The organism is Luteimonas huabeiensis HB2 (genome assembly GCF_000559025.1).
Lineage (GTDB): Bacteria > Pseudomonadota > Gammaproteobacteria > Xanthomonadales > Xanthomonadaceae > Luteimonas > Luteimonas huabeiensis.
In genome coordinates, this window is sequence record NZ_JAAN01000031.1 from 53,915 (window position 1) to 156,165 (window position 102,251).

General features: G+C 73.4%; 105 protein-coding genes, 2 tRNA genes, 1 other RNA gene and 1 riboswitch (1 of these 109 cut by a window edge). Of the genes, 44 read left to right on the forward strand and 64 right to left on the reverse strand.

What is annotated here, in order from left to right; translation table 11 throughout:
* The 6 genes in view from Z164_RS0112575 to Z164_RS0112600 are tightly spaced (at most 55 nt apart) and all read left to right on the forward strand, a layout consistent with a single transcriptional unit that may run on beyond the window.
* Positions 1-90 carry the end of an SPFH domain-containing protein gene (locus Z164_RS0112575; RefSeq protein WP_024891041.1) on the forward strand. The gene continues 777 nt to the left of window position 1, outside the view, so the window shows 90 of its 867 coding nt (coding positions 778-867); its start codon lies beyond the left edge, outside the window; it ends in the stop codon at positions 88-90.
* Between the two features lie 2 nt (positions 91-92).
* The gene (locus Z164_RS0112580; RefSeq protein ID WP_024891042.1) at positions 93-362 is read left to right on the forward strand and encodes a hypothetical protein; all 270 of its coding nucleotides are present in this window, start codon (positions 93-95) and stop codon (positions 360-362) included.
* The gene (locus tag Z164_RS0112585; RefSeq protein WP_024891043.1) at positions 359-547 is read left to right on the forward strand and encodes a type II toxin-antitoxin system antitoxin; all 189 of its coding nucleotides are present in this window, start codon (positions 359-361) and stop codon (positions 545-547) included. The genes Z164_RS0112580 and Z164_RS0112585 overlap by 4 nt, the downstream gene beginning before the upstream one ends.
* A gap of 55 nt (positions 548-602) precedes the next feature.
* Complete coding sequence (locus Z164_RS22815; RefSeq protein ID WP_024891044.1) at positions 603-782, forward strand: DUF4177 domain-containing protein; 180 nt, start codon at positions 603-605, stop codon at positions 780-782.
* Position 783: 1 nt separating this feature from the next.
* Positions 784-2,187: an alpha/beta hydrolase gene (locus Z164_RS0112595; protein WP_024891045.1), complete on the forward strand. Its 1,404-nt coding sequence runs from the start codon at positions 784-786 to the stop codon at positions 2,185-2,187.
* Positions 2,188-2,219: 32 nt separating this feature from the next.
* Entirely contained in the window at positions 2,220-3,029 is an 810-nt protein-coding gene (locus tag Z164_RS0112600; RefSeq protein WP_024891046.1) for a M15 family metallopeptidase, read from the forward strand.
* Between the two features lie 81 nt (positions 3,030-3,110).
* Here Z164_RS0112600 and Z164_RS0112605 read toward each other — a convergent pair whose 3' ends face one another.
* The 5 genes from Z164_RS0112605 to Z164_RS0112625 all read right to left on the reverse strand — a co-directional run bounded on the left by Z164_RS0112605 (position 3,111) and on the right by Z164_RS0112625 (position 7,440).
* A complete protein-coding gene (locus Z164_RS0112605) occupies positions 3,111-3,785 on the reverse strand; it encodes a DNA-3-methyladenine glycosylase family protein (RefSeq protein WP_024891047.1) in 675 nt (224 codons plus the stop codon).
* A gap of 26 nt (positions 3,786-3,811) precedes the next feature.
* Positions 3,812-4,180, reverse strand: coding sequence for a DUF423 domain-containing protein (locus Z164_RS0112610; protein WP_043690018.1), 369 nt, complete (start codon positions 4,178-4,180; stop codon positions 3,812-3,814).
* A gap of 80 nt (positions 4,181-4,260) precedes the next feature.
* Positions 4,261-5,376, reverse strand: a complete 1,116-nt coding sequence (locus Z164_RS0112615; RefSeq protein WP_024891049.1) for a polyketide cyclase — start codon at positions 5,374-5,376, stop codon at positions 4,261-4,263.
* A gap of 148 nt (positions 5,377-5,524) precedes the next feature.
* Positions 5,525-6,166, reverse strand: a complete 642-nt coding sequence (locus tag Z164_RS0112620; RefSeq protein ID WP_024891050.1) for a response regulator — start codon at positions 6,164-6,166, stop codon at positions 5,525-5,527.
* A gap of 38 nt (positions 6,167-6,204) precedes the next feature.
* Positions 6,205-7,440 carry a sensor histidine kinase gene (locus Z164_RS0112625; RefSeq protein WP_024891051.1) on the reverse strand — a complete coding sequence of 412 codons (1,236 nt, stop codon included), beginning with the start codon at positions 7,438-7,440 and terminating at the stop codon, positions 6,205-6,207.
* A 152-nt stretch (positions 7,441-7,592) separates the two neighbouring features.
* Here Z164_RS0112625 and Z164_RS0112630 point away from each other — a divergent pair, with 152 nt between their 5' ends.
* From Z164_RS0112630 to Z164_RS0112660, 7 genes are all read left to right on the forward strand, one after another.
* Positions 7,593-8,192 (forward strand): GNAT family N-acetyltransferase, encoded by a 600-nt coding sequence (locus Z164_RS0112630; RefSeq protein WP_024891052.1) that lies wholly within the window; start codon positions 7,593-7,595, stop codon positions 8,190-8,192.
* 2 nt (positions 8,193-8,194) lie between these two features.
* Positions 8,195-8,968, forward strand: coding sequence for a septum site-determining protein MinC (minC, locus tag Z164_RS0112635; protein WP_024891053.1), 774 nt, complete (start codon positions 8,195-8,197; stop codon positions 8,966-8,968).
* A 150-nt stretch (positions 8,969-9,118) separates the two neighbouring features.
* A complete protein-coding gene (gene minD / locus Z164_RS0112640) occupies positions 9,119-9,928 on the forward strand; it encodes a septum site-determining protein MinD (RefSeq protein WP_024891054.1) in 810 nt (269 codons plus the stop codon).
* Between the two features lie 2 nt (positions 9,929-9,930).
* Positions 9,931-10,194, forward strand: coding sequence for a cell division topological specificity factor MinE (minE, locus tag Z164_RS0112645; protein WP_024891055.1), 264 nt, complete (start codon positions 9,931-9,933; stop codon positions 10,192-10,194).
* Between the two features lie 121 nt (positions 10,195-10,315).
* A complete protein-coding gene (locus tag Z164_RS0112650) occupies positions 10,316-10,771 on the forward strand; it encodes a hypothetical protein (protein WP_043690055.1) in 456 nt (151 codons plus the stop codon).
* Positions 10,764-11,450: a YrbL family protein gene (locus Z164_RS0112655; protein WP_024891057.1), complete on the forward strand. Its 687-nt coding sequence runs from the start codon at positions 10,764-10,766 to the stop codon at positions 11,448-11,450. Before Z164_RS0112650 ends, Z164_RS0112655 begins: the two co-directional genes overlap by 8 nt.
* 33 nt (positions 11,451-11,483) lie before the next feature.
* Entirely contained in the window at positions 11,484-13,433 is a 1,950-nt protein-coding gene (locus Z164_RS0112660) for a M2 family metallopeptidase (protein WP_024891058.1), read from the forward strand.
* A gap of 18 nt (positions 13,434-13,451) precedes the next feature.
* On the opposite strand, the gene Z164_RS0112665 is transcribed toward Z164_RS0112660, so the two are convergent.
* Both Z164_RS0112665 and Z164_RS0112670 read right to left on the reverse strand, forming a co-directional pair.
* On the reverse strand, positions 13,452-13,877 hold the full coding sequence (locus tag Z164_RS0112665) for a DoxX family protein (RefSeq protein WP_024891059.1): 426 nt from the start codon (positions 13,875-13,877) through the stop codon (positions 13,452-13,454).
* 102 nt (positions 13,878-13,979) lie between these two features.
* Positions 13,980-15,227: a Bcr/CflA family efflux MFS transporter gene (locus tag Z164_RS0112670; RefSeq protein WP_024891060.1), complete on the reverse strand. Its 1,248-nt coding sequence runs from the start codon at positions 15,225-15,227 to the stop codon at positions 13,980-13,982.
* Positions 15,228-15,430: 203 nt separating this feature from the next.
* Positions 15,431-15,532: riboswitch (glycine riboswitch) on the forward strand.
* A 119-nt stretch (positions 15,533-15,651) separates the two neighbouring features.
* On the opposite strand from Z164_RS0112670, the gene gcvP reads away from it, so the two are divergent.
* Positions 15,652-18,573: an aminomethyl-transferring glycine dehydrogenase gene (gene gcvP, locus Z164_RS0112675; protein ID WP_024891061.1), complete on the forward strand. Its 2,922-nt coding sequence runs from the start codon at positions 15,652-15,654 to the stop codon at positions 18,571-18,573.
* 214 nt (positions 18,574-18,787) lie between these two features.
* On the opposite strand, the gene Z164_RS0112680 is transcribed toward gcvP, so the two are convergent.
* Together Z164_RS0112680 and Z164_RS0112685 are read right to left on the reverse strand one after the other, a co-directional pair.
* Positions 18,788-19,300 carry a ferritin-like domain-containing protein gene (locus Z164_RS0112680; RefSeq protein WP_024891062.1) on the reverse strand — a complete coding sequence of 171 codons (513 nt, stop codon included), beginning with the start codon at positions 19,298-19,300 and terminating at the stop codon, positions 18,788-18,790.
* Between the two features lie 191 nt (positions 19,301-19,491).
* Positions 19,492-21,933, reverse strand: a complete 2,442-nt coding sequence (locus Z164_RS0112685; RefSeq protein WP_043690019.1) for a catalase — start codon at positions 21,931-21,933, stop codon at positions 19,492-19,494.
* A 169-nt stretch (positions 21,934-22,102) separates the two neighbouring features.
* Between Z164_RS0112685 and Z164_RS0112695 the strand changes: the two genes are divergently transcribed.
* The 3 genes from Z164_RS0112695 to Z164_RS0112705 are packed head-to-tail and all read left to right on the forward strand — an operon-like array spanning position 22,103 to position 26,779.
* The gene (locus tag Z164_RS0112695) at positions 22,103-23,398 is read left to right on the forward strand and encodes a glycosyltransferase (RefSeq protein WP_024891064.1); all 1,296 of its coding nucleotides are present in this window, start codon (positions 22,103-22,105) and stop codon (positions 23,396-23,398) included.
* Positions 23,395-24,534, forward strand: a complete 1,140-nt coding sequence (gene glf, locus Z164_RS0112700) for a UDP-galactopyranose mutase (protein WP_024891065.1) — start codon at positions 23,395-23,397, stop codon at positions 24,532-24,534. The genes Z164_RS0112695 and glf overlap by 4 nt, the downstream gene beginning before the upstream one ends.
* Positions 24,535-24,538: 4 nt before the next feature.
* Positions 24,539-26,779 (forward strand): family 1 glycosylhydrolase, encoded by a 2,241-nt coding sequence (locus tag Z164_RS0112705; protein WP_024891066.1) that lies wholly within the window; start codon positions 24,539-24,541, stop codon positions 26,777-26,779.
* A gap of 97 nt (positions 26,780-26,876) precedes the next feature.
* On the opposite strand, the gene Z164_RS0112710 is transcribed toward Z164_RS0112705, so the two are convergent.
* On the reverse strand, positions 26,877-27,653 hold the full coding sequence (locus Z164_RS0112710; protein ID WP_024891067.1) for a glycine zipper 2TM domain-containing protein: 777 nt from the start codon (positions 27,651-27,653) through the stop codon (positions 26,877-26,879).
* Positions 27,654-27,863: 210 nt separating this feature from the next.
* Here Z164_RS0112710 and Z164_RS0112715 point away from each other — a divergent pair, with 210 nt between their 5' ends.
* The gene (locus Z164_RS0112715; RefSeq protein WP_024891068.1) at positions 27,864-28,100 is read left to right on the forward strand and encodes a DUF6116 family protein; all 237 of its coding nucleotides are present in this window, start codon (positions 27,864-27,866) and stop codon (positions 28,098-28,100) included.
* A 7-nt stretch (positions 28,101-28,107) separates the two neighbouring features.
* Positions 28,108-28,881 (forward strand): TatD family hydrolase, encoded by a 774-nt coding sequence (locus Z164_RS0112720; RefSeq protein WP_024891069.1) that lies wholly within the window; start codon positions 28,108-28,110, stop codon positions 28,879-28,881.
* A gap of 7 nt (positions 28,882-28,888) precedes the next feature.
* On the opposite strand, the gene Z164_RS0112725 is transcribed toward Z164_RS0112720, so the two are convergent.
* Entirely contained in the window at positions 28,889-29,704 is an 816-nt protein-coding gene (locus Z164_RS0112725) for a tRNA threonylcarbamoyladenosine dehydratase (RefSeq protein ID WP_024891070.1), read from the reverse strand.
* 148 nt (positions 29,705-29,852) lie between these two features.
* Here Z164_RS0112725 and Z164_RS0112730 point away from each other — a divergent pair, with 148 nt between their 5' ends.
* Both Z164_RS0112730 and Z164_RS0112735 read left to right on the forward strand, forming a co-directional pair.
* Complete coding sequence (locus Z164_RS0112730) at positions 29,853-30,308, forward strand: hypothetical protein (protein ID WP_024891071.1); 456 nt, start codon at positions 29,853-29,855, stop codon at positions 30,306-30,308.
* Positions 30,309-30,461: 153 nt separating this feature from the next.
* On the forward strand, positions 30,462-30,938 hold the full coding sequence (locus tag Z164_RS0112735) for a glycine zipper 2TM domain-containing protein (RefSeq protein ID WP_024891072.1): 477 nt from the start codon (positions 30,462-30,464) through the stop codon (positions 30,936-30,938).
* Positions 30,939-31,021: 83 nt separating this feature from the next.
* Here Z164_RS0112735 and Z164_RS0112740 read toward each other — a convergent pair whose 3' ends face one another.
* Complete coding sequence (locus tag Z164_RS0112740; protein ID WP_024891073.1) at positions 31,022-31,231, reverse strand: cold-shock protein; 210 nt, start codon at positions 31,229-31,231, stop codon at positions 31,022-31,024.
* 261 nt (positions 31,232-31,492) lie between these two features.
* Here Z164_RS0112740 and Z164_RS0112745 point away from each other — a divergent pair, with 261 nt between their 5' ends.
* Positions 31,493-31,999 carry a DUF456 domain-containing protein gene (locus Z164_RS0112745; RefSeq protein WP_024891074.1) on the forward strand — a complete coding sequence of 169 codons (507 nt, stop codon included), beginning with the start codon at positions 31,493-31,495 and terminating at the stop codon, positions 31,997-31,999.
* A 71-nt stretch (positions 32,000-32,070) separates the two neighbouring features.
* The gene (locus Z164_RS0112750; protein ID WP_024891075.1) at positions 32,071-33,210 is read left to right on the forward strand and encodes a phospholipase A; all 1,140 of its coding nucleotides are present in this window, start codon (positions 32,071-32,073) and stop codon (positions 33,208-33,210) included.
* 265 nt (positions 33,211-33,475) lie between these two features.
* On the opposite strand, the gene Z164_RS0112755 is transcribed toward Z164_RS0112750, so the two are convergent.
* The 3 genes from Z164_RS0112755 to Z164_RS0112765 all read right to left on the reverse strand — a co-directional run bounded on the left by Z164_RS0112755 (position 33,476) and on the right by Z164_RS0112765 (position 36,831).
* Positions 33,476-35,128 (reverse strand): acyl-CoA dehydrogenase family protein, encoded by a 1,653-nt coding sequence (locus tag Z164_RS0112755; RefSeq protein WP_024891076.1) that lies wholly within the window; start codon positions 35,126-35,128, stop codon positions 33,476-33,478.
* Complete coding sequence (locus Z164_RS0112760; protein WP_024891077.1) at positions 35,125-36,402, reverse strand: FAD-dependent oxidoreductase; 1,278 nt, start codon at positions 36,400-36,402, stop codon at positions 35,125-35,127. Before Z164_RS0112760 ends, Z164_RS0112755 begins: the two co-directional genes overlap by 4 nt.
* A gap of 222 nt (positions 36,403-36,624) precedes the next feature.
* Positions 36,625-36,831 (reverse strand): cold-shock protein, encoded by a 207-nt coding sequence (locus Z164_RS0112765; protein ID WP_024891078.1) that lies wholly within the window; start codon positions 36,829-36,831, stop codon positions 36,625-36,627.
* A gap of 480 nt (positions 36,832-37,311) precedes the next feature.
* On the opposite strand from Z164_RS0112765, the gene lldP reads away from it, so the two are divergent.
* The 4 genes from lldP (at position 37,312) to dld (ending at position 42,690) form a co-directional block, all read left to right on the forward strand.
* On the forward strand, positions 37,312-38,988 hold the full coding sequence (gene lldP / locus Z164_RS0112770; protein WP_024891079.1) for an L-lactate permease: 1,677 nt from the start codon (positions 37,312-37,314) through the stop codon (positions 38,986-38,988).
* A gap of 62 nt (positions 38,989-39,050) precedes the next feature.
* Positions 39,051-39,797 (forward strand): transcriptional regulator LldR, encoded by a 747-nt coding sequence (gene lldR, locus Z164_RS0112775; RefSeq protein ID WP_043690065.1) that lies wholly within the window; start codon positions 39,051-39,053, stop codon positions 39,795-39,797.
* A 14-nt stretch (positions 39,798-39,811) separates the two neighbouring features.
* Entirely contained in the window at positions 39,812-40,972 is a 1,161-nt protein-coding gene (lldD, locus tag Z164_RS0112780; RefSeq protein ID WP_024891081.1) for an FMN-dependent L-lactate dehydrogenase LldD, read from the forward strand.
* On the forward strand, positions 40,969-42,690 hold the full coding sequence (gene dld / locus Z164_RS0112785; protein WP_024891082.1) for a D-lactate dehydrogenase: 1,722 nt from the start codon (positions 40,969-40,971) through the stop codon (positions 42,688-42,690). The genes lldD and dld overlap by 4 nt, the downstream gene beginning before the upstream one ends.
* Positions 42,691-43,013: 323 nt before the next feature.
* Here dld and Z164_RS0112790 read toward each other — a convergent pair whose 3' ends face one another.
* The 8 genes from Z164_RS0112790 to Z164_RS0112825 all read right to left on the reverse strand — a co-directional run bounded on the left by Z164_RS0112790 (position 43,014) and on the right by Z164_RS0112825 (position 50,895).
* Positions 43,014-43,772: an S-methyl-5'-thioinosine phosphorylase gene (locus Z164_RS0112790; protein ID WP_024891083.1), complete on the reverse strand. Its 759-nt coding sequence runs from the start codon at positions 43,770-43,772 to the stop codon at positions 43,014-43,016.
* Entirely contained in the window at positions 43,769-44,326 is a 558-nt protein-coding gene (locus tag Z164_RS0112795) for a hypoxanthine-guanine phosphoribosyltransferase (RefSeq protein WP_024891084.1), read from the reverse strand. The genes Z164_RS0112790 and Z164_RS0112795 overlap by 4 nt, the downstream gene beginning before the upstream one ends.
* Positions 44,323-45,324 (reverse strand): beta-N-acetylhexosaminidase, encoded by a 1,002-nt coding sequence (gene nagZ, locus Z164_RS0112800; protein WP_024891085.1) that lies wholly within the window; start codon positions 45,322-45,324, stop codon positions 44,323-44,325. Before nagZ ends, Z164_RS0112795 begins: the two co-directional genes overlap by 4 nt.
* A 63-nt stretch (positions 45,325-45,387) precedes the next feature.
* Entirely contained in the window at positions 45,388-46,107 is a 720-nt protein-coding gene (locus Z164_RS0112805) for a DsbA family oxidoreductase (RefSeq protein WP_024891086.1), read from the reverse strand.
* Positions 46,104-46,634 carry a CYTH domain-containing protein gene (locus Z164_RS0112810; RefSeq protein ID WP_024891087.1) on the reverse strand — a complete coding sequence of 177 codons (531 nt, stop codon included), beginning with the start codon at positions 46,632-46,634 and terminating at the stop codon, positions 46,104-46,106. Before Z164_RS0112810 ends, Z164_RS0112805 begins: the two co-directional genes overlap by 4 nt.
* A 91-nt stretch (positions 46,635-46,725) precedes the next feature.
* On the reverse strand, positions 46,726-48,120 hold the full coding sequence (rlmD, locus tag Z164_RS0112815) for a 23S rRNA (uracil(1939)-C(5))-methyltransferase RlmD (RefSeq protein ID WP_201769602.1): 1,395 nt from the start codon (positions 48,118-48,120) through the stop codon (positions 46,726-46,728).
* A 137-nt stretch (positions 48,121-48,257) separates the two neighbouring features.
* Entirely contained in the window at positions 48,258-48,845 is a 588-nt protein-coding gene (locus Z164_RS0112820; protein WP_024891089.1) for a YdbL family probable chaperone protein, read from the reverse strand.
* 37 nt (positions 48,846-48,882) lie between these two features.
* Positions 48,883-50,895 (reverse strand): hypothetical protein, encoded by a 2,013-nt coding sequence (locus Z164_RS0112825; RefSeq protein ID WP_024891090.1) that lies wholly within the window; start codon positions 50,893-50,895, stop codon positions 48,883-48,885.
* 15 nt (positions 50,896-50,910) lie between these two features.
* On the opposite strand from Z164_RS0112825, the gene Z164_RS0112830 reads away from it, so the two are divergent.
* Complete coding sequence (locus Z164_RS0112830) at positions 50,911-51,651, forward strand: response regulator (protein WP_081770179.1); 741 nt, start codon at positions 50,911-50,913, stop codon at positions 51,649-51,651.
* A 30-nt stretch (positions 51,652-51,681) separates the two neighbouring features.
* Here Z164_RS0112830 and recO read toward each other — a convergent pair whose 3' ends face one another.
* From recO to rpoE, 9 genes are all read right to left on the reverse strand, one after another.
* The gene (recO, locus tag Z164_RS20575; protein WP_043690022.1) at positions 51,682-52,431 is read right to left on the reverse strand and encodes a DNA repair protein RecO; all 750 of its coding nucleotides are present in this window, start codon (positions 52,429-52,431) and stop codon (positions 51,682-51,684) included.
* A 92-nt stretch (positions 52,432-52,523) separates the two neighbouring features.
* On the reverse strand, positions 52,524-53,474 hold the full coding sequence (era, locus tag Z164_RS0112840) for a GTPase Era (RefSeq protein WP_024891092.1): 951 nt from the start codon (positions 53,472-53,474) through the stop codon (positions 52,524-52,526).
* 24 nt (positions 53,475-53,498) lie between these two features.
* Entirely contained in the window at positions 53,499-54,182 is a 684-nt protein-coding gene (gene rnc, locus Z164_RS0112845; protein WP_024891093.1) for a ribonuclease III, read from the reverse strand.
* Positions 54,183-54,201: 19 nt separating this feature from the next.
* Positions 54,202-54,585, reverse strand: a complete 384-nt coding sequence (locus tag Z164_RS0112850) for a DUF4845 domain-containing protein (RefSeq protein WP_024891094.1) — start codon at positions 54,583-54,585, stop codon at positions 54,202-54,204.
* A 105-nt stretch (positions 54,586-54,690) separates the two neighbouring features.
* A complete protein-coding gene (gene lepB / locus Z164_RS0112855) occupies positions 54,691-55,473 on the reverse strand; it encodes a signal peptidase I (RefSeq protein ID WP_024891095.1) in 783 nt (260 codons plus the stop codon).
* A gap of 84 nt (positions 55,474-55,557) precedes the next feature.
* Positions 55,558-57,351 (reverse strand): translation elongation factor 4, encoded by a 1,794-nt coding sequence (gene lepA / locus Z164_RS0112860; protein WP_024891096.1) that lies wholly within the window; start codon positions 57,349-57,351, stop codon positions 55,558-55,560.
* A gap of 144 nt (positions 57,352-57,495) precedes the next feature.
* Positions 57,496-59,049, reverse strand: coding sequence for a Do family serine endopeptidase (locus Z164_RS0112865; RefSeq protein ID WP_024891097.1), 1,554 nt, complete (start codon positions 59,047-59,049; stop codon positions 57,496-57,498).
* A 73-nt stretch (positions 59,050-59,122) separates the two neighbouring features.
* Positions 59,123-60,091 carry a sigma-E factor negative regulatory protein gene (locus Z164_RS0112870; protein WP_024891098.1) on the reverse strand — a complete coding sequence of 323 codons (969 nt, stop codon included), beginning with the start codon at positions 60,089-60,091 and terminating at the stop codon, positions 59,123-59,125.
* Positions 60,088-60,702 carry an RNA polymerase sigma factor RpoE gene (gene rpoE, locus Z164_RS0112875; RefSeq protein ID WP_024891099.1) on the reverse strand — a complete coding sequence of 205 codons (615 nt, stop codon included), beginning with the start codon at positions 60,700-60,702 and terminating at the stop codon, positions 60,088-60,090. Before rpoE ends, Z164_RS0112870 begins: the two co-directional genes overlap by 4 nt.
* Positions 60,703-60,914: 212 nt before the next feature.
* Here rpoE and Z164_RS20580 point away from each other — a divergent pair, with 212 nt between their 5' ends.
* Positions 60,915-62,972, forward strand: coding sequence for a 3-hydroxyacyl-CoA dehydrogenase NAD-binding domain-containing protein (locus Z164_RS20580; protein WP_043690024.1), 2,058 nt, complete (start codon positions 60,915-60,917; stop codon positions 62,970-62,972).
* Here the strand turns inward: Z164_RS20580 and Z164_RS20585 are convergent.
* Positions 62,969-63,592, reverse strand: a complete 624-nt coding sequence (locus tag Z164_RS20585; RefSeq protein WP_052338439.1) for a TetR/AcrR family transcriptional regulator — start codon at positions 63,590-63,592, stop codon at positions 62,969-62,971. The two genes, Z164_RS20580 and Z164_RS20585, sit on opposite strands and share 4 nt — an antisense overlap.
* A 63-nt stretch (positions 63,593-63,655) precedes the next feature.
* Between Z164_RS20585 and Z164_RS0112890 the strand changes: the two genes are divergently transcribed.
* Positions 63,656-63,922 (forward strand): hypothetical protein, encoded by a 267-nt coding sequence (locus tag Z164_RS0112890; protein WP_152540948.1) that lies wholly within the window; start codon positions 63,656-63,658, stop codon positions 63,920-63,922.
* 62 nt (positions 63,923-63,984) lie between these two features.
* Here Z164_RS0112890 and Z164_RS0112895 read toward each other — a convergent pair whose 3' ends face one another.
* The 14 genes from Z164_RS0112895 to Z164_RS0112960 all read right to left on the reverse strand — a co-directional run bounded on the left by Z164_RS0112895 (position 63,985) and on the right by Z164_RS0112960 (position 76,716).
* Positions 63,985-64,344, reverse strand: a complete 360-nt coding sequence (locus tag Z164_RS0112895) for a PilZ domain-containing protein (protein ID WP_024891101.1) — start codon at positions 64,342-64,344, stop codon at positions 63,985-63,987.
* A gap of 2 nt (positions 64,345-64,346) precedes the next feature.
* Positions 64,347-65,303 carry a DNA polymerase III subunit delta' gene (locus Z164_RS0112900; protein WP_024891102.1) on the reverse strand — a complete coding sequence of 319 codons (957 nt, stop codon included), beginning with the start codon at positions 65,301-65,303 and terminating at the stop codon, positions 64,347-64,349.
* Positions 65,300-65,956: a dTMP kinase gene (tmk, locus tag Z164_RS0112905; protein WP_024891103.1), complete on the reverse strand. Its 657-nt coding sequence runs from the start codon at positions 65,954-65,956 to the stop codon at positions 65,300-65,302. Before tmk ends, Z164_RS0112900 begins: the two co-directional genes overlap by 4 nt.
* Entirely contained in the window at positions 65,953-67,002 is a 1,050-nt protein-coding gene (gene mltG / locus Z164_RS0112910; protein WP_024891104.1) for an endolytic transglycosylase MltG, read from the reverse strand. Before mltG ends, tmk begins: the two co-directional genes overlap by 4 nt.
* A gap of 82 nt (positions 67,003-67,084) precedes the next feature.
* Positions 67,085-68,440: an aminodeoxychorismate synthase component I gene (locus tag Z164_RS0112915; RefSeq protein WP_024891105.1), complete on the reverse strand. Its 1,356-nt coding sequence runs from the start codon at positions 68,438-68,440 to the stop codon at positions 67,085-67,087.
* A gap of 362 nt (positions 68,441-68,802) precedes the next feature.
* The gene (gene fabF / locus Z164_RS0112920; protein WP_024891106.1) at positions 68,803-70,041 is read right to left on the reverse strand and encodes a beta-ketoacyl-ACP synthase II; all 1,239 of its coding nucleotides are present in this window, start codon (positions 70,039-70,041) and stop codon (positions 68,803-68,805) included.
* A 128-nt stretch (positions 70,042-70,169) separates the two neighbouring features.
* Complete coding sequence (acpP, locus tag Z164_RS0112925; protein ID WP_024891107.1) at positions 70,170-70,409, reverse strand: acyl carrier protein; 240 nt, start codon at positions 70,407-70,409, stop codon at positions 70,170-70,172.
* A 117-nt stretch (positions 70,410-70,526) separates the two neighbouring features.
* Entirely contained in the window at positions 70,527-71,270 is a 744-nt protein-coding gene (gene fabG / locus Z164_RS0112930; RefSeq protein WP_024891108.1) for a 3-oxoacyl-ACP reductase FabG, read from the reverse strand.
* 139 nt (positions 71,271-71,409) lie between these two features.
* Entirely contained in the window at positions 71,410-72,354 is a 945-nt protein-coding gene (gene fabD / locus Z164_RS0112935; protein WP_024891109.1) for an ACP S-malonyltransferase, read from the reverse strand.
* Positions 72,355-72,448: 94 nt separating this feature from the next.
* A complete protein-coding gene (locus Z164_RS0112940) occupies positions 72,449-73,243 on the reverse strand; it encodes a BUD32 family EKC/KEOPS complex subunit (protein ID WP_024891110.1) in 795 nt (264 codons plus the stop codon).
* A gap of 42 nt (positions 73,244-73,285) precedes the next feature.
* Positions 73,286-74,281 (reverse strand): beta-ketoacyl-ACP synthase III, encoded by a 996-nt coding sequence (locus tag Z164_RS0112945; protein WP_043690026.1) that lies wholly within the window; start codon positions 74,279-74,281, stop codon positions 73,286-73,288.
* 127 nt (positions 74,282-74,408) lie between these two features.
* The gene (rpmF, locus tag Z164_RS0112950; protein ID WP_024891112.1) at positions 74,409-74,603 is read right to left on the reverse strand and encodes a 50S ribosomal protein L32; all 195 of its coding nucleotides are present in this window, start codon (positions 74,601-74,603) and stop codon (positions 74,409-74,411) included.
* A 72-nt stretch (positions 74,604-74,675) separates the two neighbouring features.
* Positions 74,676-75,182 (reverse strand): YceD family protein, encoded by a 507-nt coding sequence (locus Z164_RS0112955; protein ID WP_024891113.1) that lies wholly within the window; start codon positions 75,180-75,182, stop codon positions 74,676-74,678.
* Between the two features lie 139 nt (positions 75,183-75,321).
* Positions 75,322-76,716, reverse strand: a complete 1,395-nt coding sequence (locus Z164_RS0112960; protein ID WP_152540949.1) for a hypothetical protein — start codon at positions 76,714-76,716, stop codon at positions 75,322-75,324.
* Between the two features lie 134 nt (positions 76,717-76,850).
* On the opposite strand from Z164_RS0112960, the gene Z164_RS0112965 reads away from it, so the two are divergent.
* Together Z164_RS0112965 and Z164_RS0112970 are read left to right on the forward strand one after the other, a co-directional pair.
* Positions 76,851-77,216 carry a hypothetical protein gene (locus tag Z164_RS0112965; protein ID WP_024891115.1) on the forward strand — a complete coding sequence of 122 codons (366 nt, stop codon included), beginning with the start codon at positions 76,851-76,853 and terminating at the stop codon, positions 77,214-77,216.
* 31 nt (positions 77,217-77,247) lie between these two features.
* Positions 77,248-77,820: a Maf family nucleotide pyrophosphatase gene (locus Z164_RS0112970; RefSeq protein WP_024891116.1), complete on the forward strand. Its 573-nt coding sequence runs from the start codon at positions 77,248-77,250 to the stop codon at positions 77,818-77,820.
* A gap of 85 nt (positions 77,821-77,905) precedes the next feature.
* Here the strand turns inward: Z164_RS0112970 and Z164_RS0112975 are convergent, their stop codons facing one another.
* Complete coding sequence (locus Z164_RS0112975) at positions 77,906-79,759, reverse strand: glycosyltransferase family 39 protein (RefSeq protein ID WP_024891117.1); 1,854 nt, start codon at positions 79,757-79,759, stop codon at positions 77,906-77,908.
* Positions 79,760-79,895: 136 nt separating this feature from the next.
* Between Z164_RS0112975 and Z164_RS0112980 the strand changes: the two genes are divergently transcribed.
* Genes Z164_RS0112980 through Z164_RS0112995 form a run of 4 tightly spaced genes read left to right on the forward strand, consistent with a single transcriptional unit; the run spans position 79,896 to position 84,318 of the window.
* The gene (locus Z164_RS0112980; RefSeq protein WP_024891118.1) at positions 79,896-80,849 is read left to right on the forward strand and encodes an AAA family ATPase; all 954 of its coding nucleotides are present in this window, start codon (positions 79,896-79,898) and stop codon (positions 80,847-80,849) included.
* A gap of 10 nt (positions 80,850-80,859) precedes the next feature.
* Complete coding sequence (locus Z164_RS0112985; protein ID WP_024891119.1) at positions 80,860-81,831, forward strand: DUF58 domain-containing protein; 972 nt, start codon at positions 80,860-80,862, stop codon at positions 81,829-81,831.
* Positions 81,824-83,818 carry a transglutaminase TgpA family protein gene (locus Z164_RS0112990; protein WP_024891120.1) on the forward strand — a complete coding sequence of 665 codons (1,995 nt, stop codon included), beginning with the start codon at positions 81,824-81,826 and terminating at the stop codon, positions 83,816-83,818. The genes Z164_RS0112985 and Z164_RS0112990 overlap by 8 nt, the downstream gene beginning before the upstream one ends.
* Positions 83,815-84,318 (forward strand): Slp family lipoprotein, encoded by a 504-nt coding sequence (locus tag Z164_RS0112995; protein WP_024891121.1) that lies wholly within the window; start codon positions 83,815-83,817, stop codon positions 84,316-84,318. The genes Z164_RS0112990 and Z164_RS0112995 overlap by 4 nt, the downstream gene beginning before the upstream one ends.
* Positions 84,319-84,350: 32 nt before the next feature.
* Here the strand turns inward: Z164_RS0112995 and Z164_RS0113000 are convergent, their stop codons facing one another.
* The 4 genes from Z164_RS0113000 to dnaX all read right to left on the reverse strand — a co-directional run bounded on the left by Z164_RS0113000 (position 84,351) and on the right by dnaX (position 87,601).
* Positions 84,351-84,692, reverse strand: coding sequence for a histidine triad nucleotide-binding protein (locus tag Z164_RS0113000; RefSeq protein WP_024891122.1), 342 nt, complete (start codon positions 84,690-84,692; stop codon positions 84,351-84,353).
* 71 nt (positions 84,693-84,763) lie between these two features.
* A complete protein-coding gene (gene recR, locus Z164_RS0113005) occupies positions 84,764-85,357 on the reverse strand; it encodes a recombination mediator RecR (RefSeq protein ID WP_024891123.1) in 594 nt (197 codons plus the stop codon).
* Positions 85,358-85,448: 91 nt separating this feature from the next.
* Positions 85,449-85,769, reverse strand: a complete 321-nt coding sequence (locus tag Z164_RS0113010) for a YbaB/EbfC family nucleoid-associated protein (protein ID WP_024891124.1) — start codon at positions 85,767-85,769, stop codon at positions 85,449-85,451.
* A gap of 47 nt (positions 85,770-85,816) precedes the next feature.
* The gene (dnaX, locus tag Z164_RS0113015) at positions 85,817-87,601 is read right to left on the reverse strand and encodes a DNA polymerase III subunit gamma/tau (RefSeq protein ID WP_024891125.1); all 1,785 of its coding nucleotides are present in this window, start codon (positions 87,599-87,601) and stop codon (positions 85,817-85,819) included.
* 137 nt (positions 87,602-87,738) lie between these two features.
* On the opposite strand from dnaX, the gene Z164_RS0113020 reads away from it, so the two are divergent.
* Together Z164_RS0113020 and ffs are read left to right on the forward strand one after the other, a co-directional pair.
* Positions 87,739-87,831: transfer RNA gene (locus Z164_RS0113020), tRNA-Ser, on the forward strand.
* Positions 87,832-88,059: 228 nt separating this feature from the next.
* Positions 88,060-88,156: signal recognition particle sRNA small type (ffs, locus tag Z164_RS21985), an RNA gene on the forward strand.
* Positions 88,157-88,255: 99 nt separating this feature from the next.
* Here the strand turns inward: ffs and Z164_RS0113025 are convergent.
* The 6 genes from Z164_RS0113025 to Z164_RS0113050 form a co-directional block, all read right to left on the reverse strand.
* Positions 88,256-88,693 (reverse strand): molybdenum cofactor biosynthesis protein MoaE, encoded by a 438-nt coding sequence (locus Z164_RS0113025; protein ID WP_024891126.1) that lies wholly within the window; start codon positions 88,691-88,693, stop codon positions 88,256-88,258.
* 2 nt (positions 88,694-88,695) lie between these two features.
* A complete protein-coding gene (locus Z164_RS0113030; RefSeq protein WP_024891127.1) occupies positions 88,696-88,938 on the reverse strand; it encodes a MoaD/ThiS family protein in 243 nt (80 codons plus the stop codon).
* Entirely contained in the window at positions 88,935-89,441 is a 507-nt protein-coding gene (moaC, locus tag Z164_RS0113035) for a cyclic pyranopterin monophosphate synthase MoaC (RefSeq protein ID WP_043690029.1), read from the reverse strand. Before moaC ends, Z164_RS0113030 begins: the two co-directional genes overlap by 4 nt.
* Before the next feature lie 83 nt (positions 89,442-89,524).
* Complete coding sequence (gene moaA, locus Z164_RS0113040; RefSeq protein WP_024891129.1) at positions 89,525-90,556, reverse strand: GTP 3',8-cyclase MoaA; 1,032 nt, start codon at positions 90,554-90,556, stop codon at positions 89,525-89,527.
* Entirely contained in the window at positions 90,553-91,305 is a 753-nt protein-coding gene (locus tag Z164_RS0113045) for an MBL fold metallo-hydrolase (protein ID WP_024891130.1), read from the reverse strand. The genes moaA and Z164_RS0113045 overlap by 4 nt, the downstream gene beginning before the upstream one ends.
* Positions 91,305-92,054, reverse strand: coding sequence for a 3-deoxy-D-manno-octulosonic acid kinase (locus tag Z164_RS0113050; RefSeq protein WP_024891131.1), 750 nt, complete (start codon positions 92,052-92,054; stop codon positions 91,305-91,307). Before Z164_RS0113050 ends, Z164_RS0113045 begins: the two co-directional genes overlap by 1 nt.
* 152 nt (positions 92,055-92,206) lie before the next feature.
* Here Z164_RS0113050 and Z164_RS0113055 point away from each other — a divergent pair, with 152 nt between their 5' ends.
* Complete coding sequence (locus Z164_RS0113055; RefSeq protein ID WP_052338441.1) at positions 92,207-93,277, forward strand: glycosyltransferase family 9 protein; 1,071 nt, start codon at positions 92,207-92,209, stop codon at positions 93,275-93,277.
* Complete coding sequence (locus Z164_RS0113060; protein ID WP_024891133.1) at positions 93,274-93,663, forward strand: hypothetical protein; 390 nt, start codon at positions 93,274-93,276, stop codon at positions 93,661-93,663. The genes Z164_RS0113055 and Z164_RS0113060 overlap by 4 nt, the downstream gene beginning before the upstream one ends.
* A gap of 259 nt (positions 93,664-93,922) precedes the next feature.
* Here Z164_RS0113060 and Z164_RS0113065 read toward each other — a convergent pair whose 3' ends face one another.
* Together Z164_RS0113065 and Z164_RS0113070 are read right to left on the reverse strand one after the other, a co-directional pair.
* Positions 93,923-94,222 carry an IS3 family transposase gene (locus tag Z164_RS0113065; protein ID WP_024891134.1) on the reverse strand — a complete coding sequence of 100 codons (300 nt, stop codon included), beginning with the start codon at positions 94,220-94,222 and terminating at the stop codon, positions 93,923-93,925.
* Positions 94,223-94,557: 335 nt separating this feature from the next.
* Positions 94,558-94,971: a DUF6165 family protein gene (locus Z164_RS0113070; protein ID WP_024891135.1), complete on the reverse strand. Its 414-nt coding sequence runs from the start codon at positions 94,969-94,971 to the stop codon at positions 94,558-94,560.
* Positions 94,972-95,100: 129 nt separating this feature from the next.
* Between Z164_RS0113070 and Z164_RS0113075 the strand changes: the two genes are divergently transcribed.
* A tRNA-Ser gene (locus Z164_RS0113075) sits at positions 95,101-95,191 on the forward strand.
* 153 nt (positions 95,192-95,344) lie between these two features.
* Positions 95,345-96,049 carry a PP2C family protein-serine/threonine phosphatase gene (locus Z164_RS0113080; RefSeq protein WP_024891136.1) on the forward strand — a complete coding sequence of 235 codons (705 nt, stop codon included), beginning with the start codon at positions 95,345-95,347 and terminating at the stop codon, positions 96,047-96,049.
* Between the two features lie 15 nt (positions 96,050-96,064).
* Here Z164_RS0113080 and dnaQ read toward each other — a convergent pair whose 3' ends face one another.
* The 3 genes from dnaQ to Z164_RS0113095 are packed head-to-tail and all read right to left on the reverse strand — an operon-like array spanning position 96,065 to position 97,939.
* The gene (dnaQ, locus tag Z164_RS20590) at positions 96,065-96,769 is read right to left on the reverse strand and encodes a DNA polymerase III subunit epsilon (protein ID WP_043690030.1); all 705 of its coding nucleotides are present in this window, start codon (positions 96,767-96,769) and stop codon (positions 96,065-96,067) included.
* A 49-nt stretch (positions 96,770-96,818) separates the two neighbouring features.
* Positions 96,819-97,286, reverse strand: a complete 468-nt coding sequence (rnhA, locus tag Z164_RS0113090) for a ribonuclease HI (protein ID WP_024891137.1) — start codon at positions 97,284-97,286, stop codon at positions 96,819-96,821.
* On the reverse strand, positions 97,283-97,939 hold the full coding sequence (locus tag Z164_RS0113095; RefSeq protein ID WP_052338442.1) for a class I SAM-dependent methyltransferase: 657 nt from the start codon (positions 97,937-97,939) through the stop codon (positions 97,283-97,285). The genes rnhA and Z164_RS0113095 overlap by 4 nt, the downstream gene beginning before the upstream one ends.
* A 33-nt stretch (positions 97,940-97,972) precedes the next feature.
* Between Z164_RS0113095 and gloB the strand changes: the two genes are divergently transcribed.
* Together gloB and Z164_RS0113105 are read left to right on the forward strand one after the other, a co-directional pair.
* Positions 97,973-98,734 carry a hydroxyacylglutathione hydrolase gene (gene gloB / locus Z164_RS0113100; protein ID WP_024891139.1) on the forward strand — a complete coding sequence of 254 codons (762 nt, stop codon included), beginning with the start codon at positions 97,973-97,975 and terminating at the stop codon, positions 98,732-98,734.
* Between the two features lie 11 nt (positions 98,735-98,745).
* Positions 98,746-99,963: a LysM peptidoglycan-binding domain-containing protein gene (locus Z164_RS0113105; protein ID WP_024891140.1), complete on the forward strand. Its 1,218-nt coding sequence runs from the start codon at positions 98,746-98,748 to the stop codon at positions 99,961-99,963.
* A gap of 179 nt (positions 99,964-100,142) precedes the next feature.
* Here Z164_RS0113105 and Z164_RS0113110 read toward each other — a convergent pair whose 3' ends face one another.
* Positions 100,143-102,119, reverse strand: a complete 1,977-nt coding sequence (locus Z164_RS0113110) for a peptidyl-prolyl cis-trans isomerase (RefSeq protein WP_024891141.1) — start codon at positions 102,117-102,119, stop codon at positions 100,143-100,145.
* Positions 102,120-102,251: the final 132 nt, after the last annotated feature.

Here is a 102,251-nt window from a genome sequence, read left to right on the forward strand (position 1 = left end):
CGCAAGGCGGCCATGGTCAGCAACCTGCTGGTGGTGCTGTGCGGCGATCGCGGCACGCAGCCGGTGGTCAACGCCGGAACGCTGTACTGATCGTGCGCGAGGGCCTGCTTCCCGCCGTGGTGATCGCCGCCAGCAGCCTGCCGGCGTTCGTCCTCGCCCACGGATTCGCCCGCGAACGGCGGCGGTTGGCGACGCTGCTGCGCCTGGCGGGGCTGGCGATGCTGGCCGGCGGCGCCGGGCTGGCCTGGGCCGACGGCGACCGCGCGCGCACGCTCGCCGTCGCCCTGGGCATGGCGCTGGCGGTGAACGGCCTCGGGTTGCTGGTGCTCGTGGACGCGCTGCGCCGGCGCCGGCGGCCATGAGCGCGAAGAAGAGCTACCCGCTGCGGATCGGCGCCGAGGTGCTGGAGGCGATGCAGCGCTGGGCCGACGACGACCTGCGCAGCGTCAACGCGCAGATCGAGTATGTCCTGCGCGAAGCGCTGCGCCAGGCCGGCCGGCTGCCGCGCGAAGGGCGCGCCCGCGCGGGCGACGGGCGCGCCTCGTGAGCCCGCGATCGCACGCCGCCCCCCCCTTTTCTCTTTCCATGTCGGAGGATCCGTCGTGAGCGAACGCTTTCAGCACAAGGTGGTGGAGGTACCGGCCAGCCTGTTCGGCGGCAAGCTGACCCGGCGGCTGCAGGAGGCGCTGGACAAGCTCGGCGCCCAGGGCTGGGAGCTGGTCGCGGTGACCCAGAACAGCAGCCTGGATGCGGTGCGGCTGTTCCTGAAGAAGGGCTTGTGAGGTGAACCGGCGCGTGCTGTGCGCGGCCATCGCCGCCCTGGCGATCGCGCTGGCCGTCGCCTGCGCACGCGAGCGGCCGGCCGATGGGCCCGCGGCGGCGGCGCATGCCGGGACCGCCGAGCAGCACGACCAGGCAATCGCGATCGCCGTGCGCGCGCTCGACCGCCTCGATGCCGGCGACTTCGACGCCGTCGTCGCGGACCTGGCCCCGGACGCCGCCGCGGCGATCGACGCCGCGGCGCTGGAAGCGGCCTGGACCGCGCTGCCGCAGCAACTCGGCGAGGCCACGGGCCGCGAGGCGCCGGCGCTGGCGCGCCGCGACGAGTACCGCGTGGTGACGGTGCCCTTGCGCTACGCGCGCGGCACGGTGGATGCCGTGTTCGCGCTCGACGCGCAGGACCGCATCGCCGGCCTGCGCCTGGTCCCGCGCCCGGCCGCCCCGGCGCCCGCCGCGCTGCCGCCCGGTGCGAGCGAGCGCGCGTTGAGCGTCGGCGCCTTCGCCCTGCCCGGCACGCTGACGCTGCCGGCGCCCGCCCCTGCCGATACGCCCGCGGGTGCCGGCCCGGTGCCGGCGGTGGTCCTGGTGCACGGCTCGGGCCCGCAGGATCGCGACCAGACCATCGGTCCCAACGCGCCGTTGCGCGACATCGCCTACGGGCTGGCCGCGCGCGGCGTGGCGGTGCTGCGCTACGACAAGCGCAGCCTGGCGCATCCGCAGGCCTTCCAGGGCGAGGACTGGACCGTGGACGACGAGACCACCGACGATGCGGTCGCCGCGGTCGCCGTGCTGCGGGCCCAGCCCGGCATCGACCCGGCGCGGGTGTTCGTGTTCGGCCACAGCCTGGGCGGCCTGCTCGGCCCGCGCATCGCGCAGCGCGCCGACGCCGCCGGCGCGATCCTGTTCGCGGCGCCGTCTCGGCGCCTGCTCGACGTGCTGCTGGAGCAGGTGCAGCGCGCACCGACGCTGGGCGGGCTGCCGCCGCGCGCGCCCCCGGACGGGATCGAAACGCTGCGCAAGGGCATTGCCCGGCTGCGCGCCGGCGAGGCGACCGCCGCGGGCGAGCGCGTGCTGGGCCTGCCGGACGCCTACTGGCGCAGCGTCGATGGGATCGACCCCGCGGCGCAGGCGCGCGCGCTCGGCCTCCCGCTGCTGGTGCTGCACGGCGGCCGCGACATCCAGGTCGCGGACGCGGACTGGCAGGGCTGGCGGTCCGCGCTGGGCGATACGCCGGGCGTCATGCTGAAACGCTATCCGGCGCTGAGCCACCTCGGCATCGCCGGGGTCGGCCCCGGCTCGCTGGCGGACTACCAGACGCCGGGCCGCGTCGATGCCGGCCTGCTCGACGACGTGGCCGCCTGGATCCATGCGAGCCCGCCGCGGCCGCCGGCCGCGGGACGTCGCTAGACTGGCGCCGTCTCCCGCATCCTCCGCCGCGCATGCGCTGCCCGCCCCGCCTGCTGATCAACACGCCCGACGTCGAGCTGTGGCCCGCCGACCTGCTGCGCGCGCGCGGCAACCGCGATGCGCGCGCGCTGGCGCAGGCGCGCTGGCTGCTGCGCCGCAAGCGCGACGGCCGCTACCTGGCGGCGGCGCAGGACCGCGGCCTGGTGCCGCTGCTGCCGCGCTGGACCGCCGGCATCGACGCCGAGGCCGCGCTCGACGCGCTCGACCGCGCGCCGCGCACCGGCGGCCAGGGCCTCGCGCCGGCCGCGCCGCTGCCGCTGCACCGGATCGAGGCGCGACTGCAGGCGCTGGGCCTGCGGGCCGAGGACTATGCGCAGCGCACCGGCCTGGCGCTGGTGCCGGAGCCTGCCTGGCTCGCCTTCGCCGGGCACGACCGCTACCGCCGCCCGCTGTGGCTCCAGGCCGACACCGCGCGCGCCTGGCACCGGCTGCGGGCCGCCGCGCGCGCCGACGGCATCGCGCTCGATGCGATCTCCGGCTACCGCAGCCACGATTACCAACTGGGCATCTTCGAGCGCAAGCGCGCGCGCGGGCTGTCGGTGGAGGCGATCCTGGCGGTCAACGCCGCGCCGGGCTTCAGCGAGCACCACAGCGGGCGGGCGCTGGACATCGGCGCGCCCGGCGAACCGCCCGCCGAGGCGAGCTTCGAGCGCACCGCCGCCTTCGCCTGGCTGCGCGAGCGCGCCGCCGGCCACGGCTTCGTCATGAGCTACCCGGCGGACAACCCGCACGGCATCGTCTACGAGCCCTGGCACTGGCGCCACGACGGCGCGGCCGCGTAGCGACGCCGCCGCGCCCGCCGGCCCGGTGCCGGCAGCCCGGACCGGGCCGCATCCTCCGACGGACCCTGCCGCGCGGCGGCGCTACTCCTGCGAGCGCGGGGTCGGCGCCTTCGCCTGCGCGGCGAAGTCCGCCACCCGCCACAGGTAGAAGCCCGCGTAGGTGCGGTACGGTCCCCAGCGCTCGCCGCGCTCGGCCAGCTCGCGCGGCGTCGGCAGCGTCTCCAGGCGGTCGACCCGCTGCGCGCCCTTGCGCACGCCCAGATCGTCCACCGGCAGCAGGTCGGGCCGGCCGAGGCGGAACATCAGCATCATCTCCACCGTCCAGCGGCCGATGCCGCGGATCGGCACCAGGGCGGCGACGATCGCCTCGTGGTCCATCGTGGCCATCCGCCGCAGGCTCGGGATCTCGCCGCGAATCTCGCGCGCGGCGAGGTCGCGCAGGGCCAGGACCTTGTTGCCGGAAACGCCGCAGGCGCGCAGCGCGGCGTCGTCCACGCGGCCCAGGGTGTCGGCGTGCAGGCGGCGGCTGCCGATCGCGGCCTCCACGCGGCCGACGATGGTCGCGGCGGCCTTGCCCGACAGCTGCTGGAACAGGATCGAGCGCGCCAGCGCATCGACCGGATCGAAACTGCGCTTCCACTGCGGGTTCGGCGGGATCGGGCCGATGCGGCGCATCCACGCCGCCAGGCGGCGGTCGCGCCGCGACAGCCAGTCGTAGGCGGCCTGGGTATCGAATCCGCGCGGGTGTCTGGGCATGGCGTCGGGCCTCGGAAGGGCGGGCCTCAGCGGCGCAGGAAATCCAGCGCCAGCAGCAGCCAGCCCAGCATCATCAGCCCGCCGCCGAACGGCGCGGCCCGGGTCGGCCAGCCGGCCAGCGCGGCGCCGGCCAAGCTGCCGGCGAACACCAGCATGCCGAGCAGCAGCGCCAGCAGCGCGGCCTGCGCCAGCGCACGGCGGCGCTGGGCGCCGAGGGCGGCCAGCGCCAGGCCGTGGCCGAAGGCGAACAGCGCGGCCAGCTGCAGCCGCGCCTGCACCTCGCCGGTGGCGCCGTGCGCGGCGTAGGCCGACAGCGCCACCCCCAGGCCCGCGCACAGCGCGCCGATCGCGGCCAGCGGCGCGCGCGCCGGGCGTCGTGACGATTCGAGGATCATGCGGGAACGCTCCTTCAAAACGCACACGCCGCGCTGTGGGCGCGGCGTGTGCGGGTTCGCGGGTGCGGGACGGGACCCCGTTACTGCTTGAGGGTCCAGAACACCTCGTACTCGCCGTCGGCGGTGAACGCCGCGTCGATGCCGTTCTCGTAGTTCTCGAACGGGCGCCCGACCACCTCGTGGCCCTGGGTCACCGCCCAGGCGCGCAGGGCGTTGCGGACGTTGTCGAGCTCGGCCATGAAGCCGGTGTACTCGGCCTTCGCCACGCGCACCGGCTCGCTGCGCACGTACTCCACCGGGCCCAGCAGCTCCAGGCCGGTCAGCTCGCCGGCATCGGCCACCGCGGACGGCGCGGGCGCCTCGCCCTCGGCGGCCTCGCCGCCGCCGGCCGGCCGCACCGGCAGCGCGATGTCGAAGGTGTAGGTCTCGCGCCCCAGTTCCGAGGTGATGATGCGCATCGGACCGGCCGCTTCCAGCTTGTTGGCGGCGAGGGTGCGGTTGATCCACTCCATGTTGTCCTTCATGGAGGTCATGATCGCGTCGTTGCTGCGCTCGATCGCGCCGGCCTTGACCACCAGCAGGTTCTCCGCGGGCAGCTCCTCCACGGTCAGGCCGGTGAGCTTGCTGCCCTCGACCGCGTAGTCGACGTTGGGCACCGAGGCCAGCATGTTGGTCAGCCGCTTCAGGCCGAGCTCCATGCTGTCGCCGACGTTGCGGGCCACGTACAGGCCGGCGTAGCGGCCGAGCAGGTTCCAGCCGTAGTCGACGTGGTAGGTCTGGGTGATCTCGATGTTGCGGCCGCTGCGGCCGGTCGGGCGCAGCACGAACTCGGTGCGCTTGTTGGTGCCGCGCTGGTCGTTCTCGATCGCGTAGACGACCCGGGTGCGCGGCTCGGACTCGACGATCTCCCACTTGCCCGAGCCGATCGCGTTGACCTGCGACTCGTACTCCATCGTCGCGCCGACGCCGGACTCCGGGCCCGACAGGCGGATCTGGATGCGCGGGTCCTGGACCGCCATGGGATGCCAGTCGTCCAGACGGCGGAAACTGTTGAGCGTATCGAACACGATCGTCTGGCGGCGATTGGTCTCGACTTTCTCCTCCAGCGTCCGGCTGGACGGAAGGATCACGCCGATCACCAGGAACAGCACGGCGACGATCGCAACGGAAATCAGGAGCTCGAGCAGACGGGTCATTCAGGGTTCTCCAGGACCGGAACCGGCAGTGCCGGGGCGCAGACCCTGAATCGTAGCAAGATGCGACCCGGCCGGCGACAGCCGCGAACGCGCCATCGCACCGGCGGCGGCGCCCGGGCCGGCCCCCCGGCCCCGTCCGCGCCCCCGCTCAGACCAGCTTGAGCTCGAAGGCCTTGAGCACGGCGCGGGTACGGTCGCGCACGCCGAGCTTGGAGAGGATGTTGGACACGTGGTTCTTGATCGTGCCCTCGGCCACGCCCAGCGAGTTGGCGATCTCCTTGTTGGAGAAGCCGCCGGCCATCAGCCGCAGGATCTCGGTCTCGCGGTCGGTCAGCGGGTCGGGCCGGTCCAGGCTGACGAACTCGTTGCGCATGTGCTCCAGCCCCGACAGCAGCCGCTGGGTCATCGCCGGCTGCACCAGCGAGCCGCCGCCGGCCACGGTGCGGATCGCGCCGACCAGCTGCTCCAGGGAGACGTCCTTGAGCAGGTAGCCCTTGGCGCCGGCCTTCAGCCCGGCCAGCACCAGCTGGTCGTCGTCGAAGGTGGTCAGGATGATGGTCGGCGGCAGCTGGCCCTGCCGCGACAGCGTCTGCAGGGCCTCCAGGCCGGACATCGCCGGCATGCGCATGTCCATCAGCACCACGTCCGGCGCGACCTGGGGGATCAGCTCCACCGCCTGCCGGCCGTCGCCGGCCTCGGCGATCACCTCGATGCCGCCGTCGAGCGCCAGCAGGGAGCGGATGCCCTGGCGCACCAGGGTTTGGTCGTCGACCAGACAGACGCGGATCATGCCTTCTTCTCCCGGGTATCGTGGCGCCGGCGGCGCATTCATCGCGGCACCGGCGCGCGCGCGGGCACCCGCGCGCCGCGCGCGGCGCGGGCCACCCGCTCGGCCGGCGCCGACAGCGGCAGGTGCAGGCGCAACCGGAAACCGCGGCCGGGCGCGGTCTCGATCTGCACCGTGCCGCCATAGGCCTCCAGCCGCTCGCGCATGCCGCGCAGGCCGTTGCCGATGGTGGCGATCTCGGCGCCGCGGCCGTCGTCGCGGGCGTCGAGGCGGACCCCGTCGGCGTCCAGACTGTAGCGCAGCCACAGGTGTTCCGCCTGGGCGTGGCGCACGGCGTTGGTGACGATCTCCTGCGTGCAGCGCAGCAGCACGTGGGCGCGCTCGGCATCGTCGAGCAGGAACGGCTCGGGCATCTCCATCGCGATCCTCAGCGCCGGCACGTTCTCCGCCAGCGGCCGCAGGGTGGCGCCCAGGTCGATGGCGTCGTCCTCGCGCAGCCGGCTGACGGCCTCGCGCACGTCGCTGAGCAGCAGCTTGGCCAGGGTGTGGGCCTGGTGCACGTGCTCCTGCGCCACCCCCTCGGTCAGGTGGTTGGCGACCTCCAGGTTCAGGCTGAGCGCGGTCAGGTGGTGGCCCAGCAGGTCGTGCAGCTCGCGCGAGATGCGGGTGCGCTCGTTGACGCGCACGCTCTCGGCCAGCAGCGCGCGGGTGGCGCGCAGTTCCGAATTGAGCCGGCGCTGCTCGTCCCGGGCCTGCGCCTGCTGGCGCGCCACCAGCCCGGTCACGAAGGCGAACCCGGTGAAGCCCACGTACAGGCTGGCCTGCAGCACCGCCTCCAGCCACGAGAAGTCCAGGCCGCGCAGGTAGACCGGCACGATGACGAACTCGCACACCACCAGCAGGGCGATGCCCAGGCCCACCGGCATCAGCCAGGGCAGGACGCAGGCCACCACCATCAGCAGGATGCTGCCCAGCCCGCTCTGGCTGTAGTAGCTGATCGCGATCGCGCCGCCGGCCAGCAGCACGACCAGCATGTGGTCCAGCGCGCCGATCCGGCGCTCGCCCAGGCCGCGGGTGAGCCAGGCGTAGCACAGCCCGAACACGCCCCAGGCCAGCCACGTCCTGAGCACGCCGTCGAACAGCGCGCCCTGCGCGCTCTCCGGCGCCGCCAGGTGCGCCTGGTCCAGGGTGAGCGCCAGCAGCGGCAGGCCGATCACGCCCCAGGTGAACAGGCCGGCGTAGCGCAGCAGGCGGTTGTGGTTGAGGCCGCGGATCATCGCCGCCGATGGTAGGCCGATTCCCCCTGCCGCGTGCCGGCCGGAAGTCATGCGCACCGGGCCGGGCCTGCGCGCCGCGCCGGCCATGCGATAATCCCGGCGCTGCCCGCCGCGCATGCGCGGGCGGGTTTTCGCTTTCGAGGAAGTCCGTAATGTCGATCGTCATCCGCGACGTGCGCGAGCACGAGCTGGATTCCATCCTCGCCCTGAACAACGCCGCGGGCCCGTCCATCCTGGCGCTCGACGCGGCCCGCCTGCGCCGCTTCCACGATACCGCCGAGTACTTCCGCGTCGCCGAGCGCGACGGCAACCTGGCCGGCTTCCTGGTCGGCTTCGGCTCCGGCAGCGGCCACGACAGCAGCAACTTCCGCTGGTTCGCCGAGCGCCACGAGGCGTTCTTCTACATCGACCGCATCGTGGTCGCCAGCCGCCGCCGCGGCGGCGGCGTGGGCCGCGCCTTCTACGCCGACGTGCAGAGCTACGCCGAGGTGCGCTACCCGGCGCTGGTCAGCGAGGTCTTCATCGAGCACGACAGCGATCCGGCGCGGCTGTTCCACGGCGCCTTCGGTTTCCTGGAAGTCGGCCAGCACGTGATGCCCGAGACCGGCGTGCGCGCCTCGATGCTGCTCAAGCCGCTGTGCAGCTACGAATGGGTGCGCGAGCGCTACCGGGGCGAGCTGCCCGACGTGCCCTGGCTGCACCGGCCGCGCGCCCAGGCCGCCGCCGCCCGCCTGTCCGCGGGAGGCGTCTGACCATGGCCGCGACCCACCTCGATTTCGAGCCCGCCGGCGAGCTGAAGTTCGGCCAGGTCGGCATCGCCAACCTGCGCGTGCGCCGGCTCGACCCGGACCGCCTGGCCGCGGAGATGCGCGACCGCGTCGCCCGCGCGCCGAACCTGTTCGCCCGCGCCGCGGTGGTCATCGACTTCGGCGGCCTGCCCGCCACCCCGGAGCCCGCGCAGGCGCAGGCGCTGATCGCCGCCCTGCGCGAGGCCGGCGTGCTGCCGGTGGCGCTGGCCTGGGGCAGCGCGGACAACGCCCGCCTGGCCGAGGCGCTGGGGCTGCCGCTGCTGTCGAAGTTCCGCGCCCAGTACGAGCGCGGCGACGGCGGCGCGGAAACGCCGCCGCCGGCCGCCGCCGCGCCCGAACCCGCGCCCGAGCCGGCCCCCGCCCCGCCGCCCGCGCCGCCGGCCGCCGCGGAGCCCGGCCTGATGCAGTCGGTGCCGGTGCGCTCGGGCCAGCAGATCTACGCCGAGCACCGCGACCTGACCGTGCTCGGCGCGGTCGGCGCCGGCGCCGAGGTGATCGCCGACGGCTCGATCCACATCTACGGCCCGCTGCGCGGCCGCGCCCTGGCCGGCGCCCGCGGCAACGCCCGGGCGCGCATCTTCTGCCGCGGCTTCCAGGCCGAGCTGGTCGCCGTGGCCGGCCACTACAAGGTCCTCGAGGAAATTCCCAAGGCCCTGCACGGCAAGGCGGTGCAGGTCTGGCTGGAAGGCGAGGAACTGCGCATCGCCGCGCTCGACTAGGACCGCCCCTGAACGGCCGCGCCCGCGGTTTTCCGCGCGCGTGGCAGCGATTACGCTAATGCCGTAACGTCCCCCCACCCGCGGGAAGCGCGCCGCTCGCCCGTCCGAACTCGCAGCCGCCCCGCGCGCTGCATCTCCAGGAGAACAACATTGGCCGAAATCATCGTAGTCACCTCGGGCAAGGGCGGTGTCGGCAAGACCACCACCAGCGCCAGCCTCGCCAGCGGTCTCGCCCGGCGCGGCAAGAAGGTCGCGGTGATCGACTTCGACGTGGGCCTGCGCAACCTCGACCTGATCATGGGCTGCGAGCGCCGCGTGGTGTACGACTTCGTCAACGTCGTCAACGGCGAGGCGACGCTGAAGCAGGCGCTGATCAAGGACAAGCGCTTCGACAGCCTGCACGTGCTGGCCGCCTCGCAGACGCGCGACAAGGACGCGCTGACCAAGGAAGGCGTGGAGCGCGTGCTGAAGGAACTGGCCGACGAGGGCTTCGAGTACATCGTCTGCGATTCGCCCGCCGGCATCGAGAAGGGCGCGTTCCTGGCCATGTATTTCGCCGACACGGCGGTGGTGGTGGTCAATCCCGAGGTGTCCTCGGTGCGCGACTCCGACCGCATCATCGGCCTGCTGCAGTCCAAGACCCGCCGCGCCGAGACCGGCGAGCGGGTCGGCGAGTTCCTCCTGCTGACCCGCTACAGCCCCGCGCGCGTGGAAACCGGCGAGATGCTCTCCATCGGCGACGTCGAGGAGGTCCTGGGGCTCAAGACCATCGGCGTGATTCCCGAATCGCCCGACGTGCTCAACGCCTCCAACAAGGGCGAGCCGGTGATCCTGGACATGGAATCCAGCGCCGGCCAGGCCTACGACGACGCGGTCGCCCGGCTGCTCGGGGAGGAGCGCCCGATGCGCTTCACCCAGGCCGAGAAGAAGGGCTTCTTCAGCAAGTTGTTCGGGGGTTGACGATGGGGCTGCTCGATTTCCTGAAGACCAAGAAGAACACCGCCCATATCGCCAAGGAGCGCCTGCGCATCATCGTCGCGCAGGAGCGCAGCGGCCGCGGCGCGCCCGACTACCTGCCGCTGCTGCAACGCGAGCTGCTGGAGGTGATCCGCAAGTACGTCAGCATCGACGCCGACGCGGTCAAGGTCGATCTGGCCAAGGACGGCGACCACGATGTGCTCGACATCTCCGTGGCGCTGCCCGACGAGCGCCCCACGTCCCCCTGACGCGCTGCGCGAGGCGCTTGGCGGCGTCCGCGCCGCACTTCCCATGACGCACGACACCGCCGCCCCGCAGGCCGTCCCCGGTGCGCAGCCGCCTTCCGCGGCGACGCCCGGCGAGGACGCGATGCTGCGGCTGGGGCAGCTGCCGTTCGCGGCCGCCGCCGGCCTGCTGGCCCGCTACGGCCTGACCCTGCATGCCGTGCCCGACGGCGCGCCGATCCCGGGAAGCTACTGGGGCGAGCCCGAGGCCGGGGTGATCGGCCACGAGGTCTACGCGCGCGCCGACACGCCCGTGCACTCGCTGCTGCACGAGGCCTGCCACCTGATCGTGCTGCCGCCCGAGCGGCGCGCCGCGGTGCATACCGACGCCACCGACTCGGTCGAGGAGGAGGACGCCACCTGCTACCTGCAGATCCTGCTCGCCGACGCCCTGCCCGGCGTGGGCCGCGATCGCCTGATGGCCGACATGGACGCCTGGGGCTACAGCTTCCGCCTGGGCTCGGCGCGCGCGTGGTTCGAGCGCGACGCGGCCGAGGCGCGCGCCTGGCTGGCCGCGCGCGGCCTGCTGCCCGATGGCTGAGCCCGACGCCGGCAGCGCGCACTGGCGCGGCCTGCGCGTGGTCGCCCGCGGCGCCAACCGGGTCTGCGTGATCGATCCCGAGCTGCCCGGCCACTGCCTGAAGTACCCGCTGCCGCCCGACCCGGCCGCGCGCAGGTCCCTGCGCCACCGGCTGCGCGCGCTGCTGGCGCGGCTGGCGCCCTGGCGCGGCGGCAACCGGCTGGAACTGCGCGCCTGGCGCCGCCTGCACGCGCGCCTGGGCGACGCCCTGCACGCGCGCGTGGCCCGCTGCGTCGGCCTGGTCGACACCCCGCACGGGCCCGCCCTGCGCTGCGAACTGGTGACCGGCGCCGACCAAGCGCCCGCGCCGAGCGTCTACGCCTGCCTGTTCGGCGCCGCGCGCGGCCGCTACGGCGCCGAGGCGCTGTGCGCGGCGGTCTCGCGCTTCGAGGCCTGGCTGCACGAAGCGGCGGTGCCGCTGTTCGACCTCAACAGCGGCAACCTGGTGGCGGTGGAGCGCGCCGGCCGCGTGGAACTGGTCTGCATCGACGTGAAATCGGTGCTCGAGAACAAGGAAATCGTGCCGTTCTCGCGCTGGTCGCGGCGCCTGGCGCGGCGCAAGATCGCGCGCCGCGCCGAGCGCCTGCGCCGCCGCATCCGCGAGCACGCGCCACTTGCGGGCGCGCAGGCGGGACACTAGCCTGCCGCCTTTCCGTCGCGCTGCGGGTGTCCCGTGAACCTTCGTCCTGCCCTCGTCCTGCTCGCCGGCGCCTGCCTGGCGCTGTCGGCCTGCAAGCGCGAGCCGTCGCCCTCGGCCGGCCCCGAGATCCCGAAGGACGAGACCGCCGACCAGTTCATCGCCCGCGTCAACGAGGAATACCGCGAACTCTATCCCGAGGTCACCGCCGCGCAATGGCTGTCGTCGACCTACATCGGCGACGACAGCCAGTTGCTCGCGGCCAAGGCCAACGAGCGCTGGCTGACCCGGCTCAACGGCTGGATCGAGCAGGCGCGCCGCTTCGAGGGCCGCGAGATGTCGCCCGAGACCGCGCGCGCGATCCACCTGCTCAAGCTCAAGACCGCCATGCCGGCGCCGCGCGATGCGCAGAAGCTGGCCGAGCTGACCCGCATCGCCACGCGCCTGGAAGGCATGTACGGCGCCGGCAGCGCCTGCACCGGCGAGGGTCCGGCACGCCGTTGCCGCCAGCTCGGCGAACTGGAGGACGTGCTGCGCACGAGCCGCGACTACGACGAACAGCTCGACGCGTGGCAGGGCTGGCACGGCGTCGCCGGGCCGATGCGGCAGGACTATTCGCGCTTCGTCGAGCTGGTCAACGAGGGCGCGCGCGACATGGGCTTCGCCGATGCCGGCGAGATGTGGCGCTCCGGCTACGACATGTCGCCGGTGGAGCTGGCCGCCGAGACCGACCGCCTGTGGGGCCAGGTCAAGCCGCTGTACGAGCAGCTGCACTGCTACGCCCGCACCCGCCTGGAAGCCCGCTACCCCGGCCGCGGCTCGGTGGACGGCCTGCTGCCCGCGCACCTGATGGGCAACATGTGGCAGCAGGACTGGAGCAATCTCTGGGACATCCTGGCGCCCTACCCCAACGCCGGCAGCCTGGACGTCACCGCCGCCCTGCAGCGCCAGGCGCGCCGCACCTACGAGCGCCGCCTGGAAGCGCTCGACACCCTTCCCGAGCCGTCGCGCCTGGCCGAGGAGGAGCGCATCGCGCAGCAGGCGATGGCGGCCACCATGACCCGTCGCGCGGAGGACTTCTACACCTCGCTGGGGATGCCGCAGCTGCCCGACGCGTTCTGGCGCAAGAGCCAGCTGATCAAGCCGCGCGACCGCGACGTGGTCTGCCACGCCAGCGCCTGGCCGATGGACCTGGCCGACGACGTGCGCATCAAGATGTGCATCCGTCCCAACGAGGAGGACTTCACCACCGTCTACCACGAGCTCGGCCACATCTACTACTACCTGGCGCAGAAGGCACTGCCGCCGCTGTTCCAGGAAGGCGCGCACGACGGTTTCCACGAGGCCATCGGCGACACCATCGTGCTGTCGATGACGCCGAGCTACCTCGCCTCCATCGGCCTGGTGGACGCGCCGCGGCAGGGCCAGGACGCGCTGATCAACTCGCAGATGCGCATGGCGCTGGCGAAGGTGGCGTTCCTGCCGTTCGGGCTGATGATCGACCGCTGGCGCTGGGGCGTGTTCGACGGCTCGATCGCGCCGGCGGACTACAACGCCAGCTGGTGGGCGCTGAAGGCGCGCTACCAGGGCGTGGCCCCGGCGAGCCCGCGCGGCGAGGAGCACTTCGACCCGGGCGCGAAGTACCACGTGCCGGGCAACACGCCCTACACCCGCTACTTCCTCGCCCACATCCTGCAGTTCCAGTTCTACAAGGCGCTGTGCGAGGCCGCCGGCCACGACGGCCCGCTGTACGCGTGCAGCTTCTACGGCAGCGAGGAGGCCGGCCGGAAGTTCTGGGCCATGCTCGGCCGCGGCGCCAGCCAGCCCTGGCAGGACACCCTGGAAGAGATGACCGGCAGCCGGCAGATGGACGCCGGCGCGGTGCTGGAGTACTTCGCCCCGCTGCAGGGCTGGCTGAAGGCGCAGAACGAGGGCCAGGCCTGCGGCTGGAGCGATGCCGCGGCCGACGCCGCCGGCCGGCCCTGACCCCGCGGCGGCCCCGGTTCAGTCCCGGCCGCGGCCGGGCGCCCGCTGCAGCGCGCGGCCGGCGACAGCGGCCGCGAGCAGCCCGCCCATCACCGACAGATGCTCCAGGGCGAAATGCATCGACAGCGTCGCCTGCGGCTCCGGCAGCGTCCAGAAGCGATGCACCACCGCGATGGTCAGCGCCAGGAAGACGCAGAGCGCGGCCGCACCGACCCAGAGCCAGCGGTCCAGCAGCACCAGCACCGAGCCGCCCAGCAGCGTCGCCGCCACGGCGGCGTTGAACAGCCACGCCGGGCGGAGCCCCGCCGCACGCATCTCGTCCATCCCGCCGGCGAAATCCACCACCTTGGCGAGCCCGGAAGCGACGAAGACGACGACCAGCAAGGCCCTGGCGGCGAACCAGCACCAGGGGCTGTCGAGGACACGGGCGACGAACGGCGGCATGGCGGCACTCCTGCGGCGGGACGGGACACCCGGGACGCGCGCCCCGGACGGCCGTAGCGTGCGACCTCGACCGCGGTCGAGGTCAACCGCGGCGGCGCAGGCTCACAGCGGTTCGCCCGGCTCGATCGGCGGCGCCACCGGCAGGGCCCGGGGGCGCGTGCGGTCCCGGCGCGCCTCCCAGCGCCAGAAGCCCCAGCCGACCAGCAGGAAGCCCGCGCCGACCAGCGCCAGCAGGATCCCGCTGCGGCTCGCCAGGGGCGAGAGGACGCCCGCGATCAGCGCGTTCAGCACCAGCCCGGTGAAGGCCTGCAGCGACGACGCCGCGCCGCGCTGGCGCGGGTACATGTCGAGGATCGCGAGGGTGACGATCGGGAACACCAGCGCGATCCCGAACGAGTTGAGCGCCATCGGCAGCACCGCCCACGGCACCTGCGGCTGCGCGGTCAGCAGGTTGTAGGCGATGTTGCCGGCGATCGCCACGCCGCTGCAGGCGAAGCCGACGTTGACCAGGCGCGCGCCGCTGACGCGGCCGGCGGCCCGCCCGGACACCCAGGCCCCCAGCATCATCCCGCCGATCATCGGTACGAAGAACCAGCCGAACTGGCGCTCGCCCAGGGCGAGGATGTCCATCACGAAGGCCGGCGCGGAGGCGATGTACAGGAACAGCGCGGCGAAGTTGAACGCGCCTGCGGCCGCCAGCCGCTGGAACCGCGAATTGCGGAAGATCGCGACGTAGTCGCGCAGCAGCCGCCGCGGCGAGGCCGGCGCGCGGGCATCGGGCGGGTGGGTCTCCGGCAGCCAGCGCCAGGTCGCCAGCCACAGCCCCACCGAGAACGCGACCAGGAACCAGAAGATCGCCGGCCAGCGCTGCCAGCCCAGGATCCAGCCGCCGATGATCGGCGCCACCGCCGGCGCGATGCCGAAGATCATCGACACCTGGCTCATCAGACGCTGCGCGTCGTCGCCGTCGAACAGGTCGCGGATCACCGCGCGGCCGACGATCAGCCCGACGCCGGCCGACAGCCCCTGCAGCGCGCGAAACGCCAGCAGCGTGCCCAGATCCCGCGAGAGCGCGCAGCCCACCGAGGCCAGGGTGAAGACCGCCAGCCCGGCCAGGATCACCCGGCGCCGCCCCAGCGCGTCCGACAGCGGCCCGTGGACGATGCTCATCAGCGCGTAGGCGATCAGGTACACGGCGATGGTCTGCTGCATCGCCAGCTTGTCGGCGCCGAGTTCGGCGCCCATCTGCGCGAAGGCGGGGAAGATCGTGTCGATCGAGAACGGGCCGAACATCGCCAGCCCGGCCAGCAGCAGCGCCATGCGCCGCACCGAGACCCCCTGCAGGTTCATCGTGCAAGCCGCGCGGCGGGGGCGGGATCGGTCGGCGTCGCGCTGTCCATCCGGCACAGGATACGGCCGCCGCGGCGAACCGCCCACCGTTCCCGCCGCGATATACTCGCCCGGCAACCGTCGGTGGGAGAAGCGGCCGCTCCGCGAGGGGCCCGCTGCCGAAGGCGCAACGCCCGTAATCGCTCAGGCTCCCAAACCACCGTCGGCACAACTCTGGAGAGACCGGTTCGTTCCGGCGCCGAAGGGGCAAGAGGGGCAGCGCCACGCCCGTCCAAACTCTCAGGCAAAAGGACAGAGGGGCGCATCGATCGCCGGCCCGCCGGCGCGTCGTTCCCGCACGCGCGTTCCGTCCGCCGCCGGCGGCGGCGGCCGTCCGGGTCGACGGCGATGCCCCCGCCCGCCCTGCCGCCTTCCGGAAGCCGCCATGCCCCACGCCGCCCCCTCCCTGCGCGAACTCGAGCACCACGACGCGTTCCTGGCCCGCCACATCGGCCCCAACGAGGCGGAGATCGCCCGCATGCTCGAGGTGGTCGGCCAGCCTTCGCTGGACGCGCTGACCGACGCCATCGTGCCGGCCAGCATCCGCCTCGACGCCCCGCTCGACCTGCCCGCGCCGCTCGACGAGCACGAGGCGCTGGCGCGCATCCGCGCGCTGGCGAACAGGAACAAGATCTTCCGCAGCTTCATCGGCCAGGGCTACTACGGCACCCGCACGCCGAACGTCGTGCTGCGCAACATCCTCGAGAACCCGGCCTGGTACACCGCCTACACCCCCTACCAGGCCGAGATCTCGCAGGGCCGGATGGAGGCGCTGATCAACTTCCAGACCATGGTCGCCGACCTCACCGGCATGGACATCGCCAACGCCTCGCTGCTCGACGAGGCCACCGCGGCGGCCGAGGCGATGACCCTGGCCAAGCGCGCGGCGAAGTCGAAGTCCGACACCTTCTTCGTCTCCGAGCGCGTGCACCCGCAGACCCTCGAGGTCCTGCGCACGCGCGCCGCCGGCCTCGGCATCGCGCTGCAGGTGGGCCCGGACGAGGACGCCGCGCAGGCCGACAGCTTCGGCGTGCTGCTGCAGTACCCGGACACCTACGGCCGCGTGCGCGACCACGCCGGGCTGGCCGAGGCCGTGCACGCGCGCGGCGCGCTGCTGGCGGTGTCGGCCGACCTGCTCGCGCTGGCGCTGATCGAGGCGCCGGGCGCCTGGGGCGCAGACATCGTGGTCGGCAACTCGCAGCGCTTCGGCGTGCCGTTCGGCTTCGGCGGCCCGCACGCGGCCTTCCTGGCCTGCCGCGACGCGTTCAAGCGCTCCATGCCCGGGCGCCTGATCGGCGTGTCGGTGGATTCGCAGGGCCAGCCCGCCTACCGCCTGACCCTGCAGACCCGCGAGCAGCACATCCGCCGCGAGAAGGCCACCTCCAACATCTGCACCGCGCAGGTGCTGCTGGCGGTGATGGCCGGCATGTACGCGGTCTACCACGGCCCCGAGGGCCTGAAGCGCATCGCCGCCCGCACCCATCGGCTGACCGCGCTGCTGGCCGCCGCGCTGCGCGGCGCGGGCGTCGCGGTGGGCGAGGACTTCTTCGACACCCTGCACGTGACCGGCATCGACGCCGGCGCGATCCACGCCCGCGCCCGCGAGGCCGGCATCAACCTGCGCGCGATCGACGACGAGAGCGTGGGCATCAGCCTCGACGAGACCGCCACCCGCGACGACGTGATCGCGCTGGCGGGCCTGTTCGGCGCCGCCATCGACGACCTCGACGCGCTCGACGCCGCCACCCCGGATGCGCTGCCCGCGGCCCTGCGCCGGCGCACCCCCTACCTGCAGCACCCGGTCTTCAACACCTACCACAGCGAGCACGAACTGCTGCGCTACATGCGCGCGCTGGCCGACAAGGACCTGGCGCTGGACCGCACCATGATCCCGCTCGGCTCGTGCACGATGAAGCTCAACGCCACCGCGGAGATGATCCCCATCACCTGGCCGGAGTTCGCCAACATCCACCCGCTGGCGCCGGCCGACCAGACCGAAGGCTATCGCGAGCTGATCGACGGGCTGGAGCGGATGCTGGCCGAATGCACCGGCTACGACGCGGTCAGCCTGCAGCCCAACTCCGGCGCCCAGGGCGAGTTCGCCGGCCTGCTGGCGATCCGCGCCTGGCACGCCTCGCGCGGCGAGTCGCACCGCGACGTCTGCCTGATCCCGGAATCCGCGCACGGCACCAACCCCGCCTCCGCGCAGATGTGCGGCATGCGCGTGGTGGTGGTGAAGTGCGACCGCGACGGCAACGTCGATGTCGAGGACCTGCGCGCGCAGGCGGCCAAGCACGCCGACCGGCTGGCCGCGCTGATGATCACCTATCCCTCCACCCACGGCGTGTTCGAGGAGGCGGTGGTCGAGATCTGCGAGATCGTCCACGCCCACGGCGGCCAGGTCTATACCGACGGCGCCAACATGAACGCCCTGGTCGGCGTCGCCAAGCCCGGCAAGTGGGGCTCGGACGTGTCCCACCTCAACCTGCACAAGACCTTCTGCATTCCGCACGGCGGCGGTGGCCCCGGCGTCGGCCCCTGCGCGGTGAAGGCGCATCTCGCACCCTTCTTGCCCTCCTCCGCGCCCCTTCCTCCGCCCGCGGGGGAAGGTGCCCGCAGGGCGGATGGGGGCGAGCGGCCGGCCGGCGCGGTCGGCATGGTCTCGGCCGCCCGCTTCGGCTCGGCCTCGATCCTGCCGATCTCGTGGATGTACATCGTGATGATGGGCGCCGCCGGCCTGAAGCGCGCCACCCAGGTCGCGCTGCTCAACGCCAACTACGTCGCCAAGCGCCTCGCGCCGCATTACCCGACGCTCTACACAGGCCGCAGCGGACTGGTCGCGCACGAATGCATCCTCGACCTGCGCCCGCTCAAGGACGCCACCGGCATCAGCGCCGAGGACGTGGCCAAGCGGCTGATCGACTTCGGCTTCCATGCGCCGACCCTGAGCTTCCCGGTCGCGGGCACGCTGATGGTGGAGCCGACCGAGAGCGAATCGCTGGCCGAGCTCGACCGCTTCGTCGAGGCGATGATCCAGATCCGCGAGGAGATCCGCGCGATCGAGGACGGTCGCCTCGACCGCGAGGACAACCCGCTCAAGCACGCGCCGCACACCGCCGCGGCGGTGACGGCCAGCGAGTGGACCCGCGCCTATCCGCGCGAGCTGGCCGCGTTCCCGCTGCCGTCGCTGAAGAAGCAGAAGTACTGGCCGCCGGTGGGCCGCGTGGACAACGTGCACGGCGACAAGCACGTCATGTGCGCGTGCATCCCGATCGAGGCGTTCAAGGACGAGGCGGCCGAAGCCTGAGCCGACCGGGGCGTGGTCACGATTTCGCCATGATGCCGGCGACGGCGTGGCGACGCCGTTTCCGACGCCCCGTCCCGCGCGCTTCCACAGAGTTGCCCACAGGCGGCGTGGATAACCGGCGCCGGACCCGGGATCGCCCGGGACCGGCCGCCGCTGAGCGCGGGCGCTCCTGCGCCCCCGGCCGGGCCGCGACCGGCGCGCGGCGCCGCGCCGGTCAGCGCTTGGCGGTCTGCCCCTCGGTCTCGTCGCGGGCCAGGTAGTCCAGCACCACCTGGTCGAGGTGGCCGGCCAGCCAGTCGGCCATGGCTTCCTCCTGGGCGAGGATGCGCCGGCAGACCGCTTCGGTCTCGGCATCGCCCACCTTGCGCGCAGCGGCGATGATCGCGCGGTAGGTGGCGATCTCCAGGTGTTCGAAGGCGTAGCTCATGCCCGAGCCCTTGACCACCTCGTCGCTCATCATCGCGTTGCCGGCGGCGTGCAGCGAGGCGGCCATCGATCCCAGCGCATCCTTGATCGTCGAGCGCGAGCCGCCGAGCGCCTCGATGCGCTGCTCCAGCAGGCGGGCCTGCTCGCGGGTCTCCTCGACGTGCTGCTGGATGCGCTGCTGCAGCTGCGGATAGTGCTCCAGCCGCGCGGCCTGGCCCTTCAGCATGGTCTCGGCCTCGCTCTCCATCGCATGCGCGTCGGACAGCCATTCCAGCAGACGTTCCTGGTTGGTCTTGGTCATGGGTCTCCTGTTGCGGCCGCGCCTTGCGGCGGTAGGTGGATGCGGCCGCGAGGGCCGCGGCCCGCTGCCGGGTGGCGACGGGCATCGCGCGATGCGCCTTCAGTCCACGATCGGGCGCGCGCATCCCGCGCCGCGCGCCGTCCTCGACGAACGCGCGAACTCGGACAAGGCGGGGCGGCGGCCGGCGGAGGTCAGATCAGCGGCGGATCGCGCTCGCGCTCGAAGGTCTTGTGCCGCGACAGAGCGAGCACGAAGCGGTCGGCGAGCCCGTCCTCGCGCTCGCCGCCCCCGCGCGCCAGGATCAAGCCGGCATCGCTTTCGTCCAGAGGCACGCCGGCCGCCTCCAGGAAGTCGACGCCGCTGCCGAGGGCGAGGATCGCCTTGCAATGGCGGTACTGGTCCTTGGCGAACTCGGCCGCCCTGCCGTCCTCGGCCAGGCGCAGATGCAATTCGTCGCCGCCGGGAACGGCCATGCCGTCGAACAGCACCGAGGGCTCGTTCTCGAACGACGCGTCGGCATCGAGTTCAGTGCCGTCGGCGGCCACTACCGGCCCGACGCAGGTCGCCACCAGCCGCGCCACCGCGCCTTCCTCCAGCAGTCGCGCCTGCAGGCGCACGACGGCGCCGGCGTCCACGCCATCGGCGACGAGGATCGCGACCCGGCGGGTGCGGATCCCGCCCGCGCCCGGTCGCGCCAGCATCGACAGCGCCGGCGAGGTCTTCACCTCCGGCGCCGGCGGATCCGGCAGCGCCCGCGGCATCGGCTCCGGCAGCGGCATGCCCAGGCCCTCGGCGACGCGGCCGGCCAGGTCGTCGGAAACGTTGCGCAGCATCGACACGACGCGCTCGCGCACCGCCGGCACCGTCACCTTCGACAGCTCGAAGCGGAACGCCGCCACGATGTGCGCCTGCTCCACCGGGCTCTGGCTGTCGTAGAACAGCGTGGCCTGGTTGAAATGCTCGGCGAACTTCTCCGGCCGCCCGCGCACCTCGTCCTGTTCCACCGGCTCCGGGAAGGGCACGAAGCCGGCGCTGCCGGCCTGGAACGGGCAGCCGCCGCCGAGCGAGTTCGGTTCGTAGGCCACCCGGCCGCGATGGATCGCCTGCCGGTGCATGCCGTCGCGCTGGTTGTTGTGCACCGGCGCGATCGGCGCGTTGATCGGGATCTCGTGGAAGTTGGGGCCGCCCAGCCGCGAGATCTGCGTATCGACGTAGGAATGGATGCGCCCGGCCAGCAGCGGATCGTTGGTGAAATCGATGCCGGGGATCACGTGCGCGGCGCAGAACGCGACCTGCTCGGTCTCGGCGAAGAAGTTGTCCGGGTTGCGGTCCAGCACCAGCCGGCCCAGCGGCCGCAGCGGCACCAGTTCCTCGGGCACGATCTTGGTCGGATCGAGCACGTCGAAGGAGAAGCGTTCGGCCTCTTCCTCGGAGAATACCTGCACGCCGAGCTCCCATTCCGGGTACTCGCCGGCCTCGATGGCGTCCCACAGGTCGCGGCGATGGAAATCCGGATCGCAGCCAGAGGTCTTGACCGCCTCGTCCCACAGCTGGGCGTGGGTGCCCAGCAGCGGCGTCCAGTGGAACTTGACGAAGGTGGACACGCCCTCGGCGGTGACGAAGCGGAAGGTGTGCACGCCGAAGCCCTGCATCATCCGGTAGCTGCGCGGGATCGCACGGTCGGACATCTGCCACAGCAGCATGTGGGTCGATTCCGGCATCAGCGAGACGAAATCCCAGAAGGTGTCGTGCGCCGAGGCCGCCTGCGGCATGGCGTGGTGCGGCTCCGGCTTCACCGCGTGCACCAGGTCGGGGAACTTCATCGCGTCCTGGATGAAGAACACCGGGATGTTGTTGCCGACCAGGTCCCAGTTGCCCTGCTCGGTGTAGAACTTCACCGCGAACCCGCGCACGTCGCGCGCGGTGTCCTTGGAGCCGCGCTCGCCGGCCACGGTCGAGAAGCGCACGAACACCGGCGTGCGCTTGCCGGCTTCCTGGAACGGCGCCGCGCAGGTCAGGTCCGGCACCGCCTCGTAGCATTCGAAATAGCCGTGCGCGCCCGAGCCGCGCGCATGCACGATCCGCTCCGGAATGCGCTCGTGGTCGAAGTGGGTGATCTTCTCGCGGAGGATGAAATCCTTCAGCAGCGCCGGCCCCCGCAGGCCCGCCTTCAGCGAATCCTGGTTGTTGGCGACCGGCACGCCCTGGTTGGTGGTCAGCGGGCGCTGCGAGGCGTCCACGCGCACCCGGTCGAGCGATTCCACCGTGGGATTGCCGCCCGGCCGCGCCTTCGTGCCGACCTTGGCCGAGGGATTCGATTCCGCCAGCGTGCTCGCGGTCGCGAGGTCGGAAGGCGGCGGAAACGTCTTGCCCGCCGGCGGCAAGGTCGCCGCGCCACGGCCGTATTCGGCCGCCTTGTTGTCGTTGTAGCCGAAGCCCGCCGCGGTGGCCTGGGTGTCCGCGGCCTGTTCGGCCTGCGGGTCGCCGGTCCCGCGCGCGGGAGCGCGGGCCGGCGCGCTGTCGGATGCGCGCGCCGCGGACACCGCCGCCGCGCGCTTGCCCGGCGCCTTCTTCTTCGCCGTTGTCCTCGTCGTCTTCGTCGTCTTGGTCGTCTTCTTCGGCGTCTTGGCCATCGCTGGGGTCTCCTGGCAAGCCGGGGTGGCCGCACAGCAGTAGCAGCGCGCATGTCACGGGCCCGTGCAAGGGAGGCGACGCCGGCATGAAGCCGGATTCGCCCGCGGCGTTCACCGCTTCGCGACCGCAGCGTTCGAATACTCCGGCAACCCACGAGGAACTTCCGACATGACCAAGGCAACGGATGCGAGCGTCCCACTGTACGGAAGCGGCTCGTACGCGATCGGGGAGCGCCAGGATCGCTTCGAGCCTCTCGACGCGCCGGTCCCCTGGCGGGCCGCTGCCGCCCTCGACGATCCGGGCCGCGACGAGTCCGCGTTCCCGATCGTCGTGCACTGCCACCTTCGCTGGGACTTCGTCTGGCAGCGCCCGCAGCAGATCCTCTCCCGGCTCGCCAGGCACCATCGCGTGCTGTTCATCGAGGACCCTCTCGCGGGCGACGGCGAGCGCGCGCAACTCGATCTGAGCGAGCCGGTCCCCGGCGTGGTGCGGCTGGTCCCCAGGCTGCCGCGCTCGGCCGGCGAACGCGACGTCGATGCGCAGTGGCGCCTGCTGCGCCCGCTCATCGAGGCGGCGCTGGCGGAGCACCCGCTGCTGAAGGATCGGTTCCGCGCGCCGGTGCAATGGTTCTACTCGCCCATGCCCGCGCCGGCGCTGCTGGGCGCCTTCGGCGCCTGCGGTACCGTCTACGACTGCATGGACGAACTCGCCAACTTCCGCTTCGCCGCAGCCGACCTGCCGGAACGCGAACGCCAGCTGCTCGCCCGCGCCGACGTCGTATTCACCGGCGGCCACGAGCTGTTCCGCTCGAAGTCCCGGCACCATCCGACCGTGTATTTCCACGGCTGCGGCGTGGACGTGGCGCATTTCGCCAAGGCCCAGGCCGAGGCGACGCGGGTTCCCGAAGCGTTGGCCGCGCTGCCTGGCCCGGTCTTCGGCTACGTCGGCGTGATCGACGAGCGGCTGGATTACGCGCTGATCGAATCCCTCGCGCGCGCGTTTCCGCGGGCCTCGGTGGCCATGGTCGGCCCGCTGGCCAAGGTCGAACGCGAAGACCTGCCCGACCTGCCCAACATCCACTGGTTCGGGCAGCAGCCCTACGAGCGGCTGCCGGCGCTGATCAAGGGATTCGACGTCTGCCTGATGCCGTTCGCCCTCAACGAGGCCACCCGCTACATCAACCCGACCAAGACCCTGGAATACATGGCCGCCGGCAAGCCGGTCGTCTCCACCGCGGTGGCCGACGTGGTGCGCAACTTCTCCGCCTTCGTCGCCGTCGCCCGCTCGCCGGCCGAGTTCCTGGACGCCGTCGCGCAGGCGGCGCGCGCGCCGCACGCCGAGCGGCTGCAGGCGGCGCGCGCCCATGCGCAAGGCGCGACGTGGGACGCCACGGTCGATACGATGCGCCGGGAGCTGCTCGACGCCGTCGTGCCCGTGCGCGCCGCATCGGTGCGCCGGCCATGACCGCGGTGACGGTCGTCGGCGCCGGATTCTCCGGCGCGGTGGTGGCCCGGGAGCTGGCCGAGCGCGGCCTGGACGTGCGGGTGATCGACAGGCGCGAGCACATCGGCGGCAACGCGCACGACCGCCTCGATGCCCACGGCGTGCTGGTCCACCCCTACGGGCCGCACATCTTCCATACCAACAGCGCGCGCATCTACGACTACCTGTCGCGCTTCACCGGCTGGCGCCCCTACGAGCATCGCGTGCTGGCCGCCGTGGACGGCATGCTGGTGCCGCTGCCGATCAACATCGACACGGTCAACCGCCTCTACGGCCTGCAGCTGGACGAACGCACCATCCAGGGCTTCTTCGACAGCGTGCGCGAGCCCCGCGAACGGATCCTCACCAGCGAGGACGTGGTGGTCGATGCGGTCGGGCGCGACCTGTACCGCAAGTTCTTCCAGGGCTATACGCGCAAGCAGTGGGGGCTGGACCCCTCGGAGCTCGCCGCCTCGGTCGCCGCGCGCATTCCCACCCGCACCAACCGCGACGATCGCTACTTCACCGACAAGTTCCAGGCGATGCCGCTGGAAGGCTACACGCGGATGTTCGAGCGCATGCTCGACCATCCGAAGATCGCGATCGAGCTGGGCGTCGACTTCTTCCGCGAGCGCGAGCGCCTGCGCCACGACCATCTGGTCTACACCGGCCCCATCGACGCCTTCTACGGCCATCGCTATGGCCCGCTGCCCTATCGGTCGCTGCGCTTCGAGCACGAGCACCACCCCGGGACCGAACGCTACCAGGCCGTGGGCACGGTGAACTATCCCAACGAACATGCCTACACCCGGATCACCGAATTCAAGCATCTCACCGGGCAGGCGCATCCGGGCACCTCGATCGTGCGCGAGTATCCCATCGCCGAAGGCGATCCCTACTACCCGGTGCCGCGGCCGGAAAACGAACTGCTGTTCAAGCGCTACGAGGCGCTGGCGCTGAAGGAGCGCGACGTCACCTTCGTCGGCCGCCTGGCGCAGTACCGCTACTACAACATGGACCAGTGCGTCGGCGCCGCCCTCAAGGCGGCGCAGTACGTGCTGCAGAAGACCGGCGCCGCGCCCGACGAAGCGGACGCACTGGCGGCCGGACTGCGCTGACGCCATGGCGCGGGACGGAGCCCGCGGATGCGCCCCCGGCCCGATCGAACTGTGGGGCGGCGTCGAGTGCTCGGTCGTTCGCATCGGCGATGGCTACTCCAGCCAGTTCGACTACGGCGGCTGCCCCCGCCCCGGCGACATCGACGCGTTCGCCGCGCTGGGCGTGCGCGCGCTCAGGCAACCGGTGCTGTGGGAACGGGTCGCGCCGCGCGGCCTGCGCGACGCGGACTGGCGCTGGCCCGACGCCTGCCTGCAGCGGATCCGCGCGCTGGGCATCCGCCCGATCGTCGGGCTGCTGCATCACGGCAGCGGCCCGCGCCACACCAGCCTGCTCGATCCCGCCTTTCCGGACGAGCTGGCCGCCTATGCCGGCGCGGTGGCCGCCCGCTATCCGTGGGTGCTCGACTACACGCCGGTGAACGAGCCGCTGACGACCGCGCGCTTCAGCGGCCTGTACGGCCACTGGTACCCGCATCGCCGCGATCCGCCGTCGTTCTGGCGCGCGCTGCACGCGCAGTGCCGCGGCATCGCGCAGGCCATGCGGGCCATCCGCCGCGTCCAGCCGCGGGCCAGGCTGGTGCAGACCGACGATCTCGGCAGGACGTACGCGACGCCGCCGCTCCAGTACCAGGCCGACTTCAACAACCACCTGCGCTGGCTGGGCTGGGACCTGCTGTACGGCCGCGTCGGCAGCGACCACCCGCTCTGGTCCTGGCTGGTGGAATGCTGCCGGGCGCAGCCCGAGGACCTGCTGTGGTTCGCGGCGCATCGCTGTCGGCCGGACGTCGTCGGCGTGAACCACTACGTCACCAGTGAGCGCTACCTCGACGAGGATCCGGAGCGCTATCCGCCGGAATGCCGCGGCGGCAACGGGCGCCACCGCTACGCCGACGTGGAAGCGGCCCGGGTGCTGTCGCCGCCGAGCGCCGGCCTGTCCGCCCTGCTGCGCGAAGCGTGGTCGCGCTACCGCCTGCCGCTGGCGGTCACCGAGAGCCACCTGCATGCCCCGCGCGAGGACCAGCTGCGCTGGCTGGCCGAAACCTGGCGGGCGGTCGAGCGCGCGCGCGAGGCCGGCGCGGACGTCCGTGCGGTCACCCTGTGGGCGCTGCTGGGCAGCTACGACTGGGACCGCCTGCTCACCCAGCGCCGCGGCCACTACGAGCCCGGCGCCTTCGAGGTCCGCCGCGGCCGGGCGAGGACGACGGCGATCGCGCGGATGGCGGCCGCGCTCGCGCGCGGCGATCCGCCCGCGCATCCGGTGCTGGCGCAGCCGGGCTGGTGGCGCCGCCCGTCGCGCTTGCTGTACGCACGCGCCGCCCCGGTGCCCGGACCGCCCGAACCGGGGCCGCAGCCGGGCGCGCGCAGCGCGCCGATCCTGATCGCGGGCGCCGGCACGCTCGGCCGCGCGTTCTCCCTGATCTGCGGCCAGCGCGCGCTCGATCACCGGCTGCTGGCCAGGGCCGAACTCGACATCGCCGACCCGGCGGCGGTCGAGCGCTCCCTCGATGCCTGCGCACCGTGGGCGGTGATCAACGCCGCCGGCTACGTGCGCGTGGACGACGCCGAGACCGACCCCGAGCGCTGCTTCCGCGAGAACGTGCTCGGCGCGCAGAACCTCGCGGCGGCCTGCGCGCGCGCCGGGATCCCGCTGGTCACCTTTTCGACCGACCTCGTCTTCGACGGCGCCCGCAGCGCCCCCTATCCGGAAGACGCCGCCGTCGCGCCGCTGAACGTGTACGGGCGCTGCAAGGCGCGCGCGGAAGCCTGCACGCTCGACCGCCATCCCGGCGCGCTGGTCGTGCGCACCAGCGCGTTCTTCGGCCCCTGGGACGAGGCCAACTTCCTCGCCCATGCGCTGCGCGCGCTGCGCGCCGGCGGCCGGTTCGACGCCGCCGACGACCTGACCGTCTCGCCCACCTACGTGCCCGACCTGGTGCACGCCTGCCTCGACCTGCTGATCGACGCCGAATCCGGGATCTGGCACCTGGCCAGCGGTACCGCGCTCACCTGGGCCGAATTCGCCCGTCGCGCGGCGCGCATGGCCGGCGCCGACGTCGCCGGCCTGCGGGCCCGCCCGCATGCCGAACTCGGCCTGGCCGCCCGGCGCCCGCGCTACAGCGCGCTCGGCTCCTCGCGCGCGTTCGCGATGCCGGCGCTCGACGACGCGCTGGCCCGCTATCTGCGCGAAGGCCCGCCGGCGCCGCGGATCGCGCAGGCCGGCCCGGCATGCGCACCGGCGCGATGAGCCGCGCCTGCCGCGCGTCTCGATCGCGCAGGGAGGCGCCCAACGAAATGGGCCGGCTCGCGCCGGCCCATGACCCTGACATCGTTCCGGTCGCCCGCTACTGCAGTCGGTCGCTCGCGTCGATGGCCGCGGTCTGGGTCACGACCTGCCCGTCCAGCACCGGCAGCCGTTCGCCCGGACGCTGATCCATGCGCACGGTGCGCTCCTGGCCGCCGTAGCGGTAGGTCACCTCGTAGGCCACCGGCACGTCCTCGGTACCGAGCTTGATGCGCTCGCCCGGCTTGCTGTCGGTGCGCAGCGTGCCGGTGCTGCCGTCCGGATTGCGGTAGGTCACGTCGTAGGCCACGACCCGCGAGGACTGCGAACTGTCCTGCACCGTGCGGCACTGGCGATCCACCCGCTCCACCACCCGTCCGCCGACGTGGTTGCGGTCGACGCGGTTGCCGATGAAGCCGCCGGCAGTGGCGCCGGCCGCGGTGGCCAGCTTGCGGCCGTTGCCGCCGCCGATCTGGTTGCCGACCAGCCCACCGATGATCGCGCCGGCCACGGTACCGCCGACGTTGCCGTCGCGCTCGGGCAGGCGCTCCTGCACGACGACGTCCTCGCAGACTTCCCGCGGCGTGGCGTGGGTGGTGGTTTCGCGGATCGGCTCGCTGCCCAGCACGGTCGCGTACAGATCCTGCCGCTCGGTCACCGGCTCCACCCGCACCACGTCCGCGTATTCCACGCGCCCGCCCGCAGGCAGCGTGTCGCCCGCCACGGTCTCGATGCCTTCGCCGGCCGGGCGGTCGTCGCGGTTGTTCTGGAACGCCGCCACCGCGACGCCGCCCACCAGCAGCGATGCAAGCGCGATAGCCAAGGTGTTGTTCTTCATCGTTCGCTCCTTGTCGGGGACGCTTGCGGCGTCCTGAGGTGGGGGGATCGGCGCGATTGCAACACTTTCTTCCTGAATGGATACCGCCAGGAAAACGCTTTCCCGAGATTTCCCCTGAACGCGGGATCGGCGCGCCGCGTGCTAGCGTGATCCGGCCGGTGCGCGGTGGCCCCCACGCTGCCGGCCCTTCCCCAAGCGGAGCGCTTTGCGATGCGATACCTGTTCCTGGCCCCCGCGCTGCGCTGGCTCGGCCGGCTCAGCTACCCGCGCTTGTTCGCCGTCACCGCGGCGCTGTTCGCGCTGAGCGTGGTGATCCCCGACCCGATCCCGCTGGTGGACGAGCTGCTGCTGGGCCTGGGCACGCTGCTGCTGGCCCGGCTCAAGCGCCCGAAGGACGAGGGCGGGACGCCGCCGCCCATCGACGGACGCGCCGAGCGCCGGCGCTGACCGGACGATGCTGTTCGACAGCCACTGCCATCTCGACGCGCCCGAGTTCGACCGCGACCGCGATGCGGTGGTGGCGCGCGCGCGCGCGGCCGGCGTGCGCTGGCAGCTGGTGCCCGGCACCCATCGCGAGGAATGGCCGGCGCTGCGCGAGACCTGCGCCGCCGACGCGGGGCTGCATGCCGCCTACGGGCTGCACCCCACCTTCCTCGCCCATCACCGCGCCGAGGACCTGGACGCGCTGGCGGACTGGGTCGCGCGCGAGCGCCCGGTGGCCATCGGCGAATGCGGGCTCGATCATTACCTCGAGGACCTGGACCGCGACGCCCAGCAGCGCTACTTCGAGGGCCAGCTGGAACTGGCGCGCGAGAGCGGACTGCCGCTGATCGTGCACGCGCGGCGCGCGGTGGAAGCCGTGATCCAGGCGATCCGCCGTGTCGGCCGCGTGCGCGGCGTGGTCCACAGCTACGCCGGCAGCGAGGAGCAGGCCAGGCAACTGCAGCGGCTGGACTTCCTGATCGGCATCGGCGGCCCGGTCACCTACGCGCGCGCCAGGCGCATGCACCGCGTGGTCGCCACGGTGCCGCTGGAGCAGTTGCTGCTGGAGACCGACGCCCCGGACCAGCCGGACTGCGCGCACCGCGGCGAACGCAACGAACCGGCGCGGCTGGTGGCCGTGTGCGAGGCGGTCGCGCGGCTGCGCGGAGCCGCGCCGGAGGCCATCGCCGCGGCGACCACGCGCAACGCCGCGCGGCTGTTCGGCGTCGCGACCGAGGGCGCCTGAGCCTCGCCTACGCGTCGGCCGCCGCGCCCGCCGGTGCGGAGCGCTTGAGCAGCATCTGGATCGCCTTGCCGGCGGCCGCGAACGCGAACGCGCCGGTGACGTGGGTGGCGGCGCCGAGCCCGCCGCCGCAGTCGAGCTTGAGCGCCGCCTCGCCATCGAGCTTCGGGCGCAGGCCGCACACCGAGCCATCGGGCTGCGGGTAGCGCACGTTCTCCAGCGAGTACACCGCCGGCACGCCGAAGTAGCGCTGCGGGCTGCGCGGGAAGGCGAAGTCGGCGCGCAGCTTCTTGCGCACCAGCGCCAGCATGGCGTCGTGTTCGGTGCGCGAAAGATCGCGCACGCGCACCAGGGTGGGATCGATGCGCCCGCCGGCCGAGCCGACCGTGAGCACCGGCTGGCGCCGGCGGCGGCACCACGCGATCGCCTCCACCTTGGCGCGGAAGCTGTCGAAGGCATCGAGCACCAGGTCGTAGCCGGGGCCCAGCAGCGCGTCGAGGTTGCCCGGGGTGAGGAAGCTCGCCACCGGCGCCACCCGGATCGCGGGGTTGATCGCCAGGCAACGCTCGGCCATCGCCTCGGCCTTGCCGCGGCCGTACTGGCCGGCCAGCGCGGGCAACTGGCGGTTGGTGTTGGACACGCACAGATCGTCGGCGTCGATCAGGGTCAGCCGCCCCACGCCGCTGCGCGCCAGCGCCTCCACTGCCCACGAGCCGACGCCGCCCAGGCCGACCACGGCCACGTGCGCGCGCGAAAGCGCGGCCACCGTGCCGCGCCCGTAGAGGCGATCGATGCCGCCGAAGCGCTCGCTCCAGGTCTCGTCCATGCGCGAATTCTAGAGCGCGCGGCGGGCCTTCGGCGCGCGTGGTCCCGCGCTGGACGCGCGCGCCGCTCGAGACGCCGCGCGGCCGGCGCGCGCGACAGCGCCCGCGCGAGGGGGCATCCTATAGGCGACGCCAGCCAAGGAGCCCGCGATGTCCGCACCGTCCCCCGCCAGCCCGTCCCGCCCGCGCGGCCCGTCCGCCGCGCAGCGCTACCTGTTCCTGTTCCTCGTCGGCCTGGTGGTCGGCGCGGTGGCGACGGTGATGATCGTTCGCGCGCTGCAGGCCCGCGCCGATCGTTTCCCCACAAGCCTCATGCAGGTCACCCAGTGGCATGCCGAGCAGTTGCGGGCGAAGGTCGAGGAGAACCGCTGCGCGGCCACCGACCTGCTGCCGCACCTGCGCGCGCTGCGCACGCTGGCCGACGACCTCGAGCCGGCGTTCCCCGACCTGCGCGACGATCAGCGCTTCGCCCAGGCCGCGAGCCAGATGCGCCGCTCGCTGGACGCCAATCTCGCTTCGCCGCCGCTCAACTGCGCCGGGCTGGAAAGCGCCACGCGCGACATCGCCAACGCCTGCCGCGCCTGCCACCAGGATTTCCGCGGCTGATCCGGCGCGCGCGCCGCGCGTGAACGCAGACCGTCTCCGCGCCGGCCGCGCAGGCGGATGGCCGGCGCGATTGTCGGCGTGTTCACGAATCCGGTCCTAACGTCGCGCCATGCGCTGATCGCGCATGCCCCCATCCGAATGCGGAGAAACGCGATGAAGACCCCGTTGCTGGCCACCACCGCCGTCGCCGCCGCCCTGGCGCTCGCCGGCTGCGCTTCCTCGCCCGGCTACGGGCCGGGCTACGGTTCCAGCCCCGGCTACGGTTCGGGCTATGGCGCGCCCAGCTGCCGCGACTGCGGCACCGTCACCCGGATCGAACGCCGCCCGGACAGCCAGCCGAACGTGGCCGGCCCGGTGATCGGCGGCATCGTCGGCGCGGTCGCCGGCCGCGAACTGGCGCGGCGCAACACCGACAGCGACGGGCGCCGCAACGTCGCCACCGCCGGCGGCGCCGTGGCCGGCGCGGTCGCCGGCAACGCGATCCAGAACCGCACCGGCAGCGGCGGCTTGTACGACGTCCACGTCCGCCTCAACGACGGCCGCACCGTGGTGCTGGTGCAGAGCGAGGTGGGCGGGCTGCGCGAAGGCTCCGCGGTGCAGGTGCGCGACGGCCGGGCCTGGGCGCTCTGAGCGCGGCCGCCAGCGCAGGCGCAAAAAGAAACCCGGCCGCAAGGCCGGGTTTTTTCTCGTCAGAGGACCGCGCGCAGCGCGGGTCAGGCGGGCTGCACGGCGTCGGCCTGCAGGCCTTTCTGGCCCTTGACCACGGTGAAGCTGACCCGCTGGCCTTCCTTGAGGCTCTTGAAGCCCTGCACCTGGATGGCGCGGAAATGCACGAAGACGTCCTCGCCGCTCTCGCGGCTGATGAATCCGAAGCCCTTGGCGTCGTTGAACCACTTCACGGTACCGATTTCACGATCTGACATGCGCGTCACTCCCTGGAACGGATCGGCTGGCCTGTACGATGGACGCCGTCGCCGGCGGCTGGTTGCAAGGAGGGAAGCGCAGATCTAGCGATGTAGCGGACCGGTGGAACATGCGAGCGGGCTCGTCCAACGCGACTCGACTGCATCCAGGCCACGGTTCACGGTGACCTTGACAAACACAGCGCGAGCAAATTACCCCGGCCTCCGGGAGAATGCAATCCGCCGCGGGCGCCCTGCCCGCTCCTTCCGGGAGCCCCCTCGATGCAGACCGAACCCTTCCTCTACGCGCTCGCCGCGGTCCTGGTGATCGTGGGCCTCTTGGGCACGATCCTGCCGGCCCTGCCGGGCATCCCGCTGGTGTTCGCGGGCCTGCTGCTGGCCGCCTGGGTCGACGGCTTCGTCCACGTCGGGCCGTTGACGCTGGCGCTGCTGGCGCTGCTGACGGTGCTGTCGTTCCTGGTTGACTTCTGGGCCACGGCGATGGGCGCCAAGCGCGTGGGCGCCAGCCGCAAGGCGCTGGCGGGCGCGGTGATCGGCACCTTCGTGGGCATCTTCTTCGGCATTCCGGGCATCTTCGTGGGTCCGTTCGCCGGCGCGATGGCCGGCGAACTGCTGCACCGCCGGCGCCTGGACGCGCCCGCGCTGGGCGAGGCCACCCGGGTCGGCCTGGGCACCTGGATCGGGGTGGCGGTCGCGGTCGCGTTGAAACTGATGCTGGCCTTCGCAATGATCGGCGTCTTCGCGCTGGCCTGGTGGGCCGGCCGCTAGCGGGCGGCCCGCCTTCACCCGCCGCCCACGCCCGTGCCCCTCACCCTGCCGCCTTCGCCACGAGAACCCGCATGCCCCGCCTCGACCGACTGACCTGCGCCCTCGCCGGCGTACTGGCCGCCGCACCGCTGATGGCCGCCGAGCCCGCCGGCATCGCCGCCTGCGCCGGCCTGGAGAACGACGCCCAGCGCCTGCAGTGCTACGACCAGCTCGCCGGGCGCCAGAGCCTGAACCCGGCGAGCGCCGACGCCGCCGCCGAACAGGCCCGCGCCGCAGCGGAGGACGCCGAACGCGGCGGCGAGGGCCGGCGCCCGTGGAGGCGTAGCAATGAGGTGTTCCAGGCCCAGGAAGACGCGCAGACGCGCGAGGCCATCGCCAACGTCGGCAAGGGCTCGCTGCTCGACACCCGCTGGGAGCTGGCCAAGGATTCCAAGCTCGGGCTGTTCAACTTCCGCGTCTACAAGCCCATGTACCTGCTGCCGGCGTTCTGGACCAGCGACGTCAACGACACCCCGTCCTCGCCCAACCCGGACAACACCGTCACCACGCCGCAGTCGCTCGACAGCCTGGAGACGAAGTTCCAGCTCAGCTTCAAGACCAAGGCCTGGGAGAACCTGTTCGGCGACAACGGCGACATCTGGCTGGGCTACACCCAGAGCTCGCGCTGGCAGGTCTACAACACCGACAACTCGCGTCCGTTCCGCGAGACCAACTACGAGCCCGAAGTCCTGCTGGTGTTCCGCAACGGCTACGGCCTGCCGGGCGGCTGGCGCGGGCGGATGAGCGCGATCGGCATCAACCACCAGTCCAACGGCCGCAGCGACCCGCTGTCGCGCAGCTGGAACCGGCTGATGTTCAACTTCGGCTTCGACCGCGAGAACTGGGCACTGGTGGCGCGCCCCTGGGTCCGCCTGAGCGACGGCAGCGACGACGACAACCCGGACATCGAGGACTACGTCGGCCGCGGCGATCTGACCCTGATGCACGTGCGCGGCGAGCAGCGCTTCACCCTGATGGGCCGGCACTCGCTGCGCGGCGGCGACCGCTCGCACGGCGCGCTGCAGTTCGACTGGGGCTTCCCGCTGCATCCCGGCCTGCGCAACGTGCGCGGCCACCTGCAGTTGTTCCACGGCTACGGCGAGAGCCTGATCGACTACAACCACAAGGCCACCTACGTCGGCCTGGGCATCTCGCTGCAGGACTGGTTCTAGGGGGCATCGACATTCGGCCTGCAGCCGGCCTGCAGCGCCGAAGCAGCCCCGTCTCCCGCGAGCGGAGCCGGTCGTCCGTTCTCCCGCAAGCGCGGGCATGTCGTCCCTTCCCCCGCAAGCGGGAGTACACCGCCCCTTCTCCCGCGAGCGGGGCCATGTTGTTCCTTCTCCCGCGAGCGGGCGCATGTCGTCCCTTCTCCCGAAACAGCGTGCTCCCCGCCTGCGGGGGAAAATCCGCCGCCGGGGCACCCCCGGTCCCCGCCCGCTACGGAAGCGCGCGATCGATCAGCGCGACGAAGTCCGTCCCGGCCGGCAACGTGCCGAGGGCGAAGCCGTGCTCGCCGCCGAGGCGGCTGCGGCAGAACGCGGCCGCGGCGGGATTGCCGGCGCGCAGCAGCACGCCGGCCTGCAAGGCCAGCGCCAGCCGCTCGACCAGCCGGCGCGCGCCCAGCTCGCGCGCCTCGGCCGTCTCGTCGGCCTGCCGCGCCAGCGCCGCGTCGAGCGCCTCGAGCGCGGCGTCGTAGGCCGGGTCGCGGCCGGCGGCCGCGCGCAGTTCCTCGCGCAGCGCGCGCCCGCTCGCCGGCTCGCGCGCCAGCGCGCGCAGCACGTCCAGGCACTGGATGTTGCCGCTGCCCTCCCAGATCGAGTTCAGCGGCGCCTGCCGGTACAGCCGCGGCAGGATCGATTCCTCGACGTAGCCGGCGCCGCCGAGGCACTCCTGCGCCTCGTTGACCACCACCGGCGCGCGGCGGCAGACCCAGTACTTGCCGATCGCGGTGGCCACGCGGGCGAACGCCGCCTCGGCGGCGTCGCCGCGGGCGCCGACATCGACCGCGCGCGCCACGCGCATCGCCAGCGCCAGCGCGGCCTCGGCCTCCAGGGCGAGGTCGGCCAGCACGTTGCGCATCAGCGGCTGCGCGGCCAGCGCGCGCCCGAACGCGGCGCGGTGGCGGGCATGGTGCACGGCCTGCGCCAGCGCCATGCGCATCTCGGCGGCGGAGCCGAGCATGCAGTCCAGCCGGGTCAGCATGACCATCTCGATGATGGTCTGCACGCCGCGGCCTTCGTCGCCGATCCGCAACGCCCAGGCGTCGTCGAACTCGACCTCGCTGGAGGCGTTGGCCCAGTCGCCGAGCTTGTCCTTGAGCCGCATCAGCCGGAAGCCGTTGCGCAGGCCGTCGGGGCGCCAGCGCGGCATCAGGAAGCAGCTCAGGCCGGCCGGCGCCTGCGCCAGCACCAGGAAGCCGTCGGACATCGGCGCCGAGAAGAACCACTTGTGCCCCTGCAGCGCGTACTCGCCCTCGGCCTGCAGCGGCGTGGCGAGGGTGCGGTTGGCGCGCACGTCGCTGCCGCCCTGCTTCTCGGTCATGCCCATGCCGACGGTCAGGCCGCGCTTGGCGGCGGCCGGCGCGTCGGCGGGGTCGTAGACGCAGGCGGCGATGCCCGCGACCCAGTCGCGCAGGCGCGGCTCGCGCGCCAGCACCGGCACCGCGGCATGGGTCATGGTCAGCGGACAGCTGGTGCCGGCCTCGGCCTGGTGGTGCAGGTAGCTCAGCGCCGCGCGGGCGACGTGCGCGCCGGCGCGCGGCTCGCGCCAGGACAGGCCGGCCACGCCATGCCCGATGGCCTGCGACATCAGCGCGTGGTAGTTCGGGTGGAACTCCACCCGGTCGATGCGCTGGCCGAAGCGGTCGTGGGTGCGCAGGCGCGGGCGGTCGCGGTTGGCGTCGAAGCCGAGGGCGTAGAGGGTGTCGCCGGCGAGCGCGCCGTAGCTCGCGATCGCCTCGGCCCAGTCGCCGCCGCCCTCGCGGGCGAGGGCCTCGCGCAGCGCGGCGTCGTCGGCCCACAGGTCGCGCGGCGCGAACTCCGGCGGCTGGTTCAGCGCGGCCAGCGCGGCCGCGGACGATTCGGCGTTCATGGCAGGCCTCCCGCTTCGACCGGATCAGTGTAGGCCGGCGCGGGCGCCGCCGCCGCCGCGAGCGCGTCGAGCAACGCCGGCGCCAGCGCGAAGGTGCCGAACCAGCCCAGGCGGGTGCCGGTCAGCACCCGCAGGCTCTGGGCGCGCAGCCCGGGGACGCGGGTGAGCGGATGGAAGACCCGGTCGCGCAGGCGCGCGGCGTAGTCCAGATCCGACTGGAACAGCGGCGTCAGCCAGCGGCTCCAGCGCTGGTACACGCGCACGTGGGCGAGCCGCGCGCGCTGCCACTGCGCCAGTGCGCGCTCCACGTCGGCGTGCGCGCGCAACGCGTCGCGCAGGGCGCGGGCGTCGAGCAGGGCCATGTTGACGCCCTGCCCCAGCTGCGGGCTCATCGCGTGGGCGGCATCGCCGATCAGCGCGGCGCGGCCGGCGTACCAGCGCGCGTGGACCGCATCGCGGTAGCGCGCCCGCGCCAGCCCCTGCGGCACCGGCGTGGCGGCCAGCCGCTCGCCGGCCTCGGGCCAGAGCGCGTCGAGCCCGGCGCGCCAGGCGGATTCGCCCGGCCATGCGGCATCCTCGAGCGCGGCGGCGGGCACGCTCCAGAAGAAGCTGGTGCGCGGCACCGGATCGTCGGGATGCGTGCCGACCGGCAGCATGCCGGCCATGCAGCGGGCCCGGCGGTAGCGCTGGCGCAGTTCCGCGGGCCAGGGCCAGGCGCCGGTCTCGACCAGGCACCACTGCGCGCCCCAGGGATAGGGGCGGTCGTAGCGCGCGGGCGCGACCTGGCCGCGCAGGGAGGAGCCGCTGCCGTCGGCGACCAGCACCAGGTCGTAGGGCCCGTGGCGATGGCCGTCGGCGTCGGTCAGCCGGCCCTCGCGCACGTCGACCGAAACGATCGCGCAGCCGGCGCGCAGCGAACGCCGCGAGGTCCAGGCGCGGTCGAGCAGCGAGAACAGCGTGCCGCGCTGCAGGCCGAGCCCGAACAGGCGCGGCTCCAGCTCGGCGTAGCGCATGTCCATGACCGGGCGGCCGGCATCGGTCTCGCCGTAGAGGCGCAGGATGCGCGCGCCGTGGGCGAACGCGGACTCCAGCAACCCGAGCTCCCACAGCACCTCCAGGCCGGTGGGCTGCAGCAGGAAGCCGGCGCCGACCGGGCGCGGCTGCGGCGCGCGCTCGAACGCCTCGACCCGGTGGCCATCGCGCGACAGCAGCAGCGCGGCGGCCTGGCCGGCGGTGCCGTAACCGACGATTGCGATCGACAGCTCGCGGCTCATGCGCGCATCCCCCGGAACCGGTTCAAATCCTGCCGCGAGCGCAGCCGGGTGGCGCGTGGCGCAGCGCAGCAAGCGCAGTGCACGAGCGGCACAGAGCATTCATGGCCGCCATCGCTGGCGCACCGCACGCGCGCCAGCTGGCAAGCGCAGCAAGAATTCGAACGGGTTCCACGAAAAAGGCCCCGCGCGGACGCGGGGCCTGGACAGGACGGGCCCGAGCCGTCAGGCGACCGGGGAAACGCCGGAGGCCTGTGCGCCCTTCGGCCCCTGGGTCACCTCGTAGCTGACGCGCTGACCTTCCTGCAGGCTGCGGAAGCCCTTGGACTCGATGGCCGAGTAATGGACGAATACGTCCGATCCCCCGTCTTCCGGGGCGATGAAGCCGAAACCCTTGGCATCGTTGAACCACTTCACTGTGCCGTATTGCATAACCCTTCCACCTCGTCTGGATGCGATAGCGTGCGCCGGGACGCACGGCCCGAGTATCGAAGCAATTTCCGGCGCTTGCAATCCGATCGCCGCCGATCGAGGACGCATGGCGGCGGGAATGGACGCGACGGTCGGCGGCGAGCGCATCCGGCGACCGCCGAAGTGTGATCGCGTTTGCAGCTTCCGCGGAATGCACGGCGGCGACCGCCGAAGCGGCGGCATCCGCAGCGTGTCCAGCATCCGGCGGGCGGCACCGCCCGGCCAGTCGATCGAGACGGCCAGACTCAATTGGTATGACCAATATCGACTTAGCCTATGGTCTCAGTTGACCCCGCGGCCTTACTGCGCGTCTAATCCCAGCCGAACACCGGTATCCCTGCATTATTGGTCATACCAATCAGGCGTACCAACGCCTTCGTGCACGACCCCGGCCCGCGACGCGCGCCGCCCTTCCGCTCAGCTTCCGGGACCACCGCGCCGATGCAGCCCTGGCCGCAGTTCTACGACCCCGCCGGCAACCTCTGGATCTCCAGCGCCGTCGCCGCGATCCCGATCGCGTTCTTCTTCTTCGCCCTGGTCGTCGCCCGGCTCAAGGGCTGGCTGGCGGGCACGCTGACCGTGCTGCTCGCGCTGGCGGTCGCGCTGCTGTTCTACCGCATGCCGGCCGACCGCGCGCTGGCCTCGGCCGCCTACGGCTTCGTCTACGGCCTGTGGCCGATCGCGTGGATCATCATCGGCGCGGTGTTCCTCTACAAGGTCTCGGTCAGGACCGGCCAGTTCGACATCATCCGCGCCTCGATCCTCTCGGTGACCGAGGACCAGCGCCTGCAGATGCTGCTGGTCGGCTTCGCCTTCGGCGCCTTCCTGGAGGGTGCGGCCGGCTTCGGCGCGCCGGTGGCGATCACCGCGGCGCTGCTGGTGGGGCTGGGCTTCAAGCCGCTGTACGCGGCCGGGCTGTGCCTGATCGCCAACACCGCCCCGGTCGCGTTCGGGGCGATGGGGATCCCGATCATCGTCGCCGGGCAGGTCACCGGCCTGGACGCGTTCGAGATCGGCCAGATGGCCGGCCGCCAGTTGCCGTTCCTGACGATCATCGTGCTGTTCTGGATCATGGCGATCATGGACGGCTGGCGCGGCATCCGCGAGACCTGGCCGGCGGTGCTGGTGGGCGGCGGCTCGTTCGCGATCGTGCAGTTCCTGACCTCGAACTACATCGGCCCGGAACTGCCCGACATCACCTCGGCGATCGCCTCGCTGGTCTGCCTGACGCTGTTCCTGCGGGTGTGGCAGCCGCGGCGCATCTTCCGCTTCGAGCCGGATGCGGCGGACGCCCCGGCCGGCGGCGCGGCGCCCGTGCGGGCCCCGGCGCCGCCGGCGCGCCACTCGACCGGCGCGATCGTCAAGGCCTGGTCGCCCTTCATCGTGCTGACCGCCATGGTGTCGATCTGGAGCGTCAAGCCGTTCAAGGCGCTGTTCGCGCCGGGCGGCGCGCTGCAGGACTGGGTGCTCGCGGTCCCGGTTCCGTTCCTGCACCGGCTGGTGGAGAAGACGCCGCCGATCGTCGGCGAGGCCGCGCCCTACGATGCGGTCTACCGCTTCGACTGGTTCTCGGCCACCGGCACCGCGATCCTGATCGCCGCGCTGATCTCGATCGCGTTGCTGCGGATGCGGCCGGCGCAGGCCGTGGCCACCTTCGGCGAGACGCTGAAGGAACTGCGCACGCCGATCTACTCGATCGGCATGGTGCTGGCGTTCGCGTTCGTCGCCAACTACTCCGGCCTGTCGGCGACGCTGGCGCTGGCGATGGCGCACACCGGCGATGCGTTCACGTTCTTCTCGCCGTTCCTGGGCTGGCTCGGCGTGTTCCTGACCGGTTCCGACACCTCGGCCAACGCGCTGTTCGCCGCGCTGCAGGCCAACACCGCGCAGCAGATCGGCGTGCCGGAGGTGCTGCTGGTGGCGGCCAACACCACCGGCGGCGTGACCGGCAAGATGATCTCGCCGCAGTCGATCGCGATCGCCTGCGCGGCGGTCGGCCTGGCCGGCCGCGAATCGGACCTGTTCCGCTTCACCGTCAAGCACAGCCTGGCCTTCGCGGCGATGGTCGGCATCATCACCACGCTGCAGGCGCACGTGCTGCCCTGGATGATCCCGTGACCCCGCCGCCCCGCCGCACCGCGCCCGCACCGCCGCCTCGCGAGGACGCGCCGGCCGCGCGCCTGCCCGACCGCGTCGCCGAGCGGCTGCAAGCGCTGATCCGCGACCGCGACCTGCGGCCCGGCGACCGCCTGCCGGCCGAGCGCGCGCTGGCGCTCGAGCTCGGGGTCTCGCGCGCCGCGCTGCGCGAGGCGATCGCCCGGCTGTCGAGCCTCGGCCTGCTGCGCGCGCGCCAAGGCGGCGGCACCTACGTGCTCGCCCGCGACGCGGCCGACCGGGCGGCCATCGAACCGCTGATGCCCTACGTCTCGGTGTTCCGCAGCGACCCGGAGTACCGCTTCGACGTGCTGGAGATCCGCCACGCGCTGGAAGGCATGGCGGCCTGGCACGCGGCGCTGCGCGCGACCGGCGACGACCGCGCGCGCATCGCCGCGGCGTTCGATTCGATGATGTCCGTGCACGGCCGCAACGACCCGGCCGGCGAGGCGCGGGCCGACGCCGCGTTCCACCTGTCGATCGCCGAGGCCTCGCACAACCTGGTGCTGCTGCAGGTCATGCGCGGCCTGTTCGAGCTGCTGCAGACCAACATCTCGCAAAGCCGCGAAAAGCTCTACCTGTCGCCACGCACCTTCGAGCCGCTGTCGGTGCAGCACCGCGAGATGCGCGACGCGGTCCTCGCCGGCGACCCGGAGCGCGCGCGCGCCGCCGCGCACGCCCACCTGGAATTCGTGCACACCTCGCTGCGCGAGCTCGACGACAACGAGGCGCGCCGCGCGCGCGCCTCGCGCCTGCCCCCGTCGCACCGCTGAAGACTCCCGCGACCATGATCATCTCCGCCTCCACCGACTACCGCGCCGCCGCGCAGTCCCGGCTGCCGCCGTTCCTGTTCCACTACATCGACGGCGGCGCCTACGCCGAGCGCACCCTGCGCCGCAACGTCGCCGACCTCGAGGACGTCGCGCTGCGCCAGCGCATCCTCCGCGACGTCGCCGAGCTGGACCTGTCGACCGAACTGTTCGGCGAGCGGCTGGCGTTCCCGGCGGCGCTGGCGCCGGTCGGCCTGACCGGCATGTACGCGCGCCGCGGCGAGGTCCAGGCCGCGCGCGCCGCAGCCGCCAGCGGCATCCCGTTCACGCTGTCCACGGTGTCGGTGTGCCCGATCGAGGAGGTGGCGCCGGCGATCGAACGGCCGATGTGGTTCCAGCTCTACGTGCTGCGGGACCGCGGCTTCATGCGCAACGCGCTGGAGCGCGCGCAGGCGGCCGGCTGCTCGACCCTGGTGTTCACCGTCGACATGCCCACCCCCGGCGCGCGCTACCGCGACGCGCACTCGGGCATGAGCGGACCGAACGCGCCGCTGCGGCGCATGCTGCAGGCCGCCGCCCACCCGCGCTGGGCCTGGGACGTCGGCCTGCTCGGCCGCCCGCACGACCTGGGCAACATCTCGCGCTACCGCGGCCACCCCACCGGGCTGGCCGACTACATCGGCTGGCTGGCGGCGAACTTCGATCCGTCGATCTCGTGGAAGGACCTGGAATGGATCCGCGAGTTCTGGACCGGTCCGATGGTCATCAAGGGCATCCTCGACCCCGAGGACGCGCGCGACGCGGTGCGCTTCGGCGCCGACGGCATCGTGGTCTCCAACCACGGCGGGCGCCAGCTCGACGGCGTGCTGTCGACCGCGCGCGCGCTGCCGGCGATCGCCGACGCGGTCGGCGGCGAGCTGAAGATCCTGGCCGACTCGGGCGTGCGCAACGGCCTGGACATCGTGCGCATGCTGGCGCTCGGCGCCGACGCGGTGCTGCTCGGCCGCGTCTTCGTCTACGCGCTGGCGGCCGCCGGCGGCGCGGGCGTGGAGCACCTGCTCGACCTGCTGCAGCGCGAGATGCGCGTGGCGATGACCCTGACCGGCGCCCGCACCGTCGCCGACATCGGCCGCGACACCCTCGCCGCGGCCGAGCGCGACCGCGCCGTCTCGCCATGAGCCGGCCGGCGACCGGCGCCGCCGTCCCCGCCGCACGGTTGCTGGCGCGCCTGCGCGAGATCGCCGGCGCGCGCCACGTGCTGACCGGCGACAAGGCCACGCGCGGCTACCGCAAGGGCTACCGCTTCGGCGAAGGCCCGGTGCTCGCGGTGGTCAGGCCGGGCAGCCTGGTCGAGATGTGGCGGGCGCTGCAGGCGATCGTCGATGCGGGCCGCATCGTCATCATGCAGGCCGCCAACACCGGGCTGACCGGCGGCTCCACGCCCGACGGCGACGGCTACGACCGCGAGATCGTGCTGGTCAGCACCCGCCGCCTGGACGGCGTGCAGCCGATCCGCGACGGCCGCCAGGTGGTCTGCCTGCCCGGCGCCACCCTCGACCGGCTGGAGAAGACGCTGGCGCCGCTGGGCCGCGAGCCGCACTCGGTGATCGGCTCCTCGTGCATCGGCGCCTCGGTGCTCGGCGGAATCTGCAACAACTCCGGCGGCGCGCTGGTACGGCGCGGCCCGGCCTACACCGAGCTGGCGCTGTTCGCACGGCTCGGCGAGGACGGCGCACTGCGCCTGGTCAACCACCTGGGCATCGAGCTGGGCGACGACCCGGAGACGATCCTGTCGCGCCTGCAGGCCGCCGACTACTCGGCGGCCGACATCCGCGACGATCCGGCGCGCGCCGCCTCCGACCCGCGCTACGCGCGCGACGTGCGCGAAGTCGATGCGCCGACACCGGCGCGCTACAACGCCGACCCGTCGCGGCTGTACGAGGCCTCCGGCTCGGCCGGCCGGCTGGCGGTGTTCGCGGTGCGCCTGGACACCTTCGCGCGCGAGAGCGCGACGGTGTTCTACGTCGGCAGCAACGACCCCGACGACCTGACCGCGATCCGCCGCCACCTGCTGACCGCGCTGGACGAACTGCCGATCGCCGGCGAGTACATCCACCGCGACGCCTACGACATCGGCGAGCGCTACGGCAAGGACGTGTTCCTGCTGATCGACCGCTTCGGCACCGACAAGGTGCCGGCCGCGTTCGCCCTCAAGAGCCGCATCGACGGCTGGTGCGAGCGCATCGGCCTGCGCGGGGCGACCGACCACGCGCTGCAGGCGCTGACCGCGCTGCTGCCCCGCCACCTGCCGCGGCGCATGCGCGAGTTCCGCGCGCGCTACGAACACCACCTGCTGCTCAAGGTCGGCTCAGGCACCGCGGCGGCCACGGAGGCGTTCCTGGCGCAACGCTTCGCCGGCAGCGCGAACGGCGGCTGGTTCCGCTGCGACGCCGAGGAAGCGCGCAAGGCCTTCCTGCACCGCTTCGCGGTGGCCAGCGCGGCGATCCGCTACCGCGACACCCACCGGCGCAGCGTCGCCGACATCGTCGCGCTGGACATCGCCCTGCGCCGCAACGACCGCGACTGGGTCGAGACGCTGCCGCCGGAGATCGACGACGCGCTGGTCGCCCGGCTCTACTACGGGCACTTCCTCTGCCACGTGTTCCACCAGGACTACATCGTCCGCAAGGGCCACGACCCGCTGGCGATCGAGCATGCGATGTGGGCGCGCCTGGACGCGCGCGGCGCCGAATACCCGGCCGAGCACAACGTCGGCCACCTGTACCGCGCCAAGCCCGCGCTGGCGGCGTTCTACCGCGCGCTCGACCCGCGCAACGCCTTCAACCCCGGCATCGGCCGGACGCCGAAGGGCGTGGACTGGACGGACGGCCGATAGGGCGCCGCGCCGAAGCTGTCCTTCCTTCCGCAGGCGGGCGCATGTCGCGCCCTCTCCCGCGAGCCGGCGCATGTCGCTCCTTCTCCCGCGAGCGGGCGCATGCCGTCCCTTCTCCCGCAAGCGGGAGAAGGTGGCGCGCAGCGCCGGATGAGGGCACGTTCGCACGCCTGCGGTGTGCCCCCATCCGCCTTCGGCACCTTCCCCCGCTTTGCGGGGGAAGGGAAAAACGGGATGCCCCCCCCCCCCGCTTTGCGGGGGAAGGGAAAAACAGGGTGCCCCCGCATGCGGGGAGGGGAAAACCTGCGACCCGAGGCCGTAACAGCCTAGGCCACCAGCCGGCGCAGCAGCGGCGCGATGCCGGACGAGGCCGCGGCGACGTTGTCGAGCACGTCCTGGAAGGTGATCGCCTCGTCGGCCACCGGGCCGGCGCCCGCCGCCCAGTTGGCGACGATCGCCAGGCAGGCGTAGTCGAGGCCCAGCTCGCGCGCCAGCCCCGCTTCCGGCATGCCGGTCATGCCGACGAGGTCGCAGCCGTCGCGGCGCAGGCGGGCGATCTCGGCACGGGTCTCCAGCCGCGGTCCCTGGGTGGCGCCGTAGCAACCGCCGTCGACCACCGCCACGCCCGCCGCCGCCGCCGCGGCGAGCAGCGCCCGGCGCAGCGATGGCGTGTAGGGGTCGCCGAAGTCGACGTGCAGCACCTCGCTGCCCGGTTCCTCGCAGAAGGTGGCGATGCGGCCCCAGGTGTAGTCGATCAGTTGGTCCGGGCAGGCGAGCACGCGCGGGCCGAAGCGCTCGCCGATGCCGCCGACGGTGTTGAGCGCCACCACCCGCCGCGCGCCCAGCGCGTGCAGCGCGGCGAGGTTGGCGCGGTAGTTCACCCGATGCGGCGGCACCGAATGGCCCTCGCCGTGGCGGGCGAGGAAGGCCACGCGGCGGCCGTCGAGCCTGCCCACGCGCACCGGCCCGGACGGCGCGCCGTAGGGCGTGTCGGGCTGCAGGGTCTCCACGTCCTCCAGCTCGGCGATGCGGTAGAGGCCGGTGCCGCCGATGACCGCCAGGTCGATCCCGTTCATCGCGCTCATCCGGCCAACGCGTAGATCGCGGGCAGGTTGCGTCCCTGCTCGTGGTAGTCCATGCCGTAGCCGAACACGTAGCGATCCGGCACCTCGACGCCGACGTAGTCGGCGCAGACGCCGTCCACGCAACGGTCGTGGCGCTTGACCGCGAGCACGGCCACGCGCACCTCGGCCGCGTTCTGGTCCTCGCACCAGCGGCTCACCGCCTGCAGGGTGTGGCCCTCGTCGAGGATGTCGTCGACCAGCAGCACGCGGCGATCGCGCATCGGCGTGGCCGGCCGGTGCAGCCAGGCCAGGCCGGAGCCGGCGGTCTGGCCGCGGTAGCGGGTGGCATGCAGGTAATCGAACTGGAGGTCGAGCCCGCGCTCGCCGAGCGCGAACGCGAGCTGGGCGGCGAACGGCAGGCCGCCGTGCATCACGGTCACGAACAGCGGCGGCGGCTCGTCGTCGCGATAGTCGGCGCGGATGGCGTCGGCCATGCGCGCGATGGCGGCATCCAGCGCGGCGCGGTCGTGCAGCAGTTCGGCATCGCGCAGCGCGTCGGCGAGTCTGGGGGTCATGCGATGAAGCCTCCTGGCAGGTCGGCGCGCGCGGCGCCGTAGCGGGCATCGGCGAGCAGGCCGTCCCAGCCCCGCGCGCCGCGGCCGATCAGGCCGGTCAGGGCCATGGTGTTGAGGCGCCGGCCTTCCACCGCGGCCAGCGATTCGGCGACCAGCTCCGGGTGGCAGACCAGCACCACGTCGCAGCCGGCATCCAGGTGCGCGTCGATGCGCTGGCGCACGCCGCCGGCCGAATGCGCCGCGGCCATGCCGATGTCGTCGGAGAACACCACGCCGCGGAAGCCCAGCTCGCCGCGCAGGATGTCGCCGATCCAGCGCGGCGAGTAGCCGGCCGGCTCCGGCGCCACCTGCGGATAGGTCACGTGGGCGAGCATCACCGCATCGGCGCCGGCGGCGATGCCGGCCGCGAACGGCACCAGGTCCTCGGCGCGGATCGCTTCCAGCGGGCGGTCGTCGACGGCGGCGTCGAAGTGCGTGTCCTCGCGCACCGAGCCGTGGCCCGGGAAGTGCTTCAGGGTGGCGGCCATGCCGGCCTCGTGCATGCCCTGCACGTAGGCGCGGGCGAACGCGGCGACCACTTCGGGCGCGGCGTCGAAGGCGCGGTCGCCGATGGCGAGGTTGCCGCGGGCCAGGTCGACCACCGGCGCGAAGCTGAGGTCCACGCCGCTGGCGCGCACCTCGCTGGCCATCAGCCAGGCGTGCTCGCGGGCCGCGGCCAGCGCGGCCTGCGGGTCCTCGCGATAGCGGCGGCCGAAGGCTTCCAGCGGCGGCAGGTCGCTGTAGCCTTCGCGGAAGCGCTGCACGCGCCCGCCTTCCTGGTCCACGCAGACCAGTTGCGGGCGCGGCGCGGCCTCGCGGATCGCCGCCGAGAGCTCGGCCACCTGGTCGCGCGAGGCGAAGTTGCGCTTGAACAGGATCACCCCGGCGCAGGCGTCGTGCTGCAGCCAGTCGCGCTCCTGTGCGGCGAGTTCGGTGCCGGCGATGCCGATCACGAGCATGGAGATCTCCGCGGGCGGCGAGCGGGCCGCCCCGATGCGCATTGTCGCAGATGCCCGGCGCGCTCAGCGCGGCGCGGGATCGGGCACCGCGCAGCCGTCCGGGCCGCAGGCGCCGGCATCGTCCGCGCCCGGCGCCGCGCCGCCGTCTTGCGCCTCGGCCTGGGCGCGGCGCAACACCTCGGCGAACACCTCGGGCGGCTGCGCGCCCTGCACCGCGTAGCGGCCGTCGATCACGAAGGTCGGCACCGCCTGCACGCCGATCGACTGCGCCTGCGCCAGTTCCGCGTGCAGCGCGTCCAGCCCTTCGCTCGATCGCAGCAGCGCGCGCACCCGCGCCTCGCCCAGGCCGCCCGCGGCCGCGGCGGCGACCAGCACTTCCGGATCGGCCAGGTTGCGCCCTTCGGCGAAGTGGGCGTGGAACAGCGCCTCGGCCACCGCATCCGCGTCGCCCTCGCGCGCGGCCAGCGCCAGCACGCGGTGCGCGGGCACGGTGGTCACCCGCACCTGCCCGCGGTCGAAGTCGAACGGCAGCCCCTCGCCGCGGGCGGTCTGCTGGGTCTGCCGCAGCAACTGCGCGGCGCGCTCGGCGCCGCCGAACTTGCCGGCATAGGCCTCGCGCAGCGGCACCGGCGTCTCGTCGGCCTGCGGATCGAGCAGATAGGGATGCCAGTGGATCTCCAGCGCGGGCGCCTGCGCGCCGAGCGACTCGACCGCGCGCTCGAAGCGGCGCTTGCCGATCCAGCACCAGGGGCAGACCACGTCGGACCAGATATCGATTCTCATCCCATCGCCTGTTCGCCGGCGGGGCCGGCGCGTTCGTCGTCGCGCCAATGCGCGTAGGGTCTCGCGGCGAGCGCGAGGTTGTAGTAGCGCGGCAGCTCGGTGACCTCCGCGCCCAGCCACTCCGGCCGCTCGAAGGCCTCGTCCACCGCGCCCAGCTCGATCTCGGCGACCACCAGGCCGGCGTTGTCGCCCAGGAACTCGTCGATCTCCCACAGGTGCGCGCCGTGGCGGACCAGGTGGCGGCGCTTCTCGATCCGCCCGCACACGCACAGCGCGAACAGCGCGCGCGCGTCCTGCGCCGGGATCGCGTACTCGAACTCCTGCCGGCATGCGCCCAGCTCGCGCGACTTGATGTTGAGCCACGCCCCGTCGCCCTGCACGCGCACCCGCACCGAGGCGCGCTGATCGCCGCGCGCCATCGCGGCCTGGTCGTTGAGGTAGCCCTGCGCCATCGGCAGCACCGCGTGCGCGGCCGCACGCCATGCGTCCGAAGTCACCAGGAACTTGCGTTCGATCTCGAGATGCATGGGTCGGGGGCCGGGGTTCAGAGGCCAGGGGCCAGGGAAAAGCGGAAGCGCCGCGCTCGGGAGCGGATTCTAAATCTGCGAGACGATTCTCTTATCCGATGTCGGGCTCCAGGTCCTTCCCTGGCCCCTGGCCCCTGGCCGCTGGCCCCCGGCCCCCCGGCCCCCGCGTCTCGAACACCGCGATCGACTCGACGTGCGCGGTATGCGGGAACATGTCCATCACCCCGGCCGCGCGCAGCGCCCAGCCGCGCTCGCGCACCAGGTAGCCGGCGTCGCGCGCGAGCGAACCGGGGTGGCAGCTCACGTAGACGATGCGCTTCAGGCCGTCGAGCGGGAGCTGCCGCAGCACGCCGTCGGCGCCGGAGCGCGGCGGGTCCAGCAGCAGGCGGTCGAAGCCCTGCCGCGCCCACGGCTGGCCGGCGAGCGGCTGCGCCAGGTCGGCGGCATGGAACTCGACGTTGCCCAGGCCGTTGCGCCGGGCGTTCTCCCGCGCGCGCGCCACCAGGCCGGCATCGCCTTCCACGCCGACCACGTGCGCCGCGCCGCGCGCCAGCGGCAGGGTGAAGTTGCCCAGCCCGCAGAACAGGTCCAGCACCCGCTCGCCGGGCTGCGCGTCGAGCAGTTCCAGCGCCCGCGCGATCATCTTCTCGTTGAGACCGCGGTTGACCTGGATGAAGTCCAGCGGCCGGAAGCCCAGTTCCACGTCCCATTGCGGCAGGCGGAACGACAACGGCGGATCGGCCGGCCACAGCGCGTGCACCGAATCCACGCCGCCGGGCTGCAGGAAGACCGCGAACCCATGCTCGCGTGCGAAGGCTTCCAGCCGCTCGCGATCGGCCGCCGACAGCGGCGCCAGGTGGCGGAATACCAGGGCCACGGTCTGGTCGCCGGCGATGAACTCGATCTGCGGGATCTCGCGCCGCGCGTCCATCGCATCGACCAGCCGCGACAGCGCCTCCACCCGTTCGCCGATCTCCGGGATCGCGGTGTGGCAGATCGACAGATCGGCCACGAAGCGCGGATCCTGCTCGCGGAAGCCGACCAGGGTCTTGCCCTTCTTCTCGACCCGGCGCACCGAGAAGCGCCCCTTGCGGCGGTAGCCCCATTGCGCATCGGTCAGCGGCGGCAGCACCGCCTCCGGAGCGACGTGGCCGATGCGCTCGAAGTTCTCCAGCAGCACGCGCTGCTTGGCCAGGATCTGCTTGGATTCTTCCAGGTGCTGCAGCGCGCAGCCGCCGCACACGCCGAAGTGCGGGCAGCGCGGCTGGACGCGGTCGGGCGAGGCGCGCTCGACCTCGACGACGACCGCCTCGTCGAAGCTGCGCGAGCGCGCGGTCTGCTTCGCCAGCACCCGCTCGCCCGGCAGCGCGCCGGCGACGAACACGGTCTTGCCGTTCTCGCGGCGGGCCACGCCGCGGCCGTCATGGCTGAGATCGAGAATGTCGAGCGCGAACGGGGTCTGATCGATGCGGTTGGGTCGGGCCACGTGGCGACGGCTGCGGGCGGAAGGGGGCTTATTGTAGGGGTCAGGGGCCGGGGGCCAGGGGTCAGGGAGAAGCAAGAGCGGAAGCGCCGCGCGCGCGCGCCCGAGGCTTTTCCCTGGCCCCTGGCCCCTCCCCCCCGCTACTTCTGCCGCCAGGTGCCGCTCGCGTCCTGGTACCACCAGCCGGCGCGGGCGCGCTGCACCCATTGCTGGGCGAACACGTCGCGGATCTGGCTTTCCCACTCGGGGTGGCCGTTGGCCACCGCGATCTCGCGGTAGACCGCGCGGGCGTCTCGGTTCTGCTCGGCCACGGCCTGGTTCACCTGCGCGCGCTGCGGCATCGGGATGCTGCCGGCGTCGCGCACGGTGATCTCGCCGGCGCGGGTGAAGCCCAGCGCCCCGGAATCGAAATGCGGGGCCAGGGTGCCGCGGAAGCGCTCGGACATGCGCGAGCGGATCGCCTCGATGGCCGGCGTGCGGATGGTGATGTCCGGGCTCTGCGCGTGCGCGGTGGAGATGCCCAGCAGCATCAGCGGATGGAAACCGCCGCGCGAGGCCATGCCGCCGGGCGGCAGGGGCGCGGGCGGCTCGCCGCCGTCGCGGCCGATGACCTCGTCGACGAACTCGCGCGCGGCCTCGCGCGCCTCGGCGGCGGGGAAGTAGACGTTGATGGTGACGCAGGCGGTCAGCGCCAGGGCGGCGGCGAACGTGGCGAACCAGCGGGTCATGGGCGGTCTCCTGGGAAGGGCATGCTCGGGGCCGGGGTCATTCGACCACCGGCGCGACGTCGCCGCCGACCGCCGCCCCGATCCGCTCGACCAGGGTCGGCCAATCGACGTTGCGGTTGTGGCCGACCACCTCGAGCCGCGGCAGGCCCGCGCCTTCGACGATGATAAAGGCGTCGCCCGCAGAACGCAGGCCCCCCATCTCGCAGACCTCGTTGCGCAGCCGGCAGCGGATGCCGATGCGGCGATAGCCGAAGTCGTCGAACAGGCCGATCAGCCGCGCCTGCAGGCCGCCGGCGAAGGAGGCGTCGCCGACGCTGGAGATGTCCTGCACCGCGCGCTGGCTGATCCGCTGGCGCTCGCCGCGGCGCGGCTCGGTGCGCAGCTCGGCGTCGAACGCCGCGACCTGCCAGTCGACCAGGCGCAGGCCGTCGAAGCGCCCGTGCAGGCGGCCATCAATCTGGCCCAGGTCGAAGACCTCGGTCAGCGCGGTCAGGTCGAGGCCGTCGAGGGCGACGTCGGCCGACAGCGAGGGCGCCACCCCGAACGGGCGCTCCAGCGCCAGCGCGTCCACCCGCACCTCGCCGTCGAACACGTGCATGGCCAGCCCGCCGTCGAAGTCGATGCGCGAATCCGCGTAGCGCACGCGCGGGATCTCGCCGCTGACGGTGCCGCCGAACTCGGGCCAGCCGAAGGCGGCGGCCAGTTCGCCCAGGCGCAGCGATTCCACCGCCAGCCCCGACTCGATGCGCATGCCCTGCCCGTCCACCGGCAGGCGCAGCGACAGGCCGCCGAAGCGCAGCGCGCCGCCGAGCATCTCCACCGCGACGTCCTCGCGCAGATCGATGCGGCCGGCCGCACTGCGGAACGGCAGCCGCGCCGGGCCGAACGCGATCGCCTGCAGGCGGCCGCCGCGCCAGGCGAGCGCGCTGTCGACCGCGGCGCCCTCCGAGATGCGTACGTCGCCGTCCAGGCCGTCGAAGGCGAAGCGTCCGCGCGCATCGGCCACGCGCACCTCGCGCAGGCCGACGTCGGCGCCGCGCAACGCGCCTTCGCTCATCCGCAGGTGGGCATCGAGGGTGCCGGCAAGCTCCAGGCCGGCCAGCCCCGCCAGGCCCAGCCAGCCGGAGAGGTAGCGCGCCGGCAGCAGGCCGGCATCGTCGCTATGCAGGCGCAGATCGAGCGCGCGCAGGTCGCCGCCGGCGTCGAACGCCGCGCCGCCTTCCGCGCGCAGGGCGGCGCCGTCGTCCCAGCGCAGCGCCGGCAGCGTCCAGCCGGTCCCGGGACCGTCGCGGCGCGCCTGCAGCGCCAGCGGCAGCGGCGCCGCCGGCAGCTCCAGATAGGCGGTGCCGAACAGCAAGTGGGCGCCGTGCAGGGTGCCGCGCAGGTCCACGGTCTGCGCCGGGCCGTCCTCGCGGTAGTCGGCGCGCACCGCGAGGCCGACGCCCTCGCCCGCCAGGCTGCCGTCCTCCGAGTCGAAGGCCAGGCCGTCGCCGCGCAGGTCCGCCTCGATGCGCATCGGCGCGCCGGAGGGCGCCGCCACCCGCACCTCGCCGTCCAGCCGCCCGGCCTGGGGCTGCAGGCTGGGCATGGCCTGCTGGATCAGCGCCGCGGCCCAGGCCAGCGGCACCCGCGCCAGATCGATGCGGTAGGCATCGGCCGAGGCGCCGTCGCGGTGCAGCGACAGCGCCGCCTCGCCCTGGCGCAGGCGGGCATCGATCATCGCCCCGGACAGGTCCAGCGAGAGCGCCGCCGGCGCGCCGCCGCCCGCGCGGACCGGGCCGTCGCAGCCCCAGGCGCCCGTGGCCGGCCGCCGCAGCGGGCATTCCCAGGCCAGCGCGCGCAGCCGGTAGCCCAGCCCGGGCGCGTCGGCGGCCGCGGCCTCGATCCGCAGCCGGCCCTGCGCCGCCCCGGCCGGCCAGTCGAGCCGCACGCGCACCTCGCGCAGGACTGCGACCGCGGTCTCGACGCGCGCGATGCGCGCCTCCAGCGTCCGCGCCTGCGCCGGGGCGAGCCATGCCGCCGCGACGAGGAGTAGGATGAGGCGTCCCATCCAGGAAGGATAAGCATGGACGGCCCAGGCATGATGACGCCCCGGTTGCTGCTGGTGGAGGATGAGCCCACCAGCCGGCTGTTCCTCAAGGCCGCCGCCGCCGCGCTGCCGGCGCAGGTCGATACCGCCGAGCGCGTGTCGGAGGCCTACGGCATGGCCAGGCGCGGCGGCTACGCGCTGTGGCTGATCGACGCCAACCTGCCCGACGGCAGCGGTGCCGAGCTGCTCGCGCGCCTGCGCGCGGACGGCCTGACGACCCCGGCGATCGCCCACACCGCGACCTGCGAGGACGAGGAGCGCGAGCGGCTGCTCGCGCAGGGCTTCGCCGGCGTGGCGGTCAAGCCGCTGAGCGCCGCCGCGTGGCAGGACGCGATCCGCGGCGCGCTCGGAGGCGCGGCCGCCAGTGGCGCGCCGGCCGTCGCCGCGGACACGACCGCGGCCCCGACCCCGATCTGGGACGACGACGCCGCCACCCGCGCGCTGGGCGGCAACCCGACCCACGTGGGCGCCCTGCGCGAACTGTTCCTGGCGGAGTTGCCGGCGGCGCGCGAACAGGTCCTCGGTGCGGCGCGGGCCGGCGACCTCGACGGCTTGCGCTCGGCCCTGCACAAGCTGCGCGCCAGCGCCGGCTTCGTCGGCGCGGCCCGGCTCGACCAGGCGGTGCGCGCGCTGCAGGGCCGGCCCGAGGACCATGGCGCGCTGCAGCGCTTCGTCGAGACCACCGACCAGACCTTCGCCCAGGCGCCTTCGCCCTGAGGGCTCCCGCCGCGGAGCGGTATCGCGCGGCTACGGGGCGTCCGCCTCCGGCCGCGGCGCGCCGCCGCCCAGGCGGCCGAGTTCGCCCATCAGCTCCCAGGATTTCAGGCCGCGCCCGCCGAGATGGTGCGCCAGCAGGCCGCGCAGGCCGTGGCGCAGGTCGCGCAGATCCTCCGGGCCGGGCATGGCATCGGCGGCCAGCGCCAGCAGCGCGCGTCCGGTGGCCGCGCGGGCGCGGTCGCCGCCGCGCTCGACCAGCAGCCGGCGCGGCCCGTGCTCGGGCTCCAGCAGGTAGCGCGCCGCCGGGTCGATCGGCGCGCCGTCGCCGTCCAGGTCGAAGGCGATGCCGAACCCCAGCGCCTCCAGCAGATCGCGCTCGAAGCGGCGCAGCGTCCACGCCAGTGCCGGCCCGGCGAGGCGGCCGCGCACCTCGCCGTAGAGCGCGAACAGCTCGGGGTGCGGGTCCTGCCGCGGCGCCAGCCGCAGCATCAGCTCGTTGACGTAGAACCCCGCCAGCGCGGCCTCGCCGGACAGTACCGGCGCGCGGTCGGCGGCCTCGGCCGCGGTCAGCGTCGCCAGCTCGCCGCGCTGCACCGCATCGAAGCGGATGCGCTGCAGCGGCTGCAGCGCGGCGCGCAGCGCGTGCCGCCGCGGCCCCTGCACGCCGCGCGCCACCGCACCGACCCGGCCGTGCGCGCGCGTGAGCAGCTCCACCAGCAGGCTGGTCTCGCGCCAGCGGCGCGCGTGCAGGACGAAGGCGGGCTCGTCGGCGTAGCGCATGGGGACTCGGGACTCGCAGCGAGTCTAGATCCTCGTCTCCTTCGTGCACCTCGCCAGTGGCGACGGCTGCCGAGCGATCCGTACGCCGCGCATCAAGCCTTTCCGGGTCCCGAGTCCCGGGGCCCGGGTCCCGGCTCCTCATAGCCGAACGCACGCAGCGCGGCCTCGTCGTCGGACCAGCCGGCGCGCACGCGTACCCAGGTCTCCAGGAACACCTTGCGGTCGAACAGGCGCTCCATCTGCTGTCGCGCCCGCGCGCCGATCTCCTTCAAGCGCGCGCCGCCCTTGCCGATGACGATCGCCTTCTGGCCCTCGCGCTCGACCCAGACCACCGCGCCGATGCGGTACAAGCCGCCGTCCTCCTCGAAGCGCTCGATCTCCACCGTGGTCGCGTAGGGCAGCTCGGCGCCGAGCTGGCGCATCAGCTGCTCGCGCAGCAGTTCCGCGGCCAGGAAGCGCTGGCTGCGGTCGGTGATCGCGTCCTCGTCGTACAGCGCGGGCTGCTGCGGCAGCAGCGGCAGCACGGCGGCGACCAGCGCGTCGAGGCCGGTGCGCTTGAGCGCGGAGACCGGATGCACGCTGGCGAACGCGCGGCCTTCCGAGACCCGCGCCAGATACGGCAGCAAGGCCGCCTTGTCCTTGATCCGGTCCACCTGGTTGACCACCAGCACGACCGGCACCCCGCTGTCGTGCAGCAGTTCGTAGGCGGCGCCGTCCTCGTCGTCCCAGCGCCCGGCCTCGACCACCAGCAGCGCCGCGTCCACGCCCTCGACCGCGCCGCGCGCGGCGCGGTTCATCCAGCGGTGCATGGCGCTGGCGGTGGCCTTGCCCTGGTCGCGGTGCAGGCCGGGCGTATCGACCAGCACCAGTTGGCCGGCCGGGAAGGTGGCCACCCCGAGCAGCCGGTGGCGCGTGGTCTGCGGCCGGTTGGAGACGATGCTGATCCGGGCGCCGACGAGGGCGTTGACCAGGGTGGACTTGCCCACGTTGGGGCGGCCGATCACCGCGAGGTGGCCGGCCCGGTAGGACGGGTCGGAATTCATGCCGGCATTGTAGGCGTGCGCGCCTCAGCGCGCGCGCGCGGCGGCCTGCGCGGCCTCCAGCCGCGACAGCACGGCTTCCGCCGCGGCCTGCTCGGCGGCGCGGCGCGAGCCGCCCTCGCCCTCGCCGGCCAGCGGCGGCTCGGCGATCCTGCAGGCGACGCGGAACACGCGCGCGTGCTCGTCGCCGCTCTCGGCCAGCAGCTCGTAGCGCGGCAGCGCCCGCTGCCGGGCCTGCAGCCATTCCTGCAGCCGGGTCTTGGCGTCCTTGCCGACGCGGTCGATGCGGAAATCCTCCAGCTCCGGCTCCAGCCAGGCCAGCACCACCGCGCGGCAGGCCTCGAATCCGGCGTCGAGGTAGATCGCGGCGATCACCGCCTCCAGCGCGTCGGACAGGATGGAATCGCGGCGGTGGCCGCCCGACTTCATCTCGCCCGGGCCCAGCATCAGCAGCGGGCCGATGTCGAGCCGGCGCGCGATCCGCGCCAGGGTCGATTCGCGCACCAGTTCGGCGCGCGCCCGGGTCATCGCGCCCTCGTCGGCGCGCGGGAAGCGCTGGTACAGCGCCTCGGCGGCGATCAGGTCGAGCAGCGCGTCGCCGAGGAACTCCAGCCGCTCGTTGTGCGGGCTGCCGGCGCTGCGATGGGTGAGCGCCTGCGCGAGCAGCCCGGGGTCGGCGAACCGGTGGCCGAAAGGATCGCGCGCCGCCATCACGCCGCCGGCCGCGCGCTCATTCGGCGTCCCGGCCGTTGCCGCCGAGCAGCCGGCTGGCCTCGAAGCGGCCGACCACGTCGAGGTTGCCGACCAGCGGCCTGCGCACCTCGTAGCGCACGTCCATCTGCCACGCGTTGCCCACGCGCTTGAGCTTGACGTGCTCCTTCTTCACGTTCTCCGAATAGCTGATGTAGAGCCGGCGGAAGAACAGGTCCTGGATCCGCGCCGGGTCCTGGCTGCCGATGTCGGCTTCCTGCGAAAGGCCCTTCAGCGCCGCGCGCACGCTGTAGTACTCGGAATACATCGGGAACAGCCTCATGGCGACGTAGGCGAAGAAGCCCACCACCGCCAGCACGATGAGGAACCCGAGCAGGGTCATCCCCTTCTGCGTCTGCTTCATTGCGCGTCTCCCCGGAAAGCGCCTGGTCCGGGCGCGATCTTAGAGCCTGCGGCCCGCCAACGCGAATGACGCGCGCAGCGGCGGGCACGCACGGCCGGCGCCGCGTCAGCGGATGCTGCGGCCGATGCGGTCGAAGCCCACGCCGCCGTCCCAGTTCATCCAGATCAGGAACGCCTTGCCGCGCAGTTGCGACTCCGGCAGCTCGCCCCAGAAGCGGCTGTCGTCGCTGCGGTCGCGGTTGTCGCCCATCACGAAGTAGTGCCCGGGGCTGACCACCCATTCGCCCTCGCCCGGGTCCCGGAACGGCAGGCCGGTGATCTCCAGCACCTCGTGGCTGCGCCCGGGCATGTCCTCGCGCAGCAGGGTCGCGCCGGTCATCTCCGCGCCGCGACCGCGCCCTTCGTAGGTGCCGTTGGACTGGTAGTGGAACGGCTCGCCGTTGACGTAGACCTGGTTGTCGCGATAGCTGACCACATCGCCCGGCAGGCCGATGACGCGCTTGATCCAGTCCTGGTCCGGGTGGTGCGGCGGCCGGAACACCACCACGTCGCCGCGCTCGGGCTCGCCCAGCTCGACGACCTTGCGGTTGCTGATCGGCAGGCGCAGGCCGTAGGAGAACTTGTTGACCAGGATGAAGTCGCCGATCAGCAGCGTGGGCATCATCGAGCTGGACGGGATGCGGAACGGCTCGGCGACGAAGCTGCGCAGGATCAGCACCGCTGCCAGCACCGGGAAGAAGGTCCGCGCGTAGTCCACCGCGACCGGCTCCTTCGCCTCCAGCAAGCCGCCGCGCGCGGCGCGGCGCTTGGCCAGAACCAGCCGGTCGAGCAGCCAGATGGCGCCGGAAAGCAGGGTCAGCACGACCAGGGTGATCTCGAACCACTTCATGGATGTTCCTTCGGAAATTGAACCGGGGCGGGCGCATGGGGGATCGGGAAGGCCCTCGCCCCGGGCCGTCCCCTTCCCGCCCCGCTACTCGCGGCTCGTGCTCAGCACCGCCAGGAAGGCTTCCTGCGGGATATCGACGCGGCCGACCTGTTTCATGCGCTTCTTGCCTTCCTTCTGCTTCTCCAGCAGCTTCTTCTTGCGCGAAACGTCGCCACCATAGCACTTGGCGAGCACGTTCTTGCGCAGCGCCTTGACCGTGGTGCGGGCGATGATCTGCGAGCCGATCGCGGCCTGGATCGCCACGTCGAACTGCTGCCGCGGGATCAGTTCCTTCATCTTCTCGGTCAGCTCGCGGCCGCGCCGGTCGGCGTGGCTGCGGTGCACGATCAAGGACAGCGCATCGACCTTGTCGCCGTTGATCAGCACGTCCACGCGCACGAACGGGCCCGGATCGAAGCGCAGGAAGTGGTAGTCCAGCGAGGCGTAGCCGCGGCTGACCGACTTCAGCCTGTCGAAGAAGTCCAGCACCACTTCGGCCATCGGCAGCTCGTAGCTCACCTGCACCTGGCCGCCGAGGTACTGGATGCCGATCTGCGAGCCGCGCTTTTCCTCGCACAGGGTGATCACCGCGCCCACGTAGTCGGGCGGGGTCAGGATGTTGGCGCGGATGATCGGCTCGCGGATCTCCTCGATCTGGTTGACCGGCGGCAGCTGCGCGGGGTTGTCCAGCGGCACGATGGTGCCGTCGGTCTTCAGGATCTCGTAGATCACCGTCGGCGCGGTGGTGATCAGGTTGAGGTCGTACTCGCGCTCCAGCCGCTCCTGCACGATCTCCATGTGCAGCATGCCCAGGAAGCCGCAGCGGAAGCCGAAGCCCATCGCCTCGGAGCTTTCCGGCTCGAAGCGCAGCGCGGCGTCGTTGAGCCGCAGCTTGTCGAGCGCCTCGCGCAGGTCCGGATAGTCCTCGGCATCGACCGGGAACAGGCCGGCGAACACGCGCGGCTGCATCTCCTGGAACCCCGGCAGCGGCTTGGGCGCGGGATCCGCGGCCAGCGTGAGGGTGTCGCCGACCGGCGCGCCGTGCACGTCCTTGATGCTGGCTGTGATCCAGCCCACCTCGCCGGCGCGCAGCGCCGGCAGCTCCTTGCGCTTGGGGGTGAACACGCCGACCTTGTCCACCTCGTGGGCGCGCCCGGTCGACATCACCAGGATCTTGCTCCTGGGCTTGATCTCGCCCTGCATGACGCGCACCAGCGACACCACGCCCAGGTAGTTGTCGAACCAGGAGTCGATGATCAGCGCCTGCAGCTTGTCGGTGTCGCGCGGCGCAGGCGGCGGGATGCGGTGGACGATGGCTTCCAGCACGTCCTGCACGTTGAGGCCGGTCTTGGCGCTGACCGCGATCGCATCGCTGGCGTCGATGCCGATCACCGCCTCGATCTCGCCCTTGGCGCGCTCGATGTCGGCGGTGGGCAGGTCGATCTTGTTGAGCACCGGCACCACCTCCAGCCCCTGCTCCACCGCGGTGTAGCAGTTGGCCACCGACTGCGCCTCCACGCCCTGGGCGGCATCGACCACCAGCAGCGCGCCTTCGCAGGCGGCCAGCGAGCGGCTGACCTCGTAGCTGAAGTCGACGTGGCCGGGGGTATCGATGAAATTGAGGTGGTAGGTCTGCCCGTCCTTTGCGGTGTACGGCAGCGAGACCGACTGCGCCTTGATGGTGATGCCGCGCTCGCGCTCGATGGGATTGTTGTCGAGCACCTGCGCTTCCATCTCGCGTTCGGACAGGCCGCCGCACAGCTGGATGATGCGATCGGCGAGCGTCGACTTGCCGTGGTCGACGTGGGCGATGATGGAGAAGTTGCGGATGTTCCGCATCGGGTCGGTCATGGGAGCGGCGGTCCGCGCGGCGAGGGCGTCAAAACGGCGAATTATCGCACAAGGCGCGCGCGGCGATCGGCCCGCGACGCGCCCCGGCCGCCTCGGCCGGGGCGCCGCCGCCCGATCTCCCGGCAGCCCGGGCTAGCGCTCGCCGTCCTCGCGCGGGGTGACCGCCACGAACTGGGTGCCGCGGGGATTGCGCACCAGCAGCATCACCGTGTCGCCGGCCTTCACGCCGCGCAGGGCGCGGTCGAGCTCGGCGGGCGAGCCCACGTCCTCCCGGCCCACCCGCAGCACCACGTCGCCGGGCTGGATGCCGGCGCTGCGCGCGGCCAGGCCGGTCACCTGCGCGATCCGCACGCCCTTGCCCTCCTCGATCCCCAGCTGGCGCCGCTGCGCGGCGGTCAGCTCCTGGCCGACCAGGCCGAGCGGGTTGCTCGAGGCCGACGGCGCCGGGGACGGCGCGGGCTGCCCGCCCTGGCGGACGGCGGCCAGCTCGTTGCGGTCGAGCGGGGCCAGGGTGATCTCGAAGGTGCGCTCGCGGCCCTCGCGGAACACCGACAGCCGAACCTTGGCGCCCGGCGCCTTGTTGCCGATCAGCGGCGGCAGGTCGCTGGGCTGGTAGATGGTCGTGCCGTCGACGCTGCGGATCACGTCGCCCGGCTCCAGCCCCGCCTTCTCGGCCGGGCTGCCCGGCACGATCTCGCTGACCAGCGCGCCGAGCGTATCGGGCAGGCCGAAGCCGCGCGCCTGATCGGCGCTGATGCCCTGGGCCTGGAACCGCACGCCGATCTGGCCGCGCTGCACCGAGCCGGTCGCCTTGATCTGCTCGGCGACGTTCATCGCCATGTCGATCGGGATCGCGAAGCTCACGCCCTGGAATCCGCCGGTGTTGCTGAAGATCTGCGAGTTGATGCCGATCACCTCGCCGCGGGTGTTGAGCAGCGGGCCGCCGGAGTTGCCGCGGTTGATCGCCACGTCGGTCTGGATGAAGGGCACGTACTGCTGGTTGGTGTACGGGTTGGAGCGGCCGACCGCGCTGACGATGCCCGCGGTCACCGACTGCTCGAGCCCGAACGGCGAGCCGATCGCCACCGCCCACTGGCCGGACTTGACCTGCCGCGAATCGCCCGCGCGCAGCGCGGTTAGGCCGTTGCCCTCGATCTTCAGCACGGCGACGTCGGACTCCTCGTCGCTGCCGACGATCTTCGCGTCGAACTGGCGGCGGTCCTGCAGGCGCACGGTTACCGATTCGGCGCCGGCGACGACGTGGTGGTTGGTCAGCACGTAGCCGTCGGCGGAGACGATGAAGCCGGTGCCCATCGAGGTGCCGCGCGGCATGCCCGGCTCGCCGGGGAACCCCGGGCCGCCCGGGCCGCCGGGGAACGGGAAGTCCGGCCCCAGCAGGCGACGGAAGATGTCCGGCAGCATGTCGTCCTGCGGCATCTGCCCGCGCTGCGCGGTGCGATCGGCGCCGATGGTGGCCTCGATGCTGACCACGCCCGGGGCGACCTGCTCGACCAGCCGGGTGAAGTCGGGCAGGCCGGTCACCAGTTGCTGGGCCGGGGCTGCGGGCGCCTGCTGCGGGGCGGCAGCGGCCGCCTGCGGCTCGGCGGTGGCGATGGGCAGGATCACGGCGGCGGTCGCGGCCGCGGTGGCCACGACCAGGACGGCGGCGGGCAGGACTTTCTTCATCGGGGAACGATCCTCGACAGCGGGAACGGGGGATTCGGCAGGCGCGCCGCGGGCCCACGGCCCGCGGCGGCGATCAGTCGGCGTCGGCCGGGGGCAACGGCCCCAGCGCGCCGGCGGGTTGCGGCCAGACCAGCGCCGGCAGCGGCATCGCCAGCCGCGCCTCGAGGCGCGGTTCGAACGGATGGAAGGACGGCGCCTCCAGGCCGATGGCGGCGCTGCCGGACGCATAGCCGGCGGCGAACGCGCTGCCGCCGCCGAAGCCGGCCTGCGGCCAGGGCCGCGCGACCGGCGCGGGCGCGGCCTCTGCGGCGAACGTCGGCCGTGCCGCGGCGGCAGCCGGCGCCGGGGCGGCCGCGGCCAGCATCCGCTCGGGGGCGGCCGACGCCTCCTGGCGACGGCGCTCGCGCGTGACCGCGGCGCGCTGGCTCTGCCCGCGCGAACGCCGCTCCTCGCGGCGCGGGGCTTCGGCCACGGCCAGCGCGCTGGCGCCGGCCATCGCCAGGGTGACGCCTTCCAGCGGCGCGGCGGCGGGGGCATCCGGCGCGAAGGTCGGCGCGGTGGGCGCCGGCGCCGGTTTCGGCACGGGATCGGCGGCGGCGACGCGGGCCGGCGCGGGCGTCTCGACCTCCAGCGGCGCCTGCGCCTGACGGCCCACCAGCAACGCCACCACCGCCACCGAGGCGGCGAGCGCGGCGCTGCCGCCCCAGCGCAGCAGGCCGCCGCGGCGCGCGGCCTGGCCGGCCGACTGCACGACGGCGTCCTGCGCCTGGGCGTCGCCGGCGATCGCGCGCGCCACGTTGGCGGCGAAGTCGGCCGGCAGCAGCGCCGCATGGCGGCCGCGCAGCACGTCGCCGCAGACCTGCCAGCGCTCCCAGCACGCGGCCAGCTCGGTGTCGTGCTCGAGCCTGCGCAGCATGAAGCGCGCCTGGTCGGGCGACAGTTCGCCGTCCAGCATCGCCGAGAGCTGCTGGCGGTGGTAGCGGTAGAGCTTGTCGGGTTCGGGCTGCAGCTGCAGCGCGTCGATGTCGTCGGAATGCATCATCGGATCGCACGCTCCGCGGGAGTTTCGTTGTCCATCAACGGTTTCAGTTCCTGGTCGATCGCCTCGCGCGCACGGAAGATGCGCGACCTGACGGTGCCGATCGGGCAGTCCATGCGCCGGGCGATGTCCTCGTAGCTCAGACCGTCGACCTCGCGCAGCGTGATCGCGACCCGCAGCTCCTCGGGCAGTGCTTCGACCGCGCGCATCACCGTTTGTTCCATCTGCTGCCGCATCAGCTCGCGCTCGGGGGTGTCGGTATCGCGCAGCCGCACCCCCGAATCGAACTGCTCGGCGTCGGCGACGTCGATGTCGTCGGTCGGCGGCCGCCGGTTGTGCGCGACCAGGTGGTTCTTGGCGGTGTTGACCGCGATCCGGTGCAGCCAGGTGTAGAACTGCGCGTCGCCGCGGAAGTTGCCGATCGCCCGGTAGGCGCGGATGAAAGTCTCCTGCGCCACGTCCTGGCACTCGCTCCAGTCCGCCACGTAGCGCCCGATCAGCGCCGCGATGCGGTGCTGGTACTTGCGCACCAGCAGGTCGAAGGCGGCGCTGTCGCCGCGCTGGACGCGGCGGACCAGCTCCTGGTCCAGCTGTTCGGTGTCGTTGTCGGCCATCGGCCGGTGGCTCCTGTGACCCGGCGCGACGACCGGGCGTTGTGACCTGGACGCAGGCGGCGAGTTCCCGCCGCCCGCGCGCTTCACCGCGAACGCTTCATCTTGGGGTGCCCCGCCCCGCTCGCAAGTCGTCGCCGCGCGCGCGATTTGACGCCGGCGGAACGACCTCTGGATCATAAGGGCTTCTCCCGTACCTTATCGGATGGTGCCGTATGGTGGCAGGCCTCGACGGACTGCGCTTCAGCCACTGGAAGGCCGAGTCGCGCGAAGACGGCGTGCTGGTGCTGGCGTTCGACCGCGCCGGCGAGTCGGTCAACACCTTCGCCCAGGACGTGCTGATCGAGCTCGACGCCCTGCTCGAGCGCCTGGCGCTGGAGCCGCCGAAGGGTCTGGTGATCCGCTCGGCGAAGGCGAAGGGCTTCATCGCCGGCGCCGACATCCGCGAGTTCGCGGAATTCGACGCCAAGGGCACCATCGGCGATTCGATCCGGCGCGGCCAGCAGGTGTTCCAGCGCCTGGCCGACCTGCCCTGCCCGACCGTGGCCGCGATCCACGGTTTCTGCATGGGCGGCGGCACCGAGCTGGCGCTGGCCTGCGACTACCGCGTGGCCAGCAGCGATGCGTCCACCCGCATCGGCCTGCCCGAGGTCAAGCTCGGCATCTACCCCGGCTGGGGCGGCAGCGTGCGGCTGCCGCGCCTGGTCGGCGCGCCGGCGGCCTTCGACATGATGCTGACCGGCCGCGCGCTGTCGGCCAAGGCCGCGCGCGGCATCGGCCTGGTGGACAAGATCGCCGAGCCGGCGCTGCTGATCGATACCGCCGCGACGCTCGCCCTGCGCGGCCTGCAGCGGCCGTTCAAGCAGCGCGCGCTGGGCTGGCTGACCAATACCTGGCCGGCGCGGCAGCTGCTGGCGCCGCAGATGGTCAAGCAGGTCTCGCGCAAGGCGCGCAAGGAGCACTACCCCGCGCCCTACACGCTGATCGAGACCTGGCGCCGCACCGGCGGCGGCCTCCAGAACCGGCTGGCCGCGGAGCGCAAGTCGGTGGTCCGGCTCGCCGGCACCGCGACCGCGCGCAACCTGACCCGGGTCTTCTTCCTGCAGGAGCGCCTGAAGGGCCTGGGCGGCGGGCATGCGCATGCGATCGAGGCCGTGCACGTGGTCGGCGCCGGCGTCATGGGCGGCGACATCGCGGCCTGGGCCGCCTACAAGGGCTTCCAGGTGACCCTGCAGGACCGCGAGCAGCCCTACATCGACCAGGCGCTGGCGCGCGCGCAGTCGCTGTTCCAGAAGAAGGTCAAGGACGACGACAAGCGCCCCGAGGTGGCCGCGCGCCTGAAGTCCGATCTCGCCGGCGACGGCGTGGCGCGGGCGGACCTGGTGATCGAGGCGATCGTGGAGGACGCGCAGGCCAAGCGCGGGCTCTACGCGCAGGCCGAGCCGCGGCTCAAGCCCGGCGCGCTGCTGGCGACCAACACCTCCTCGATCCCGCTGGCGGAGCTCGCGCAGGGGCTGCAGCGGCCGGCGCAGTTCGCGGGCCTGCACTACTTCAACCCGGTGGCGCTGATGCCGCTGGTGGAGATCGTCCGCCACGACGGCGTGGCCGAGGAAACGCTGGCGCGGCTGGCCGCGTTCTGCAAGGCGATCGACAAGCTGCCGGTGCCGGTGGCGGGCTCGCCCGGCTTCCTGGTCAACCGCCTGCTGTTTCCCTACCTGCTGGAGGCGGCCACCGCCTACGCCGAGGGCATCCCGGCGCCGGTCATCGACAAGGCGGCGGTGCGGTTCGGCATGCCGATGGGCCCGATCGAGCTGATCGACACCGTGGGCCTGGACGTGGCGGCCGGCGTCGGCCGGGAACTCGCGCCCTTCCTCGGCCTGGCGATCCCGCCGGCGCTGGCCACGCCGCCCGAGCCGGGCAAGCGCGGCAAGAAGGACGGCCAGGGCTTCTACGCCTGGGAGGACGGCAAGCCGAAGAAGCCGGAGGTGCCCAAGGACTACGTGGCGCCGGACGACCTCGAGGACCGGCTGGTGCTGCCGCTGGTCAACGAGGCGGTCGCGGCCCTGCACGAGGGCGTGGTGGCCGATGCCGACCTGCTCGATGCGGGGGTCGTCTTCGGTACCGGCTTCGCGCCGTTCCGCGGCGGCCCGATCCAGTACCTGCGCGAGACCGGCATCGACACCGTGCGCGCCCGGCTGCAGGCGCTGCAGGCCCGCCACGGCGACCGCTTCGCGCCGCGCCCGGGCTGGGACGATCCGGCGCTGCGCGGCTAGCCGCGCAGCGATCCGCCCCGGCCGGCGGACGCGTCCTGGTCCAGCGCCGCCGCGCGCTGGCGCAGCATGTCCAGCAGGGCCTGGTGTTCGTCCGGCGTGAGCGCGAGCATCTCGAAGGCCTCGCCGAAGAACAGCCCGTCGAGGGCGAGCGAGATCAGCAGCGCGTCCAGGAACCTCGGGCCGTTCGCGCGCAGCGCGTCCAGGTGCTCGAGGTGCAGTCGCCGGGGGCGCGCCATCAGCTCGGGGGTGTTGACCGCGGCGACGATGAAGGAGCGGATCGTCTGCGGTGCGTTGAAGCCGGAGCGGCGCATCTCGATTTCCGCCTCGAGATGGGCCTGGACGTAACCGCCCGGCGTCTCGGGGTAGCGTCGCCTCGCGCGCTCCAGCTCGGACTGGTAGCGCTCGATCTGCCGATCGACCATCGCGGTCAGCAGCGCGTCCTTGCTGGCGAAGTGGTAGAGCAGCCCGCCCTTGCTGACCCCGGCCTCGGCGGCGACGGCATCCAGCGTCAGGTGCGCCGCGCCCACCTGCTCCGCCACGGCCAGCGCCGCATCCAGGATCCGTTCGCGCGCATTGGCGCGGCCGGGCGCGGCGGCGTCCGCCTCGTCACGTTCAACCATCGTTCAGCCTCCTATACTTTACCATCCAGACGGTACACCCCTGGAATCAAGACAGATTACGCCATGACAGCTCAGCTGCACGTGCCGGTTTCCGTGGTCTCGCCGCCGGCCGTCGGCGGCGCCGAGGCCTACGCTGCGCTGGCCTGGATCGAGGAATTCGTGCGCCTGGCGCGCTGCGCCATCGAGGAAGAAGACGACGAGGCGCTGCGCCGGCGCTACGAGGACGAGGTGTTGCGGCGCGCGGCGTTCCTGCGCGCGGCCGGGCTGTTCGACATCGTGCGCATCGACCACCCCGGCCTGCGCGCCATGGTGGACGACGCGGCGCGCTGAGCGGCGAGCGTTCCGGCGGCGCGGGCGCGGGCCCGCGCGAAGGTGACGGCCGGGCATCGCCGCTACATGGTGTGGGTGGGTTTCTCGGCCGTCAGCGTGCCGGCCAGCAGCGTCTCGATCTTGCCGCGCACGGTCTCGCCCTCGCCGCTGTCGGCGAACTGCACGCCGATGCCGGCCATGCGGTTGCCCTGCGCGCCGGGCGGCGTCACCCAGACCACCTTGCCGGCCACCGGCAGCCGCTCGCTGGACTCGGGCAGGGTCAGCAGCAGGAACACCTCGTCGCCGATGAAGTAGCGCTTGGGCGTGGGCACGAAGATGCCGCCGGACTTGAGGTAGGGCATGTAGGCGCCGTAGAGCTGCGCCTTGTCCTTGACCGTCAGCGACAGGATGCCCTGCCGCGCGCCCGTACCCGTGCTGCCCATCCCTATCTCCGCGAATCGCGCTTGGCGCCCCCGGCCTCGTCGCGCCAGGCCAGCAGCAGTTCGGTGATCGCCAGGTCCGCGCGCACGGTGGTGCGCAGCAGGTCGCGGGTCCGGTTGGCGCGGCCGAACCACGCGGCCAGCCTGCGGGTTCGCCCGAGGTCGGTCAAGTCCGAGGCGCGCGCCGCGGCGATCGCCGCGGCGTGCCGCAGCCGCTGCTCGGCGAGTTCGTCGGCAGCCCAGCGCCGCGCCGCCTCCGACGGCGCCGCGCGGCCGGCGGCCACCGCGTCGAGATCGGCGGCGACCTCCTTGCGCAGCGCCATCCCGCCCTCGCGCAGCCAGTGGTCGGCCAGCCCCGGATGGCCGCGCGCGGCGGCCAGCGCTTCCTCCGCCGCTGCCGGGGCATGGCCCTGCGCGCGCAACCAGGCCAGCGCCTCGTCGTGGGGCGGCAGGCGGAACTCCAGCCGCTGGCAGCGGCTGCGGATGGTCGCCGGCAGCCGCATCGGCTCGGCGGCCAGCAGCCACAGGTAGCGGCCTGGCTGCGGCTCCTCCAGCGTCTTCAGCAGCGCATTGGCGGCGGCATGGTTGATCGCATCGGCGGGATCGACGATGGCCACCCGGGTCTGGCCGTACTGCGCGGTCAGCGACAGCTTCTCCGAGAGCGCGCGCATCTGCTCGATGACGATCTCGGTCCGCAGCTTGGTGCCGTCGCGGGTCGGCGCGAAGCCCACCGTCAGCAGGTCGGGGTGGGTACCGGCGGCGATCAGGCCGGCCGCGCGGGGATCGCGGTCGGCGCCCAGCAGGTGCGCGGCGAGCCGGTCGGCCACCGCGCGCTTGCCGAGCCGGGCCGGGCCGCACAGCAGCAGCGCGTGCCCCAGCCGGCCGCTCTCCAGCGCGGCCAGCGCATGGTCGTAGGCGCGCTGCTGCCAGGGCGCGAACGGCGGTGCGGCGGCGGCGCTCATCGGCCCCGCCTCCAGTCCTCGAGCGCGGCCACCGCGGCGGCGGCGACGACCTCCGCCGCGGGCGCGGCGTCGATCACCCGCACGCGCGCGGGTTCGGCCCGCGCGCGCGCCAGGTAGGCGGCGCGCACGCGCTCGAAGAACTCGTCGCGCTCGCGTTCGATGCGGTCCGGCGCACCGTCGCGGCCGCTGGCGCGGGCGCGGCCGCGGGCGACATCGACGTCGAGCAGCAGGGTCAGCCCCGGGCGCAGGCCGACGAAGTCGCGCTCCAGCCCCGCGATCAGCGCCGGATCGAGCCCGCGGCCGGCGCCCTGGTAGGCGTAGCTGGAATCGGTGAAGCGGTCGCACAGCACCCAGGCGCCGCGCGCCAGCGCCGGCGCGATCACCTCGCGCACGTGCTGCGCGCGGGCGGCGAACACCAGCAGCAGCTCGGCCTGTGGCGCCGTCGGCGCCTGTCCGGGATCGAGCAGCAGCTCGCGGATGCGCTCGGCCAGCGGCGTGCCGCCGGGTTCGCGGGTGCACATCACCTCGTCGCCGCCGGCGCCCAGGGCCGCGCGCAGCGCGCGCAGCACGGTGGTCTTGCCGGCGCCCTCGCCGCCCTCGAGCGACACGAAGCGCGCGTGCGCCGGCACGCCGTTGCCGCCGTTCGCGCTCATCGCGGGAACCGCTCGCGGTAGCGGCGCACGTACTCGCGCACCGCGGCGTTGTGCTCGGCATAGGTGCGCGAGAACACGTGGCGGCCGCTGCCGTCGCCCACGGCCACGAAGTACAGCGCGTCGCCTTCGGCCGGGCGGGTGGCCGCGCGCAGCGCCGCCACGCCGGGCATCGCGATGGGCGTCGGCGGCAGGCCGTCGCGGGTATAGGTGTTGTAGGGCGTGTCGGCCTGCAGGTCGGCGCGGCGGATGTTGCCGTCGAAGGCCTCGCCGAGGCCGTAGATGACGGTGGGATCGGTCTGCAGGCGCATGCCCAGCCGCAGCCGGCGCACGAACACGCCGGCGATCAGCGGCCGCTCCTCGGCGATCCCGGTCTCCTTCTCGACGATCGAGGCCAGCACCAGCGCCTCCTCGCGCGAGCGCAGCGGCAGATCCTCGGCGCGGGCCGCCCAGGCTTCGTCGAGCGCGCGCTCGAGCGCCTGGTTGGCGCGGCGCAGCAGGTCGAGGTCGCTGTCGCCGCGGGTGTAGAAGTAGGTCTCGGGGAGGAAACGGCCCTCCGGATGCACCCCGGCATGGCCCAGCTCGGCCATCAGCGCGGCGTCGTCGAGCCCGGCGCTATCGGGCCGCAGCCGCTCGGTCGCGCGCAGCGCCGCGCGCAATTCGCGGATGTTCCAGCCCTCGACGAGGGTGAAGCGGTGGCGCACCACGCGGCCGTCGCGCATGTTGATCAGCACGTCGCGCGCGCTCATGCCCGGCGCCAGCGCGTACTCGCCCACGTGCAGGCGGCCGGCGGCGCCGAGCCGGCGCGCGAGCAGTTGCCATTCCAGGTCGTGACCCTCGCGCACGCCCGCCTCGCGCAGCTTCTGCAGCACCCGCGCGAAGGAGTCCCCTCGCTCGACCACGTAGCCGTCGCCGGCCTCCAGGCCGGCGAGCGGGTCCCGCTGGAAGCCCTGCCAGCGGTCCCAGGCCCAGTAGCCGGCACCGCCGGCGAACAGCGCGAGCAGCGCGAGGAAGGCGCCGATGCCGCGCCGGCGTCGGGACGCGGCCATCAGCGGGTCCCGCCTGCGTGAGGAATGCGTGTCATCGGCGCCAAGGATACCGTGCGGGGGGTCGCCCCGCCCCCCCGGGGACTCAGGTTCCGCCCGCCGCCAGCGCCTGCAGCATGCCGCGCGCCTTGACCCGGGTTTCCTCCAGTTCGCGTTGCGGGTCGGAGTCGGCGACGATGCCGGCGCCGGTGCGGAAGCGCAGCGCCCTGCCCGCCACCGCGGCGCTGCGGATGAGGATGTTGAGATCGAGGTCGCCGTCGCGGTTGAGCCAGCCCATGGCGCCGGTGTAGGCGCCGCGGCCGGCGCCCTCCAGCTCGGCGACGATCTGCATGCAGCGCACCTTCGGGCAACCGGTGATGGTGCCGCCCGGATGGACCGCGGCCACCGTCTCGCCGGGGCCGACCCCGGGCCGCAGGCGCCCGCGCACGTTGCTGACGATGTGGTGCACGTGGGCGTAGCTCTCCACGGTCATCAGCTCGTCCACTTCCACCGTCCCCGGCAGGCAGATCCGGCCCAGGTCGTTGCGCTCCAGGTCCACCAGCATCACGTGCTCGGCGCGTTCCTTGGGATGGCCGACCAGCTCGCGCACGCGGCCGGCGTCGTCGTCGCCGGGCAGGCGCGGCCGGGTGCCGGCGATCGGCCGGGTCTCGACCAGGTCGCCGCGCACCGAGACCAGCCGCTCCGGCGACGCGCTGACCACCGCGAAGCCCGCGCCGGCGTACAGCCCGGCGAAGGGCGCGGGGCTGATCGCGCGCAGGCGCGCGTACAGGCGTGCGGGATCGAGCGGCGCCGCGAAGCCGGCGCGCCAGCCGCGCGACAGGTTGACCTGGAACACGTCGCCGGCGGCGAGATAGTCGAGGATCCGCGCCACGCCGCGGATGTAGCGCTCCGGCGGCTCCTCGTCGAGCGTTCGCGGCGGACGCCAGGCCGGCAGCGGCGCCGGCGCGGGCGCCGCCAGATCGGCCAGCAGCGCGTCGAGCAGGTCGTCCCGGCCCGCTTCCGCCAGCGCCACGCACTCGCCGGTGGCATGGTCGCGCAGCACCGCCGCCGGGCAGCGCAGCGCCTGCGCCACCGGCGTGCCGTCGGCCGCCGGCGGCAGCCGCAGCACCGGCTCCACCTGCGCGCCCAGCTCGTAGCCCAGCAGCAGCGCCCAGCCGCCGCGGAACGGCCAGCGCGGTTCCTCGCGCGGCAACCGAAGCGCGCGCCACGCGGCGTCGAGCAGGTCGAGGAAGCGGCCCTCCAGCGCCCGCCCGCCGGCGTCGCGCGTGCGGCCGTCGGCCCCCAGCGTCAACGATTCGCCCGAAGCCGCCAGCAGCAGGTCCCAGCGCGCCTGCGCGGTGCCGTGGGCGACCGATTCCAGCAGTACCGGATAGCGCGACGGGGCACGGCGGTGCAGCGCGAGCAGATCGACGCCGGGCGCCAGGGGACGGGTGATCAGCACGAGACGACTCGCAGCCGCGACGGTCCGCGATTCTAAGGCGGATCGGCATCCGGGAGCGCAGAAGGCAAGCCCTTCACCCGCCTGCGGGGACGCTGCGTCTTTGCCTTCCTTCGCAAGGGGCCGAAGGCGGATGGGGCACGCCGCAGGCCTGCGAACGCGCCCTCATCCGGCGCTGCCGCTTGCGGGAGAAGGGAAAAACGAGATGCGCCCGCTTGCGGGAGAAGGGAAAAACGAGATGCGCCCGCTTGCGGCAGAAGCAACAGCTTCGGCGCCGCAGGCCGGTCGGTAGACCGCAGAGCCCGATCCGCAGCGGCGCGAGGCCATGCGGGCCGGTCGCCCGGCCGCTGCGTTTCCGCCGCGGCTCAGACCCGGGCGAACACCAGCGTGCCGTTGGTGCCACCGAAGCCGAACGAGTTCGACAGCGCGACCTCGACCTGCTGCCGGCGCGCGGTGTGCGGCACGTAGTCGAGGTCGCAGCCCTCGGAGGGATCGTCGAGGTTGATGGTCGGCGGCAGCACGCCGTCGTGCAGCGCCATCGCCGCGAACACCGCCTCGATGCCGCCGGCCGCGCCGAGCAGGTGGCCGGTCATCGACTTGGTCGAGCTGACCGCGACCTTGGCCGCGTGTTCGCCCAGCGCGTTCTTGATCGCGAGCGTCTCGGCGAGGTCGCCGGCCGGAGTCGAGGTGCCGTGCGCGTTGATGTAGCCGATGCGCGAGACGTCGATGCCGGCATCGGCGATCGCGTTGCGCATGCAGCGCGCCGCACCCTCGCCGCTCTCGCTGGGCGCGGTCATGTGGTAGGCGTCGCCGCTCATGCCGAAGCCGACCAGCTCGGCGTAGATGCGCGCGCCGCGCGCCTTGGCGCGCTCGTACTCTTCCAGGATCAGGATGCCGGCGCCGTCGCCCATGACGAAGCCGTCGCGGCCGCGGTCCCACGGGCGCGAGGCGCGCGCGGGATCGTCGTTGCGGGTGGACAGCGCCTTCATCGCGCAGAAGCCGCCGAGCGAGGTCGGGGTGGTGGCGTACTCGGCGCCGCCGGCGATCATCGCGTCGGCGTCGCCGTACTGGATCATGCGCATCGCCAGGCCGATGTTGTGGGTGGCCGTGGTGCAGGCGGTGACCGCGGCGATGTTCGGGCCCTTGGCGCCGGTCATGATCGAGACCTGGCCGGCGATCATGTTGATGATCGTGCTGGGCACGTAGAAGGGCGAGACCTTGCGCGGGCCGCCCTCGTGGTACTTGATCGTGGTGTCCTCGATGCCCTTGAGGCCGCCGATGCCGGCGCCGATGGCCACGCCGATGCGCTCGGCGTCGGCCTCGCCGATCGCCAGCCCCGCGTCCTCCAGCGCCATCATCGAGGCGGCGACGCCGTAGTGCACGAAGGTGTCCATCTTCTTGACGTCCTTCGGCGCGATCCAGCGGCCGGGATCGAAGCCCTTGACCTCGCCGGCGATGCGGGTCGGGAACGCGGAGGCGTCGAAGTGGGTGATCGGGCCGATGCCCGAGCGGCCGGCGACGATCGCCTCCCAGCTCGAGGCGAGGTCGTTGCCGACCGGCGACAGGATGCCCAGGCCGGTGATCGCGACGCGTCGCTTGGACATGGAATGCTCCTCAATCGATTCGATGGGCGCGAGCCCGTCGCGCACCGGAAATGCACGAGGCCGCGTAAGCGGCCCCGGGCTCTAAGGCGAAACGGCCGGCTCGCCTCGGGCGCGCCGGCCGCGGGCGCTCAGCTCTTGACGTGCGCCTTGACGTAGTCGATCGCCTGCTGCACCGAGGTGATCTTCTCCGCTTCCTCGTCCGGGATCTCGCACTCGAACTCCTCTTCCAGGGCCATCACCAGCTCGACGGTGTCGAGCGAGTCGGCGCCCAGGTCGTCCACGAACGAGGCGCTCGGATTGACATCTTCTTCCTTCACGCCGAGTTGCTCGACGACGATCTTCTTGACGCGCTCTTCGATGGTGCTCATATGGGTATGCTCCGCAGGGGCCCTGGTTCGGCCGATAGTGTAAGGGAAAGGCCCGCCGGCAGCGATGCGCGCCGGAAGCCGTTCGGGCTCAGGGACTTGCGTCCCATGATGGGGGCGTCACGGCATGTACATGCCGCCGTTGACGTGGAGGGTCTCGCCGGTGATGTAGGCGGCCGAGGGGCCGGCCAGGAACGCCACCGCGCGGGCGATGTCGGCCGGCTCGCCCAGCCGCCCGAGGGCGATCTGGCCCAGCAGGGCGGTCTTCGCCTCGTCCGGCAGGGCGCGGGTCATGTCGGTGTCGATGAAGCCGGGCGCGACCACGTTCACGGTCACCCCGCGCGAGCCGATCTCCTTGGCCAGCGACTTGCTGAAGCCGATGATGCCGGCCTTGGCGGCGGCGTAGTTGGCCTGGCCGGCGTTGCCGGTGACCCCGATCACCGAGGCGATGTTGACGATGCGGCCCTTGCGCGCCTTCATCATCCCGCGCATGGCGGCCTTGCAGGTGCGGTAGACGCTGGAGAGGTTGGTGTCCAGGATCGCCTGCCAGTCCTCGTCCTTCATCCGCATCAGCAGGTTGTCGCGGGTGATGCCGGCGTTGTTGACCAGGATGCCGATCGCGCCGAATTCCTTGGCGACGGCGTCGAACAGCGCCTCGACCGAGGCGCCGTCGGCGACGTCGAGCACGCGGCCGTGGCCGCCGGCGGCGGCGAGCCGCTCGCCGATCGCGCGCGCGCCGGCCTCGCTGGTGGCGGTGCCGATCACGGTCGCGCCCTGCGCGGCCAGTTCGTCGGCGATGGCGGCGCCGATGCCGCGGCTGGCGCCGGTGACCAGGGCGATCTCGCCTTGCAGGGGTTGGGTCATGGTTCTGTCTGCTCCGAACAGCGACTCGTTCAGCCGCGGATTTTCGCGGATACCCGCGGGCAAGGCCAACGGGAGGATGTTCTCGCTCGTCCTACCGGACTCGCTCGGCCGCGCCCGGGCGCGTCGATCCGTCGCCGGATCAGGCCTTCCACGCCGCCAGCGCGGCGTCGAAATCGTCCGGCGCGGCGAGCGCGCGGGCGTCGAAGGCCTTGTCGATGCGGCGCGCGAGCCCGGTCAGCACCTTGCCCGGCCCGCACTCGGCGAAGCGGGTCGCGCCGCGCGCGGCCAGGGCCTGCATGCAGCCGGTCCAGCGCACCGGCAGGTAGAGCTGGCGCACCAGCGCGTCGCGGACCGCCTGCACGCCGTCGTGGACCTCGACGTCGACGTTCTGCACCACCGGCAACGCCGGCGCGCGCCAGTCGGCGCCGGCCATCGCCTCGGCCAGGCGGTTGGCGGCCTCGCGCATCAGCGGCGTGTGCGAGGGCACGCTGACCGCCAGCCGCACCGCCTTGCGCACGCCCTGCGCGGCCAGCGCCTCCAGGACCCGCTCGACCGCGGCGCTCTCGCCGCCGATGACGACCTGGCCGGGCGCGTTGTAGTTGGCCGGCACCGCCACGCCGTCGCCGGCGGCCTCCTTGCAGACGCGCTCGACGAGCGCGTCGTCGGCGCCGATCACCGCCGCCATCGCGCCGGTGCCCGCAGGCACCGCCGCCTGCATCAGCTGCCCGCGCAGGCGCACCAGGCGCGCGGCATCGGCCAGCGAGAGCGCGTCGGCGGCGACCAGCGCGCTGTACTCGCCCAGGCTGTGGCCGGCCAGCGCCGCCGGCGCCGCGCCGCCCTCGGCGCGCCACAGCCGCCACACCGCCACGCTGGCGGCCAGCAACGCGGGCTGGGTGAATTCGGTGGCGTTGAGGCGGTCTTCCGGCCCGTCCTGGCTCAGCGCCCACAGGTCCACGCCCGCGCCCTCGGAGGCTTCCGCGAAATCGTTGCGGATCGACGGGTGCCGCGCGGCGAGATCGGCCAGCATGCCGAGCGACTGCGACCCCTGGCCGGGGAAGACGAAGGCGAGTTGCGGATCGGTCACGCGCGGGTCCGGTGCCAGGAAAGCGCGGAATGATACGGGCACCGCGCACGCCCTGTCTGTACGCGGTCGTATGTGCCGCCGGACGCCGGCGCGCTCAGGACAGCAGGTCGAACAGGTCCAGTTCGCCGTCGTGCAGCAGGTCGAAGCCGAGCAGCATCGCCAGCGCCAGCAGCAACGGCGCGGCCGCGCCCAGGATCGAGATCGCGCGCGCCACCGTGTGCGCGGCCGGATGCCGCAGGGCCTCGGCGATCCGCGCCCAGGGCCGCAGCCGCCCGCCGACCTGGCCCACCGCCGCTTCCACCTCGGCCGGCGCCTGCGCCAGCGCCTCGCCCAGCATTCCGGTCAGCGCCTGCGGGCGTTCGGCGTAGTAGCGCGAGGCCCCGTAGGCGAACAGCACCCAGTCGCGCGCCTGCGCATCGGCCAGCGGCATCACGTCGAGCGGATCCTCCTCGAAGTCGAGGAAGCCGATGCCGGCATCGGCGGCGGTGAGGTTGCGCGGCCACGGCTGGCCGAAGTAGCCGCCGCGCGCGTGGCCGGCGCCGATCGCCTCGATCGCGGCGCCGGTCAGCGCGTCCAGCCGCGCCGGCGCGTCGGCGGCCTCGCGCATCCGCGAGGACAGCGTGGGACCGAGGTCGCTGAGCACCAGCACGTCGCGGCCGGCGCCCAGGATCTCCGGCACCCGCACGCCGGCGGCCTGCAGCTGGCGGATGCGGCGCTGCTCGACCGCGCGCGCGTCGGCGCCGGCATGGTGCGGCGGCGGCCGCAGCGGGCGCAGGCCCAGGCGACGGGCGAACGCGTCCATCGCGGCCAGGCGCAGGCGCCGGCGGCCGCCGGCGGGATAACGTTTGAGCCAGGCGGTCTCGCCGGCGATGCGGATGGGTTCGATCATGGCGCGCGGCCCGCAAGCCCCGGGCGGCGCCCGGACCCGACATCAGTAGCGCAGCAGCGCCGAACCCCAGGTGAAGCCGCCGCCGAAGGCTTCCAGCAGCAGCAGCTGGCCGCGCTCGACCCGGCCCGAACGCACCGCCTCGTCCAGCGCCAGCGGCACCGAGCCGGAGGACGTGTTGCCGTGGCGGTCCACGGTCACCACCACCCGGTCCATCGGCAGGTCCAGGCGCTTGGCGGTCGCCTCGATGATGCGCAGGTTGGCCTGATGCGGGATCAGCCAGTCGATGGCGCGGCGGTCCAGGCCGTTCTCGGCCAGGGTCTCCTCGACCACCGAGTCGAGCGCCTTGACCGCGTGCTTGAAGACCTCGTTGCCGGTCATGTGGATGCGCACGCCGGCGTTCTTTTCCTGTTCCTTGAAGCCGACCGACACGCCGACCGGGTTCCACAGCAGTTCCTTCTTGCCGCCGTCGGCATGCAGGTGGGTGCTGAGGATGCCGGTCTCGGTATCGGCCTTGAGCACCACCGCGCCGGCGCCGTCGCCGAACAGCACGCAGGTGGCGCGATCGCTCCAGTCGACCATGCGGGTCAGCGTTTCCGCACCGACCACCAGCACGGTGCGCGCGGCGCCGGTGCGGATGAACTTGTCGGCGACCGACAGCGCGTAGACGAACCCGGAGCAGGCGGCGTTGACGTCGAACGCGCCGCAGCCGTTGGCGCCCAGCCGGTGCTGCAGCAGGCAGGCGGTGGACGGGAACACGAGATCGGGCGTGGTGGTGCCGAGCACGATCAGGTCGAGCTCGGAGGCCTCGACGCCGGCCGCCTCCAGCGCGCGCACCGAGGCGTGGTAGGCGAGGTCGCCGGTGGTCTCGCCCTCGGCGGCCACGTGGCGCTGCCGGATGCCCGTGCGCGAGGCGATCCACTCGTCGCTGGTATCGACCACCTTGGACAGGTCGTCGTTGGTGACCACGTTCGCCGGCAGGTAGCTGCCGGTGCCGGCAATCCGCGCATAGACGCGGGGCGTCGCACCCGTTTCGCTCATCGTTACCGCTGTCCTCGCAGCCGCGGCCTGTCGCACCGGGCCGTGGCGGGGGCGCTGCGCGAGGAAGACGATCCGTGCCGCCGCGTAGCGCCGGGAGCCGCCGCCGCTGTCGCGGCGGCGAGCCGCATCAGTCCTCGTCGACGATCTTCGACTTGACCTGGATCACCTGCTTGCCGCGGTAGTAGCCGTCGGCGGTGACGTGGTGGCGCAGATGGGTCTCGCCGGTGGTCGGGTCGGTCGCCAGCTGCTTGGCGTCGAGCTTGTCGTGCGCACGGCGCATGCCGCGGCGGGAAGGGGTGACTCGGGATTTCTGCACAGCCATGGGATTGCTCCAGCGATGGATCTCGGGGTTCTTCCGTTCGCGCACGCCCGCGGGCGCCCGCCTGGATTCTTCTTACTGCTTCTTCAGCGCCGCCAGCGCCGCGAACGGGCTGGCGCGCGCTTCCTCTTCCGCGCTCGCCGGCCAGTCGCGCTCGACGGCTTCCGAGCCGGGCGCCACCGGGACCAGCGGCACCGCGAGGATGAGCTCGTCCTCCAACAGGTCGAGCGGCCGCAGGCTGCCGTCCTCCGGCACCAGCAACGCCTCGTACCCGGGCGGAAGCGCCGCCTCGTCGGCCTCGTCGCGGATCAGGCCGAAACGCTGCTCCACCCGGATCGGCTGCACGAATTCCTGCAGCGACCGCTGGCACTGCAGCGGCAACCCGGCCTCGGCCCGCAGCGCCACGAACGGTACCTGGAACGCGTCCTGGCCGAACTCCACGACATAGGCCGCCTCGCCCTCCGTGGACTGCAACGCGCCGCCGAGGCGGAGCATCGCGGACAACGGACGGCGTCCCTCGAACACCCGGCGCGAAGCGACCATGCGCCAGGCGTCGATCACTTCGGGCAGATCGGCGGACATAAGAGGCGAAATGTTAGGCCGGCCCCCGGGCGCTGTCAATCGACCGTCCTCCCCGCAACCGGCTGTCGCGGCGGGCGATTCGCCGCGCGAGAACCTCCGGGGGGCACCGCCGTCGGGCACGGGCCCCGCCCCGTCCGCCTCACCGCGCCGGCAGCACGCGCGCGCGACGTGGGCCGTAGGGATCCAGCGCGGACCTGCATGGCGGGGGACGGCTCAGCCCGTCGGGCGTCCCGGTCAGGCGCACGCCCAGGCCGCCGTCGAGTTCGACCTCCTGGAAGCGCTCGACGAAAACCCGGTCGTCCTGGTCGAAATAGAGCATCGCCCGCTGCAGGAGAGGCCGGGAGCCGGGCGGCAACGCGCCTTCGAACTCCGGCAAAGGCGCGACCGCCTGCCGCCACGCGTGCGGCGCGCGGCTCGTCTGCCACCGCACCCGCAGCGGCGCGTCCAGTTCGATCTGCGCCAGGCCCAGCCCCGCCGGCCCCCGGCTGCAATCGCGCATCGGCGCCACCGCCCGCCCCCAGGGCCCGACGCGCACGGCCCGGCCGTTGACCTCCAGGCGCACGATGTCCTCGCTCGTCATGTTCATCGCATGGAAGGCGACCAGAGGCACGGGAAGCGCATCCCCCGGCACGTCCCACAGGTCCGTGCCATCGCGCAGCACCGGCGCGACCTCGATGCGATCCGCGTAGTGGTAGTAGACGTATTGCAGCAGGGAGCCCGCGCCAAAGAAGCCGGCCTGGGACCTCAGGGCGTCGGTGGCGGGCACCGGATTGGACAACGTCCAGGGCGCATAAGCGCCCGCATCCGGCGGCCAGGCCGCGGCCCCGTCGGGCGGCGCGTCCAGTTGCCGCGGCAGGCGATCGAACTCGGGCAACAGCAGCCCCTTCCTGTAGGGAAACAGCGGACCGGGCAACGCATCGACGCTGCCGGCCCAGCGGGTCAGTTCGACGAAGTCCGCGGGCCGATCGCCGCGCATGGGCATATCCGGCGCAGTGCCGCTGTACGTGCTGGTCCCCCGCGTCGGCACCCACAGATCCCGGCCGGTCAGGTTGACGTGCAGTTCGCTGACGGGCGGGAACGCCCTCTCGCGAAGCGCCTTGCGCCAGGCGTCCACCTTCGCCGCGGCGGGCAGGATCAGCGCGGCCGACAGCGTCGGCAGCCAGCACCAGCCGTGGGCCCGCGCGGGCATGCGGCCGCGATCCCGTATCGCGTAGACCAGCCAGACGATGGACAGCAGCAGCAGCAACGGCAGGCAGATGTAGATGCCGATGGCGATCGCGATCATGGCGTCCACGGCGAGGGCGACGATCGTCGCGACCAGGGTCGCGCCCGCGCAGAGCGAACCGACGACGATGCCGAAGACGTAGCGGCGGATTCCATGGGCCGCAGGCGGAGGGGGCCTGCGCAGCGGGACACCGGTCAAGATCGCTCCACGGTCTGCGGCATGCCGGCCGATTGTAGCGCCCTGCGCTCCGCGGCCCGGGCGGAGCGCGACCTCGCTCCGGCGGGCCGCCGCATGAAGCGTCCCGCCCAACCGATGGGGCGGTAGACTGCCCGGCCGGCCCCGGGGGGCGCTCCTGGCAGCCTGCCGGCGGCTTCCGGTGCCGACCGCCAGCCTGCGCACGCATCGCTGGCCAGCCGGCCGCCCGCCTCAGGAGACCCGCCGCCATGGCCCTGCTCGCTCTCGCCATCGCCTTCGCCGCGCTGCTGGCCGCCGCGGCCTGGCTGCGGGCGCGGCGACGGCGCGCCGATCGCCACCGCCGCGCGCTGGCCGGTGTGCTCGACGCCGCCGATGCCTTCGAAGCCCGGCTGCGCGCGGCGCGCGCCGAGATCGAGGCGGCGGCCGACCGCGACCGCGACCGCGATCCCGTGCGCGAAGCGATGCAGGAGATGCTGCGCCAGCGGCTGTGGCTGCAGCGCCACGGCGGCGAAGCCTCGCCCGAGCGGCTGGAGCGCGTGCGCGATGCCATCGACGGCGCCCGCGCGCGCATCGACCGCCAGCTCGACCGCCTCGAACGCGCCCGCGCGCACTGACCTCACTTTCCCACGGACCGACCCGATGCCGATGCGGCTGATCCTCGCCTCCACCTCGCCCTACCGACGCCAGCTCCTGGAGCGGCTGCGCCTGCCGTTCGATGTCGCCCGTCCCGAGGTGGACGAGACGCCGCGTCCCGGCGAGGCGCCGGACGCGCTGGCCGAGCGGCTGGCGGCGGCGAAGGCGCTGGCGGTCTCGCGCGCCGCGCCCGGGGCCTGGGTGCTGGGTTCAGACCAGGCCGCCGGCCTCGACGGCGCGCCGCTGGGCAAGCCCGGCGGCCGCGACGCCGCCATCGCCCAGCTGCGCGCGATGTCCGGCCGCGCGGCGACCTTCTCCACCGCGCTAGCGCTGGCCCGCGACGGCCGCATCGAGGCCGCGCACCGCGACGAGACCACGGTGCGCCTGCGCGCGCTCGACGAGGCCGAGATCGCCCGCTACGTGGACGCCGAGCGACCGTTCGACTGCGCCGGCAGCTTCAAGTGCGAAGGTCTGGGCATCGCGCTGTTCGAGGCCATCGACAGCCGCGATCCCACCGCGCTGATCGGCCTGCCGCTGATCGCCACCGCCCGCGCGCTGCGCGCGGCCGGCTTCGCGGTGCCATAGATCCAGGCCGGCCGGAGCGCGCCTGCGCGCGGTGTTTTTCCCGACCCGATGCCGATCTGCGTCGCGCGCAAGCGCACCGACGCGCTCAGCGCACCTCCAGCGGCTGCTCGCTCCAATCCTCGACGCTGCCGTCGCGGCCGTGCAGGCGCAGGCCCAGCCAGTGGGTGCCGGCCGGCAGCGCGCCGACCTCCAGCCGCGCGCGGAAGCCGACCTTCGGATGCTGCGGATCCTGCGAGACCCGCCAGTACGCCGCCACGCCCGGGCTGTCGAGCCCGTACTCGGCCTCGGCGACGACGCGCCCGCCCACCGTCACCTCGACGCGCGACAGGCCGACGCCGTCCTTGAACGCCCAGCCTTCGATCTCCAACGGCAGCCCGACGCGCGCGCCCGAGGCCGGGCGGTCGATCCAGGCCATCGCCGGCGCCGCGCAGGCCGTGCCGTCGCCGGGCGCCGCCTGCGCGATCGCGAACAGCAGGAAGCGCTGGCGCCCGTGGTCGATGTTGAGCACGCGCGGCGGCGGCAGCGGCCCGACCACCCGGCACAGCGCGTGGTAGCGCTGCAGCAGCAGGCGATAGGGCACGTCGCTGGCGCCGACCACCAGCAGCACCGGCGCGCCGCGCAGCGAATCGCTGCCGGCCTGCAGCCCCCACAGCGCCAGCTGCGGCGCGCGCCCGTGGGCGCGGTTGAGCGGATGCTCCAGCACCTCGACGCGCGGGTCCTGCAGCGCGAAACCGAGCTCGGCGCCGATCTTGAAGTTGTCGGCGAGCAGGCGCGTCCCCTCGGGCATCCCCGCCCGTGCCTCGCGCACCTCGTCGGCCAGCCGCTCCCAGCCGGCGAAGTTGGAGGGATACCACTTCATCGCCGCCGAGCGCTCGCGCAGCGACGGCGCGGACACCGCGGCGTAGTAGCCGAGGAAGGCGACCAGCCCCAGCGCGGCCAGCGCCCAGGTGCCGATGCGCAGCCAGCGCGGCCAGGCGTTGAGCAGCGCCGGCAGCAGCGGGATCAGCGCCAGATAGCCCGGCAGCGGCCAGTGGAAGCTCACCCGCTCGGTATCGGCGAAGAAGCCGAGCACGAAGAAACCGCCCACCAGCAGCATGCCGAGCAGCGCCAGCAGGCGCCGCGGCGCGATTGCGCTGCGCCAGCCCAGCCAGGCGCCGGCCAGCAGCGCGGCGAACAGCAGCGGCGTGGTCATGCCGGCCTGCACCGGCAAAAACAGCGCGCCCTCGGGATGCAGCGCCCAGGGATGGCGATCGACCAGCTGGAAGCGCAGGCCGGCCTCGGCGTTGTCGAGATTCCACGCCAGCAGCGGCGCCCAGGCCGCGGCGCCGAACGCGATCGCGATCCAGGGCCGCGGATCGCGCAGCGCGCGCCGCCCTTCCGGCAACAGCAGCAGCGCGACCAGGCCCACGCCCACCACCGCGGCGAAGCGGTAATGGCTCAGCGCCCCGATCGCCAGTCCCAGCGCCAGCAGCACCGAGGCGCCGGCATCGGGCCGGCGCAGCAGGCGCAGGCCGGCGTCGGCGCAGAGCAGCGTCGCCAGCGCCATCGGCACGTCCGGCAGCGCCAGCAGCCCGAGCGTGCCGGCCAGCGGCAGCAGCAGGGTCGCGATGCCGGCCAGCCACGCGGTGCGCTCGTCGAACTCGCGCCGCACCATCGCCACCATCCACCACGGCAGCAGCGCCGCGATCGCCAGGAACGGCGCGCGCACCGCCAGCAGGTGGTGGCCGCCGAGCTCGACGCCGAGCCGGATCAGCCAGGCCGTCAGTCCCGGCAGGTCGGAGTAGGCCCAGGCCAGGTGCTGTCCTTCCTGCCAGTAGAACGCCTCGTCCACGAACAGCGGCAGGCGCGCGGCGAGCAGGATCTTGAGCAGCATCGCGCCCGCCCACAGCGCGATGAAGCAGCCGCGCGTGGAAAGCGTGCGCTGCGGCGCGTTCCGCATGGCGATGTCAGTCGGCATCCTCACGCGACCTCGCTACACTCGTGACGAACGAAAGGGTGACGCCTGCGGCGACGGGGAGCGCGGGCGACGGCGACGCGTCGCGCCCGCCCCGCCGCCCCCGCTTCCGGAGACGACGATGGCCGAACCCGCCGCCCGAGCCGACATCCTAACCGAGGCGTTGTCGCATTCCTTGAAGACGGCCCAGGACCAGGTGAACTCGCTGGTCCTGGGCAAGGCACACGAGGTGCGGCTGGCCTTCGTCGCCCTGCTCGCCGGCGGCCACGTGCTGATCGAGGACCTGCCCGGGCTGGGCAAGACCACGCTCGCGCATGCGCTGGCCGCGACGCTCGGCCTGGCGTTCCAGCGCCTGCAGTTCACCTCCGACCTGCTGCCGTCCGACATCGTCGGCGTGTCGGTCTACGACGCCGCCGCGCGCCAGTTCGAGTTCCACCCCGGGCCGGTGTTCGCGCAGGTGCTGCTGGCCGACGAGATCAACCGCGCGCCGCCGCGCACGCAGAGCGCGCTGCTGGAGGCGATGGCCGAGCGCCAGGTCAGCGTGGACGGCACCACCCACGCGCTGCCGGAGCCGTTCTTCGTCATCGCCACCCAGAACCCGCTCGACCTCGCCGGCACCTATCCCCTGCCCGATTCGCAGCTCGACCGCTTCCTGCTGCGCCTGAGCCTGGGCTATCCCGACCGCGAGGCCGAACGCGCGCTGCTGTCGGGCCGCGACCGCCGCGACCTGATCGCGCGCGCGCTGCCGGTACTGGGCCCCGACGAGGTACTGCGCCTGCGCGAGGCCGTGCAGCGCGTGCACGCCAGCGAGGCGCTGATCGACTACGTGCAGGCGCTGATCGCGCGCAGCCGCCACCACGGCGGCGTGCGCGTCGGGCTGTCGCCGCGCGCGGGCATCGCGTTGCTGCGCGCCGCGCGCGCGCACGCGCTGGTGCTCGGCCGCGCCCACGTGGTGCCGGAGGACGTGCAGGCGCTGTTCGCCGCGGTCGCCGCGCACCGCATCGTGCCCGAGGGCGACGGCGGCGACGCCGCCGGGCTCGCCAAGGCCATCCTGCACGCGGTCGCCGTCGACTGACGCCGCCGCGATGGGCGAGGCCGCTTCCGTTCGCGCCCGCCTCGGCGCCCGCCTGTCGGCGCTGGCGCGACCGCGCGCGCCCGAGCCGCTGCCGGTGCGCTTCGACCGCCGCCGCGTGTACGTGCTGCCGACCGCCTTCGGCCTGTTCTTCCTGGCGCTGCTGCTGGGCATGGGCGCGGGCGCGCTCAACTACAACAACAATCCCGCGCTGCTGCTGTGCCTGCTGCTGGCGGGCGCCGGGCTGGCCAGCCTGCTGCACGCGCACCTGCAACTGAGCGGGCTGACCGTGCAGGCCGCGAGCGCCGAGCCGGTCGCCGCCGGCCGGCCGCTGGCGCTGCGCCTGCACGTGCGCGCGGACCCGGCGCGTCCGCGGCGCGGGCTGGAGGTACGCTGCGGCCAGGCCCGGGCCGCGCTGCACCTCGAGGACGGCGCGGGCGAGGCGGTGCTGGACCTGCCCACCCAGCGGCGCGGCTGGCTCGAGCCCGGCCGCATCCGCATCGCCACCACGCGGCCGCTCGGGCTGGCGCGCGCCTGGTCCTGGCTGTGGCCGGACGCGCCGCTGCTGGTGTTCCCCGCCCCCGAACCGCACGGACCGCCGCTGCCGCAAGGCGCCGGCGACAACGCGCAAGCGCGGCTGCACCCGTCCGGCGACGACGTCCACCACCTGCGCGCCTGGCGCCGCGGCGATGCCCGGCGCGCGATCGCCTGGAAGCCGTCCGCGCGCCGCGACCAGTTGCTGGTGCGCGAGTACGAGCAACCGCAAGGCGCCGATGTCGTGCTCGACTGGCGCGAACTCGGCGCGCTCGCCCACGAGGACCGCATCCGCCGCCTGGCGCGCTGGGTGGACGAGGCCGAGCGCGACCTGCGCCGCTACCTGCTGCGGCTGCCGGGCCAGCCGCCGATCGGGCCGTCCCGCGGCGCCGCGCACCGGTACGCCTGCCTGCGCGCGCTGGCGCTGATGCCGGAGGCGCCCCGTGGCTGAGGCCGCGACCGCCGCGGCCCGCCTGCCCGATGCCGCACGGCCATGGTGCCTGGCGGGCGCGTTCGCCTGCCTGCTGCCGTTGCTGCTGCAGTTGCCGGGCCGGCAGGGGATCGCGCTCGGCTGCCTGGCGGCCGGCATGGCGGCGGCGGCGTGGACACGGCGCCTGCCGGCGGCGCTGCGGCTGGCGATCGCGCTGGCGACGATCGCGCTGGTGGCCGCCGCCAACGGCTTCGCCGTCGGCCGCGACACCGGCTGCGCGCTGCTGGCGGCGATGCTGGCGATCAAGCCGGTGGAGCTGTTCACCTGGCGCGACGCGCGCAGCCTGGTCGGCTTCGCCCTGTTCGCGCCGTTCGCCACCTTCCTGCTCGACCAGGGCCCGCTGTCGCTGCTGCTCGGGCTGGCCGGCGCCGGCCTGGCGCTGGCGGCGCTGTGGCGGCTGTCCGAGCTGGCGTCCTCGGTCCCGCCCGACCCGCGCACGGTCGGCGCGCGCGGCCTGGCGCGGCGGCTGTGGTGGGTGGCGCGGCTGGCGCTGATCGGCCTGCCGCTGGCCCTGGCCGCGTTCTGGCTGTTTCCGCGCATGTCCTCGCCGCTGTGGGGCGTGCCCGAGCGCGCGGTGGCGCGGCCCGGCCTGTCCGGGGAGATGGCGCCGGGCGCATGGCTGGACCTGATGGGCGACGATTCGCCGGCGCTGCGCGTGCGCTTCTTCGGCGCCACGCCCGAGCGCACCCAGCTGTACTGGCGCGGCCCGGTGCTCGGCGACTACGACGGCCGCCGCTGGACGCGCACGGCCTGGACCGAGGGCCTGCGGCCGGCCGAGGTGCGCCGCGCCGCGACGACGTGGGACTACGAGATCGACGTCGAGCCCACCGACCGCCGCTTCATGGTCGCGCTCGACCTGCCGCAGGGCGCGCCGGAGGGCCTGCGCATGAGCGCCGACTACAGCCTCCTGGCGCTGCGGCCGCTGGATGCGCTGCGGCGCTGGCGGCTGCGCTCGTCGCCGCCGGTCGCCTTCGAGCCGGCGCTGCGCCCGGCGCTGCGCGACCTCGCCCTGCGCCTGCCCGAAGGCTACAACCCGCGCACGCTCGCGCTCGCCCGCCAGTGGCGCGCGGAGCTCGGCGAGGGCGCCGCCGGCGACGAGGCGCTGATCGCGCGCGCGCTGGCCTGGGTCCGCCGCGACTTCGCCTACACCCTCGCCGTGCCGCTGCCCGGCCGCCACGCGGTGGACGAATTCCTGTTCGACCAGCAGCGCGGCTTCTGCGAGCACTACAGCTCGGCCTTCGCGGTGCTGATGCGCGCGGCGGGCATCCCCGCGCGCGTGGTCACCGGCTACGCCGGCGGCCAGTACAACCGCTTCGGCGGCTACTGGCTGGTCCGCCGCAACGACGCCCATGCCTGGATCGAAGTCTGGCTGCAGGACCGCGGCTGGGTGCGCGTGGACCCCACCGCCGCCGTCGCGCCCGAACGCATCTACGACACCCTCGACGACCTCGCCGGCGGCGCTGCCGGCGATCTGCTGCCGCTGGCCCCGGTGCGCGACTTCGGCGACTGGATGCGCCGCGGCTGGAACGATCTGGTGCTGGGTTTCGATGCCGGGCGCCAGCGCCGGCTGCTGCGCCCGCTCGGCGGCCCGGACCTGGACGCGCCGCAACTGGTGGCGCTGTTCGCCGCGGCCGGGGGCCTGGCGCTGGCCTGGATGCTCTGGCTGGTCGCGCGCGGCGAGCGCGAGCGCGACCCGGTGCTGCGCGCCTGGCACGCGCTGGGCCGCCGCTACGCGCGCCTGGGCCTGGCGCCGGAGCCCTGGGAGCCGGCCGGGCGCTGGAGCGCGCGCGTGCTGGCCGCGCGTCCCGGCGACGACACCCTGGCCGCGCTCAGCGCGCGTTTCGTCGATTGGCGCTACGCTGCGCATCAGCCCGACCCGGCCGTGGCGCGGCGCCTCGTCCGCGACCTGCAACGGCACCGGCCACGTTCCGTGGAGACCGCACGATGACACGCGCCACCCTCGCCTTCCTCGCCGCCGCGTGCGCCAGCGCGCTGCTCGTCGGCTGCGCCACCCAACCCGTGCCGCTGCAGGGCGCCTATAACGCCATCACCCCCGAGCAGGCCGCCGACGGCACCGGCCTCGGCGCCACGGTGCGCTGGGGCGGGCGCATCGTCGAGGTCGCGCCCGAGCCTGCGCGCACCTGCTTCCAGGTGCTGTCCGCGCCGCTGGACGCCACCGGCCGGCCCCGTTTCCAGGGCGACGTCGCCGGCGGCCGCTTCATCGCCTGCCGCGCCGGCTTCTACGATCCGGCGCTGTTCGCCGCCGACCGCGAAGTCACCTTCACCGGCCGCGTCGCGGGGACCGAGCAGGTGCGCATCGGCGAATACGACTACCGCCTGCCGCGCCTCGACGCCGATGTCGTCTACCTGTGGCCGGAACGGGCCGACGTGCAGGTGATCCGCTACGACCCCTATCCCTGGGGCCCGCCGGGCTGGTGGTGGTGGTGAGCCGCGGGTAGCCGCAGCGCGGCGGCCGGGCCCTACGGCGTACCGAAGCGCCCCAGCGGCGCGCCGGCCAGCAGGTGCAGGTGCATCTGGTACACGGTCTGCCCGCCGTGGCCGTTGCAGTTCATGACGATGCGGTAGCCGTCCTCGGCGAAGCCTTCCTGGCGCGCGTACTCCGCCGCGGCCAGCGCCAGCCGGCCGACCAGTTCGGCGTGTTCGGGCCGGGCGGCGTCGAGCGAGGGGATCGTCTCCTTGGGCACGAACAGCACGTGCACCGGCGCCTGCGGCGCGATGTCGCGGAAGGCGATCAGGTGCTCGTCCTCGTAGACGATGTCGGCCGGGATCTCGCGGCGGATGATCTTGTGGAACAGGGTCATGGGCGTCGGGGAACGGGAACGGGGATGGATCGAGCATACCCCGGCGCCGCGAGACTCCGCAGTCCCGACTCCTACACCACTTCGCTGCGGCTGCCGAAGGCGTGCGACAGCGTGCCGCGGTCCACGTACTCCAGCTCGCCGCCCAGCGGCAGCCCGTGCGCGGGACGGCTGGGGCGCACGCCATGGCGCCGCGCCAGCTGCGCCAGGTAATGCGCGGTGGCCTCGCCCTCGACGGTCGGATTGGTGGCGACGATCAGCTCGCGCACCTCGCCCGCCGCCAGCCGCTCGGCCAGGGCGTCGAGACCGAGCTCGGCCGGCCCGATCCCGTCCAGCGGGCTCAGCCGGCCGTGCAGCACGAAGTACAGCCCGCGGTAGTCGGTGGCCTGCTCGATCGCCAGGCGGTCGGCCGGGGACTCCACCACGCACAACTGCTGGGCCTCGCGCGAGGCGCTGGCGCAGATCGCGCACACCGGGGTCTCGGAGAAGTCGCGGCAGCGCTCGCAGTGGCGCACGTGCGTCATCGCCGCCTCCAGCGCGCCGGCCAGGCGCAGGCCGCCGTCGCGCTGGCGCTCCAGCAGGTGGTAGGCCATGCGCTGCGCGGACTTCTGCCCGACGCCGGGCAGCACGCGCAACGCGTCGATCAGCTGTTCGAGCAGTGAGGACACGGCGAGGTCGGCAGGCTGGCGAAGGCTCGGTCCGGGCGCCGGGGCGCGGACATCCGGCGCGCCCGGCGCCCCCGCTCCCGGATCCCGGCGCTCAGAACGGCATCTTCATGCCGGGCGGGATCGGCATGCCGGCGGTGGCCGCGGCCATGCGCGACTGCGACTCGGCGTTGACCTTGTTGACCGCGTCGTTGACCGCCGCGGCGACCAGGTCCTCGGTCATCTCGGCATCGCCCAGCACGCTGGGATCGATGCGCACCTTGCGGCACTCCATGCGGCCGGTCAGGGTCACCGAGACCATGCCGCCGCCGGCGTTGCCGGTCACCTCGAGCGCGGCCAGTTCCTCCTGCGCGCGCTGCATGTTCTCCTGCATCTTCTGCGCCTGCTGCATCAGCTGGGCGATGTTTCCACGCATGTTCGGGTCCTCGGAATGGAGCGCCGCGGCGAGGCGGCGGCATGGCGTCAACGGTCGTCGAACGGACGGATCGAGTCGGGCACCAGCTTCGCGCCGTGCTGGGTCATCAGCCGCTTGACGTCGGGATCGTTGAGGAACGCGGCCTCGGCCGCGTTCTGCCGCGCGTCGCGCTCGCGCGCATGGCGCGCGCGCAGCGTCTCGCCGGCGGCGGGCGCCTCGGCCTCGAAGCGCAGCGTCGGCACCGCACCGAAGTGCGGCGCCAGCGCCTCGGCGAACTGCCCGACCAGCAAGGGCGTCTTCAGGTGATCGTCGGATTCCGGCAGCGACAGCTTCAGCACGCCGTCGGCGTAGCCGACGAAGGCGGTGTGCGCGGCCAGCTCGCGCACCGGGCCGCGCAGGCCCAGCCGCACCACCAGGTCGGGCCAGCCGGCGGCATCCACCGCCACGCGCGGCGCCGCTTCCGGCGCCGGCGCGGCCGGCGGCGTCCGCGCGGCAGCGGGCGGCGCGGCGACGGGCTCAGACGTGGCCACCGCGGCGGGCGGCGGCGAAGGCGGCGAAGGCGGCGCAGCGACCGGCGCGAACGGCGGCGGCGGCGCGACGCGCCTGGGCGGCTCCGCGGCCTGCGGCGCGGCGGGCGCGGACCGGGCCGCAGGCGCGGCATCGGTCGCCAGGGCCGCACGCGCCGCGGCGGCAGCATCCCGGCCGCTGGCGCGCGGCGCGGCGGCGCCAGCGGACGCCGCCGCAGCGTCGGTCTCGAGCGGACGGAACGCCAGCATCCGCAGCAGGCTCATCTCGAAGCCGGTGCGCGGGCTCGGCGCCAGCGGCAGCTCGCGGCGGCCGTCGAGCGCCATCTGGTACCACAGCTGCACCAGCTCCGGGCGCAGCGCCGGCGCCAGGGCGTCGAGGTCGATGCCGTCGCCCTCGATCGCGCTGGCGGGCACCAGTTGCCGCACCTGCACCCGGTGCAACGCCTCGGCGAGCGCGTCGAGCACCCCGCCCCAGTCGGGCGAGAACTCGGCCAGCGCGCCGACCTCGGCCAGCAGGCGCTCGCCGTCGCCGGCCGCGAGCGCGTCCAGCAGCGCGCCGACCCGGGCGCGGTCCACGGTCCCCAGCATCGCGGCGACGCCGGCGTCCTCCAGCCGGCCGCCGGTGTAGGCGATCGCCTGGTCGAGCAGCGACAGCCCGTCGCGCAGGCTGCCGTCGGCGGCGCGCGCGAGCTGGCGCACCGCGCCAGGCTCGAAGGCGATGCCCTCGGCTTCCAGGATGCGCCCGATCTGGCCCTCGATCTGGCCCAGGTCCAGTCGCTTCAGGTTGAACTGCAGGCAGCGCGAGAGCACCGTCACCGGCAGCTTCTGCGGATCGGTGGTGGCGAGCAGGAACTTCACGTGCTCCGGCGGCTCCTCCAGCGTCTTCAGCAACGCGTTGAAGGCCGACTTCGAGAGCATGTGCACCTCGTCGATCAGGTAGACCTTCACCCGGCCGCGCGAGGGCATGTACTGCGCGTTGTCGATCAGCTCGCGCACGTCGTCCACGCCGGTATTGCTGGCCGCGTCGATCTCGAGCAGGTCGATGAAGCGCCCGGCGTCGATCGAGCGGCAGGTCTCGCACTCGCCGCAGGGATCGGCCGAGGTGCCGGACTCGCAGTTCAGGCTCTTGGCGAAGATCCGCGCGATCGTGGTCTTGCCCACGCCGCGGGTGCCGGTGAACAGGAAGGCGTGGTGGACACGACCGGAATCGAGCGCATTGGTCAGCGCGCGCACCACGTGCTCCTGCCCGACCAGCTCGGCGAAACGCTTCGGACGCCACTTGCGGGCGAGGACGAGGTAGGACATGCCGCCATTCTGCCACGCCCCGCCCCCACCCTCCCTGTCCGCGCGCCCGCGGGCGCGCTTTCCTTGTTCCTGGGACCGCTGGGGGGCTAGAATGCGCGACCCTGCCCGCGGCCCGCCCGGCGCGGACGGGTCCGGGAGGAGAGGTGTCCGAGTGGTTGAAGGAGCACGCCTGGAAAGTGTGTAAGCGGCTAAACCCCGCTTCGCGGGTTCGAATCCCGCCCTCTCCGCCATCTTCAACCGCAAAGGGGCCAGCGTGGCCCCTTTGCGGTTGAAGACGGTACGGGTGGATTTGGTGAGAACCCGCGGTTCGACGAATTCGTCCGGAACGAATTCGGACAGCCGCAGGCTGGCCCCGGAGGCGCATCGCGCCGGAGGGGCGAGGCCCATGGATGGGCCGAGCCATCCCGCCCGTGCGTTACGCAGTTCTTGCTCTACAACAGTTCGTTTCTATGGTGGCCCCGTCGGCCCCTCGCGACGCTAGATCGAAAATCCCGCCAGGGCCGGAAGGCAGCAACGGTATCGGTCGACGCGGGCGCCGAGGTCAGTCGGCGGGGCCATCGCCTTTCTCCCGCGCCACTCCACGCGAACCGACGCCATCCATGGCGCGCCCACACGCCGCCGGATCGCCCGGCCCGGCCCTCCATGGCCGGGCGCTCAGCCTTCGCCCTCGTCGGGGTGCAGCCAGCCGGCGTCGCCCTCGGCGTAGCGCTCATGCTTCCAGATCGGCACGTCGCGCTTGATCTCGTCGATGATCGCGCGGCAAGCCTCGAACGCGGCGGCGCGATGCGCCGAGGCCACGCCGACCCAGACCGCGAGGTCGCCCACCGCCAGCTCGCCGGTGCGGTGCACGCACAGCGCCGCCTTCAAGCCGAAGCGCGCGATCGCGGCCGCGACGATGCGTTCGCCCTCCGCCTCGGCCAGCGCGGCGTAGGCTTCGTAGCGCAGCCCGCGGACCGCGCGCCCGTCGTGGTGGTCGCGCACCCAGCCCTCGAACGTGGCGCAGGCGCCGGCCGCGGGATGGCGCAGCCGCGCGTGCAGCGGGGCGATCTCGATCGGTTCGGCGGACAGCCGGAAACGGCGTGCGGCGTCCATGCTCAGCCCCCGCTGACCGGCGGAATGAAGGCGACCTCGCTGCCCGCGCGCGGCGCATCGCCCCAGCACGCGAACGCGCCGTCCACCGCCACGCGCAGGCGCTCGCGCGGCAGCGCGAAGCCGTGCCGCGCGCGCAGCGCCTGGTAGAGGCCGGCCAGGTCGGCAGCCTCGGTTTCCACGATCTCCTCGGCGACGCCGGCGGCATCGCGCAGGCTGGCGAAATACAGCACCGTCAGCCGGCTCATGGCGCGCACCCCACGTCGCGCTTGCCACCGCGCTTGGCCGCCAGCCGCGCCGGCCCGATCGAGATCGCGTGCGAGAGCGCCTTGCACATGTCGTACACCGTCAGCGCGGCCACCGTCGCGCCGGTCAGCGCTTCCATCTCGACGCCGGTGCGGTGGGTCGTCTTCACCGCGCACGCGATGCGCAGTTCGCGCTCGCCGCGCCAGTCGATGTCGATGCGCACGCCGTCGATCGGCAGCGGATGGCAGAACGGGATCAGCTCGTGGGTGCGCTTGACCGCCAGGGTGCCGGCGATCACCGCGGTCTCGACGATGCCGCCCTTGGCGCTGCGCAACCCGCTGGCGCGCAGCTGCGCGGCGACCTCGGCGGGGAAGCGCACCGCGCAGACCGCGCTGGCGCTGCGTGCGGTGACGGCCTTGGCGGACACGTCCACCATCGCCGGGCGCCCTTGCGCGTCGAGATGGGTGAGTGCGGGTTTCGGCTTGCGTGGACGGGTTGCGGCCATGGGGAGACTTCAGGAAAACACCGGGCCAGATGGTACCCCGGGCGCGGGCGCGCTCCCATGCGCGGCCCGGCGCAGCGGCCGCTTCAGCCGCCGACCAGGAACATCTCGACGCGCCGGCGGTTGCGGGCGCGCTCGGCGCCGCGCACCTCGCTGTAGCGATCGGCGCGGCGCGACCACAGCGCCGCCACGCGCTCGGCCAGCGCGGCCTCGCCCTCGCCCAGCAGCCCGCGCAGCGGCGTGCCGCCGGCGGCGAACAGGCAGGTGTACAGCGTGCCGTCGGCGGCCACCCGCGCGCGGTGGCAATCGCCGCAGAACGGCGCGGTGACCGAGGCCACGAAGCCGATCTCGCCGGCGCCGTCGGCATAGCGGTAGCGCTCGGCCACCTCGCCGCGGTAGTGCGGCGCCAGCGGCACCAGCGGCCAGCGCGCGGCGATCCGCTCGCGCAGCTCCGCCGAGGGCACCACCCGCTCGCGGTTCCAGTCGTTGCAGGTGCCCACGTCCATGTACTCGATGAAGCGCAGCACGTGGCCGCTGCCGCGGAAATGCTCGGCCAGCGGCAGCGCCTGGTCGTCGTTGAGGCCGCGCTGCACCACGCAGTTGATCTTGATCGAGGAGAACCCCGCCGCCTGCGCCGCATCGAGCCCGGCCAGCACGTCGGCCACGTCGCCGCGGTCGCCCGACAGCGCGCGGAACCGCGTGGGGTCGAGCGCGTCCAGGCTCACCGTGAGCCGGCGCAGGCCGGCCTCGCGCAGCGCGCGCGCGTGGCGGGCCAGCAGGCTGCCGTTGGTGGTCAGCGCCAGATCCTCGATCCCCGGCACCCGCGCCAGCCGCGCGATCAGCGCCGGCAGGTCGCGGCGCAGCAGCGGCTCGCCGCCGGTGATGCGCAGCTTGCGCACGCCGACGCGGGCGAAGCCGCGCACCAGCGTCTCCATCTCGTCGAAGGACAGCCGGCCGGCGGCGTCGAAGCCGTAGTCGCCGGGCACGCGGTCGGCCGGCATGCAGTAGCCGCAGCGGAAGTTGCAGGCCTCGATGACCGACAGCCGCAAGTCGTGCAGCGGCCGGCCCAGCCGGTCCAGCGGCCGCAGCTGCGGCGCCGGCAGCGCGATCGCGTTCATGCCGGCAGCCCCGCGCGCGGTGCGCGCAGCGCGAACGCCTCGCCCGGCGCGGCGACCCGGCGGCCGCGCGCGCGCAGCGCCTCGCCGTCGGCGGCGCCGGCGTAGTGGTAGAGCACGCAGCGCGCCAGCAGCTCGGGCGGGTACTCGCGCTCCAGATCGTCGATGCCGCTGTGCGAGGGATTGCCGTGCAGCGCGCAGTCGTGGGCGACCAGCTCGCCGTCGCCCGCGTGGCGCGCCAGCAGGTCGGGGATCGGCCGGGTGTCGCCGCTCCAGACCAGGCTGCCCGGCAGCCGCAGGCCGTAGGCGGTGTCGGGCCAGTGGTGGCGCACGGCGAAGGTCTCCAGCCGCACGCCCTCGTGCCAGAACGCGGCACCCACCGGGATCAGCCGGAACGCGTCCCAGAAGTTGGCGCCGCCCTCGGCCAGCACGTTCGGGTAATCGCCCACGCGCTGGTGCAGCAGCGGCAGCACCGGCGCCGGCACGTACACCGCGATGCGGCCGCGCAGCGCCGGATCGAAGTAGGCGGACACGAACAGGCGCTCGAAGCCGGAAACGTGATCGAGATGGGTATGGGTGACGAACAGCGCGCGCGGCGGCTCGCCGTAGCGGGCCAGGTACGCCGTCAGGCCCTCGCTGCCGCAGTCGATGGTCAGCCACGGCGCGCCGTCTCGCTCGATGGTCGCCATCGGCGAGCCCAGCTCGACCGCCGAGGCGTTGCCGACCCCGTGGAAGCGCAAGGCCCAGTCCATCAGTATCCCCTGGCCCATCGGGCGTCGTAGGCTGCGCGCAGGCGCGCGAAATCCGCGCGAATCTCGGCCTCGGCGCGCTCGCCGCGCAGCTTCAGCAGCGAGCGCTCCAGCCGCGCCAGGTTGCGCGCGCGCCAGCGGGTCTCCGGCAGGCGCAGGCGGCCGCGATCCAGGTCGATCAGCCAGCCGCGTCCGGCGCCGCCGGCATCGAACAGGATGTTGTGGGCGTTCAGGTCGGCGTGATCGAGGCCGGCGCGGTGGAAGCGCGCGATCAGCCGCCCGGTCTCCTCCCACGGCGCGTCGCCGCCGGCGGCCGCGGCAAGGTCGGCGAACGCGCGCGCGCCGTCGATGCGGCGGACCAGGATCGCGGCGCGATAGGTGGCGCCGCGCCGTGCGTAGCGAGCCGCGATCGGCGCGGGCACCGGCAGGCCCTCCTGCTGCAGGTCGCGGGTCAGGCGGAACTCGGCGAAGCTGCGCGTGCGCGCCGCGCCGCGCCAGAGGTAGCGGTCGCGGCTCACCCGCGCGGCCAGCCCGCCGCGCAGGTAGTGGCGCAGCACCGCCTCGCCGAAAGGACCGCGCACGAACCAGGCGCTGCCGCGGCCGCCGCTGCCGACCGCATGCGCGCGCTCGCCCCAGTAGCCGGGCTCGAACCAGCCGGGCTCGACCTGCTGGGTCCAGGCGGCGTCGCTGAGGATCGACCCGGCCCCATCGTCGAACGGGATCAGGTTCTCGGTGGCGTCGAATCGCACCATCCCGCGAGTTTAGAGGGTGCCGCGCGATTTGAAGCGCTTTCCGCGCGCCGGCCCCGGGAATGCAGCGTTGCGGCCCGCGCCGAAAGGGGGCGGCCACCGGCCGGGGCGGCCGCTACACTGCCCGCCGCACGCCCCCACCGAGACCACGCCGCATGCCGCCATCCCCGGCCCCCACCCCGCCCGCGCCGCGCTCGATCTGCCTGCTGCGGCTGTCGGCGCTGGGCGACGTCACCCACGTGCTGCCGCTGGTGCGCACCCTGCGCGAGGCCTGGCCGCAGACGCGGCTGACCTGGATCGTCGGGCGCGGCGAGCAGCGCCTGCTCGACGGCCTGCCGGGGGTGAGGTTCGTGGTCTACGACAAGAAGACCGGCCTGCGCGGCATGCGCGCGCTGCGCCGCGAGCTGGGCGGCGAGCGCTTCGACGTGCTGCTGCAGATGCAGGTCGCCGCGCGCGCCAACCTGCTGTCGGCCTTCGTCCCCGCGCGGCGCCGGATCGGCTACGACCGCGCGCGCTCGAAGGATCTGCACGGCCTGTTCGTCAACGAGCGCATTCCCGACCGACCCGGCATCCACGTGCTGGACGCGATCGGCAGCTTCTGCGAACCGCTGGGCCTGCGCCAGACCCGCGTGGCCTGGGACCTGCCGGTGCCGGCGGAGGCCCACGCCTGGGCCGCGGCGCAGTGGCCCGAGGACGGCGCGCCGGCGCTGCTGATCTCGCCCTGCTCCAGCCACACGCTGCGCAACTGGCGCGCCGAGCGCTACGCGGCGGTGGCCGATCACGCCGTGGCGCGCGGCTGGCGCGTGGTGCTCTGCGGCGGGCGCAGCGCGCTGGAGCGCGAGACCGCCGACGCGATCCTGGCCGCGATGCGCGGCCCGGCGCTCGACCTGGTCGGCAAGGACACCCTCAAGCAGCTGCCGGCGCTGCTCGCGCGCGCGGCCCTGGTGATGGCGCCCGATTCCGGCCCGATGCACATCGCCAACGCGATGGGCGCCAAGGTGCTGGGCCTGCACGCGGCCAGCAACCCGGCGCGCAGCGGCCCCTATTCCGACCGCCGCTACTGCGTGGACCGCTACGACGACGCCGCGCGCCGCTACCTCGGCCGCCCGGCGGCGGAACTGCGCTGGGGCACCAAGATCGAGCGCGCGGGGGTGATGGACCTGGTCACCGTGGACGACGCCATCGCCGCGTTCGAGCGCCGCGCCGCCGACCTGGAGGCGCGATGACGCCGATCGCCGCCGGCCGCCTCATCCTCGCCCTCGGCGCGGTCGTCGCGCTGGCGACGCTGGCGATCGCCGACCTCGGCGGCGCCGGTGCGGGCACCTGGGCGTTCGTGCTCGGCCTGGCCGTGGCGGCCGCGCTGCCCTACCTGGTGCTCTCGCGCGCGGCGCGCACCGGTCCGGCCTGGGTCGTGCTGCTGGCCGCCGTGCTCGCCTGCGGGCTGGACCTGGGCGCGCGCATCCGCGTGCGCTGGTTCCCGCAGGACGCCCAGGACGCGCTGCTGCTCGTCGCCCTGCCGCTGTGGCTGATCCCCGGCTCGCTGCTGCTGTGGTGCGGCCTGGCGCTGGCGCGCGGGCGCCGCGAGGCACGCCGGCGCGGCGACGCCCGGTAGCGCGCTCAGGCGTATCGATATTCGGCCCGCAGCGCCGAAGCCTCGCTTCTCCCGCAAGCGGAAACCGCGTCGCCCCTTCTACTGCAAGCGGGGCCATGTCGTCCCTGGAAGGCGGCCTGCAAAGGCGCAGCGAGCGTGCAGGCCCTCGGTACGGAGCGCCGCCGACGGGCTCCATACAGTCCCGAGCGGCTCACGCCCAGCAGCCGGCACAGGCGGGTGATGTCGGCCTTCTCCTGCCACTGATTGATCACCTGCTGGATCACTTCAGTTCCCGGGCGAAGAAGGCCGATGCTTTTTTTAACAACGTGTTGTCCTCACGTAACCGCTGGTTCTCCCGCTCCAACTCACGGATGCGTTGCTGCTCGGGGGTCAGCGGCCGGCCTTGTCCGGGCTGGTCGGCCTGCTCGGCCTCGTACTGGGCCAGCCAGCGACGCACGGCGCTATCGACCAAGTCCAGGTCGCGGCACACCTGGCCTACGCTCAGGCCTTGGTCTCGGATCATCTGCACCACCTGCAGCTTGAAGGCGGTATCGAACGTTCTACGGATACGGGGCGTCATGTCGTTCAAAGTCCTCGTTGGGGATGATCATCCCCTATCGAGGTGTCCACGAGAATTAGACCAGGACAGGGCACGCCGCAGGCGTGTAAAGCGGCCCTCATCCGGCCGGCTTCTACAACACCCACCGGCTGCACTCCACACTCGGCTATCGATCTCCAGCCGACTACGAAAAAGCCACTACCTGAAATCCCCTATCCCCGTGTCCACCAAAACTTGACCACGACACCCCCATCCGCCTTCGGCACCTTCCCCCGCTTGCGGGGGAAGGGAAAAGACAGAAGGCCCCCCGCCTGCGGGGGAAGGAAAAAACAGAGTGCCCCCCGCTGACGCAGGCCCTAGACCGCCGGCGGCTCGCCGCTGCGGTAGTCCTGGTAGGACTTCTCCTCGACGTAGCTCGAGCCCAGCGCCAGGTTGATCTCCTTCTTGATCCGCGCGCGCTCGTCGTTCTCGAAATACACGCTGCGCGCCAGACGCACGAATTCCTCGTCGAAGGCCTGCGCCTTCTCCTTCAGCCGGATGTCGTCCTCGATCGCCCACAGGCGCTCGTTGACCGCCTTGAGCTCGGCCCGCAGCCGGGCGATGTCGCGACCGGCGGCCGGATGCGCCAGCCAGGTCTTCTCCAGCGCCGACAGCTCGCGCCGCACGTTGGCCAGCTTGGCCGGATCGGCGATGCGCTCGGACTTGATCTGCAGGATGGCGATCTTGTCGAGCAGCTCGCCGAAGGAGACGGGCACCAGGAGTTCGGACATGGGCGCAAGCATGACGGGACGTGACCGCGGCCAGTGTATCGCGGCCGCCGCCCGCCCGGCCGGCGTCTTGTCGGCCGACCGGCCCGCCCGTATCATGACCGGCCCCGCGGCTCTGGCCCCGGGGCCACCGGAGAGGTGGCAGAGTGGTTGAATGTACCTGACTCGAAATCAGGCAGGCGTTTATAGCGCCTCGGGGGTTCGAATCCCCCCCTCTCCGCCAGTTCCGCTCAACGCCCCGCCCGGGGCGTTTTGCTTGTGCGCGGATCATCTCTGCTAGGTTACCGCCCATGCGTCCCGACCGTTCGCCCATCGCGTGCCCGTCCCGGTGTCCGGCGGCGACAGCCGGCCGTGCGGCCCCGGCGCCGGGACGCGCATGATCGAGTTCGGCCACCTCACCCACGCCGGGCTGCGGCGGGAGCTGAACGAGGACACCTACTACGGCGACGCCGACCTCGGCCTGTGGCTGGTCGCCGACGGCATGGGCGGCCACGAGTACGGCGAGGTCGCCAGCGCGCTCGCGCGCGAGGCCGTGGTCCGCGAAGTGCGCGCCGGTGCATCGCTGGAGCAGGCCATCCGCAGCGCCGACGAGGAGATCATCCGCGCCTCGCGCCTGCGCCACGACGCCCTGCCGATGGGCACCACCGTGGTGGCCGCGCGGGTGCGCGACGGGCGTTTCCAGGTCGCCTGGGTCGGCGACAGCCGCGCCTACCTGTGGCGCGACGGCAAGCTGGTGCAGCTGTCGCAGGACCACAGCTACGTGCAGGAACTGATCTCGCAGGGCGCGATCAGCACCGACCAGGCCCGCCACCACCCGCACCGCAACGTCGTCACCCAGGCGCTGGGCGTGACCGAGCCGCAGGCGCTGAAGGTGGAGACGATGTCCGGCGAGTTCGCGCCCGGCATGCAGTTGCTGCTGTGCAGCGACGGGCTGACCGAGGAGGTCGACGATCGCGGCATCGCCCGCATCCTCGCCCACGACGAATGCAGCGCCCAGGAATGCGTGGACGGCCTTGTCGCCGCCGCGCTCGACGGCGGCGGCTCCGACAACGTCACCGCGATCCTGATCCGCGCCTGCTGACCGCCGCCCGGGCGCCTAAGCGGCGTCCCACACCAGCGTGCCGGCGCGCTTGCGGATCGCCTCCAGCCGCGCGGCGTGCAACGCCAGCTCGTCGTCGAGCACCCGCACCCGCGGCCGCGGGCCCGCGGCCGCGCCCACGAAGCGCGACGCGGCGGCGGCCTCCCCGGGCGCCGGCTCCGGCGCCGCGAAGCCGATCTCGCCCTGGCCCGCGGTGAGCGCCAGATACACCTCGGCCAGCAGCTGCGCGTCGAGCAGCGCGCCGTGCAACTGCCGGTGCGCGTTGTCCACGCCCAGGCGCTTGCACAGCGCGTCCAGCGAGTTGCGCTGGCCCGGGTAGCGCTGCCGCGCCACCTGCAGCGAGTCGAGCACGCTCACCCGCTCCGCCAGCCGCCCGTAGCGGCCGCCGAGGCGCGCCAGTTCGGCCTCCAGGAAGCCCATGTCGAACGCGGCGTTGTGGATCACCAGTTCGGCGCCGTCCACGAACTCCAGGAATTCCTCGACGATGTCCTCGAACAGCGGCTTGTCCGCCAGGAACTCCAGGGTCAGCCCGGTCACCTCCTGCGCGCCGGCCTCGAATTCCCGCTGCGGGTTGATGTAGCGGTGGAAGGTGCGGCCGGTCGGCCGGCGCTCCTGCAGTTCCACGCAGCCGATCTCGACCACGCGGTTGCCCTTCTTCCATTCCAGGCCGGTGGTTTCGGTGTCGAGCACGATCTGGCGCATGCGGTATCGGAAAGCCTCTGTAGCCTTGCGGCGGAACGATCGGACGGGTTCAGCGCAGCGCGACGGCCGCCGACGCCGCGCGCTGGCGGATCGCCTCGTCGCGCGCCAGCGCGTCCACGCGCTCGTTGTCGGGATCGCCGGCGTGTCCCTTCACCCAGCGCCAGTCGATGCGATGCGGCGCGGCCGCGGCCTGCAGCCGCTGCCACAGCTCCTGGTTCTTGACCGGCTCGCCGGCGGCGGTCCGCCAGTTGCGCCGGATCCAGTTCGGCATCCACTCGGTGATGCCCTTGCGCACGTACTGCGAATCGGTCTGCAGCACCACCGCGCACGGCTCGGTCAGCGCCTCCAGCCCGCGGATGGCGGCCATCAACTCCATCCGGTTGTTGGTGGTCAGCGGCTCGCCGCCGACGATCTCGCGCTCCTTCGCGCGATAGCGCAGCAACGCCGCCCAGCCGCCGGGGCCAGGGTTGCCGAGGCAGGCGCCGTCGGTGTGGATCTCGACCGCCTTGACGCTCATGCCGCCGAGGCCCCCTTCGGGACCGACAGCGCGCGGCGCGGCGCGACCGGCGTCAACGCCGCCACCCGCTTCTCGGCGCGCAGCGCGTAGGCGGCGCACAGGCCAGGGCCGGAGCGCAGCGTGCTGTCGGCGTGCGGCCGCCAGCCCGGCCCGATCCCCTGTGACACCGGCTCCGGCTCCAGCCCGGCCGCCCGCAGGCGGCGCCGCCAGCCCAGCGGCTCGCGCGCGTGCAGGCCGTGTCCGCGCCAGCGCCAGCGGTAGGGCGAGAGCGGGTTGAGCACCAGCAGCCACAGCCGTCCGCCCGGTTCCAGCACGCGCGCGGCTTCCGCCAGCAGCCCGTCGCCGCCGTCCGGGCGCAGCACGTGCTGCAGGATCACGGTGCCCATCGACTCGCTCGGAAACGGCAGCGCGCCCTCGCAGCGCACCGCGCCGCGCCAGCCCGCGCCGTCGGCCCACAGGCGCAGGCCGCGGCCGCAGGCCTGGTCCGGCGGCGCGCACGGCACCGGCGCAAGCCACAGCCACGGCGGGGTCGGGCGCTCGGCCATGACGCGCTCGAGCATCGCGGCCTCGCCGTCCACCAGCGCCCGGCCGGCGGGGCTGGCGAACCAGGCCGCAGGCGTGGCCGGTTGACCGTTCAGGGATGTCGAGGGCATGTTCGCCATTCTACAGGCACCCGGGAGCCGGCCATGCGGCTGCAGCCCCTTCCCGCGCTCGCGGACAATTACATCTGGCGGCTGGACGACGAGGGCGGCGCGACGCTGCTGGTCGATCCGGGCGAAGCGGCCCCGGTCCTGGCCGCGCTGGACCGCGCACCGGCGGCGATCCTGCTCACCCACCACCACCCGGACCACATCGGCGGCGTGCCCGAGCTGCTGGCCCGGTGGCCCGGCACCCCGGTGATCGCGCCGGCGGACGAGCGCATTCCGCATGCCACGCACCGGGTCGGCGACGGCGAGCGGTTCCTGGCCGGCCCCTGGACTTTCGATGCGATCTGGGTGCCCGGTCACACCCGTACCCACCTCGCCTTCCACGGGCATGGCATCCTGTTCAGCGGAGACACCTTGTTCAGCCTCGGTTGCGGGCGCCTGTTCGAGGGTACGCCCGCGCAGATGCTGGCCTCGCTGGATCGGCTGGCGGCGCTGCCCGGCGACACCCTGGTCTGCTGCGGCCACGAATACACCGACGCCAACGCCCGCTTCGCCCGGGCGGTGGACCCCGACAACCCGGCGCTCGCGCGCCGCAGCGAGGACGTACAGGCGATGCGAGCCCGCGGACAACCCACCCTGCCGACCCGCCTCGACGACGAACTGGCCTGCAATCCCTTCCTGCGCATCGATGCGCCCGCCGTCCGCGCCGCCGTCGCGCGCCAGGCCGGGCTGGACGCCGATGCGCCCCGCGACCGCTGCTTCGGCGCCCTGCGGGCGTGGAAGGACGGCTTCCGCGCATGAGGCGGCGGTGGATGGCGCGCCCGTGCGCGCTCGCCCTGGCGCTGGCCTGGCTGGCGTCGGCCGCCGCCGAACCCGCGCCCGCCCTGGCCCCCGCAGGCGCCGAGCCCGCGGCGCAAGCGCCCACCGACGCCGTGCAACGGCAGGGCCGGGACATCTACGCGCGCTTCGTCGAAGGACTGGCCGACCCCGGCTGCAGCGCCGACGGCGGCGAGCGCTGGCGCCGCCACTTCGCCCACGTGCCGCGCGACCTCGCCAACAAGCCCGACAAGCTGCTGCCGCTGTTCGGCTACGTCGTCGACCAACTGCGCGCCAACCACCTGCCCACCGAGTACGCGCTGATCCCGTTCGTGGAAAGCGGCTACCGCCCCGGCGCGCGCAGCTCGGCGGGACCGGCGGGGCTGTGGCAGTTCATCGCCCTCACCGCCCGCAACCATCGCATCGCGATCCGGCCCGGCTACGACGGCCGGCTGTCGCCGGTGGACTCCACCCAGGCGGCGGTGCGCTATCTCAAGACCCTGCACGGCATGTTCGCCGGCGACTGGCGCCTGGCCGTCATGGGCTACAACGCCGGCGAGTATCGGGTGTTCGGCGCGCTGCGCGCCGCCGGCCAGCGCCCGATGGATGCGCGCCCGGAGGAACTGCCGATGCCGCAGACCACCCGCGCCTACGTCGACAAGCTGCAGGCGCTGTCGTGCCTGCTGGTCGAGGCCGGCCAGCGCGAGGACTGGCTGCGGGCGATCGACCACACCGTGCCGGTGTTGACCGCCGCGCCGTTGCCGCGCAATACCGCCCATCTCGACACCTGGGCGCAGCGCCAGGGGCTGGATCCGGCCCTCGTGCGCCGCTTCAACCCGGCCTTTCCCGACGGCCGCGTCGCCAGCGCGGACCGTTCGCTGCAGGTGCTGGCGCCGGCATCGAACGCCGCCGCCCTGGCCTCGGCCCGGCGCGCGGAAGAGCCCGCGCCGGCGCCGGTGCGCGCTCCGGCCGCGCCCGTGGCCGCCGTCGCCGCGCCCGTCCACTACGCGCAGGCGGTCGAGCCGCCGCGCGCCCACGTGGTCGCGCGCGGGGAATCGGTCTGGCGCATCGCGCAGCGCTACGGCGTCGGCGTGGCGCAGTTGCTGGCGCGCAACGGGTTGAGCCGCGACAGCGTGCTCAGGCCCGGGACCACGTTATGGATCGACGAGGTGCTGCCGGCCGCCGTGGCCGGCGAGGCGCGCCTGGGCGACTGACCGACCGGCTGCCATCGCGCCCCGGCGGGGCGCGTGCGCGAGCCGGCGCGCGGGCGGACAGGCCCGCTCCCGCCGGCCCCGGACACCGCGGCGCCCACGCGCAGAACACCACGCGGAGCACACGCGCCCCGGGGCGCCCGCGCAACGACGGCGCCGGCCGGCGCCGTCGCGAACGGCCCTCAGAGGCGGGCTTCGATCACGCTGACCTTCATCCGGGCGCGCAGCTCGCGCAGCAGGACGGCGGCGGATTCGTTGCCGGCCAGCGCGGTCAGCTGCTGGCGCAGCATCTGGCGCTCCTGCTCGCTGGCTTCCTCGGGGTCGCCGGGGGTCACCGCGGTCACCGCGAACACCACCTGGCTACCGTCCTCGAGGGCGACGTGGCCCGGCGACGCACCGCCCTGCTCCGGCACCGGCGCGCGGAAGTAGGCGTCCACCGCCTGCGGATGCGGGATCGGCGTGCCGCGCGGCACCCCCGGCACGTCCTGCACCGGCAGCCCGCGTTCGGCGACCGCCGCGGCCAGGGACTCGCCCTTGGCGACGCGCGCGACGATGGCCTCGGCCTCCGCGGCGTTGCGCTTGGCGGCGCGGTCGGCGCGGATCGCGGCGACCACGCGGTCGCGCACCTCCTCCAGCGGCAGCGTGCGCTCCGGGCTATGGTCGGTCACGCGCAGCAGCACGCTCTGGTTCGGGCCGGTCTCCACCGGGTCGCTGACGGTACCGTCCTCGATCAGGGTCTGGTTGAAGGCCATGCGCTGCACCGCCGGGTGCGCCAGCACGCCCTCGGCGATGGCGCCGCGCGCGAACGGGCCGGCCTGCTGCACCGGCACGCCGGCCTCCTCGGCCGCGGCCGCCAGCGAGGTCGGATTGCGGTAGGCCTGATCGGTCACGCGCCCGACCAGATCGCTGAAGGCGCGCTCGCGCCCGCCCTCGGTCGCCTCGCGCTCGAGCTGCTCGCGCACCTCCTCGAACGGCGTCTGCGCGCCCTCGCGCACCTCGCGCAGCTGCAGCACGTGCCAGCCGTACTCGGTCTTGGCGACGCGCACCTCGCCAGGCGCCATCGCGAACACCGCGGCGTCGAAGGCGTCGCCCATCATGCCCGGCTCCACCCAGCCCAGGTCGCCGCCGGCGTCCTTCGAGCCGGGGTCGTCGGAGTGCTCGCGCGCCAGCGCCGCGAAGTCCGCGCCCTCGGCCTGCGCCTGCGCGGCCAGCGCCTTCGCCTCCTGCTCGGCGGCCTGCTGCGCGGCCGCGTCGGCGCCCTGCGGGACCTCGATCAGGATGTGCGAGACCAGCCGCTGCTCGGGCTCGGAGAAGCGCGACTTCTCTTCCTCGTAGCGCGCGCGCAGCGAGGCTTCGTCGACCGGTTCGGCCTCCAGCGCCGAGCCGTCGAGGACGATGTACTCGATCGACACCGTGGCCGGTGCCCGGTACTGCTGCGCATGCGACTCGTACCACGCCGCGATCTCGGCATCCTCGACCGGCGCTTCGTCCACGGCCGGCGGCGGCAGCACCACGAAGGACACGTCGCGGCGTTCGCCCAGCAACCTCAGCAGGCGGTCGAGCTGGCCCGGCGGCACGAAGGCCGATTGCGCGACGTGGGTCGGCAGCAGCGCCTGCTGCAGGCTCTCGCGCACGAACTCCTGGAACTGCGCCGGCGTCTGCGGCGGCACCTGCGACTGCAGGGCCAACTGGTAGCGCTGCGGATCGAAACGGCCTTCGACCTGGAAGGCGGGAATCTGCTCGATCTGCTCGCGCACCTGCGCGTCGCCGATCGCCACGCCGCGGTCGCGCGCGGCCAGCCGCAGCACGGCCTGGTCGATCAGCCGTTCCAGCACCTCGCGGCGGTTGTCGATGCTCTCGAAGGCCAGGCCGTCGAAGGCGTCGCCTTCGGCCTCGCGGCGGCGCGCGCGCTCTTCCTCGAAGGCGCGGCGGAACTCATCCGGATCGACGTCCTCGTGGTTCCACGCCAGCTTGCGCACCAGCCACCAGTCGGGCGCGCCGCGCCACCACGACGGCGGCGATTCGACCCGCGCCACGTGGGTGCCGCCGCTCTGGAACAGGTACTGCTCCATGCCGAAGAAGGCGAACGGGATCGCCAGCAGGACCACGATGACCACCGCGATCCAACCGCTCGTTTTCTCTCTCAAGGCTTGCAGCATCGGGAAGACCGGCAGGTTAAGTAGCCGCGCAGTTTAACCCGATTGCGCCGCGCCGGCGGGCGCCGGTGCCGGGTTCGTCCCGGCCGGCCGGCGGCGTTCGTGCGCCTTTCGGATCGGGTAGGGAGCCGGGTT

Bases quoted from the DNA above. Each gene is read 5' to 3' on its own strand.
- Z164_RS0113065 (WP_024891134.1), bottom strand. From the start codon at position 94,222: ATGACGCCCCGTATCCGTAGAACGTTCGATACCGCCTTCAAGCTGCAG.
- Z164_RS0113110 (WP_024891141.1), bottom strand. From the start codon at position 102,119: ATGCTGCAAGCCTTGAGAGAGAAAACGAGCGGTTGGATCGCGGTGGTC.
- Z164_RS0112745 (WP_024891074.1), top strand. From the start codon at position 31,493: ATGCAGACCGAACCCTTCCTCTACGCGCTCGCCGCGGTCCTGGTGATC.
- fabG (WP_024891108.1), bottom strand. From the start codon at position 71,270: ATGACCCAACCCCTGCAAGGCGAGATCGCCCTGGTCACCGGCGCCAGC.
- Z164_RS0112665 (WP_024891059.1), bottom strand. From the start codon at position 13,877: ATGCCGCCGTTCGTCGCCCGTGTCCTCGACAGCCCCTGGTGCTGGTTC.
- Z164_RS0112940 (WP_024891110.1), bottom strand. From the start codon at position 73,243: ATGATCGAACCCATCCGCATCGCCGGCGAGACCGCCTGGCTCAAACGT.
- Z164_RS0113095 (WP_052338442.1), bottom strand. From the start codon at position 97,939: ATGCCCTCGACATCCCTGAACGGTCAACCGGCCACGCCTGCGGCCTGG.
- Z164_RS0112870 (WP_024891098.1), bottom strand. From the start codon at position 60,091: ATGATGCATTCCGACGACATCGACGCGCTGCAGCTGCAGCCCGAACCC.
- Z164_RS20585 (WP_052338439.1), bottom strand. From the start codon at position 63,592: ATGGTTGAACGTGACGAGGCGGACGCCGCCGCGCCCGGCCGCGCCAAT.
- Z164_RS0112790 (WP_024891083.1), bottom strand. From the start codon at position 43,772: ATGAGCGCGATGAACGGGATCGACCTGGCGGTCATCGGCGGCACCGGC.
- nagZ (WP_024891085.1), bottom strand. From the start codon at position 45,324: ATGCTCGTGATCGGCATCGCCGGCACCGAACTCGCCGCACAGGAGCGC.
- Z164_RS0112895 (WP_024891101.1), bottom strand. From the start codon at position 64,344: ATGGGCAGCACGGGTACGGGCGCGCGGCAGGGCATCCTGTCGCTGACG.
- Z164_RS0112720 (WP_024891069.1), top strand. From the start codon at position 28,108: ATGCTGTTCGACAGCCACTGCCATCTCGACGCGCCCGAGTTCGACCGC.
- Z164_RS0112760 (WP_024891077.1), bottom strand. From the start codon at position 36,402: ATGAGCCGCGAGCTGTCGATCGCAATCGTCGGTTACGGCACCGCCGGC.
- Z164_RS0113010 (WP_024891124.1), bottom strand. From the start codon at position 85,769: ATGCGTGGAAACATCGCCCAGCTGATGCAGCAGGCGCAGAAGATGCAG.
- Z164_RS0112695 (WP_024891064.1), top strand. From the start codon at position 22,103: ATGACCAAGGCAACGGATGCGAGCGTCCCACTGTACGGAAGCGGCTCG.
- Z164_RS0112655 (WP_024891057.1), top strand. From the start codon at position 10,764: ATGGCTGAGCCCGACGCCGGCAGCGCGCACTGGCGCGGCCTGCGCGTG.
- fabF (WP_024891106.1), bottom strand. From the start codon at position 70,041: ATGTCCAAGCGACGCGTCGCGATCACCGGCCTGGGCATCCTGTCGCCG.
- Z164_RS0112740 (WP_024891073.1), bottom strand. From the start codon at position 31,231: ATGTCAGATCGTGAAATCGGTACCGTGAAGTGGTTCAACGACGCCAAG.
- glf (WP_024891065.1), top strand. From the start codon at position 23,395: ATGACCGCGGTGACGGTCGTCGGCGCCGGATTCTCCGGCGCGGTGGTG.
- Z164_RS0112805 (WP_024891086.1), bottom strand. From the start codon at position 46,107: ATGAGAATCGATATCTGGTCCGACGTGGTCTGCCCCTGGTGCTGGATC.
- Z164_RS0112685 (WP_043690019.1), bottom strand. From the start codon at position 21,933: ATGGCCAAGACGCCGAAGAAGACGACCAAGACGACGAAGACGACGAGG.
- Z164_RS0113055 (WP_052338441.1), top strand. From the start codon at position 92,207: ATGCCGCCATCCCCGGCCCCCACCCCGCCCGCGCCGCGCTCGATCTGC.
- Z164_RS0113030 (WP_024891127.1), bottom strand. From the start codon at position 88,938: ATGAGCCGGCTGACGGTGCTGTATTTCGCCAGCCTGCGCGATGCCGCC.
- Z164_RS0112585 (WP_024891043.1), top strand. From the start codon at position 359: ATGAGCGCGAAGAAGAGCTACCCGCTGCGGATCGGCGCCGAGGTGCTG.
- Z164_RS0112705 (WP_024891066.1), top strand. From the start codon at position 24,539: ATGGCGCGGGACGGAGCCCGCGGATGCGCCCCCGGCCCGATCGAACTG.
- recO (WP_043690022.1), bottom strand. From the start codon at position 52,431: ATGCGCTACGCCGACGAGCCCGCCTTCGTCCTGCACGCGCGCCGCTGG.
- Z164_RS0113050 (WP_024891131.1), bottom strand. From the start codon at position 92,054: ATGGTGCGATTCGACGCCACCGAGAACCTGATCCCGTTCGACGATGGG.
- Z164_RS0112735 (WP_024891072.1), top strand. From the start codon at position 30,462: ATGAAGACCCCGTTGCTGGCCACCACCGCCGTCGCCGCCGCCCTGGCG.
- Z164_RS0112600 (WP_024891046.1), top strand. From the start codon at position 2,220: ATGCGCTGCCCGCCCCGCCTGCTGATCAACACGCCCGACGTCGAGCTG.
- Z164_RS20580 (WP_043690024.1), top strand. From the start codon at position 60,915: ATGGTGGCAGGCCTCGACGGACTGCGCTTCAGCCACTGGAAGGCCGAG.
- Z164_RS0112970 (WP_024891116.1), top strand. From the start codon at position 77,248: ATGCGGCTGATCCTCGCCTCCACCTCGCCCTACCGACGCCAGCTCCTG.
- Z164_RS0112625 (WP_024891051.1), bottom strand. From the start codon at position 7,440: ATGATCCGCGGCCTCAACCACAACCGCCTGCTGCGCTACGCCGGCCTG.
- rnhA (WP_024891137.1), bottom strand. From the start codon at position 97,286: ATGAGCGTCAAGGCGGTCGAGATCCACACCGACGGCGCCTGCCTCGGC.
- acpP (WP_024891107.1), bottom strand. From the start codon at position 70,409: ATGAGCACCATCGAAGAGCGCGTCAAGAAGATCGTCGTCGAGCAACTC.
- Z164_RS0112830 (WP_081770179.1), top strand. From the start codon at position 50,911: ATGGACGGCCCAGGCATGATGACGCCCCGGTTGCTGCTGGTGGAGGAT.
- Z164_RS0112965 (WP_024891115.1), top strand. From the start codon at position 76,851: ATGGCCCTGCTCGCTCTCGCCATCGCCTTCGCCGCGCTGCTGGCCGCC.
- rpmF (WP_024891112.1), bottom strand. From the start codon at position 74,603: ATGGCTGTGCAGAAATCCCGAGTCACCCCTTCCCGCCGCGGCATGCGC.
- Z164_RS0112945 (WP_043690026.1), bottom strand. From the start codon at position 74,281: ATGAGCGAAACGGGTGCGACGCCCCGCGTCTATGCGCGGATTGCCGGC.
- Z164_RS0112890 (WP_152540948.1), top strand. From the start codon at position 63,656: ATGACAGCTCAGCTGCACGTGCCGGTTTCCGTGGTCTCGCCGCCGGCC.
- minC (WP_024891053.1), top strand. From the start codon at position 8,195: ATGGCCGCGACCCACCTCGATTTCGAGCCCGCCGGCGAGCTGAAGTTC.
- Z164_RS0113080 (WP_024891136.1), top strand. From the start codon at position 95,345: ATGATCGAGTTCGGCCACCTCACCCACGCCGGGCTGCGGCGGGAGCTG.
- dld (WP_024891082.1), top strand. From the start codon at position 40,969: ATGAGCCGGCCGGCGACCGGCGCCGCCGTCCCCGCCGCACGGTTGCTG.
- Z164_RS0112615 (WP_024891049.1), bottom strand. From the start codon at position 5,376: ATGACCCGTCTGCTCGAGCTCCTGATTTCCGTTGCGATCGTCGCCGTG.
- dnaX (WP_024891125.1), bottom strand. From the start codon at position 87,601: ATGTCCTACCTCGTCCTCGCCCGCAAGTGGCGTCCGAAGCGTTTCGCC.
- rpoE (WP_024891099.1), bottom strand. From the start codon at position 60,702: ATGGCCGACAACGACACCGAACAGCTGGACCAGGAGCTGGTCCGCCGC.
- Z164_RS0113070 (WP_024891135.1), bottom strand. From the start codon at position 94,971: ATGTCCGAACTCCTGGTGCCCGTCTCCTTCGGCGAGCTGCTCGACAAG.
- Z164_RS0112620 (WP_024891050.1), bottom strand. From the start codon at position 6,166: ATGATCCGCGTCTGTCTGGTCGACGACCAAACCCTGGTGCGCCAGGGC.
- tmk (WP_024891103.1), bottom strand. From the start codon at position 65,956: ATGAGCGCGAACGGCGGCAACGGCGTGCCGGCGCACGCGCGCTTCGTG.
- Z164_RS0112820 (WP_024891089.1), bottom strand. From the start codon at position 48,845: ATGACCCGCTGGTTCGCCACGTTCGCCGCCGCCCTGGCGCTGACCGCC.
- Z164_RS0112795 (WP_024891084.1), bottom strand. From the start codon at position 44,326: ATGACCCCCAGACTCGCCGACGCGCTGCGCGATGCCGAACTGCTGCAC.
- moaA (WP_024891129.1), bottom strand. From the start codon at position 90,556: ATGAACGCGATCGCGCTGCCGGCGCCGCAGCTGCGGCCGCTGGACCGG.
- dnaQ (WP_043690030.1), bottom strand. From the start codon at position 96,769: ATGCGCCAGATCGTGCTCGACACCGAAACCACCGGCCTGGAATGGAAG.
- Z164_RS0113045 (WP_024891130.1), bottom strand. From the start codon at position 91,305: ATGGACTGGGCCTTGCGCTTCCACGGGGTCGGCAACGCCTCGGCGGTC.
- Z164_RS0112605 (WP_024891047.1), bottom strand. From the start codon at position 3,785: ATGCCCAGACACCCGCGCGGATTCGATACCCAGGCCGCCTACGACTGG.
- lepB (WP_024891095.1), bottom strand. From the start codon at position 55,473: ATGAAGTGGTTCGAGATCACCCTGGTCGTGCTGACCCTGCTTTCCGGC.
- Z164_RS0112975 (WP_024891117.1), bottom strand. From the start codon at position 79,759: ATGCGGAACGCGCCGCAGCGCACGCTTTCCACGCGCGGCTGCTTCATC.
- mltG (WP_024891104.1), bottom strand. From the start codon at position 67,002: ATGGCCGCGTCCCGACGCCGGCGCGGCATCGGCGCCTTCCTCGCGCTG.
- Z164_RS0112900 (WP_024891102.1), bottom strand. From the start codon at position 65,303: ATGAGCGCCGCCGCCGCACCGCCGTTCGCGCCCTGGCAGCAGCGCGCC.
- Z164_RS0112680 (WP_024891062.1), bottom strand. From the start codon at position 19,300: ATGACCAAGACCAACCAGGAACGTCTGCTGGAATGGCTGTCCGACGCG.
- Z164_RS0112810 (WP_024891087.1), bottom strand. From the start codon at position 46,634: ATGCATCTCGAGATCGAACGCAAGTTCCTGGTGACTTCGGACGCATGG.
- gloB (WP_024891139.1), top strand. From the start codon at position 97,973: ATGCGGCTGCAGCCCCTTCCCGCGCTCGCGGACAATTACATCTGGCGG.
- Z164_RS0112985 (WP_024891119.1), top strand. From the start codon at position 80,860: ATGGGCGAGGCCGCTTCCGTTCGCGCCCGCCTCGGCGCCCGCCTGTCG.
- Z164_RS0112610 (WP_043690018.1), bottom strand. From the start codon at position 4,180: ATGATCCTCGAATCGTCACGACGCCCGGCGCGCGCGCCGCTGGCCGCG.
- Z164_RS0112715 (WP_024891068.1), top strand. From the start codon at position 27,864: ATGCGATACCTGTTCCTGGCCCCCGCGCTGCGCTGGCTCGGCCGGCTC.
- Z164_RS0112710 (WP_024891067.1), bottom strand. From the start codon at position 27,653: ATGAAGAACAACACCTTGGCTATCGCGCTTGCATCGCTGCTGGTGGGC.
- lepA (WP_024891096.1), bottom strand. From the start codon at position 57,351: ATGCGGAACATCCGCAACTTCTCCATCATCGCCCACGTCGACCACGGC.
- Z164_RS0112670 (WP_024891060.1), bottom strand. From the start codon at position 15,227: ATGAACCTGCAGGGGGTCTCGGTGCGGCGCATGGCGCTGCTGCTGGCC.
- Z164_RS0112825 (WP_024891090.1), bottom strand. From the start codon at position 50,895: ATGGGACGCCTCATCCTACTCCTCGTCGCGGCGGCATGGCTCGCCCCG.
- Z164_RS0112850 (WP_024891094.1), bottom strand. From the start codon at position 54,585: ATGAAGCAGACGCAGAAGGGGATGACCCTGCTCGGGTTCCTCATCGTG.
- rnc (WP_024891093.1), bottom strand. From the start codon at position 54,182: ATGGCGGCGCGCGATCCTTTCGGCCACCGGTTCGCCGACCCCGGGCTG.
- Z164_RS0112750 (WP_024891075.1), top strand. From the start codon at position 32,071: ATGCCCCGCCTCGACCGACTGACCTGCGCCCTCGCCGGCGTACTGGCC.
- Z164_RS0112725 (WP_024891070.1), bottom strand. From the start codon at position 29,704: ATGGACGAGACCTGGAGCGAGCGCTTCGGCGGCATCGATCGCCTCTAC.
- Z164_RS0112955 (WP_024891113.1), bottom strand. From the start codon at position 75,182: ATGTCCGCCGATCTGCCCGAAGTGATCGACGCCTGGCGCATGGTCGCT.
- minE (WP_024891055.1), top strand. From the start codon at position 9,931: ATGGGGCTGCTCGATTTCCTGAAGACCAAGAAGAACACCGCCCATATC.
- Z164_RS0112730 (WP_024891071.1), top strand. From the start codon at position 29,853: ATGTCCGCACCGTCCCCCGCCAGCCCGTCCCGCCCGCGCGGCCCGTCC.
- lldD (WP_024891081.1), top strand. From the start codon at position 39,812: ATGATCATCTCCGCCTCCACCGACTACCGCGCCGCCGCGCAGTCCCGG.
- era (WP_024891092.1), bottom strand. From the start codon at position 53,474: ATGAATTCCGACCCGTCCTACCGGGCCGGCCACCTCGCGGTGATCGGC.
- Z164_RS0112980 (WP_024891118.1), top strand. From the start codon at position 79,896: ATGGCCGAACCCGCCGCCCGAGCCGACATCCTAACCGAGGCGTTGTCG.
- Z164_RS0112865 (WP_024891097.1), bottom strand. From the start codon at position 59,049: ATGAAGAAAGTCCTGCCCGCCGCCGTCCTGGTCGTGGCCACCGCGGCC.
- Z164_RS0113025 (WP_024891126.1), bottom strand. From the start codon at position 88,693: ATGGACGCCGCACGCCGTTTCCGGCTGTCCGCCGAACCGATCGAGATC.
- Z164_RS0113060 (WP_024891133.1), top strand. From the start codon at position 93,274: ATGACGCCGATCGCCGCCGGCCGCCTCATCCTCGCCCTCGGCGCGGTC.
- Z164_RS0113000 (WP_024891122.1), bottom strand. From the start codon at position 84,692: ATGACCCTGTTCCACAAGATCATCCGCCGCGAGATCCCGGCCGACATC.
- lldP (WP_024891079.1), top strand. From the start codon at position 37,312: ATGCAGCCCTGGCCGCAGTTCTACGACCCCGCCGGCAACCTCTGGATC.
- Z164_RS0112650 (WP_043690055.1), top strand. From the start codon at position 10,316: ATGCTGCGGCTGGGGCAGCTGCCGTTCGCGGCCGCCGCCGGCCTGCTG.
- Z164_RS0113105 (WP_024891140.1), top strand. From the start codon at position 98,746: ATGGCGCGCCCGTGCGCGCTCGCCCTGGCGCTGGCCTGGCTGGCGTCG.
- moaC (WP_043690029.1), bottom strand. From the start codon at position 89,441: ATGGCCGCAACCCGTCCACGCAAGCCGAAACCCGCACTCACCCATCTC.
- Z164_RS0112765 (WP_024891078.1), bottom strand. From the start codon at position 36,831: ATGCAATACGGCACAGTGAAGTGGTTCAACGATGCCAAGGGTTTCGGC.
- Z164_RS0112630 (WP_024891052.1), top strand. From the start codon at position 7,593: ATGTCGATCGTCATCCGCGACGTGCGCGAGCACGAGCTGGATTCCATC.
- Z164_RS0112995 (WP_024891121.1), top strand. From the start codon at position 83,815: ATGACACGCGCCACCCTCGCCTTCCTCGCCGCCGCGTGCGCCAGCGCG.
- gcvP (WP_024891061.1), top strand. From the start codon at position 15,652: ATGCCCCACGCCGCCCCCTCCCTGCGCGAACTCGAGCACCACGACGCG.
- Z164_RS0112755 (WP_024891076.1), bottom strand. From the start codon at position 35,128: ATGAACGCCGAATCGTCCGCGGCCGCGCTGGCCGCGCTGAACCAGCCG.